This window comes from Thioclava sediminum (genome assembly GCF_002020355.1).
GTDB lineage: Bacteria > Pseudomonadota > Alphaproteobacteria > Rhodobacterales > Rhodobacteraceae > Thioclava > Thioclava sediminum.
The window spans coordinates 281592-393527 of record NZ_MPZV01000001.1 but is presented as its reverse complement, the minus strand read 5'-3'; the positions used below and the strand labels follow the sequence as shown (position 1 = coordinate 393527).

Genomic DNA, 111936 nt, shown 5'->3' with positions numbered 1-111936 from the left:
CGATTTCGTGGCAAATTTGGCGAGACTGGTTGCCAGATCGCCATAGCCGGTAAAACGCCGTTCATAGCGCAGGCCGAGCCGCTCCGCGGCCTCACGCGCCTTCGCGTCGAGCGCGGGATCGTCGGTCTGGGCCTGATAGATCAGCCGGTCGTAATTGCCGAACATCATCGGGATCAGTTCCGGGTGGCGGTCGAAGCCCATCGGCTTCCAGACGAAAGCGTCGAACTGCCGGGTGAGGAAATCGGTGAGGTAGAAGGCCGTGATTTCGTCTTCCGCCGTTTCGGCAAAGGCCGCGTTGCCTTCAAAAAACGAATAACAGTGGGGGCCTTCGACCATCTCGACCCCCAAAGACTTGCACTTTTCCAACAATTGCCCGCCCGTGCCGCAATCGGCATAGACCACGAAGATATCGTCATATTGGTCGCGATAGCGCAGCACCGCCTCTTCGACGGCGGCGGTGATCTTCTCGGGGTATAGGTGCAGATTTGCGGGCAGGCAGGTCAGATCGATGTGATCCCAGCCATTGATCCGTTTGAGCGCGAGAATTTCGCGCGCGAGCGCCCCGCAGGCGATCAGCAGAAGACGCCCCGAGCCCTCGGGAGCTAAGCCATTTTCGGATAAGGTCGTGTCGCCGGGAAGCGAGGCAGCTTTCTGGGCGGTCATTCCACCCGTGCCATCATCCGGGCAACGCCTGCTGCGACGAGAACCATCAGCCCGAGCATCGCCATCGGCACGCCCGATGCGGCAAAGGCCCAGATCGTCAAGCCCGCCAGAACGATCACAAACAGGATCAGCAGCAGAAAATGTGGCAGCGGCATTTCTCGTTTCCCCCTTCTCTTCAAGTATGGGGCGGGGAAGCGCACATGAAAAGGCCCCGATGAAAAAATCGGGGCCTTCTCCATGCATATCAGCCTAGATGCGCGCGCGATAGGCGATCAGGCGCTCATCTGGTTGTGCTTGCGGGCGATGAAATCCTTCGCCGTTTCCACCGCCACGGCGGCATCGCGGCAATAGGCATCGGCGCCGATCGCCTTGCCAAATTCCTCGTTCAAGGGCGCACCGCCCACCAGAACGATGTAGTCGTCGCGGATGCCCTGTTCCTTCATCGTGTCGATCACGACCTTCATATAGGGCATCGTGGTGGTCAGCAGCGCGGACATGCCGAGGATGTCGGCCTCTTCGCGCGCGATCGCTTCGAGGTAGTTCTCGACCGGGTTGTTGATCCCCAGATCGACGATCTCGAAGCCCGCGCCTTCCATCATCATCGCGACGAGGTTCTTGCCGATATCGTGGATATCGCCCTTCACCGTGCCGATGACCATCTTGCCCATGCGCGGCGCGCCGGTCTCGACCAGCAGCGGCTTGAGGATGGCCATGCCGCCCTTCATCGCATTCGCCGCCAGCAGCACTTCCGGCACGAACAGGATACCGTCGCGGAAGTCGTTGCCCACGATGGTCATGCCCGCGACGAGGGCCTTGGTCAGAATGTCATACGGCGTCCAGCCGCGATCGAGCAGGATGTGGGTGGCCTCTTCGATCTCTTCCTTGAGACCGTCATAGAGGTCATCCATCATCTGCGCGGTGAGCTCGTCGTCGTCGAGTTCCGAGAGGATGATATCGTCGTCGTCTTCGGCCATGTCCAATAGTCTCCTGCTAGCCGGTGTTACCCTGTGGTGAGGCCGTGGCCCCGTCAAGTCTTGGCGATTTGCGACATGCGCGGTGTTTTGTCCGACCTCGCATGGTGTTGGTGGGTCCGCATCCGGACTCTACTTGGCAAATGTTCTCATTTCGTTCTAAATTCCGGGCATGAGTCTGCCATTCGATCTTCCCCCCGCGACCCCGTCCGAGCGTCTGCGCGCGCGCGGTGCCGCGGCGCGCCCCGTGGGCCGGTTCGAGCCCTTCGCCCGCGCGCCCGAGCATGACGGCTGGGACATTCCCGAAGAAGAGCGCCTGACCCGCACCGAGGTCTCGGTGGAGCGTCCCCGCTCCGTCATCACCCGCAACCAGTCGCCCGATGTGCCCTTCGAGCGCTCGCTCAACCCCTATCGCGGCTGCGAGCATGGCTGCATCTACTGCTTCGCGCGCCCCAGCCATGGCTATCTCGGCCTCTCGGCGGGCTTGGATTTCGAGACCCGGCTGATCGCACGGCCGGAGGCGCCGCAAGTACTCGAAGACGAGCTGCGCAAGAAAAGCTACCGTCCGAACGTGCTCGCCATCGGCACGAATACCGATCCCTACCAGCCGCTCGAGCGCAAGATGGAGATCATGCGCGCCGTGCTGGAAGTGCTGCGGGCCTATCGCCACCCGGTCTCCATCGTCACCCGCGGCTCGACCATTCTGCGCGATCTCGACATCCTCGCGCCGATGGCGGAGGCGGGATTGGCGCAGGTCGGCGTGTCGGTCACGACGCTCGACGCCAAACTCGCCCGCGATCTGGAGCCGCGCGCGCCCAGCCCGCCGACCCGTATCCGCATGATCCGCGAATTGTCGCGTGCCGGTATCCCGGTGCGCGTCATGGCCGCGCCGATGATCCCGGGGCTCACCGATCACGAGCTGGAGGCGATCCTGACCGAGGCGCGCAGGGCAGGGGCCAAGGCCGCATCGATGATGCCGGTGCGGCTGCCGCATGAGGTGGCGCCGCTTTTCGCCGACTGGATGGAGCGGCATCACCCCGGCAAGGTCGAGAAGGTGCTGGGCCGGATCCGCGACATGCGCGGCGGCAAGCTCAACGATCCGCGCTTCGGCGAGCGGATGAAGGGCGAGGGCGAGATGGCGGAACTGTTGCAGCAGCGGTTCAAGCTGAGCTGCAAGCGGCTGGGCTTCTCGCGTCATCTGCCTGATCTCGACGTGACGCAGTTCCGCGTCCCGCCCCGGCCGGGCGATCAGCTCGAACTGTTCTGATCTCATCTGAGACGCGTGCATGCTCCATCCGCCGGGAAACCCCGGCCCTTCCTTCGTTTTGGTTCAAATATCCCGGGGTGAGGCCGCAAGGCCGAGGGGCAGAGCCCCTTACACCGCGCTTAGCTGCGGCGACGGCCCCGTCGTTCGCGCTTGGGCGCATCGCCGCTCAGCCCGTCATCCTCCGACGAGAACCCGCCGAGAACCGAGGAAATCTGATCGAGCGTCGGGCGCTCGCCGCGCGGACGCGTCTCCAGCGCCTCGCGCATCGCCACCAGATGCTCGGCCATCGTGCCGCAGCAGCCGCCGATGATCGTCGCGCCGCAATCGCGCGCCATCACCGCATATTCCGCCATCAGCTCGGGCGTGCCGTCGTAATGGATGTGACCGTCGACATATTTCGGGATGCCCGCATTGCCCTTGGCGATGATCGGGCGCTCGGTCCCGGTGGCGGCAAAGCCCAGAACGGTGCGCAGCAGGTCGGCCGCGCCGACGCCGCAATTTGCGCCGAAGGCCAGCGGCGGGTGAGCCAGCTTTTCGACCATCGAGACCATCGCCTGCGAGGTCAGCCCCATCATCGTGCGGCCCGCCGTGTCGAAGCTCATCGTGCCGCACCAGGGCATCCCCGCCAGATGGCAGGCCTCGGCGGCGGCCTTGTATTCTTCCTGCGCCGAGATCGTCTCGACCCAGAGGATATCCGCGCCGCCTTCTTTCAAGCCCTCGGCCTGTTCGTGGAACATCTCGACCGCCAGCTCATGCGTCAGCGTGCCCATCGGCGCGAAAATCTCGCCGGTCGGGCCCATCGAGCCCGCAACGATCACCGGGCGCGACTGCTTGTCGGCCACGTCACGGCCGATCTCGGCGGCGAGGCGGTTCAGCTCGCGCACGCGGTTCTGCGCATTGTGCAGTTTCAGCCGCGAGGCATTGCCGCCGAAGCTGTTGGTGAGAAACAGGTCCGAGCCCGCTTCGACGGCCAGCGAATAAAGCTTCGCGATCTTCGCGGGCTCGTCGGCATTCCACAGTTCCGGCGCATCGCCCGAGGCCAGCCCCATGTTGAACAGGTTGGTGCCGGTCGCGCCATCGGCCATCAGCCAATCGCGGGTTTCCAGAAGGCGGCTCAGCGCGTCGGTTTTCGGGGCGGTCATAAGGGCCTCGTCAAATGCAAAGGGCCGCGTCGGGCGCGGCGGTTGGGTTTGTCCTGCCATGACAGGCGGGAATTGGCAAATTCGTTTCCTTCATGTTCTTGATGAAGGCGCTGCAATCTCGGACTGAAATGCAAAAGGCCGGACGCGCTCGGCATCCGGCCTTCCAATCTGCGTCATCGGCGAGGGCTCACTCGGCCTCGTCGACCACCTGACGGCGCGCCTCGGCCATGCATTCGGCCATCTTCGCGCGGATCGTCTGTTCATCGGCCTTGTCGCCGAGATCGCCCGAGAGCTTGCGGTACACGTCTTCGTGGCCCGCTTCCTCGAAATCGGAGGTCACGACCTCGCGGACATAGGCATCGGCCTCGGGGCCGGTTTTGCCCAGAAGCTCTGCGGCCCATTGGCCCAGCATCTTGTTGCAGCGGGCATCGGCCTTGAACTGCAGCTCGGCATCATGCGCGAACTTGTTCTCATAGGCGTTTTCGCGATCGTCGAAGGTGGTCATGGCCCACGTCCCTCCCGGTAAAGTCTCCGTTACCTCCGATATGCACATGCACGGCGTGCGCCGCAAGAGGAAAGGGCCGCGTTTTGGACGGTTTGACGGGGCTGTGCATCTGCGTGAAGTGGCGTGCGCTTTACCTTGCGAGACTCGCGGGCTTGTCCTATAGGGCGGGCAACACCCTTTCGCGGACGGCGCGCAGGGGCGGGCGCGGCATTCCCGACGGTATGCGGCGCAGGCCCTGGCACCGCCGCGCCAAGTGAGAACGGAGACGCGATGGCACCCCGGCGCAAGAAGATCTACGAAGGCAAGGCGAAGGTTCTGTATGAAGGCCCCGAGCCCGGAACGCTGGTCCAGTATTTCAAGGACGACGCGACCGCCTTCAACGCGCAGAAGAAGGACGTGATCGAGGGCAAGGGCGTGCTCAACAACCGCCTGTCCGAGTATTTCATGACCGGCCTGACCAATATCGGCGTGCCGAACCACTTCATCAAACGGCTCAACATGCGCGAGCAGCTGATCCGTCAGGTGGAGATCGTGCCGCTCGAGGTGATCGTGCGCAACTTCGCCGCCGGTTCGATCGCGAAGCGTCTGGGCATGGAAGAGGGCACGCCGCTGCCGCGTCCGATCGTCGAATACAGCTACAAGAACGACGAGCTGGGCGATCCGCTCGTGCCCGAGGAATATATCATCGCCTTCGGCTGGGCGAGCCAGCAGGACCTCGATGACATCGTGGCGCTGGCGCTGCGCGTGAACGACTTCCTGACCGGCGTGTTCTACGGCGTCGGCATCAAGCTGGTCGATTTCAAGATCGAGATCGGCCGTGTCTGGGATGGCGATTTCATGCGCCTGATCGTGGCCGACGAGATCAGCCCCGACAGCTGCCGGCTGTGGGACGTCAAGACGGGCCAGAAGCTCGACAAGGACGTGTTCCGCCGCGATCTGGGCAGCCTGACCGATGCCTATACCGAAGTCGCCAAGCGCCTTGGCGTGCTGCCGACCAATACCCAGCCGATCAAACCGACGCTGATCAACTGAAAGGACCGCTCGTGATGAAAGCCCGCGTTCATGTCATGCTGAAGGATGGGGTGCTCGACCCGCAGGGCGAGGCTGTCCGTCACGCATTGGGCCATATGGGGTTCGGCGGCGTCGAAGGCGTGCGTCAGGGGAAGGTGATCGAACTGGACCTGAGCGCTACCGATGCAGCCTCTGCCGAGGCCGAGGTGAAGGAAATGTGCGAGAAGCTCCTCGCCAATACCGTGATCGAGAAATACACCATCGAGATCGCCTGATCCGGGCAGGGCAGGGGGCGCTGCCCCCCTTGGCCTGCCGGCCAATTCCCCCCGGGATATTTGTACCAAGCCGAAGGCCGCACAGGCCTTACCCGACAGGTTCGACCCTCAAGGCCAGGAGTTTGCACCCATGAAAGCCGCCGTCATCACCTTCCCCGGATCGAATTGCGACCGCGACCTGAGCATGGCCTTCGCCGCAGCCGGGGCGGATGTCGTCAAGGTCTGGCACAAGGAAACCGCATTGCCCGAAGGCATCGATATCATCGGTGTGCCGGGCGGGTTCTCCTATGGCGATTATCTGCGCTGCGGCGCGATCGCCTCGCGCTCGCCCATCGGGCAGGCGGTGGCCGATTTCGCAGGCAAGGGCGGCTATGTCATCGGCATCTGCAACGGTTTTCAGGTGCTGACCGAGATGCGGCTGCTGCCGGGCGCCTTGATGCGCAATGCGGGGCTGAAATTCGTCTCGAAACCGCTGGCGCTGCGCGTCGCCACGACCGACAGCGCCTATACCTCGGGCTATGAGGCGGGGCAGGAGATCGTGATCCCGGTCGCCCACCATGACGGCAATTACCAGATCGACCCTGAAGGCCTTGCGCGCATCGAGGGCGAGGACCGCGTGGCGTTCCGCTATGTCGAGAACCCCAACGGGTCCGTCGACGATATCGCGGGCGTGCTGAGCGAGAACCGCCGGGTGCTGGGCATGATGCCTCACCCTGAGCGCGCGATCGAGGCTGCGCAGGGTGGCGCCGATGGGGCGGCGCTTTTCCGCGCGTTGAGCGGGATGCTGGCAACCGCCTGATCTCGCGCGCTTGTTGCGCTCTGGGCCTTGGCTTAGACTTCGCGCATGACGCACGTGCAGACACGTTCGACGATTTTACCTGAAGAGCCGCCCGAGAGTGAGGGCGGGCTCGGCGTGATGGCGCGCTCGCCACGCGCCCGTTGGCTGCTGCGTGTCGCCGTGGTGCTGATCCTCGCGCTGGCGGGGGCGGTGATGTGGATCACCAACCAGTGGCTGACTCAGCGTTTCACCGAGACGACGCGCGTGCGCACCGAGCTGCGGCTTGCGCTTTACACCGGCAACATCATGTCCGAGCTGCAGCGGACATCCGTGGTGCCGCTGTTGCTCGCGCGCGATCCGGAGCTGACGCAAGCCCTTGATACCACGGATTATTCCACCGCCTCGGCGCAGCTGATCACGGCCAAGAAAGAGGTCGCCGTGGCCTCGATCCGGCTGTTGGACATGCAGGGCCGGGTGGTGGCGTCGACCAATCGCACGCAGATCGGCACGCCCTTCCCGAATGCGCCCTTCTTCGTCGATGCGACCCGCTCGCGCGGGACGATCTTCTCGCTCAACGAGCCCGAGGCGGGCGGCACCGAATTCGATTATTCGCGGGCCGTCATCCAGAACAACAAGCCCGTCGGCGTGATCGTGGTCGAGGCGGATCTGTCGAAATTCGAACGCGCCTGGGCCGGGATTTCCGATGCGCTGGCCGTGGTCGACAGCGAGGGCAAAATCATCCTGACGACCGAGCCGCGCTGGCGCGGGGTGACGATGTCGGAGGCGCTGGCCGCGCGCTCGGCCCCTTCCGCGATCGAGCGCGCGCTGCAGGCGACCGCGGACTGGGCCAATGACGCGCCCGACGCTTATCTCAAGGGCCGCGCGGTGATGCGCACCGAGGCGCGGATTCCCTTCCGCGGCTGGAAGATGATCGCCTTTACCAGCTACGATTCCGTGCGCGAGCGGGTGAATGCGGTGCTCGCGCTCGAGATCATGGGTTTCGCGATCCTGCTGGCGCTGGTCTTCTACGCGCTCTCGCGGCGCGCACGGCGGCAAAGTCAGGAATTGCGCGCGGAATCGGCGGAGCTGCGCCAGCTCAACACCCGGCTGAGCCGCGAGATCGCCGAGCGCGAGAAGGCGCAGCAGGATCTGGCCGTGGCCGAACAGACGATCGCGCAAAGCTCGAAACTTGCGGCTCTGGGTGAGATGTCCGCGGCGGTGAGCCACGAACTGAACCAGCCCTTGGCCGCGATGAAGACCTATCTGGCAGGCGCGAAACTGCTGCTGCAGCGCGCCCGGGTCGAGGAGGCGCTGTCGTCGTTCCAGCGCATCGACGACCTGATTGGACGGATGGGCGCGATCACACGGCAGCTGAAATCCTATGCCCGCAAGGGGGGCGAGGCCTTCGAGCCTGTGGACCTGCGGGTGGCTCTGTCGGAGGCGCTCTCGATGATGGAGCCGCAGCTGAAAATTCGCAAATTGCACATTTCGCGCACCATGCCGCGCAGTCCTGTTATGGTCATGGCGGACCGCATCCGGCTGGAGCAGGTGATCATTAACCTGTTGCGAAATGCACTCGACGCCACCAAGTCGGTTGAGGAACCGCAAGTGGAGTTGTTGCTTACCTCGGGTGAGACGGCCGTGCTGAGCGTGCGTGATAACGGTCCCGGAATTTCGGATCTCGACAAGCTGTTCGAGCCGTTCTGGACCACGAAGAAACCGGGGGAAGGGACGGGGCTGGGCCTCGCGATCTCGTCCTCCATCATCAGTGATTTCGGGGGTCGTCTGACCGCCCATAATTCCGAAAGCGGGGGTGCAGTGTTCGAAGTTCAGCTGCCTCTCCTGGCGGACAAGAACAGGGCCATAAAGGCCGCGGAGTAAGACATGGCAAGACTAATGAAGGTAGCGATCGTCGATGACGAGGAAGATATGCGGCAATCCGTCAGCCAGTGGCTGGCGCTGTCGGGCTTCGACGCCGAGACCTATGCCAGCGCCGAAGACGCGCTGAAAGTGATCGGCCCCGATTGGCCGGGCGTGGTGATCACCGACATCCGGATGCCCGGCATGGACGGGATGGCCTTTCTCAAGCGGCTGATGGGGATCGATAGCGGTCTGCCGGTCATCATGATCACTGGCCACGGCGATGTGCCGATGGCGGTCGAGGCGATGCGTCTCGGCGCGATGGACTTCATGGAAAAGCCGTTCTCGCCGGACCGGATGACCGAGCTGGCCAAGCGCGCGACGCAGGCGCGCCGCACGACGCTCGACAACCGCGCGCTGCGCCGCGATCTGGCTGAGGGCGAGAAGGTGATGGGCAAGCTGATCGGCACTTCCGAGCCGATGGAGCGTCTGCGCGAAGATATTCTCGATCTGTCCCAGGCGGATGGCCACGTTCTGATCGATGGCGAGACCGGCACCGGCAAGACGCTGGTGGCCCATGCGCTGCACGCGACGGGCCCGCGTGCCGGCAAGAAATTCGTCGTGGTCAGCTGTGCCGCGCTGACCGAGGAAGCGCTCTCGGCCAAGCTGTTCGGCCCGGTCGAAGAGGGCGGCCTGCCGCTGATGGAAGAGGCGCGCGGCGGCACGCTCTGCCTCGAGGATGTCGAGGCGCTGAGCCAGTCGCTGCAGGCGCGGCTTTTGCAATTCATCAACGATCAGGGCGCACCTGCGGAAACGCGGATCGTCGCGATCTGCAACACCCATGGCGAAGGCAAGACGGTCGAGGACGCGCTGCGCCCCGATCTTTATTACCGCCTCGCCGCGCTGAAGATCACCCTGCCTCCGCTGCGGGCGCGCGGCGAAGATATCCTGACGCTGTTCAACCGCATGTCCGAGCAATTCGCCGATGAGTATGGCTGCGATGTGCCGGAAGTCACCGCGCAGGAAGCAGCCCAACTGCTGCAGGCGCCGTGGCCGGGCAATGTGCGCCAGCTGATCAACGTGGCCGAACGCGCGGTGCTTCAATCGCGCCGGGGGTCCGGCTCGATCGCGTCGCTGCTGATGACTGACGACGAAGAGGCGGGCCCGGCTGCGATCACGACCGAGGGCAAGCCGCTCAAGGAATATGTCGAGAGCTTCGAGAAGATGCTGATCGACAATACGATGCGGCGCCACAAGGGCTCGATCTCGGCGGTGATGGAGGAGCTGTGCCTGCCGCGCCGGACCCTGAATGAGAAGATGGCCAAATACGGCCTCGCCCGCGCGGATTACCTGTAAGGTCCGCGCGCCCGCATCTTCGCCTCTAGGTGCGAAGTGTGCGGGCGGCATTCGAACAAGACGACGTGAGCGGCGCGGGCCTGAATGGCACCGCGCCGCGGCATTTTCCGGCCTGCGGCGGCAAAACCCCGGAACGGGCCTGCCCAATCGCTGAACATCGCGAGAATCCGGGGTGCGATTAACCCTTCCCTTACGAAAATTCGATTGTGTTCCCGTAGGCTGTGCCGCTATGGTCGGAACCAGTCGGTTTCACGCCATAAGTGTGGACCCACCGAAATTCGCTGATGCCTTGGCCGATCCGGCGCAGATGATGCGCAAGGGGCCCCGGCTCAACCGATTGGCCGAAAGGCCGCAAGTTTGTCTCCCTCTTCCGCATTTGCCGGGACGGAGGCCGTTAATTGGGCGCCAAGCGGCTAAGCCGACCGCGCCTTGGAAAGAACCGCGATGATGCGTGACGGGATATCGCAGATGAGGACGGGCAGGCTCGACGCCACCGCCGTCTGCACGCATGTCCGCAACCTCGCCTCAAGGACAGTTTCAGCCCAAGACAGCGCCGCGCCCCCGGGCAGGTCGCAAAGGGCTGACCTATTGGATTTACATGGCAAAGAAGATGCTTATCGATGCCACCCACGCGGAAGAGACCCGCGTCGTGGTGGTGGACGGCAACAAGGTTGAAGAATTCGACTTTGAGACCATCAACAAACGGCAGCTCGCCGGAAATATCTATCTCGCGAAAGTAACGCGCGTCGAACCGTCGCTGCAGGCGGCCTTCGTCGACTACGGCGGAAACCGGCACGGCTTCCTCGCCTTCGCGGAAATCCACCCCGATTACTACCAGATCCCGGTCGCCGACCGCGAAGCGCTGCTGGAAGAAGAACGCCAGCTCGCCGAAGCCGCGGCTGCGGAAGAGGAAAAGCCGAAATCCTCGCGCCGCCGCCGCTCGCGCCGGTCGTCGAACAAGGCGGAGAAGGCCAAGCAGGACGAAGCGGTGATCAGCTCGGACGAGATCCCGGGCATGGGCGTCGTCGATCCCGAGGCGGAAGGCGAGAGCGCCGACGAGGCTGCCGACGCGTCGAGCGACGAGACCAAAGCTGAAGCGCAGACGGAAACCTCCGAGGCCCCCGCCGAAGACACTTCCGCGCCGGAAGCCGCCCCGATGCCCGCCGCTGCGGCTGAGACCGCGTCCGACGAGGATGACAGCGACGACTCCGACGACGATGACGACGACGCGGGCGATGACGCTGCCGAGGCCGATAGCGGCATTGAATCCGTCGCCGACGAGGATGTCGAAGAAGAAATCCGTCCGGCTCGCAAGCCGCGTCCGCGCCGCTATAAAATCCAGGAAGTGATCAAGGTGCGCCAGATCATGCTGGTGCAGGTCGTCAAGGAAGAGCGCGGCAACAAAGGCGCTGCGCTGACCACCTATCTCTCGCTGGCAGGCCGCTACTGCGTGCTCATGCCCAACACTGCGCGCGGTGGTGGCATCAGCCGCAAGATCACCAACGCCGCCGACCGCAAGAAGCTCAAGGAAATCGCGGGCGAGCTGGACGTGCCGAAAGGTGCGGGCCTGATCGTGCGCACGGCGGGTGCGCAGCGCACCAAGACCGAGATCAAGCGCGACTACGAATACCTGATGCGCCTGTGGGAGCAGATCCGCGACCTGACGATGAAATCCGTCGCGCCGGCGCCGATCTACGAGGAAGGCGATCTGATCAAGCGGTCGATCCGCGACCTCTACAACAAGGATATCGACGAGGTTCTCGTCGAGGGCGAGCGCGGCTACCGCGCGGCGAAGGCGTTCATGAAGATGATCATGCCGAGCCACGCCAAGAACGTGAAGCACTACGCCGAGTCGCTGCCGCTCTTTGCGCGTCATCAGGTGGAGAGCTACCTCGCCTCGATGTTCAACCCGACCGTGCAGCTCAAGTCCGGCGGTTACATCGTGATCGGCGTCACTGAAGCGCTCGTCGCTATCGACGTGAACTCGGGCCGGGCGACCAAGGAAGGCTCGATCGAGGAAACCGCGCTCAAGACCAACCTGGAGGCCGCCGACGAAGTGGCCCGCCAGCTGCGCCTGCGCGACCTCGCCGGTCTGATCGTGATCGACTTCATCGACATGGACGAGCGTAAGAACAACAACGCCGTCGAGAAGCGCATGAAGGAGCGTCTCAAGACCGACCGCGCCCGCATTCAGGTCGGCCGCATCTCCGGCTTCGGCCTTCTCGAGATGAGCCGCCAGCGCCTGCGTCCGGGCATGATCGAATCCACGACGCAGCCCTGCACCCATTGCCACGGCACCGGCCTGATCCGCTCCGATGACAGCCTCGCGCTGAGCGTCCTGCGCGCGATCGAGGAAGAGGGCACCCGCAAGCGGACCCGCGAGGTTCTGGTGCGTGCGCCCGTCGCGGTTGCCAACTACCTGATGAACGCCAAGCGCGAGCATGTGGCGGTGATCGAGGCGCGTTACGGCATGTCCGTGCGCATCGAAGCCGCGCCGGAACTCGTCTCGCCCGATTTCACCATCGAGAAGTTCAAGACTGCGACGCGCAATGTCGCGGAAGTGGACAGCCCCGTGGTGTCTGCTTCGGCCAGCCTGATGGCCGAGATCGACGACGCCGAGGACGAGGCGGAGATCGAAGTTGAAGCCGAGGCCGAGGCCGAGGAGCAGACCCAGAAGGTCGAGACCGACGCCGAGGAACAGCCGAAGAAGAAACGTCGTCGTCGTCGTCGTCGCCGGAAGTCGAATGGCGAGAACGGGGAGAATAGCGACTCCTCGGAGAACGGCGATCAGTCGTCGGATGACCAGCACGCCAAGGACCAGTCCACGGGCGATCAGTCCTCGGACGTGACCGAAGGGCAGGAAGCGCCCGCCAAGGCCGAACCCGCGCAGGCGGCAGAAGCTCCGGCGGACGAGGCCAAGACCGAGGCGCAAACCGACGCGAAGACCGAGGCTGAGCCCGCGGAAGAAGCGCCGAAGCCCAAGCGCCGCTCGCGCGCCCGCAAGAAGGTGGAAGAGCCGAAAGCCGAAGCCGAGACCGCGGAGGCCCCCGTTGAGGGCACCGAAGCCAAGGCCGAGGAAGAAGCGCCCAAGCCGAAGCGTCGCACGCGGTCGCGCAAGAAGGTTGATCCCGAGGCGGATGCGCAAGCCGCCGTCGAAGGCAGCGCCGCAGAGGTCAAGGCCGACGCCGCAGAGGCCGAAGCAAGCGAGGAGGCGCCCAAGCCGAAGCGTCGCTCCCGCGCGCGCAAGAAGGTCGAGGAACCCGTCGCAGAGACGCCGGACACGCCCGAGCCGCCGGAAACCCCGCAGCCTGACGCGCCGACCGAGCCGCAGGAGACGCCGCAGCCCGACGCACCGGTCGAGACGCCCGAGCCCACGCCGCAGGAAACCCCTGTCGACGTGCCGCCGGAAGCGCCGCCCGCGCCCGAACCGGAAACTCCGTTCGAGCAGCCGCCGGAAGCGCCGCAGCCTGATGCGCCGGTCGAACTGCCCGGTGGTCCGGCCTTCGCCGAGACCGAGACGGAGGGCGAGACCCTGACCGAGGAGGCGCCCAAGCCCAAGAAACGGGGCTGGTGGAGCCGCTGAGGCACCTTCAGATTTGAGAAAGGCCGGGCAGAGCGCCCGGCCTTTTTCGTTTTCCCCTTTGGTTTTCCGCGCTCAGGCGGCCAGGTCCTGTGCCTGTCGGGTCAGTTGCAGCGCCGCCCGCGCCGCCTCGCGGCCCTTCTCGACGAAATGGCTGCCAAAGATCGCCCGGTGGTGATCGGTCTCCTGGAACTGATGCGGGGTCAGCGAGACCGACAGCACGGGCACGCCCGTCTCCAGCCCCACCTGCATCAGGCCATTCACCACGGCCTGCGCCACGAAATCATGGCGATAGATCCCGCCATCGACGACCAGCGCCGCCGCTGCGATGGCGCCGTAGCGGCCCGTGCGGGCCAGTTGCTGCGCCTTCATCGGCAGCTCGAACGCGCCGGGCACGTCGAAGACATCGACCTGCGCCTCCGGGATCTCTTCGAGAAACCCCTCGAGCGCACGGTCGACGATATCGGCGTGCCAATTGGCTTTAATGAAGGCGTAACGGGTGTGTGTCATCGTAATCTCCTTGCATAGCGACACGTCACCCAAGGCGATCACATGCAATCCGCGCCCACGCGCTAAGGCACGGGGTCGGCTGCATATTCTCTTCCATCCGGACTGTAACCGTCGGCTCAGGCCTCGCACCTGATCTGCTGACCCTCGCACGATGGCGAGGCGCTCGCGGGCTCGCGGATTTCGCCGCATACCGCCGGTGGGGAATTTCGCCCCGCCCTGAGAATGGCCGGAGATTGGCACGCGCTTTTGCGCTCGGCAAGGGGCTTAGTTGCTCGGTCTGGATGCGAGGGTCATCAGCCCTTGCGCACCAGATAGACTTTCACGCCTTCCCAATCCTCTGCCTCGACCAGCTCATGCCCGGTCTGAGCGCAGAAATGCGGCACGTCGATCCAGCTCGCCCCATCGGTCGCGACCAGCTGGACCAGCGCGCCGGGCGCGGCCGACTCGAGCGCTTTGCGCAGGCGCAGAACGGGCAGGGGGCAGAGCAGCCCCTTCGCATCGATTTCGATATCGGGCGTCATGGCGGAGGTTCTCGCGCGCCCGCGCTGATTTGTCCACGCTGTTGTTATCTCACGACCCGGTGACCGCGCGCGAGGAATGGGGTAGAGGAGGAACATGTTTGGAATCGATCTCGTCTCCGCTGCGTTCCTGCCCGCCGCCTTCGTGGCGCTCTTTGCGGGTCTGTTGTCGTTTCTCAGCCCCTGCGTGCTGCCGATCGTGCCGCCCTATCTCGCCTATATGGGCGGGGTGAGCATGGGCGATCTGCGCGAGGGCAAGCGCTCGGCGGTGGTCCCGGCGCTGTTTTTCGTGCTGGGCCTGTCGACGGTGTTCCTGTTCATGGGGTTCGCCGCCTCGACCTTCGGGCGGTTCTTCCTGACCAATCAGGTGCTGTTCGGACGGATCGCGGGCGGGGTGATCGTGATCCTCGGCCTGCATTTCCTCGGGGTTTTCCGCATCCCGATTCTCGACCGCGAGGCGCGGCTGGATGCGGGCGACCGGGGCGGCTCGTCGCTTGGCGCCTATGTTCTGGGCCTCGCTTTCGCCTTCGGCTGGACGCCCTGCATCGGCCCGCAACTGGGCGCGATCCTGTCGCTCGCGGCACAGGGCGGCGATCAGGCGCGCGGGACGGCCCTGCTGGCGGTCTATGCGCTGGGTCTGGGCATCCCGTTCCTGCTGGCCGCGCTGTTCATCCAGCGCGCGATCGGCGTGATGAACCGGCTCAAGGCCTATATGGGGATCATCGAGAAGACGATGGGCGCGCTTCTGGTCATCGTCGGGATATTGCTGCTGACCAACGCGTTTTCGGCGATCAGCTTCTGGCTGCTGGAGACCTTCCCGAGCCTTGCCGTGCTGGGCTGAGGCCTAGCTCACCATCTGCGCCGCGCGGGCCAGATCCGCCTCGAAAGCCCGCATCATCGCGGGCTTTTCCATGTCGGGCAGGCGCAGCAGATAGGATGGATGGACGGTGATCAGCATCGGCGTGCCGTCCTCGAGCACCTCCACCGTGCCGCGCCGTTTGAGAAGGCCACGCCGATCCCCGGTGAGGCTCTCCAGCGCGGTCGCTCCCATCGCGAGGATTGCCTTCGGCTTCACCAAGCTGCGTTCTTGGTCGAGCCACCAGCGACAGTGATGGATTTCCTGCCGGTCGGGCGACTGGTGGATGCGCCGCTTGCCGCGCGGAGTGAATTTGAAATGCTTCACCGCGTTGGTGAGGAAGGCGCGCTCGCGGGACAGGCCTGCACGTGCTGCCACCTCGTCGAAGAGCTGCCCGGCGGGGCCGACGAAGGGGCGTCCCTCAAGATCCTCGAAATCTCCCGGCTGCTCGCCCACGATCATCAGTGGCGCATCGAGCGGCCCTTCGCCCGGCACCGCCTGCGTCGCGTTCTCCCAGAGCGGACAGCGGCGGCAGCTGTTCAGCCCGGCCAGCAATTCCGCGCGGTTGCCCGCGGGCGGCGGGGTGGCGCGGTCGCGCGCCAGTCGCTCGGTGATCTTGCCCGCACGGGCCGGGGCGAGCGTGGGGGCACTCAAAGCCATCTCCTCGGCGCGGGCCTGCGCGGTCGCGATCATCTCGGGGATCAGCCCGGCCTCGGGGAGATTGTGCCAGTATTTGCGCGGCATCTCGGATTGCATCGCCCCGACTTTTAGCCGCGCCGGGTTGAAGATGTTGCGGAAATAGGTGCGCCAGAGGTCTTCCGCGCCATCCTCGGGCAAGTCAGGGCGCGGCTGGCCCTCGGAGAAGCGCAACTTGCCCGCTTCGAAATGTGCGGTCAGGTCGGGCGTGAAGATCGACCAGTCCATATCGCCGAAGCGTTTGACGAAGAACGGCGCGGTCAGCTCGCAGATGTAATGCGAGGGCTCGAACCACGCGGCGAAGCGGCGGCGGGGCGCGCCTGGATCACCGATCTCGCGGAAGCGCACGAAGGCGGTCATCTTGTGGCGGTCGCGCGAGACCTCCTTGGCCATGCGGTTGAGCCGGTCGATGTGCGGATTGGCACGGTCTTCCAGCAGGCGCTTGTCGCGGCGCAGCGCCCAGAGCACCGCGTAAGCCCGTGCGAAACGTTCCGGGTCGCGATGGCAGATCACGAGCCGGGCAAGATCGACGAAGCCCTTCGGCACGCTCACAGCGCCGCCTGCGGGGGCAGGGGCCTCTTGTGCGAAGAGATCGGCCTCCGCCGCCCCGCGATGCCAAAGCAGCTCTTCGGGCGGGATGCCTGCGCCCAAGGCCGCGCGGGCCTCATCTCGCCACGCCTCGAACGTGCCGATCTCGGGCAGGGTGATCGTGCGCATCAGAACAGCTGCAATTGCTGCGGAGGTGGGGCGAAACGGGCGCGCAGGTCTGCCGCATCGGTCAGCGCGCGCGGATGCCAGTCCAAGAGCGTGATGAAAGGCTTCGCCTGCTTCAGGTTCGCCCCCATCCGCCGCAGATCCTCGTAGCGCAGGGTCCGGTGGCGGCGCGTCGCCAGCACCCGACCCACCGTCTTCACCCCCAGCCCCGGCACGCGCAGCAGCATCTCGCGCTCGGCCCGGTTCACGTCGAGCGGAAAGAGATGCCGGTTCACCAGCGCCCATGCGAGCTTGGGATCGACCGTCAGATCGAGATTGCCGTCGGTCGCGCCTTGCGAAATCTCGTCCACGTCGAAGCCGTAGAAGCGCAGCAGCCAATCCGCCTGATAGAGCCGATGCTCGCGCATCAGTGGCGGTTTGATCAGGGGCAGGGCGGCGGAACTGTCGGGGATCGGCGAGAAGGCGGAGTAATAGACGCGCTTGAGCGCATAGCTTGAATAGAGCCGCGTCGAGGTCTTCAGAATCGTGGTGTCATTCGCCCCGTCCGCGCCGACGATCATCTGCGTCGACTGCCCGGCAGGCGCGAATTTCGGGGGGCGCTTGCCGGTGAAGCTGCGCTCCTTGCGGGCGTCGCGCAGCACCCGGACATCGCCCATCGCGCGGCGGATCTGGGCGGGGTCCTTCTCGGGCGCATAATCCTGCACCGCGCGGTCGGTCGGCAGCTCGACATTGATCGAGAGGCGGTCGGCGTAAAGCCCGGCTTCTTCGATCAGTTCGGGCGCGGCATCGGGGATGGTTTTCAGATGGATATAGCCGCGGAAATTATGCTCCACCCGCAGGAGCTTCGCGATCCGCACCATGTCGGTCATCGTGTCGTCGGGCGAGCGGATGATGCCGGAGGAGAGGAACAGCCCCTCGATATAGTTGCGGCGGTAGAATTCCAGTGTAAGGGTCACGACCTCCTCGGGCGAGAACCGCGCGCGGGTGACGTTCGAACTGACCCGGTTCACGCAGTAGGCACAGTCATAGATGCAGAAATTCGTCATCAGGATCTTCAGCAGGCTGATGCAGCGCCCGTCCGGCGTATAGGCGTGGCAGATGCCGGAGCCCGTGACCGAGCCGATCCCCTTGCCATCCTTGGAGTCGCGTCGCTGCCCCCCGCTCGACGCGCAGGAGGCATCGTATTTCGCCGCATCCGAGAGGATCGCCAGTTTCTGATCGAGGGTCATTCTTGTCATGCGTTCACTATATGTTCACATTTTTCGCCTTTCAATAAATCCATGACAAAGGGGCGCGAAAATCGCGCCCCTTCAGAAAACGTCGCTTCGGTTTCAGGCCGTCAGGCGGCGATACATGTGCCAGCTGGCATGGCCCAGAACCGGCAACACGATGAACAGGCCAAGGAAGACCGGCAGCATCCCTATGAACAGGCTCGCCGCGATCACCATGCCCCAGATCGCCATCGAGACCGGGTTGGCAGCCACCGCCCGCATCGAAGTGAGGATGGCGGTGATGATGTCGATCTCGCGATCCATGATCAGCGGCAGGCCGACCACGGTGAAGGAAAACAGGATCGCCGCGAAGGCCGCCCCGATCGCGGAGCCGATCGCCAGCATCATCAGCCCGTTTCCGGTCAACAGGATCTCGGGCGAGCTGGAGACATTGGTGAAGGCCGACAGCCCCATGAACAGCGCGAAGGTCGTGTGGGCGACGAAGACCCAGAACATGAACATCATCAGGATCAGCATCGCCATCGAGGGCGTCTGGCGGTCCTTCTCGGAGACGCAGCAGGCGATCACCTCACGCCATTCCAGCGGCTCCTGCGCCTCCAGCTTGCGCGAGACGGTATAAAGCCCCATCGCCGCGAAGGGCGCGAGCAGCGGAAAGCCGAGCGCGAAGGGGATCAGCCACCATTCCTCGCCCTGGGCTGCGAACACGGTCCAGAGCACGATGCCGCCGAGCACGTAGAAGCCCGAAAACATCAGCCCAAAGGCCGGGGCGCGTTTGAAATCGTTCCATCCTGCTTTCAGGATATCTGGTATTTCCGAGACCTGAAGGTCGCGGATATGCGGCACCTCGGAAGGCGGCGACGCGACAGTTTGCATGTTTCTTCTCCCTGACTGAGGGCCCTCTCCCCAAGGCCCGCAACTTCACGTTGCGTCACGCAGGCGTGATCTGTCCAGAGAATTGCTTGCTGCGTCGCCGCGAGGCTCAGCCGCCCATCCGTTTCGTCAGCCGCAGCGACAGCGCATAAGGCAGTCGTTTCAATAGCTTGAGCTGCCATGTGAGGCGGCGGGGGAAGTGGGTCTCGAAGCGGTCCTTGGCCAGCCCGTCGGCAATGCGGCGGGCGGCCTCGTCAGCCTCGATCACGAAGGGCATGGCGAAATCGTTCTTCTCGGTCAGGCGAGTCTTCACGAAACCTGGAGAGATCAGCCGCACGTCGATCTGGGGGGCATATTCCACGCGCAGGCTCTCGACGAGGTTGATGACGGCGGCTTTCGAGGCGGAATAGAGCTGCCCCTTCGGCAGCCCGAAGATGCCCGCGACCGAGCCGAAGATCACCAGTTGCCCGCCCTCGCGCAGCAGTCCCGGCGCGGCCTGCGCGAACCACAGCGTGCCGAGCAGGTTAACCTCCAACAGCTTGCGTGCCGCATCGCGCTCGATTTCATCAACGCGGCCGGGGTCGTAGAGCGCCGCGGTGATGATCATTGCGTCCAGCGGCCCGTGGGTGAGGATCTCGCCGCGCGCATCGTCGAGGCTTTCGGGGTCGGACACGTCGCAGGGCACGACCTCGCCCTGACCCAGCTCCGCCTTCAACGCGTCCAGCGGCTCGACCGAGCGGGCCGACAGCACCAGCCGCGCCCCGCGCGCGGCCAGTTCGCGCGCCAGCGCCTGCCCGATGCCCGAGCTCGCGCCCATGATCCAGATGCGTTTGTCCTTGAAGTCCACGATGCTCATCCTCTCGCTACTGGAGAGGATACGCGCCAAAACCGTTCAGGGTTTCATTCCGAGCGCGGAAACGCACTCGGCCAGCAGCTCGTCGAGCGGTCGTGTGCCCGACAGTTCCAGCACCGGCTCGGACCGGCCCGCCAGCCATTCGTGATGGCGGCTGAGCGAGCGCCCCGAGAAATAAGGATCGTCATAGCCCGCAGCCCAGGTCAGGAAGGAGCCGTGATTGGCCTCCATGTCGCCGCCCTTGCGGATGCGCGTGCCGAAGCGCGCCGCCTCGCGCTTGCGCAGGCGCGCAAGGCGGATCGGTGTGGGGGCTGTGAGAAAGACGATCAGGTCGGCGCCTGCGATTGCGGGCTCCCCCCAGCCGTCGAGCGAGCCGGAGATCACCCAGCCTTCGGGCTCCTTCGCCGCCTCCATCAGCGCCAGTCGTTCAGCGGGGCGGCGCTTGACGGTGTAGGGCGGGTCGCTCTCGGCCCAGTAGAACTGATCTGTGTCGAGATGGGTGACGCCCAGCCGCGCTGCCAGACGTTCCCCCAGCGAAGATGTGCCCGAACCCGCGGCGCCGGTAATATAAACCCGCGCCGCCATTCGCGATCAGCTCTCCGCCTGCGCGTCGGCGCGGGATTTGCCTTCGAGCCCGAGCGCCAGCGTCGCCGCCATGAACCCGTCGAGATCGCCGTCGAGCACGCCCTGCGTATCCGAGGTCTCGTGTTGCGTGCGCAGGTCCTTCACCATCTGGTAGGGCTGCAGAACGTAAGACCGGATCTGGTTGCCCCAGCCGGCCGAGCCCTTGTTCTCGTGGGCCTCGTTGATCGCCGCGGTGCGCTTTTCCAGCTCCATCTGATAGAGGCGCGATTTCAGCGCCTTCATCGCGATATCGCGGTTCTGGTGCTGCGACTTCTCCGACGAGGTGACCACGATCCCGGTCGGATGGTGAGTGATCCGCACCGCCGAGTCGGTCGTGTTGACGTGCTGACCGCCCGCGCCCGAGGAGCGGAACGTGTCGATGCGGATATCGGCGGGGTTCACCTCGATCTCGATATTGTCGTCGACCACCGGATAGACCCAGACCGACGCAAACGAGGTTTCGCGCGTGCCCTTGCCGAAGGGCGAGATCCGCACGAGGCGATGCACGCCCGATTCCGATTTCAGCCAGCCATAGGCGTTGGGCCCGGAAATCTTGTAGGCGCAGGATTTGATCCCGGCCTCGGCGCCCGGTTCTTCCGATTGCAGCTCGACCTCGTAGCCGCGTTTCTCGGCCCAGCGGACATACATCCGCTGCAGCATCGAGGCCCAGTCGCAGGCCTCCGTGCCACCCGCGCCCGCGTTGATTTCGAGGAAGGTGTCATTCGCATCCGCCTCACCGTCGAGCAGGGCTTCCAGCTCCTTCGACGCGGCGGTCTCTTTCAGCGCGGCCAGCGAGGCCTCGGCCTCGGAGACGACTTCCTCGTCGTCTTCCATCTCGCCCATCTCGATCAGTTCGACATTGTCCTCCAGATCCTGCTTGATCCGGTTATAGGTCTCGAACTTATCCATCAGTTGCTGCCGGTCGCGCATCAGTTTCTGCGCGCGCGCCTGATCGTCCCACAGGGTGGGGTCTTCGATCATCGCGTTGAATTCCTCGATCCGGTGCGGCGCGGTCTCGAGGTCCATCCGCTGGCCCAGCAAGGTCAGGGACTTGCGGATCTGTTCGACGGTGTTCTGCGTCTCGGCGCGCATCTGTCATCCTCTTGAAAGCTTGGCCCGCGTGATACGAGATCGGGGCGGCGCCCGCAAGGCGGCGCGGGGGAAATTGCGTGGGCCGCGCGGCGTTGAAAAGCGGCGCGGCCCTTGTGTCTGCGGCCTCCGTGGGCCGGAGCGGGACTTGGCTCAGCTTGCGTCCAGTGCCGCGATGATCGCGCCGAAATCGCTGGCCTTGAGCGAGGCCCCGCCCACCAGCGCGCCATCGACGTTGGAAGTCGCGAAAATCTCCTCGGCATTGGAGGGTTTGACCGACCCGCCATAGAGCAGACGCATCCCGTTGCCCTCGTCGGCGAAGCGCGCGACCAGCGTGTTGCGCATGAAGTCATGCACCTCGGCGATCTGCTCCAGCGTCGGCGTGCGGCCCGTGCCGATCGCCCAGACGGGTTCATAGGCGATCACGCAATTGGCAGCGGTCGCGCCATCGGGCACCGAGCCCGCAAGCTGTTCGCCGATCACGTCGAGCGTCTGCTCGCCGTCGCGCTGCGCCTCTGTCTCGCCCACGCAGATCACCGCGATCAGACCTGCGCCAATCGCCGCCTCGGCCTTGGCGCGCACGATCAGATCGCTTTCGTGGTGGTCCGCGCGACGCTCGGAATGGCCGACGATGACGTAAGAGCCGCCCGCATCTGCAATCATCTGCGCCGAGATGTCGCCCGTATGCGCGCCGCTCTCGTTCATGTGGCAATCCTGCCCGCCGACCGCGAGCTTGCCGCCTGCCGCCTCGGCCATCGCGCCGATCAGCGTCGCGGGCGGGCACAGGAGCACGTCACAGGCGGGCGACGGGTGCGCTTGGGTCAGCGCCGAGACCTCGCCCAGATTGCTCTTGAGCCCGTTCATCTTCCAATTGCCGGCGGCCAGTTTCTTGCGCATGTGCGATTATTCTCCCTGATGTCGTTGGGCCTGACATTAGGGCAGGGGGCGCAGGCTCGCAAAGGGCAAATTGGCGCGGGGAGGCGACTTAGCCGTTGCTTTGGGGGGCTTCCATATCGGCGAACTTGATCGACTCGCCGCAGCCGCATTCGTCGACCACGTTCGGATTGCGGAACTTGAAGCCCGATTCCAGAAGGCCGGTCTCGTAGTCGATCTCGGTGCCCAGCATGAACATCTGCGCCATCGGCGCGATCAGCACACGGGCGGGGCCCTTTTCCACGACGATATCCATCGGCCCGGCCTCGGCCGCGACCTCCATCGTGTATTCCATGCCCGCGCAGCCCCCTTTCTTCACGCCGATGCGGAAGCCAGCCGCATCCTCGCGCGACATCAGCTTGGCAATCTGCGCGACGGCGGCGTCGGTCAGGGTGACGGGATCTTGTCCGGGGACGTTGAACATGGGGGGCTCTCCTTCACCGAGTAATTTAGTCGGGGACGGGCAGGATTCCAAGGGGCGGAAGCTGTCCCAACAGCGCGAGCGTGGCGTAAGAGGCGGCGAGCGCCCAGCCGAAAGAGGCCAGCGTGCCGATGATCACATATTCGGATTTCGGATTCGCCCCGTCCTTGGAGACCGCTTCGAAGCGCAGGATCGATTTTGCCGCGATAAGGAAACCGATGCCGGAGGGCTGACCGGCGAGTACCAGCAGAAAGATCAGCCCACGTTCGAGAAGCCCGATCATCCGCCCGCCCTGCGGCAGGCCTTCGGGCGGGGCATCGTTTTCATATTGCGCCATCAGCATCCCCACCGCGAAACCGCCCGCGCGGGTGGTGATCAGGAGCCCCGTCGCGAGCGTCAGGGCGCCGGGGAGCCAAGAGAGGTTCGCCCAGAGCGAGTTGGCCCAGAACGTCGGGAAGAGGCTCGCGATGAGCGCGGTCGCAGCCAGATGTGCCGCTTGATCGCCGAGGAAGGCGGCGAGGGCCTGTTCGCGCGGCGCGAAGCTCTTGGCGATGTCGATCACCAGATGGCTGAGGGCGACGAGTGCCAGCACCCCGATCAGCGCCCAGCTCAGCTGCAGCCCTACCAGCAGCGTCAGTCCCGCAAGGATTGCGATATGGGCGGCCAGCGCAGCCCATTCTCGCCCGGCCTTCTTTGCCGCCATGTCGCTGCTTTGAAACGCGAAATCGGTGAAGGCATGGGCGAAGAGAAGCGCCGCGAAAGTCTCGATCATGGGGTCTCCTCGATCATCGCTAGAGCCTCCACGATGGCCGGGTAAGCCGCGCTTGCCAAGGCCTGTGCCAGCGATTGCCGTGTGATGCCTATCTCCGATGCGGCGGCGGTCTGGGTCGGAGGTTTGATGCGCAGCATCGGCGCAATCGCGCGCGCCTGCGCCGGCGTCCATTCCTCCGAGATGTGATCGAACAGCCGCAGTGCCGCGCCAAGCGCCCCCCCCGCCGCATGGGCGATGCGCGGCCCCTCCAAGCTATCGAGTAGTTGCCCCGAGGCAGTGAAGACCGGCCCCGATGCCCCGTTCAGGTCGCCATCGGGCGGCAGTGTGCCGTCGCCCTCGGCAATCGCGATCCGGGTCGCGAATGCCTCGCCCAAGGTGCGCAGCTCGGCCCGGATCAGCAGCGCGAGCCTAGCCTGAAGGCGGGGACTGGGTATCGCGAACTGCCACCCATCCCCGCGATTTCGGGCAAAGTGACTTTCCCGCAGAAGCGGAGACAACGCTTCCGCCGCCCCCTCAATCGCATCGAGCGCCGCGCTCAGCTCGGAGGCCGAGAGCCGGGTCGAGGCGACGATATCGCCGGTGAGGACACAAAAATAAGCCATGCGCAGGTTATAATGCCTGCGCATGGCTATATGCAAGTAAAAATGCCTGCAATCACTATTTAGCAGGCCAAATAGCCTGCGTCATTCATCGAGGAACGGATAATCCGTATAGCCCTCAGCGCCGCCGCCGTAGAACGTGTCCGGGTTCGGCTCGTTGAGCGGCGCGTCCTTCTCGAAGCGCGTCGGCAGGTCCGGGTTCGCGATGAACAGTTTGCCGAAGGCCACTGCCGCCGCGCCCTCTTTCAGCGCCGCTTCGGCCATCGCCTTGTCGTAGCCGTTATTCGCGATATAGGGCGCTTTCGACTTCGCGCGCAGCGTCTCGATCCCGTCCTCGGGCCATTCGCGCGGACCGCCGGTCTGGCCTTCCACGAAGTGGACATAGGCCATCGGCTTGGTGTTGAGGAACTCGACCGCCGCGCCGAACAACTCCGCCGTGTTGCTGTCGATGCCGACGTTATTCGCGTTCGACCACGGCGAGAGGCGGATGCCCACGCGCTCGGCGCCGAGGATTTCGGTCACCGCGTCCACGACTTCGCGCAGGAAGCGGGTGCGGTTCTCGATCGCGCCGCCATAGGCGTCCTCGCGCTTGTTCGAAGTGTCGCGCAGGAACTGGTCGATCAGGTAGCCATTCGCGGCATGGATCTCGACGCCATCGAAGCCCGCTGCTTTCGCGTTGCGCGCCGCGTTGCGGTAATCCTCGACCGTGGCGGCAATCTCTTCGACCGTCAGCGCATGGGGCGTGGTGGTCGCGACGAAACCTTCACCGTCGAAGGTTTTCGCCTCCGCCGAGATCGCCGAGGGACCAACCGGATCGCGCCCATCCAGAAGCTGCGGCACTGAGATCCGGCCGACATGCCAGATCTGCGCGACAATCTTGCCGCCCGCGCCATGCACGGCCTCGGTGACCTTCTTCCAGCCCGCGACCTGCGCGTCGTTATAGATGCCCGGCGTCCAGGCGTAGCCCTGACCCATCGGCGAGATCTGCGTGCCTTCGGTGATGATAAGCCCCGCGCCTGCGCGCTGGCGGTAATATTCCACCGTCATGTCGGTCGGATGCAGATCGGGCGCGCGGTTGCGGGTCAGCGGTGCCATCACGAAACGGTTGGCGATCTCGATCGCGCCGAGCTTCGTGGGGGAGAATAGCGTATCAGCCATGTCGGTCATCTAGTCGGGCCTCTCATCGGGTTTGACATTCGGCAGCATGAGATGGGTCTTGCAGCGCGATGGGCAAGGTGAGCTACGCGCAACGCCCCTGTGCGCAAATGCGAGGAAACAAAAAGGGAGCCGCGTGGCTCCCTTCCTCTTGGTCGAAATATCCCGGGGGGCACCCGCAGGGTGCGGGGGCAGAGCCCCCTCCGGACCTCACATGAAGCCCAGTTCCAGCCGTGCCTCGTCCGACATCATGTCCATGCCCCATTGCGGATCGAAGGTCATCTCGACATCGACATCGCGCAGTCCGCCGACGCAGGCCACGGCATCGTGAACCCAGCCCGGCATCTCGCCCGCGACGGGGCAGCCCGGCGCGGTGAGCGTCATGATCACCTTCGCGTCATTCTCGGGGCTGATCTCGATCGTGTAGACGAGGCCGAGATCGTAGATGTTCACCGGGATTTCCGGGTCATAGACGGTGCGGCACGCTTCCACGACACTTTCGTAGAGCGGGTGATCGGTCGTCGAGGGCTTGATCAGCGGGGTGCCTTCAAGCGGCTCTTCGGGCGTGGCGGTCATGGAAGCCTCTTTCATCGGCGGGGGGCGCGGGCGCCTATCGAATTACTCGACTGTTTATCTAGGTGATAGGACCCGAGCCGTAAAGGGAGGCGTGGTCTGTCTGCTGATATGTGATGACCTGGCGTCTATGACGACACGTTGGTTGAGAAGGGGCGCGCCCGAGCCTCGGGTGGGCGCGTGGCGTCGCCTGTGGCCGGGCGCTTTATCTTGCAAGCTCGGCGGACGCTTGAGCCTGCGACGACATCGCCAATGCGCCCTCCCGGGGGGAGGGTCGGGCGCGGCCCGGGGCTGGTCGCCCCGGACCGAAGGGAGGAAGCGGCGCGCACCTCCCAACGCTCCTGCCTTGACGCCCCGCACGCTTCGCGCCAAACCGATCCCATGTTGCCCGAAGAGAAACTCGACCAGATCCTCGCGCGCTTCGAGTACCTCGAGGCGCTGCTCAACGCTGGTGCGGAGCCCGCCAAGATCGCCGAAATCAGCCGCGAATATTCCGAATTGAAGCCGGTCGTGACCCAGATCGAGGCCTGGCGTCAGGCCCGTGCCGATCTGGACGAGGCGGAAGGCTGGCTGAGCGATCCGGAAATGCGCGATCTGGCCGAAGAGGAATTGCCGCGCCTCAAATCCCGCATACCCGAGATGGAGCAGGCTTTGCGCGTGGCGCTTCTGCCCAAGGACGCCGCCGACGCGCGGCCTGCCATTCTGGAAATCCGTCCCGGCACGGGCGGCGAGGAAGCGGCGCTTTTCGCGGGCAACCTGCTGCGGATGTATCAGAAATACGCCGAGAAACACGGCTGGCGGTTCGAGATGATGGAGCTGACCGAGACCGAGCTGGGCGGCGTCAAGGAAGCCGTGGCCCGGATCGAGGGCGAAGGTGTCTTTGCGCGGCTGAAATACGAGTCCGGCGTCCACCGCGTGCAGCGCGTGCCGGAAACCGAGGCAGGCGGGCGCATCCACACCTCGGCCGCGACCGTGGCCGTTCTGCCCGAGGTCGAGGCGGTCGATATCGACATTCCCGCCAATGACATCCGGATCGACACGATGCGGGCCTCCGGCGCGGGCGGCCAGCACGTCAACACCACGGACTCGGCGGTGCGCATCACCCATATCCCGACCGGGATCGTCGTGACCTCGTCGGAGAAATCCCAGCACCAGAACCGCGCCAATGCGATGGCGGTGCTGCGCGCGCGGCTGTTCGAGGCCGAACGCGACCGCGCGGCCTCGGAACGAGCCGAGACGCGCAAGTCGCAGGTGGGCTCCGGCGACCGCTCGGAGCGCATCCGAACCTATAATTTCCCGCAAGGGCGGCTGACCGATCATCGGATCAATCTTACGCTCTATTCCCTTGATAAGGTTATGGAAGGCGAGATCGACGAGGTGGTCGACGCGCTGATCGCCGACGATCAGGCGGCCAAGCTCGCGGAGATGGAGGCGTGAGGGCGCAGGACGCGCTGGTCGCCGCCACCCGTCGTCTGCGCGAGGCCGGGATCGAGGGCGCGCAGACCGATGCGCGCAGACTCTTGGCCCATGCGCTGCAGATCGCGCCCGATCGGCTGACGCTCGCGCTGCAAGACCCGCTGCCAGAGGACGCAGCCGCCCGGTTCGAGGTGGCGCTGACTGCTCGCGAAGCGCGTCAGCCCGTCGCCCAGATCACCGGCAAGCGCCTCTTCTGGGGGCACGAATTCCGCGTCACCCGCGACACGCTCGACCCGCGCCCGGAGACGGAATTGCTGGTCGAGGTGGCGCTGGAGCGGCCCTTCGTCCACGCGCTGGACCTTGGCACGGGCACCGGCTGCATCCTGATTTCCCTGCTGAAATCCATGCCCTTCGCGGCGGGCACGGGGACCGATCTGTCGGACGCCGCGCTGGAGGTCGCGAAAAGCAACGCCGAGGCGCTCGGTGTGGCCAAACGCGCCAAGTTCCTGATTTCAGACTGGTTTGCCAATGTGCCGGGGCGCTACGATCTGATCGTTTCGAACCCGCCCTATATCGCCCAAGACGAGATGGCGGGGCTCTCGCAGGATGTGCGCGACTGGGAGCCGCTCTCGGCGCTGACCCCCGGCGGCGATGGGCTCGACGCCTATCGTGCGATTGCACGCGGGGCAGGGGCGCGGTTGCTCGCAGGCGGGCGTCTCGCGGTGGAGATCGGCCCGACACAGGCGCAGGCGGTCAGTGACCTCTTCGCGGCCCAAGGTTTCGAGCGGATCGAGACGCGCCAGGATCTCGATGGGCGCGACCGCGTCGTTTTGGCGCATAAATCCGGGGATACGGCGGATTGCGGCGCTTCCTGAGCGCGAAATCGCGCAAAAACTTGGGGAAAACCCCGCGAATCGGCGGAAATCGCGGATTTGACCGATTTTCTGACTTGAAAGGTGGCCCCCCGCATGTTTAGTCAAGCCTGTGCAGGGCGGATATTGATCCACCGCACGGCTCAGCTTCACAGCGCGGGTGTTAGGAACGAAACCGGGCAAGTATGCCCAGCGTGACAGTTCAGCCCGCAGGCCACGCATTAGCGGCCATTTCCGAAAAGCCCGTGACAACGGGCCAAGAAAACGAAAGCCATGAGATCTTCGAAATCCCGTTCGCGCAATAAGTCGAACCGTCAACGGTCGATGGGCAATATCGTTAACCGCGTCTTCGACAGCTCCGGCCCCGAAGGCAAGGTGCGCGGTACGCCGCAGCAGATCATCGACAAATATCTTCAGCTTGCGCGCGATGCGCAGCTCGGCAACGATCGCGTGGCCGAACAAAACTTCCTGCAGCACGCAGAGCATTACACGCGAATGCTGGGCGAGGCGCAGAAAGAACAGGCTCGCGAGCAAGAGGCCCGCAACCAGCAGCGCCAGCAAAACAACCAGAACAATGGCAACCAGAACAATGGTGGCCAGAATAACGGTGGTCAGAACCAAGGCGGTAACGGTCAGCAGGGCGGCCAGAACAACGGCCAGAACCACGCTCAGCAGGACGACGGCCAGAACGAGGCCCAGTCGAAGGGTGAAGCTCAGGACAACAATACGTCCGAGCGTCGCGAAGAGCGCAGCGAGGCGAAATCCTCCGGTCGCAACAAGCGCGCCGAAAGCCCCGAGATGATGCCGCCGATGCCGCAGCTGGAGCTCGAAGAGGATTCCACCCTCGTCGAGACGCCGGAAAGCCGCAGCAGTGAAGAGGCGCCGAAAGCCGCGGAACAGCCTGAGAAGGCCGAGAAAGCGGAAAAGGCCGAAAAGCCCAAGCGTCCGCGCGCCCCGCGCAAGCCGCGTGCCCCGAAAGCCGACAAGGCTGAAAAGGCAGAGGCGAGCGCCGAGCTGCCCAAAGCGTCTGGCGAGTAAAGCCTCGGACAAGAGATAGCAAAAGGCCCGCCGGATCGGCGGGCCTTTTTGCATGATGGGGCAGGGGCGGCGCTCAGGCGGTCAGGTCTTTGTCCAGAAACACCCGGTCATAGCCGCCATCCATCCGGCGGTCGCGCTCGATAAAACCGAGCCGCGCATAGACCGCGCGGCTCTCCTCCATCGCGGCATTGGCGAAAAGCCACAGCTTTTCCGCGCCGATCTCGCGGGCGCGCGCCTCGGCGAACGCCATCAAATGCCGCCCGATCCCCTGGCCCTGCGCGGCCGGGTCGACGGCGACGGGCTCGATCTGCAACCGGGGCGGCGCGCCGTCATCCGCAAAGAGCCCGATATAGCCCGCGACCCCGCTCGTTCCCTCGCAGACCCAGAGATGCGGCAGCTCGGCGGCATGATCGGCCAGCATCGGCGCGGGCGGGCGTCCGATCCGGGGAATGTAGCGGGAGAAGGCCGCCTCGGCGATCTCGGCGATGCGCGGCAGGTCCTCCTCGCGCGCCGGGCGGATCATTCCTGACCCGCGACGATGCGTGCAAGCCGACAGAACTGCTCAAGCGTCACGCGTTCGGCGCGTTCGGTCGGCGCGATCCCGGCCTGCTCCAGCTTCGCCTCGATATCTGGGGCCACGCCCTTCAGCGAGGCGCGCAGCATCTTGCGGCGTTGGTTGAAACCCGCGGCCACGACGCGGCTGAGCGTCGCCGCATCGGCGGGATAGCGCGGCTCGGGCAGGGCGCGCAGATGCACCACCGCGGAATGCACCTTCGGCGCGGGCGTGAAGGCCTCGGGCGGCAGGCTCATCACGATCTTCGCCTCGGCACGCCATTGTGCGAGGATCGCGAGCCGCCCGTAATGTTTGCTGCCCGGTTTGGCCACGATCCGCTCGGCCACCTCGCGCTGGAACATCAGCGTCAGGCTTTCCCAGAAGGGCGGCCAGTCTTTCGGCGTCAGCCAGCGCACCAGCAATTCGGTGCCCACGTTGTAAGGCAGGTTCGCGGCGATCTTGATCGGCGGCGTCAGATGCGCGAGCGGGTCGATCTGCAGCGCATCGCCATTGATCACTTCGAGCCGCCCCGGATAGGCCTCGGCGATCTCGGCCAGAGCGGGCAGGCAGCGCGTGTCCTTCTCGATCGCGAGCACCTTGCGCGCCCCTTCGGCCAGAAGCCCGCGGGTCAGACCGCCGGGGCCGGGGCCGACCTCCAACACGTCCGAGCCCGTCAGATCGCCCGCAGAGCGCGCGATCTTCGCTGTCAGGTTCAGGTCCAGCAGGAAGTTCTGCCCGAGGCTCTTCTTTGCGACGAGGTCATGCGTCTGCAGAACCTCGCGCAGCGGCGGCAGCCCGTCGATCGTCGCCATCACGCAGCCTCAGTCATGACGCGCGGCTCCCATCCGGGCCGCCATCTCCAGCGCCGCGATCAGCGAGGCGGGGTTGGCGCGGCCTTGGCCCGCGATGTCATAGGCGGTGCCGTGATCCGGCGAGGTCCGCACGAAGGGCAGGCCGAGCGTGATATTCACCCCGCCGTCGAAATCGAGCGTCTTTATCGGGATCAGCGCCTGATCGTGATAGGCGCAGATCGCCGCGTCGTAGGTCTGACGGGCGCGGGCGTGAAACATCGTATCGGCTGGCATCGGGCCCGCTACCGCGTAGCCCTCTTCGCGCAGACCGTCGAGCGTGTCGGCGATCCAGTCGCCTTCCTCGGAGCCCATCGCGCCGCCTTCGCCCGCATGCGGGTTCAGCCCCGCCACGGCGATCCGCGGGGCAGAGAAGCCGAAATCGCGCCGCAGCCCTTCATAGGTGATCCGCACCGTCTCGCGCAGAAGCTGCGGGGTCAGGAGTTTCGGTACTTCGGAGAGCGCGACATGGATCGTGGCGGGCACCACGCGCAGCGGCGGGTCGACCCGCGACGAGGCGAGCATCATCACCACCCGCTCGACCCCCGCCAGATGGGCCAGATATTCGGTGTGGCCGGGAAAGGTGAACTTTGCCCCGTCCTTCAGCGCTTTCTTGTTGATCGGGGCGGTGGTCAGCCCGGTGCCTTCGCCGCGCATCACCAGATCGACGCCGCGCGCGATCACGTCGATGACGGCTTTCGCATTGGCCGGGTCCGGCTCGCCCGGCAGGGCGGCGGCGGGGAATTGATGGGGCAGCACCGGCAGCCCGGCGCTGGCATGGCGCAGCGCATCGGCGGGCCGGTCGATCTCGCGGATCTTGGTGCCGCGCGGCAGATGCGCAGGATCGCCGATCCAGACGAAGGGCAGCTTCGCGCCGCAATGCTCCCAGGCGCGGGCGGCGATCTCGGGGCCCACCCCCGAGGGATCGCCGCAGCTGAGGATCACGGGGCGGTCGGGCGCACGGGCCGCGGTGCGATCGGTCGGCTGGGCGCTCATTTGCGCACGATCACCGCGTCGGCTTCCAGATCGGCCATGTAGCCGTTGGCATAGGCTTCGAGCGCCTTGCTCTCCAGCGCCGCGCGGACCTGATCGCGGTCGGGGGCCGACTGGTCGCCCTCGGGGGCCACTTTGCGATCGCAGAGCATCACCAGAAGATCGTTTGCGCCCTGCGGGATCACTTCGCTTTCGCCCACGTCGAGATGCGACAGCGCGAGCCCGACATTGGTCGGCACCTGCGCCTGCGCCACGTCCTCATGCATGGTGAGCGCGCTTGCCGGGAAGCCCTTGCCGATCGTGTAGAGCTGGTTGCATTGGCGCGCCGCGGCCACTTGGCTCTGGATCTTGGCCGATTGCTGCGAGCCGGTCTGGCCGATCGCGAAGGTCATGTAGCTCAGCGTCTGCGGGCCCGACGGCGCGTCGCCGTCACCGATCGCGCGCAGCATGAAGACCGCGACCGCGCCCTTGAGTTCGATCGGCTGGGTCGCCGTGCCGGGTTTGAGCTTGAGCACCACGCCGCGCAGTTGCGGCGGCAGCTTGTCGATCGGCATCCAGTCCAGACGCCCGCCGCGATCCCGCGAGGGAGCGGCCGAATATTGACGGGCGAGTGCTGCGAAGGCGCCTTCGCCCTGCGCGGCCGACAGTTGGCGCGCCTGACCCATTGCCGCGCGCTCGCGGCCCGGCGGGGCGGGCACGATCGCCTCGGAGATCAGCACTTTCACGCCCTTGCCGGTCTGGCTTTCGGGCTTCATCGCGCGGTCGATGTCCGCTTTCGTGATGTTCACCTGCGGCCCGAACCGCGCCCGGACCACCTGACGCCAGACGAGACCGGCCTCGGTGAAGTTGCGGAAGGTGTTCGGATCGACGCCTTCTTTCTGCAGCGCCTGCACGAATTGCTCGCCAGTCATGTTCGCGCGGCCCGCGAATTCGTCCATGCCCTGCTGGATCGCGGCTTCGTCGAGCTTGATGCCGATGCGATTGCCGGCCCAGACGCGCAGGCGATCTTCGATCAGCGCCTTCTCGGCATCCTCACGGGAGTTCGAGCCGGCATTGAGCAGCTGCATGAAGCGCTGGCGCTGGCTGATCTCGTATTCGGTCACGCCCATCCCGTTGACGGTAACGACGGGCGCGAAGCTGCCGCCCGATTGCGCCTGCGCCGTCCCTGCGGCGAAAGGCAGGGCGAGCATCAGCGCCAGAAGGGTGAGCAGTCGGGTCATCATCGTCATGAGCGTGCCTGTCCGTTTCGTCTCGTTCAGTCTTGGCCCTTTGGGCCTCGTTGATCCTCTGGGCCCGCTGGGCCGCTTTGCGATCCTCAGCCTCACCCTCCGCAGGTTCGCCGCGCGGGCGCACCGCCACTCGCGCCGAAGCCGACGAGTTGGACGGAAAGGCCGAAATCGGTCTCCGGGGCTACACTAGTGGATGACGTGAAGCGGCGCGAGAGGGAAAGATCAACCGCGATGCATTCGGTCTGGTAGCGCAGGCCGAGCTTGGCGCGCGCGGCGCGCTCGGCGGTGAAATCGTAACGTGTGCTGAGCGTGCCCGACCAGCCGTTGCCCCAACGCCATCCCGTGTCGAGCATCAGTTCCGACATGTTGTCGTCGCGCCCTTCGGCGGGGTTTTTCTCGAGCCAGAGATATCCTGCCGAGACGTTGAAGTCGTCGCCGGCCCGCGACAGCCGCAACTCGTCGCGCGACACGGAGAAGTTATCGTCGAACAGCGCGCGGTTCGACAGCGTCAGCCCGTTCGCGGTGGCCAGATGGGTTGCGAGGAGCCAGTCGGATTTCGTCCCCGACAGCCCCGTGCCCTGCGAGAACTGGCTCAGATCGCGCTGGCGGAAGACGCGGCCCGCCGCGACGCCCAGCGACCAGCCGGAGCTGTCATAGCGCGTCCAGCCGAGCCCGACATTGGCGCGCAGGCCGGTCTCGCGCGCATCCTCGCCCGGATAGCGGGTCAGCGAGAACAGGTTGCCGCCGTCGAATTCGGGCAGCTGGCTGTCCTCGTTCGGGGCGTCGGCCAGATGATCGGGCGCCCAGACGATCTGCGCCACCGGCTCGATCACATAGGCGGCGCGCCCGCTCGTCTTCACCCAGGGCCAGCGGATTTCCGCGGCGACGGTGGGTTGGCCGCGCAGGATCGTGTCGCTGAAGGCGGGATCCTGGTTGGTCTCGATGATGTCGCCCGCGAATTGCGCCTCGAGCGAGCCCAGCATACCCGGCCCGAACAGCCAGTTGCGCCGCCAATCGGCGGTGAGCGAGCCACGCACCATGTCGCGCCCGTCGGGGCGTCCGTCGCCGTTGAGATCGAGCGTCGAACTCGAAGCGCGCCGCGTCGCCAAGGTGGAAAACCGCAGGCTGCCCTGTCCGCCGATCCCAGCGGGGCGGAAGGTGCGGATCCACTCGCCGGTGCCACTCAGCATCGGTTCGGTGGAGTTGTTCTCATCCGCGCGCAGCGAGTGAATATTGCCGACGCGGGTCCAGATCATCTCGTCGCGACGTACCCGTTCGAGCTCGACACCCGACCACAGCCGATCGTCGTCGCCGAGCCCGTAATTGAGCAGGTAGCTGTCGTCGCTGACCAGCCGAAGCTGCGCGGTCAGGCGGAATTCGCGGGGCAGCTGCGCCTCGAGGTCGCCGAAGAGATAGCCGCGCGTGCCGCTGCGAATGTCGTCATTGCTGAGCGCGCCCGACCATTCCATCTTGCCCCAGTTGAAGGCCTGCCGGTAACGCAGGTTCAGCGTCTCGGTGCGCGAGGTCGCGACATAGGGCGTCACCGTCAGGTCGCGGCTGGGCCCGAGCGCGATGAAATAGGGCACCAGAAGCCCCGGTCCGAGGCCGCTCGTGGTGCGGAATTGCGGGGCGAGGAAGCCCGTCATCCGCCGCACACCCGGCGCGGGTAACCGCAGCCGCGGCAGATAGGCGATCGGCACGCCCGCCGCGCGGAACTGGGCATCCTCGAAGACGATCTGCCGCGTGGTCGCGTTATGCACGACGCGGCTCGCGCGGATTTCCCAAAGCGGCGTCGGATTGGTCCGGCAGACCTCGCAGGACGAGGCTACGACCTTGTTCATGATCGTGATCGCGCCGTCGCGCCGCTCGATCCGGGCGGCGGCGAGCTGCAATTCGCGCGCCATGACCATGCGGGCGCTGAGCAGGATGCCGTTCTGCAAATCAGAGGACAGCTCCGCCTGCGAGGCGAGGATCACCGCCTGCGACTGGCCGGGCTGCACCAGCCGGATCGGACCTTCGAGGTAGAGCTTGTCCGCCTTCTGGTCATAGACCACGCGCTTGGCCGAAAGCCGGTTCGACTTGTAGAAGACCTCGACATTGCCCTCTGCGACCAGCTCGTTCTGATTGCGGATCGAGACCCGGTCGGCCAGCAGCGTCGCCAGTTCGTCCGAAGAGGGGATCGCCGCGTCCTGTGTCGTGGTGGAGGCTGTCGCGGTGGCGTCTTGTGCGCGCACCGTCTGCGGTCCCGCCACGCCAAGCGCGACGATCAGCGCCAAGGCGCTCGCCCGTCCTGCCAAAGCGCCGAATTGCCGCCGCATCACCCATCCTCCCGGTGCAGTAGCCGCGCCAGCGGCAGCATCAACCCGATCACCGGCGGCGCCCAGGCCGCGAGCAGAACGGGAATCTGTCCGTTATCGCCCAGAACTTGCGCGATATTGCGCAGGAAGAACAAGCCCAGACCGGCGGCCAGCGCCAAAAGAACCTTCGCGCCGATGCCCCCAAAGCGCACATGATCCATCGTGAAGCTGGCAGCGATCAGCACCATCGCGGCCAGCAGCACCGGCAGCGCCAGCTCCATCTGGAACCACACGATATGGCGCCGCGCCGAGAAGCCCGCATCCTCGAGCGAGGCGATGAAGCTCGGCAATTGCCAGATCGGCACCGCAGAGGGCTTGCCGAAGCTGTCGCGGATGCTGGCGACCGTCAGGTCCGAGGGCAGCGAGAGGCTGTCTTGGGTTGTGGCGTCGCGCTCTGGGTTGGTGGATTCGCCCAGCGGCCAGTCCTTCACGTCCTGCAACTGCCATGCGCCCGGCACCAGCGTCGCGGTCTTCGCGTCGATCCGGCGCACCGGGCCGCGATTAGGGTCGAAGATCAGGAAGGTCACGCCATGCAGAGTCGTGGCATCGCCATTGGCGCGCTCGGCATGGATCACCGCCTGCGCCAGCGACTTGCCGTCCGAGGCAAGGCCCGCGCTTTGCCGCATCCACACGCCTTCACGCCCGATCGAGACGGTCGAGCCGCCATCGGACGTGTAGTGATCGACGAGCGTCTCGTAGCGCTTCGAGGTGGCGGAGACGAGCGGGTTGCCGACCAGCAGCGCCAGTAGACCAATCACCAGCGCCGCCGCGATCGGGGCTGCCAGCATCCGCAGCGCGGACCGGCCCGCCGCCCGGATAACCACCAGTTCCGAACTGCGCGCCAGTGCGACGAACAGCGCCACCGCCGACAGCATCACAATCAGCGGCAGGATGGTGTAAATCGTCTCGGGGATGTTGAGCGCAGAGAGCACCGAGAGCTGCAGCAGGCTCAGCCCCTGATCGGAGAAGCGGCGGATTTCCTCGACCACGTCGATCAGGAACAGGATGCCCCAGAAGCTCGCCGCGACGATCAGAAAGCTGCGGAGGAACCGTTTCGCAAGATAGAGGGCAAGCGTCATGCGGCAGCCTCCCGCTTGGGCCGGATACGGCGCGGACGCCCCGACCACCACAGCATGAACAGCACCATCACGATCCCGCCCAGCGTCGGCGCAATCAGGCTCGGCCAGAGCGAGGGGTCGCGCCCGGAACTGGTCTCGGCGGCGTTTTGCAGCACCTGCACGACGATCAGCCCGCCAATGGCGAGCGACATCTGTCGCCACATGCCAAAGCGTGAAAACGTGCCCATCATCAGCGCCGAGAAGCCGATCAGCGCCGCGATCGGCGCCAGAAGGGGCTGCGTGATCCGCCGGGCAAGCTCCAGCCGCAGCGCGTCGCGGGCGGCCTTGGCGCTCTCCGCACCCGGTGTCGCATCCAGACCGGTCCCGGCCATCATCGCGGCGAGGCGCGGCGTCGTCATCTCGTCGATCTTCGGTGCCCGCGCTTTCCCGGCCTTCAGGAAAGAGCCGATATCATAGGTGAAATTGCTGAACCGCGTGACCGACAGGCGGTCCGAGGGTTTGCGCAGCGTCTGGGCCATGCCCGAGAACATGATCAGTTTCGGCCCCGTCTCGGTCTTCACGATCACGCCCTTGTCGGCGGTATAGACCGTGCTCGTCTGCGCCGAGCGGCTGTCGGAGACGAAGATATCCTGCAACTCCCCCAGATCGGAAATGCGCCGGATATAGATCGAGATGCCCGGCGCGGGATGCTGGAACGTGCCTTCGGTGAGGAATTTCGCGGTCAGGTTCTGCGCGACCTCCTGCTGGCGCTCGGCCAGCCGGGCCTTCGCGGCGGGGACGAGGAAATTCACCAGCAAAGCCATCATCACCGAGGCGATCAGCCCGAAGACCAGCACCGGACGCGCCAGCCGCCAGTTCGAGGTGCCGGTGGCGCGCATCACCACCAATTCGCTGTCCTGATCGAGCCGGTTGAACGCGTAGATCGTGGCGGCGAAGGCGGCGACCGGCAGGACGATGCGGATGACGTAAGGCAAGGTCAACGCGGTGAATTCCAGCACCACCGTTGCGGTCTGGCCGTCCGAAATCAGGCTGTCGAACATGATCACAGCCCGGTTGACCCAATAGACGGAGACCAGCACGAGCGCGAAAAACCCGAACAGCGCCATCAATTTGGACAAAACATATCTGTCCAGTTGCGTCACGACCCTCTCAATACCCCCGAATATTTCCCTTTCTCTAGCCTGTCGGGCGAAGTGAGGGAAGGGCACAGCGGGGGTGCTTTTCATTTTCCGGAGGCAGGGCTAGGCTCGCGCGCAATTTGATGCCAATCGCGACCGAGCGCCGCCGACGCGCGCGACGGTCCCATCTGCGGAGAGCCCCATATGACCCAACCTGTTGCTATCGCCTTCAAGGAAACCGATCCGGAGGTCTTCGCCACCCAAAGCGGGCGGATCGCGCTGGTCGTGGGCGGTGACGGCAAGCTGGGTCAGGCCGGGCGCAAGCTGGATCGGGCGATGAAGGGCGCGATCAAGCGCGCGGTGGACTCGGAAGCCTTCGCAGGCTTGGGCGCGGGCGAGGCGATGGAGCTGAGCTGGCCCGCCGCGATCGCCGCCGAAGCGGTGCAGCTGGTGCGGCTCGACCGCAAGGCCAGCGCCGACGAGGCCCGCAAGGCAGGGGCCGCGATCGGCGCGAAACTGGGCGAGGCGGGCGCGCTCGTGGTGGCGCAGAACCATCCGCGCGCCGCCGATCTGTCGCTGGGCCTCGCGCTGCGCGCCTATCGCTTCGACTATCACACCGGCGAGGACAAGAAGGCCTACGGGCCGGTGACGATCATGGTCGACAAGCCCGAAGAGGTCGCCGCCGCCGCGGCCCCGCATGCAGCACTGGCCGAGGGCGTGTTCTTCACCCGCGATCTGGTCAACGAGCCCGCCAACATCCTGACCACCGACGATTTCGCCGCCCGCCTCGCCGCGATGCAGGAGCTGGGCCTCGATGTCGAAATCCTCGAAGAAGCGGATATGAAGAAGCTCGGCATGGGCGCGCTTCTGGGCGTCGGCATGGGCTCTGAAATGCCCTCCAAGCTGGTCGTGATGCAGTGGAAGGGCGGCGAGGAGGGCGAGGCGCCCTTCGCGCTCGTCGGCAAGGGCGTCGTGTTCGACGCGGGCGGCATCTCGCTCAAGCCCGGCGCGGGCATGGAAGAGATGACGATGGATATGGGCGGCGCAGGCGTCGTCTCGGGCGTGATGCGGACGCTGGCGCTGCGCAAGGCCAAGGCGAATGTCGTGGGCCTCGTCGGTCTCGTCGAGAACATGCCCGACGGGCGCGCGCAACGCCCCGGCGATATCGTGACCTCGATGAAGGGTGACACGATCGAAGTGATCAATACCGATGCCGAAGGCCGCCTCGTTCTGGCGGATGTGCTCTGGTATGCGCAGGACCGGTTCCAGCCCAAGGCGATGGTCAACCTCGCCACGCTGACCGGCGCGGTGATCGTCGCCCTCGGCCACGAGAACGCGGGTCTTTTCGCCAATGATGACAAGTTCGTAGCCGACATTCTTAAAGCGGCGAAGACCGAGGGGGAGGGCGCGTGGCACATGCCGCTGCAGCCCGCCTATGACAAGGCGCTGAAATCTCGGCTGGCCGATATGCGCAATGTCGGCAACCGTTGGGGCGGCGCGATCACCGCGGCCGCTTTCCTGAAGCGCTTCGTAAAGGACGAGGTGCCGTGGTGCCATATCGACATCGCGGGCGTGGCGCTTCCGCCGGGTGAGACCACCCTGGCGCCGAAAGGGCCGACCGGCTGGGGCGTGCGCATGCTCGACCGTCTGATCCGCGACAAGTTCGAAGCCTGAGATGGGGCAGGTCAATTTCTACCATCTGACCCGCTCCAGCCTCGAGGAGGTGGTGCTGAACCTCGCCTCCCGGGCGGTGGAGCAGGGTTGGAAGGTGGAATTGCGCGGGACCGATTCCGCGCGGCTCGACTGGCTCGACCAGAGGCTCTGGCTGATGGGAAACGAGGCGAGCTTCCTGCCGCACGGGCTCGCAGGCGGGCCGCATGACGCGCTGCAGCCGATCCTGCTGGGCACCGCGCCCGCAGGCGACGGACGCGAGGCGATGATGGCCGTCGACGGCGCCGAGGTCGCGGCGGAGGAAACCGACGCCCATAAACGCGTCTGGATTCTGTTCGACGGAAACGACCCGCAGGCGGTGCAACATGCGCGCGGGCAGTGGAAGACCCTGACCGGCGCGGGCGCGAAAGCGATCTACTGGTCGGAAGAGGGCGGCCGCTGGGAGAAGAAGGCGGAGAGTTGAGAGGAGCTTATTGCAGTCGCTCCGGCTCCAGCACCATCACGGTCGGCTCGCGCGGCAGGGTCCTGAGCGAGACGATCACTTCGCTCACGCCGGGTCGCTCGACCGCGAAGACGCCTTCCATCCCGTCGAGAAAACTCTGCAGGGTCGGTTCTCCGAACCAATGGACCGGGATCACGATGCGCGAGCGCAGCCGGTTCAGGATGCGGATCATCGTCGGCTGATCGACCGTCATCGAGCCATCCACCGCCGCCATCACCACATCGAGCCGCCCCAGCGCCGCATATTGCGCGGGGTCGGGCTCGTGATGCAGATGGCCCAGATGGCCGATGCAGAGCCCCGCCACCTCGAAGACGAAGATCGAGTTGCCGTTCTCCTCGACCCCGCCGAAGCTGCGGATTGCGGTGGGCACATTGCGGATCAGCATCTCGCCGAGGTCCAGGTGGTGCTCGGCGGCGACGCCGAACTGATCCGACCAGCCTTTCAGGGCCACCGTGCCTTCGGGGATCATATCGGTCATGTGGCTAGAATGGGCGTGGTTCATCGTGACGTAATCAGGGGCAAAGCGCGCCCCGCCGGTCCAGCCGTTGAAATCGGTGACGACCGATAGCCCGCCCTCAGTCTGCAACAGAACCATCGAATGGTCGATGTAATGCAACCGCACCGATTGCTCCGGCACCGGGTCGGACCAGCTTGCCTTGTGCAGATACTCAATCCCCGGCGCGGCATCGGCAATCGCGATACAATGGCTGATGCGCTGGTTTTGCGCAGCCGCGGCGAACGGCGCGAGCGTGGCGCAGAGGGTTAGAAGGATGGAACGAAACATGGCGAGCCTCCTTTTGCCCTAGCGTAAGGCCAAAAAGCGATTCCGGTCCATGCCCTTGCGCCCCACGTGGCCTTCCCTTCGCGGCGCTTTGGGGCTATCAGCCGGGCCGAAGGAGAGCCCCCAGATGACCAAGTTCAGCTTCACCCTCAAGGCTACCGATGGTGCTGCGCGCACCGGGACGATCTCGACGCCCCGCGGCGAGATCCGCACGCCGGCCTTCATGCCCGTGGGCACCGCCGCGACCGTGAAGGCGATGATGCCGGAATCGGTAGCCGCGACCGGCGCGGATATTCTGCTGGGCAATACCTACCACCTGATGCTGCGCCCCGGGGCGGAGCGGGTGGCGCGTCTGGGCGGGCTCCACAAGTTCATGAACTGGGAGAAGCCGATCCTGACCGACTCGGGCGGGTTTCAGGTGATGAGCCTCGCGTCTCTGCGCAAGCTGACCGAGGACGGCGTGACCTTTGCCTCCCATGTCGACGGCTCGAAACATGTGCTTTCGCCCGAACGCTCGATGGAGATCCAGAAGCTTTTGGGTTCGGATATCGTGATGTGCTTCGACGAGTGCCCGGCGCTGCCCGCGACCGAGGAAGAAGTGGCCAAGTCCATGCGCCTCTCGATGCGGTGGGCGCAACGCTCGCGCGATGCCTTCGGCGACCGTCCGGGCCATGCGCTGTTTGGCATCCAGCAGGGCGGGGTGACACGTGAACTTCGCGAGGAAAGTGCCGAGAAACTCAAGGAAATCGGCTTCGAGGGCTTTGCGGTCGGCGGCCTCGCCGTGGGCGAGGGGCAAGAGGCGATGTTCGGCGTGCTCGACTATGCGCCGGGCATGCTGCCGCAGGACAAGCCGCGCTACCTGATGGGCGTCGGCAAGCCCGACGATATCGTCGGTGCAGTCGAGCGCGGCATCGACATGATGGATTGCGTGCTGCCATCGCGCTCGGGGCGCACGGGTCAGGCCTGGACCCGCCGCGGTCAGGTGAACATCAAGAACGCCCGCCACGCCGATGATCCGCGCCCGCTGGACGAGGCCTGCACGTGCCCGGCCTGCTCGAATTATTCGCGCGCCTATCTGCACCACGTCTTCCGCTCCGGCGAGATGATCTCGGGGATGCTGCTGACCTGGCACAACCTGCATTACTATCAGGAGCTGATGGCGGGCCTGCGCGCGGCGATCGACGAGGGGGCGCTGGCGCGCTTCGTCTCGGAATTCCACGAGACCCGCGCGATGGGCGATATCGAACCGCTCTGAACCCCGCTCAGTGCGAGATCACGATGACGGCCGCGTAATGCGTCGCGGCCGCGGCCAGCACATGGCCGTGCCAGATCGCGCGCGAAAAGGGGATGCGCTCGGTCTGGTAGAAGATCACGCCGACAGTATAGGTCAGTCCGCCCACGACCAGCAGGATCAGCGCGGGCAGGGGCAGGGCCACGATCAGCGGCCACATCGCGATCATCCCGAGCCAGCCCATCGCCAGATAGAGCCAGAACCCAGTGCGCTCCGAGCGGTGAAAGAAGCCGAGCTTCATTACGATGCCGAAGGTGGCAAGCGCCCAGACCGTCGCGGTCAGCGCCCAGCCTGCGACGCCGCCGAGGCCGATCAGCGCCATCGGCGTGTAAGTGCCGGCAATCAGAAGATAAATCGCGGCGTGGTCGAAGCGCCGGAGCACCGCGCGCGTCGGTGCATGCAGGGTGAGGTTATAGGCCGCCGAGAGCGAGAAAGAGGCGATCAGCCCCACGGAATAGACCGCGAGCGGCCAAACCCGCCCGGCCGGTGCCGCCAACGACGCCCAGACGATCAGCGCGCTGACGCCTGCCACGGCGAAAACGACGCCCAGCACATGGACGACGCCATCGGCGACATGTTCGCGAAAGCTATGGCTCAATTGGTGGCGCGTCATCGTGGTGATCCCCTCGGTCATGCCTTCAAGATAGCAACGATGAGGCGAACTCCCAAGTCGCGGCGGAAAAAACGCTGGGTCACAAGGGGGCTCTGCCCCCGCGCGCTGCCGCGCGCCCCCCGGGATATTTGAAAAGAGCGAAGACAGGACAGACGCCCATCTTCGCTCTTGAGAAATATCCCGGGGGTGAGGGCGAAGCCCGAGGGGGCAGCGCCCCCTGAGCCAGATCAGATGCCGTCGCCGACGAAGGCCTTCTCGACCACATATTCGCGCGGCTCGGAATTCGCGCCCTCGCGCAGCCCGAACCCTTCGAGCACCGCCATCACGTCCTTGTTGAAGGCGAGCGAGCCGCAGACCATCGCGCGGTCGGTCTCGGGGTTCATCGGCTCGAGGCCGAGATCCTTGAACACCTTGCCGTTCTCGAGATTGTCGGTGATCCGACCCATGTGATGGAATTCCTCGCGGGTCGTGGTCGGGTAGTATTTCAGCTTGCCGTCCACCATCTCGCCGATCAGCGGATCGTTGATCAGGTTCTCGACCAACTGGCGGCCATATTCTAGTTCCTCGACCGTCCGGCAGGTATGCATCATGATGACCTCGTCGAACTTGTCGTAGGTCTCGGGGTCGCGCATCAGCGAGGCGAACGGTGCGATGCCGGTGCCGGTGGCGAGGAACCACACCCGCTTACCCGGCAGCAGCGCGTCATGGACCAGCGTGCCCACGGGCTTGGGGCGCAGGATGATCTGGTCGCCCACATTGATATGCTGCAGCTTCGAGGTCAGCGGCCCGTCGGGCACTTTGATCGAGTAGAATTCCAGCTCCTCGTCCCAGTTGGGCGAGGCGATGGAATAAGCGCGCAGCAGCGGTTTGCCATTGTCGCCCATCAGCCCGATCATCACGAACTCGCCCGAGCGGAAACGCAGGGACTGCGGGCGGCTCACGCGGAAGGAAAACAGCCGGTCCGTCCAATGGGTCACTTCGGTCACGGTCTGCGCGTCGGGCAGGGTCTTCACCTTGGGGATGTCGGTCACGGCGCTCTCGTTCATTGTCACATCTCTCTCGGGCCGGGGCAGGCGCCTCGGTCTGGCAAATATACAGATCGGATACAGCTTGCGTGAGCGCTGGCCCTTGATCTGGCTCAATTGCCGGTTTCGTTATGGTCTATCGGATATCGCGGACGGGTGAAAGCCTCAGCCGGCGAGCCGCGCGCGGTAGTCATGCGCGGCCCAGTCGGCGCGGAAGAGCCATTGCGCTTGCGGCTGGCGCTCGGCCAGTTCCGGCGGAATCTCGACCTCGTCGAAGCCCACGCGCCGCGCCATCGCATATTGATCCGCGATCAGCGGGCCCGCCGCGCGCAGACGCCCGGTATAGCCGAGCGCGCGGATGCGGCGCGCCAGCGAGAAGCCGCGCCCGTCCGAGAAGGTCGGGAACAGGACGCGGATCATCTCGGCGCCTTCGATCAGCGCAGGCAGGTAGCCCGCATCGGTCTCCGGCGCGATGTCGAGGCTCGCCCCGGTGAAGTCGTCATTGTGGAAGCCGTCGTCGCGAACGATCACGCTCATGCCACATTCTCCTTGTTCTCAATCACTTGGCCTTCACTGTTCACACGGACGGCCTTGCCGCCGATGAAGTGGATGCCGCATTCGGTCTTGGCGGCGCCGCGCCAGCGGCCCGCGCGTTCATCTTCGCCCGGTTTGACCGGCGAGGTGCAGGGCGCACAGCCGATCGAGGGATAGCCCTGTGCCACGAGCGGATGGCGCGGCAGGCGGTTCTCGACCATGTAATCCTGCACGTCCTGCTTGTCCCAATGGGCGAGCGGGTTGATCTTCATCCGGCTGTCGGTCTCGATCTCGAAGAAATCGAGCGCAGCGCGCTGGCCGCCCTGAAAGCGTTTGCGCCCGGTGATCCACGCGTCATAGCCCGACAGCGCATTTTCCAGCGGCACCGTCTTGCGCAGGGTGCAGCAGGCGTCGGTGCTGTACTGGTGCAGCGTGCCGTCCGGGTCGTCGCGGGCGATCGCGGCCTCATCGGCCTGGATCACCTGCACATTGGTCAGGCCCAGCTTGTTTGCGACGTCGCGCTGATAGGCGAGCGTCTCGGGAAACAGCATCTGCGTGTCGATGAACAGCACCGGCGTGCCGGGCGCGATCACCGAGACCATATGCAGCAACACCACCGATTCCGCCCCGAAGGACGAAACCAGCGCGACATTGCCCACATCGGGGTCCCGCAACGCCCGCTCCATCACCGCGGTTGCGGCGTGGTGGCGGTAGCGTTCGTTCAGCCCGGCGACGCGGGGGGCGATATCCGTTCCATCACTGAGCGGCATGGCGTTGAGCCTCTGCATAGAGCGCTTCCTTGAACGGGTCCGGGCCAAGGCGGCGCAGCGCGTCGAGGAAGCTCTCGGTGGCGCTTTCACGCAGCTCGAGATAGGCGCGCAGGAGACGCTCCAGCGCAGGGATCACCTCCGTATAGGCGAAGCCGGGGCCGGCACGTTCGCCAAGCGCCATCGTCTCGGTCGCGTCGCCGCCAAGCGTGATCTGGTAGTTCTCCACGCCCGCACGGTCGAGACCGAGGATGCCGATATGGCCCAGATGGTGGTGGCCGCAGGCGTTGATGCAGCCCGAGATCTTGATCTTGAGCGCACCGATCTCCTGCTCCAGCCCGAGATCGCGGAAATGGGTCGCGATCTGTTGCGCCAGCGGGATCGAGCGGGCCGTGGCCAGCGCGCAGTAATCCATGCCGGGGCAGGCGATGATATCCGAGGTCAGCCCGATATTCGCCGTGGCGAGGCCGCCCTTGCGCAGAGCCTCGAACAGCGCGGGAAGATCGGCCTTCGCGATATGCGGCAGGATCACGTTCTGCTCGTGGCTGATGCGCAGCTCCGACTGGCCGTAGCGTTCGGCAAGCTCCGCCAGAAGGCGCATCTGGTCGGACGTGGCATCGCCCGGAGGCGCGCCGTGATCCTTCAGGCTGACCGTGACGACCCCGTAGTCGGGGTTGTGATGGGGCGAGACCGAGCGCGCGGCCCAGTCACGCAGAAGCGCATCGACACTGAGCGCGGTCTCGAAGCTCTCGCTCTCCCGCGCAGGCAGCGCGGGCGGGGCGAATTGCGCCTTGAGATCGGCGAGGATCGCTTGGTCCGCGCCTCTAAAGGCCGCGCGCCGGGCCAGGAACTCGGCTTCGACCATCTCGGAAAACGTATCGATTCCAAGCTCGTGCACGGTGATCTTGATGCGCGCCTTGTATTTGTTGTCGCGCCGTCCGGCGAGGTTCCACGCCGCCACGATCGATTCCAGATAGGGCAGCAGATCAGCCGCGGGCAGGAAGCTGCGGATTTCCTTGCCGATCATCGGGGTGCGGCCGAGACCGCCGCCCACGAAGACCTGGAAACCGATCTCTCCATCACGCTCGACCAGCTGCAGACCCACGTCATGGGCGCGGATCGCGGCGCGGTCGGCCTCGGCGCCGTTGATCGCGATCTTGAACTTGCGCGGCAGGAACTGGAATTCCGGATGGTCGGTGGACCATTGACGGATCAGTTCCGCGTAAGGGCGGGGATCGGCGATCTCGTCGGCGGCGGCACCCGCGAAGGCATCCGTCGTCGTGTTGCGGATCGCGTTGCCCGAGGTCTGGATCGCGTGCATGCCCACATCGGCGAGCGCGTCGATCATATCCGGCACATCGATAAGTTTCGGCCAGTTGAACTGGATGTTCTGGCGCGTGGTGAAGTGCCCGTATCCGCGATCCCAGGCATCGGCGATCTTGGCGAGCTGGCGCATTTGCCGGGCCTCGATCGTGCCATAGGGGATCGCCACGCGCAGCATATACGCGTGCAGCTGCAGATAGAGGCCGTTCATCAGGCGCAGCGGCTTGAACTCGTCCTCGGTCAGGCTGCCGTCGAGGCGGCGCGCGACCTGATGGCGAAACTGCTCGGCGCGCGCGCGGACGGCGGCGCGGTCGAAATCGCTGGGTTGGAACATGGATCAGCTCCCGGGTAGCTCGATGGAAGGGCCGGAGGCGCGGAAGGCCTCGCGGAAATGCGCGGGCTCGGGGCCGTCAGGACCGAGCGTGGCAGGCGCGAGATAGGCGCCCACGACTTTCTCAGGCTGAGCATTGGCCAGATCGAGCCACATGTCCGCGATCACCGGATCGTCGAGGAAGGCAGCGTCTTTCAGGCGCAGCACCCATTGGCCCGCATCGTTCATGTAGACGACATGGCCTTCGCGCAGGTCATTGGCACTGATCACGCCGGGGTTGAATTTCTTGCTCATAGCACGGCCTCCTTGAGGGCGGTGCGGGCGTCGCGCGGAGCGAGCCCGAGAAGGATCACGGCGGGGCCTTTGGCCTCGGCGGTAACGGTGGGCAGGGTGGCGAGCGTCGCGGGGCGGATCACCTGATCGGCGCGCGAGGCGTTCTCGACCACACAGGCGGGGGTCGCGGGGGAGGCGCCGTGCATCATCAGGCGTCCTTGCACGTAGCGCGCAGCACGCTTGCCCATATAGATCGCAGCGACCGCGCCGGGACGGGCCAGCGCCGACCAATCCTGTTCGGCCAGCCCGTCTGCGTCATGCCCGGTGAGCAGGCGCAGCTCGCGATTGCGGCCGCGCTCGGTCAGGCTTTGGCCGAGCGATGCAGCGGCGGCAGAAGCTGCGGTGATGCCCGGCAGCACGCGATAGGCGATCCCGGCCGCGTCGAGCGCGTCCAGTTCCTCGCCCAGCCGACCGAACACGCCCGGATCGCCAGATTTCAGGCGCAGCACCCGCTGGCCTTCCTGCGCGAGGCGGACGATCAGGGACGAGATGTCGCCTTGCTTCATCGAGGGGCCGAAACCGGTCTTGCCGGTCTCGATCAGCTGTGCCTGCGGCCCCGCGAGCGCGAGCACCTCGGCGCTCACCAGCGTGTCGTGCAGGATCACGTCGGCGCACATCATCTCGCGCAGCACCGCCACGGTCAGCAGGTCCGGATCGCCCGGACCGGCGCCAGCAAGGGTCACCTGGGTCTGAGTTTCGAGAGTTTCCATGTCACGCTCCTCGTCTGCGTCTTGAGTGTGAATATAGGAAATTGTTCTGGTTTTTGGCTATATGCCCTTGCCAATAAGGACGTTCGTTCCTTATGGATTTGGAGGGAGTGACAATCTCCTAACAAGCGGAGGGAAATCGGAATGGCGGTGCAGATCGACGAGCTGGATCGGAAAATCCTTGCGGAGCTTCAGGACGATGCGAGCCAGTCGCTCGACGAAATCGCGCGGAAAACAGGGTCTTCCAAGACCCCGGTCTGGAACCGGATTCGTAAATTGCGCGCGGCGGGGGTGATCGGAAAGCAGACCGCGATCCTCGATCCCGAGGCGCTTGGCTTCGATGCCTGCTTCTTCGTGCTGATCCGCACCTCCGAGCATGAGGCCGAGTGGCAGGACAAGTTCCTCGCCACCCTGCGCGCGCGCCCCGAGGTGATGGAGGCGCACCGTCTCGCGGGTGATATCGATTACATCCTGAAAGTGCGGGTCGAGAATGCGCGTGCCTATGACCGCTTCTATCAGGCGCTGATCTCGGAAGTGAAAATCCACAACGTGACCGCGCTTCTGTCGATGGAGGAGCTGAAATCCACCACCGCGCTGCCGCTTTGAAGGCTCAGCGCTTGGTATAGGTGACCTGCAGCTTCTCCAGCCCGTGGAAGTGATAGAGATCCGCGTAATAGGGGCGGCGCGGCAGATCGAGCCCCTGTAGCCGCTCCATCAGCATCGGCAGGGCGAGTTTCAGTTCCAGCCGCGCCAGCGGCGCACCGATGCAGAAGTGCGCCCCCGCGCCGAAGCCGAAATTGGTGCGCACGGGGCGCGACGGGTCGAAGACGCTCGCATCGTCCCAAGCCGACGGATCGCGGTTCGCACCGGCGAGCAACAGCCCGATCCGCTCTCCCTTGCGCAGCACCTGTCCCTGAAACTCCATGTCCTCATAGAGCCAGCGCGTAAACAGATGCAGCGGCGGATCGAAGCGCAGTAGCTCCTCGATCGTGCCGTCGATCCGCGCGGGCTCCAGCCAATGCGGTGCGACGGTCTGCTCGATCAGGGTTTTCACGCTGTTGCCGATCTGGTGGACGGTCGCCTCATGGCCCGCGTTCAGGAGCAGGATCACGGTGGAGACCAGCTCGTCGCGGGTCAGATGGGTGCCTTCTTCCTCGACCGCGATCAGCTCCGAGATCAGATCTTCCCCGGGCGCTTTGCGGCGGGTCTCGATCAGATCGCCCAGATAGGCCGCGAAGTCCGCTGAAGCCTGTGCCGCGTCTTCCTCGAGGCTGATATCTCGGCGCGCCTGATACATCTGCACCATCGCGTTCGACCACGCCAAGAGCTTGTCCGCGTCGCTTTCGGGCACGCCCAGAAGCCGTGCGATCACGATCACCGGCAGGGGCTTGGCGAAATGCTCTAACAGGTCGCAGCCGTCCTCGGGCAGATCGTCGATCAGCCGGTGACAGAGCGCCGTGATCTCGTCTTGCATCCCTGCGATCCGGCGCGGGGTGAAGGCCTTCGTCACCAGCTTGCGCAGCCGGGTATGCGTCGGGGCTTCCAGTTCCAACATCGAATGGCGCTCGATGGCGTAGAAGGGTTCGAGGTGCTTGGGGATGTCCACCGCCTGCTCGGGCGGGGCCTCGCGCCCCAAGCGTCGGTCCCGCAGCGCCGCGCCGACGATTGCAGCGCGCGCGGTGACGCGAAACCCGTATTCGGGCCATTGCACGAAGGGGCCGCCCTGCCGCACCCGATCATAGAACGGGTAGGGGTTCTGGACGAAATCGGGATCGAGCGGGGATTGGGAAAGGGTCTGCATCGGCGCTCCGGTTACTCGGGGCCAGATTGGCCGCAACGCGCCCGGGGATGCAAGACCAAGCGAACGCTCCGCCTTGCATTGCCGCGCGGTAGGCCGCAAGGAAAGGGGCGGGAGAGTGCTGATGCTGGGCCGTGTCGCCATATTGCTGATCTGGATCGCGCTGACGCTCGCCGCCTCTATCGGGGTGTGGCGGGTCTCGGCACGCGAGGGTCTGGCGCGGATCGAAGCGCAGGGGCAATCCGACCTGCGGCTGGCCTCGGATCGTCTGGTGGCCGCGCTGTTGCAGTTTCGCGAGGTGGCGGTGCTGGCGGCCGATCATCCCGACGTCGTGGCGCTGGCGGCGCGGTTCGCCGAAGGGGGGAAGGAGGTCGGCACATGGCGCGATGCGGCGGTGAGCCTGACGCTGCAACGTCTGGCTGATCATGCGGGCGCGCGCGACATCTGGCTGATCGCGCCGGGCGGCACTGTGCTCGCAGGCCCGGCGGATAGCCCTGACCGGGTCACAATGAACCGGGCGCTTTCGCGGGCGGCGCAGGGTGCAACCGGCTCCGAGCATTTCGTGGATCCCGATACCGGCGATCGGCTGTTCGTCTTCGCAGCCCCGGTCTTTGCCTCCGGCGGCAATGTTGCGGGGATCGTTCTGCTGCGGCTGAACGCCGAGGATGTCGAGGCCGAGGGGCGCGGCAACCCGGTGCCGGTCTGGTTCACCGATGATAGCGGCGTGAGTTTCCTGACCAACCGCACCGATCTGGTGCTGCTGTCCGAGCCCGGTGCAAAGCCCGATCCCGCGACCTATCCGGCGGGGTCGCTCGCCGGGGTGCTGCACCTGCGCGAACGCAACCTTGCGGGTCATCGTCTGGTGTCGGGAGATGGCTCGCTTTCCGGTCCCGCACTGGACGTCTCGCGCGCCTTGCCGGTGATCGAGATGGAGGGCCATGCGCTCGCTGCCGCCGACCCGGTGTTGCGCGCGGCGCGGCTTGCGGCGCTTTCGACCGCGGCCGGGTTCCTCGCCGTAGGGGCGGTGATGTTCGCCCTGTGGGAGCGCAGGCAGGCGCTCTCCGAGGCCAATGCCGCGCTCGAGGCTCGCGTGGCGGAGCGCACGGCGGAGCTGTCGACCGCGAACGAGGAATTGCGCCGCACGCAGGCCGAGCTGGTGCAGGCGGGCAAGCTGTCGGCGCTGGGGCAGATGTCGGCGGGGATCAGTCACGAGTTGAACCAGCCGCTGATGGCGATCTCGTCTTATGCCGAGAATGCCGAACTGCTGCTCGATCGCGGTCGGACCGAAGAAGCGGGTGAGACGCTGGGCAAGATCGGGGCGATGGCGCATCGCATGGCGCGCATCATCCGCAACCTGCGCGCATTCGCGCGGCAGGAAAGCGAACCCGCGACCCGCGTCGGGCTGGCGGCGGTGGTGGAAAGCGCGCTGGAGATGCTCGACGAACGACTGCGGCGCGCGGGCGTCACCGTGGACTGGCAGCGCCCCGACTTCCCCGCCATCGTGATGGGTGGCGAGGTGCGGCTGAGTCAGGTCGTCATCAACCTGATCTCGAACGCGATCGAGGCGATGGAAGGCCAGCCCGAGCGCCGCCTGACGATCCGCATGGCGCGCGCGGATGGCATGATCCGCCTGAGCCTGCGCGACACCGGGCCGGGCATTGCCGATCCGGACCGCATCTTCGATCCGTTCTACTCGACCAAGGAGGCGGGATCGGCGGAGGGGCTTGGCCTCGGCCTCTCGATCTCTTACGGGCTGGTGCAAGGGTTCGGCGGCACCCTGCGGGGCGAGAACGTGCCCGGCGGCGGCGCGCGTTTCACCATCGAGTTGCGCGAAGCCACGGCCCAACCCAAACCGATCGAGGTGGAGACATGATGCGCCGGGTTCTCTTTGTCGATGACGACCGCGCGGTGCGCGAGGCGCTGGGCCAGACGCTGGAACTGGCGGGGCTGAAGCCGACGCTCGCGGGCAGCTATATCGAGGCGAAGGACCATATCTCGACCGAGTTCGAAGGGATCGTGGTCACCGATATCCGCATGCCGGGCAAGGACGGGTTCGCGCTGCTGGACCTCGTGCAGAAGGCCGATGCGGAACTGCCCGTGGTCCTGCTGACCGGTGAGGCCGATGTGCCCATGGCGGTGCGTGCGATGGCGGCGGGCGCTTTCGATTTTCTGGAAAAACCCTGCACAGGGAAAGACTTGCTGGCCGTTGTTGAGAAGGCGCTGGAGACCCGCGCGCGGGTGATGGAGGCGCGGTTCTCGCGGGCTGCGGGCAAGCGCGGCGATGCGGCGGCGCGGATTTTGGTCGGTAGCTCTCCGGTGGCCGAGGGCTTGCGCGAAGCCGCCCGTCGCGCCGCGCGCTCGGGCGCCGAGGTGCTGATCACCGGCGCGCCGGGTGCGGGAAATTCTAAGCTCGCCGAGGTGATCCATCTGCTGTCCACCAATGCACGGCGTCCCTTCGTGAAGCTCGCGGCGGCGGGCCTCGACGTCGCGGCGCTGGAGGCAGGCTTCGCGCAGGCCGAGGGCGGCACGCTGTATCTCGACGAGGTGGCCGATCTGCCGCGCCCCGCACAGTTCGCGCTGATCGAATTGCTGGAGACGCGGCCCGCTACGCGCCTCATCGCGGGCACCTATCGCGACCTGCCGGGCGAGGCGCGGGCCGGGCGCTTCCACCCCGATCTCTACTGGCGGCTCGAGGCGTTGAAGGTGCGCATTCCCTCGCTGTCGGAGCGCCCCGAGGATATTCCCGCGCTCTTTCGCCATTACGTCGCTACTGCCTGCGAACAGGCCAATCTGCGCGCCCCCGAAATCCCGCCCGAGATGACCGCGCAGCTGATGGCGCGTGACTGGCCCGGCAACGCCCGCGCGCTGATGTCCGAGGCGATGCGCTTCGCGATGGGCCTTGAGGCGGGGGAGCCGCCCGAGGAGCTGGGCCTGTCCGAGCGTATGGCCGCCGTCGAGAAGTCGCTGCTGGCCGAGGCGCTGACCCGCGCGGGCGGCAATGCGACCGAAGCGGCATCCGCGCTGAAACTGCCGCGCAAAACCTTCTACGACAAGCTCGCGCGCCACGGGCTGCGCCCCGAGGAGTATCGCGACTAGCGGCGGGCGAGGATTCGCACGACGCCGCATCTATCTGTGCGGGATTTCGCACACACCTCCGCGCGTCCTAATGAAGCGTTCCTCCTAAGATCCTGATTTCGAACAGATAATGACTTTTTCACAAGAGTTTCACGAAACAGTTGATCGGATCTCTCGGCGGCTTTCTGCTGACCCCAATGCCGGGGAGGACCGGCGTGACATGAATTCCGGGAGGACATTATGAAGAAATTTACCGCCGCCGTTTCGGCGCTCGCCCTCATGGCTTCGGCTTCGGTCGCAATGGCCGATCCGACGGGCTGCGACGAAGGCGAGATGGTCATCAAGTTCAGCCACGTCACCAATACCGACAAGCACCCGAAAGGGATCGCGGCTGCGCTGTTCGCCAAGCGCGTGAACGAAGAGATGGACGGCAAGGCCTGCGTCGAGGTCTACCCGAACTCGACCCTCTACAACGATGACCAGGTGCTCGAGGCGATGCTGCAGGGCGACGTGCAGATGGCCGCGCCGAGCCTCTCGAAATTCGAGACCTTCACCAAAAAATACCGCATCTTCGATCTGCCCTTCATGTTCAAGAACATGGACGCCGTAGACGAATTCCAGAATTCCGACATCGGTCAGAATATGAAAGAGGCGATGGTGCGTCGTGGTCTGCTGGGCCTCGACTTCTGGCATAACGGCCTCAAGCAGTTTTCGGCCAACAAGCCGCTGCTCGTGCCGGGCGACGCCAAGGGTCTGAAGTTCCGCGTGCAGCCCTCCGACGTGCTGATCGCGCAGATGGAAGCGCTCGACGCGTCGCCGCAGCCGATGGCCTTCTCGGAAGTCTATGGCGCGCTGCAGACCGGCGTTGTCGACGGGCAGGAAAACACCTGGTCGAACATCTACGGTCAGAAGTTCTACGAAGTTCAGGACGGTATCACCGAGACCAACCACGGCCTGCTCGACTACATGGTCGTGACCTCGGTCGACTGGTGGGACAGCCTCGACCCGGCAATGCGCGACCAGATCAAGTCGATCCTCGACGGGGTCACCAAAGAGCGTAACGCCGCGATCAATCAGGTGAACGAAGAGAACCGTCAGGCGATCCTCGATGCCGGTGCGACCATCCGCGAACTGACGCCCGAGCAGCGCCAGCAATGGGTCGATGCGATGAAGCCGGTCTGGGACCAGTTCAAGGATGACGTCGGTCAGGAAAACATCGACGCAGCGCAGGCGATCAACGCCAAGCACTGATCCGAACGGACGGGCGACGACCCCCACTCGTTGCCCGATCTCACGGCGCGCGCGGCCCCCCACATATCCGCGCGCGCCACTTTCAACTCTCGACCTCAGACCGGAGTGAGCCATGAGCCAGCGCTATGAGCCGCGCAACGGGTTTTCGCGGGCGATCCATCATCTGGAGGAGACGCTGATTGCGTTGATCCTCGGCACGATGACCGTGATCACCTTCGTCAATGTCGTGCTGCGCTACGTCTTCAACTCCTCGCTGATCTGGGGGCTGGAGACGACGTTGATCCTCTTCGCCTGGCTGGTTCTGCTGGGCATGAGCTACGCGGTGAAAGTGACCGCGCATCTCGGCGTCGACGCGATCATCAACATGCTGCGCCCAGGGCCGCGTAAGGCCATGAGCCTCGTCGCGGCGGGCCTGTGCATTCTCTACGCGGTGCTGCTGCTGAAAGGCGCATGGGATTACTGGGCCCCCTTCGCGGGCTTCGATCAGACCTCGGGCCGCTGGTTCCCGACGGGCTTTCAGGACACCCGCGATCGCGCCTTCTACGAGACCGATCAGGTGCCGATCGCGCATTGGCTCGCCGTCTGGCTGGGGGATCGGTTCAACATGGGCGAGGCCTATGACAAACTGCCGCGCTTCATCCCTTACCTGATCCTGCCGATCGGCGTGACGCTTCTGCTGATCCGCTTCGTGCAGGCGGCAATCGGGGTCGCCGTGGGCAGCCGCGCGGCGCTGATCGTGAGCCACGAAGCCGAAGACCAAGTGGCCGACGTGGCCCATATCAACAAGGGTGACTGAGGCATGGATATCCTGTTCCTTTTCGTGATGGTGATCGGCTTCATGCTGATCGGCGTGCCGATCGCGGTCTCTCTGGGTCTCGCGTCGACGCTGTTCCTGCTGATCTTCTCGGACGCCTCGCTCGCCTCCATCGCCCAGTCGCTCTACGACGCGATGGACAACCACGCGACGCTGCTGGCGATCCCGTTCTTCATCCTCGCCTCGAGCTTCATGTCGACGGGCGGGGTGGCGCAGCGCATCATCCGCTTCGCCATCGCCGTGGTGGGCCACCTGCCGGGCGGTCTGGCCATCGCGGGCGTCTTCGCCTGTATGCTGTTCGCCGCGCTTTCGGGCTCGTCGCCCGCGACCGTGGTCGCCATCGGCTCCATCGTCATCGCGGCGATGCGGCAGGTGGGCTACTCGAAGGATTTCGCCGCTGGCGTGATCTGTAACGCGGGCACGCTCGGCATCCTGATCCCGCCGTCGATCGTGATGGTGGTCTATGCTTCGGCGACCGACGTATCGGTGGGCCGGATGTTCCTCGCGGGCGTCATTCCGGGCCTTCTGGCGGGCGTGATGCTGATGGCCACGATCCTGTTCTTCGCGATCAAGCGCAACCTGCCGAAAGGCGAGTGGCAAGGCTGGGGCGAAGTCGCCGCAAGCTTCGTCGACGCGTTCTGGGGCCTGATGCTGATCGCGATCATCATGGTCGGCCTCTACGGCATTCCCGGCATCACCGGCGGCATCTTCACCCCCACCGAGGCCGCTGCCGTCGCCGCCGTCTATGCGTGGTTCGTCGCGAACTTCATCTATCGCGACATGGGCCCGCTCGACGAGGGCGAGCAGAAAACCTCGCTTCTGAAGAAGCCGCAGGCGATCTTCACCGCGATCTGGCACAGGGGCACGCGCGATACGCTGTTCGAGGCGGGCAAGCTGACCATCACGCTGATGTTCATCATCGCCAATGCGCTGATCCTGAAGCACGTCCTGACCGACGAGCAGATCCCGCAGAAGATCACCGAGGCCTTGCTTGGTGCGGGTCTGGGCAAGATCATGTTCCTCGTGATCGTCAACATCATCCTGCTGATCGGCGGCCAGTTCATGGAACCCTCGGGCCTGATCCTGATCGTCGCGCCGCTGGTCTTCCCGATCGCGATCGAGCTGGGCGTCGATCCGATCCATCTCGGCATCATTATGGTGGTGAACATGGAGATCGGGATGATCACGCCACCGGTGGGGCTAAACCTGTTCGTGACTTCCGGGGTGGCGGGGATGCCGATCATGCGGGTCGTGAAAGCGGCCGCGCCCTTCCTCGCCGTGCTCTTCGTCTTCCTGATCCTGGTCACCTATGTGCCATTCCTGTCGACTTGGCTGCCGACGATGGCGATGGGGCCGGAGACGGTCGTGAAATAAACCGCGCGGGGCAGGGGCCGACCCGGCCCGATTGCCCCGCCATTCTGACCTGGCGCGCCCGTGGCACTCCCACGCGGCGCGCTTTTCTATGAGGGTAGGTCTAGGGGGGCTCTGCCCCCCGCGCTGCGCGCGCCCCCCGGGATATTTCCGCCAAGCCGAAAGAATATCCCGTGTTTTCGGCTTGGTCGAAATATCCCGGGGTGAATTCGCGGATGCGAAGAGGGGCAGCGCCCCTGTTGCCCGCCTCGCCGCATGTACCGGCGCAAAATAAAAGGGCGACCCGATCGGCCGCCCCTCCTGCTCTGGCTATCGCCTGATTTTATTTCTGTTCCGACCCCGTCGGCGCCGGCGCTGCGGCGGCGGTCTCGGAGGCCGGGGGCGCGAGTTTCCGCGTGCCCTGACCAGTTTGCAGCGGGTCGTCCTGACGCTGCACCGAACCTTCGAAATGCGCACCGCTTTCGATGGCGATGGTCTTGTGGATGATGTCGCCTTCGACGCGCGCGGTCGAGGTCAGGCGCACCTTCAGGCCGCGCACACGGCCCACGACGCGGCCGTTGACCACGACGTCGTCCGCCATGATCTCACCCTTGATCGTGGCGCTTTCGCCGACGGTCAGCAGATGGGCGCGGATGTCGCCTTCGACGGTGCCTTCGATCTGGATGTCGCCGGTCGTCTTGACGTTGCCGGTGATGGTCAGATCCGAGGAGAGAACCGAGGGTGCGGGCTTCGAGCGCGGCGCGGCGCTCGGCGTGTAGTCGCTCGAGCTGGACGTCGGGCGGCTCGGAGTGGTCGAGCTCTCACCGGTTTTGGGCTTGTCGCCGTCGGCCTTGGGGCCCGGTTCATGGATTTTCGATTTAGAAAACATTCTTACCAGCCTTGATGAAGGTCATCGGGTTAATTGGCTTGCCTCCGAGCCGGATCTCGTAGTGCAGATGCGGTCCCGTGGAGTGTCCGGTATTGCCCATATCAGCAATCCACTCGCCTTGCGACACTTTTTGCCCGACTTTCACGTGGAATTTGTTGAGGTGGCCGTAGCGGGTGGTGATGCCGAACTCGTGGCGGATCTTGACGATATTGCCGTAGCCACGCTCGTGCTCGGCGGCGATCACGACGCCATCGGCAGGAGCATAGACCTTGGTGCCGATCGGGGCGGCCATATCGACGCCCTCATGCATCCGGCCCCAGCGCCAGCCGAAGGGCGACGAGAAGCGGAAATGCGCCTTCACGGGCATCGAGAAGGGCAGCTTGTCGACGGCGATGCGATACATGTTCATCTCGTCGAGCTTGCGCAGGATGTTCTCGGCGCGCGCGGTGTCGCCATCGAGATCGGCCGTGCCCTTGGTCGAGAGCGAGATCGGCGAGAGCGGCCCGCCGGTGCCCGAATAGCCCCGTTTGATTTCCTTGAGGACGTGATCGGGGTCCATGCCGGCCTGTTTGAAGACCTTGTCGAGCGGCTCCATCGAGATTTTCACCGCCCCTTCGAGCGTGGTGAAGATTTCGTCGTTGCGCTGTTCGAGGAGACGCTTCTGCAGGGCGATCTTGTCCATCTGCAGCTGCGCGGTCTTGGCATCGGCATTCGCCGTGTCGCGTTCCTTCGCGGTCTCGCCGAGCGCGGTGGACAGCATATCGACCGTCTTTTCCATGTCCTCGGCGCGGGCGATCGGCGTCGGACCCGCGTCTGGGCCTTTGCCCTCGGCCTTGGCCAACGCGAGCCGGGCGGTGTCGCGCTCGTCCATGGTGCGGCGCAGGGTGGCCTGGATCACGCCGATCCCGGTTTCCAGCTCGCGCTTGCGCTCTTCCGAGGCGAGCAGCGTGGATTGCATCTTCGAGACCTGCTCGAGGGCGGTCTGGAAACGGTCCTGTGCGGCAAGGGCTTCGGCGGCGCGGGCGTCGCGCTCTTGCGAGAGCGCGTCGAGGCGACGCTCGAAGGCGAGTTTCGCAACCTTGTCGTTCTGCTCGGCCCCGCCGGAGGAAATCCCGTCGATGAAGAGCATCGAGGTTGCGGCCATCGACCACACGAACACGCCTGCGCCGATCGCCAGTACACTCGCTTGGGTGAGGGGGCGCAGTCGGACGAACCGCGTGGCGCTGTCTGATTTCAGAAACAGCCGCTGTTCGGGCAGGATGCGCTCGAGACGGGTGTTCAGGCGGTCGAGAATGCGTCTAGGCAAGCCGGTCGGTCCTGTGTTTGTTGCGGATCAAGCGCGGCCACGGGGCCGCACGTCACTTGCGGCGGCGCACCCGTCCTGCTTGTGGATAAGTCCTCCGCCCTTGAGCAATGGGATTACCAAGGGGGGCAGGTCCGGGCAACCTCTTTCCCCCTCGCATTTGGTCACGGTTCCCTCGCGCGCGCGGTATGAGCGGTTTTCTGCCCAAAAGGGAGGGTGGCCCGGCGGTTTCGTCCCAGCTGGTCATCTGGGCGTCACGTTGGTGTGATCCGCACTTGCCGATGGGCGCGCGCCGCACGACGCCCCCGCGGCGCGAAATCTGTCGCCCGCCGGGGTGCCATGCGGGGCGCTGCGCCCGAGGGGCGGCTCAGCCCAGGTCGCGGGCGGCTTCGAGCACCTCTTCGGCGTGGCCTTTGACTTTCACTTTCGGCCAAACCCGCGCGACGTTGCCGTCCGCGCCGATCAGGAAAGTCGCGCGAACAATGCCCCAGAAGGTTTTGCCATACATCGATTTTTCGGCCCAGACGCCATAGCTTTCGCAGGTCTCGCCACCATCATCCGAGGCGAGATAGATGCCCAGATCATGCTTGGCGCAGAAATTCTCGTGCTTCTTCAGGCTGTCTTTCGAAATGCCGATGACGACGACGCCGGCCTCGGCGAAATCCGGGGCGAGCCGGGTGAAATCGAGCGCCTCGGTGGTGCAGCCGGGCGTGTTGTCCTTGGGGTAGAAATACAGCACGACCCGACGGCCGGCAAAGGCCGACAGTGTCAGATTGCCGTCTTCCGTGATCGGATTTCCGAGCGTTTCGAAGCTCTTGCCGCCCGTAGCGGGAAGGGTGAACTCCGGCGCTTTTTCGCCTGTCTCGATCATTGGGGAACCTCCTTGCAGTTTCGGGGCTTACTTTCCACGCCCGGTTGCGCGAGACTTAACCACGAGGCAGGAGACCCGGGCAAGACCGCGCGCGGTGGGCCCGGCATAAGAGACGGGGTCGGCACGCGCCGCCGCCGAGGGAGAAAAAGCCCCGATCCAAAGGGCGCAAGACGAACGGTATGGAGAGACAGCGTCCCGATAGTCGCGAAACGTCCGGCACGCCCGAGAGGGCGAGCGATGCGTCGTTGAGCGATGCCGAGACGCCCAAATCCGAAGCCGAGACCCAGCCCGGGACAGAGACGCCGGTGAGCCGTGGCCGCCGTGCCCGCACCGGTCTGCTTCTTGTTCTCAGCTTCCTGTTTCTTGGGGGCGTGGCTGCCGGCGCCTTTCTTGTCATCACGCATCGCGCGGTCGCCGTGCCGCAATGGATCGTCGCGCGCATCGAGACCCGCGCAAATGACGCCTTGCAAGGCCAGATGCGGGTCCGGCTGTCCGGCGGGATCGATCTTTACATCGACGACGGCATCCGCCCCCGGATCCGACTGAACACGGTGCGGCTGGAGCGGCCCTCGGGTCTGCCGATCGCGGTCCTGCCGGAATTGCGCATGACGCTCTGGGCGGAGCCTTTGCTGCGCGGGCGGATAGAGCCGCGCTCGTTTCGGCTGCGCGGGGCGAGCCTGTCGCTGCATCGTCTGCCCGACGGCAATCTGGATCTCGATTTCGGTGGCGGCAATCGCTTCGCCAATATCGACTTGAACAACGCTTCCGATCTCATTGAGACCTTTGAAAAAACTCTTGAGGTTCCGGCGCTGTCCCGGCTGCAGCAGATCAGCGCGGAAGACCTGCAAATCCGGCTGATGGACGAGCGGCTCGACCGGCTCTGGAAGGTCACCGATGGCCGCTTCAAGCTGACTCAAAGCGACAGTGAAATCTCGGTCGCGCTGGGGTTCGATCTGGGCAGCGGGCAGACGAAACCGGCGCAGGTCGCGCTGTCGATGACCACGCAGAAAGCCAGCCGTGAAGCCAGTTTCGGGGCCGCGGTGACTGCGCTTCCGGCGCGCGATCTGGCGGTTCAGGCCCCGGCGCTCGCGGCGCTCGGCGTGCTCGATGCGCCGATCTCAGGGGCACTGCGTTCGGGGCTCAACGACAAGGGCGAGCTGACCGGGATGAACGCGATGCTCGAGATCGGGCGCGGCGCGATCCGGCCCAATGAGGGCGTGAACCCGATCCCGATCGAGAACGGCAAGCTTTATCTCAACTACGATCCGAAACGGCAGCGCGTCGAGGTCTCGACGCTTTCGCTCAACAGCCGGGCGCTGCGCCTGAAAGCGGCGGGCCACACCTATCTGCGCGATCTCGAAGGCGGGGTGCCGCAGAAGATCGTCGGCCAGATCGCGATTTCTGATCTGCAGCTCGATCCGGCGGGCCTGTTCGAGAGCCCGGTGCAATTCGCACAAGGCGCGGTCGATTTCCGGCTGAACCTCGATCCGTTCCGCATCGATATCGGCCAGCTGGAACTCAACGACCAGGGCGACACGACGATCTCGGCGAGCGGCAAGGTCAGCGCGGAAAAGGACGGCTGGAAAGTCGCGCTCGATGCCGGGATCGACCAGATCGACCAGACCAAGCTGCTCGCGCTCTGGCCGCCGGCGGTCGTGCCGAAGACCCGCGAATGGCTTGAGAAGAACGTGACCACGGGCCAGTTGCGCAATGCCCGCGTGGCGCTGCGGCTGGTGCCGGGCGCGCAGCCTAAACTGGCGCTCGGCTATGAGTTCCGAGGCGCGGATGTGCGGATCATCAAGACCCTGCCGCCCGTGCAGCAGGGCCGAGGTTTTGCCACGATCATCGACACGCGGCAGGCGCTCAAGGTCGAGGAGGGGCATGTGACCGCGCCGTCGGGCGGGCGCATCGAGGTGACGGGCTCGTCGCTCATCGTGCCCGATATCCGCATCAAGCCCGCTCCGGCGAAGGTCACGCTGATGACGCGCTCGCCGATCCCGGCGGCCCTGTCGCTGCTCGATCAGCCGCCATTCGAATTCCTCAGCAAGGCGGGCATGAGCACCGATGTGGCGCAGGGCTGGGCCGAGGCGCGCTCGGTGATCCGCTTGCCGCTGAAGCCCAATGTGCCGCAGGATGAGATCGATTTCGACGTGACCGCCCGGCTGACCGAGGTGAAAAGCGACACGCTGGTTCCCGACCGGTCGCTGCGGTCCGATTTGTTGACGCTGAAGGCCGATCCCCAAGGGATGACGATCTCGGGCAAGGGCACTCTGTCCGGTGTCGGGTTCGATGCCGCCTGGACGCAGAAATTCGGGCCCGAGAACAAGGGGCGTTCTGAGGTCGCGGGCACGGTCGATGTCAGCCCCGATGGGCTCGAACGGCTGGGGATCGCGCTGCCCAACGGCATGGTGCGCGGTTCGGGTAAGGGCCGTATCGCGCTTGATTTGCGCAAGGATCAACCGACGCGGTTCACCTTCGCGAGCGCGTTGCAGGGGATCCGCCTGTCGATCCCGGAAATCGGCTGGAGCAAAGCGCCGGGCAGTGCGGGCGATCTGAAAATGTCCGGCACGCTTGGCGCTCCGCCGCAGGTCGACAGCCTGTCGCTGAGTGCTGCGGGGCTGAAGACGCAGGGCGACATCACCTTGAACAAGGGCGGCGGGCTGAACCGGGCGCGGTTCTCGAGCCTGAGCGTCGGCAACTGGTTCTCCGGCAGCGTCGATCTGATCGGTCAGGGCAAGGCGCGCCCGCCGAAAGTGAATGTCACCTCGGGCAGGCTGGACCTCGCTAAGGCGGATTTGGGCGGTGGTGCGGGTGCTAGCGCGGGCGGTGCCGGCACGGCGATCAGCGCGTCGCTCGACCGGGTGCAGATCACGGATGGCATCGCGCTGACGGGCTTCCGGGGCGATTTCAACACGCGGGGCGGTCTCTCGGGCCGGTTCCAGGGGCAGTTGAACGGCAGCGCGCCGATCGACGGCACGGTGATCCCGGCGGCAGGCGGGCGCGTCTCGGTGCGCGCGCAAACCCGCGACGCAGGCCGCGCGCTGGCGGCGACCGGGATCTTCACCAAGGCCCGCGGCGGGCAGGGCGCGCTGGTGCTGACGCCACTGGGACAGAAAAGCTATGACGGCAAGCTCACGGTCGCAAACCTGCGGGTGAAGGACGCGCCGGTTCTGGCCTCGCTCCTGTCGGCGGCCTCGGGCGTCGGTCTGCTGGAGCAGCTCAGCGGCGATGCCATCCTGTTCAGCTCGGTCGATGGAGCCTTCCGCTTGACGCCCAACGGGGTGAGTGTCACACGGGGCGCCGCCGTGGGGGCCTCTATGGGGGTGACGATGACGGGCAACTATTACCCGCAATCGAAGACACTGAACATGAAGGGCGTGATCTCGCCTTTCTATCTCGTGAACGGGATCGGTCAGGTCATCTCCAAGCAAGGCGAGGGGCTTTTCGGGTTCAACTACTCGCTGCGCGGAAGCTCCGATGCGCCGAAGGTTTCGATCAACCCGCTCTCGGTGCTCGCGCCGGGCGGTCTGCGCGAGTTGTTCCGGGCGGGGCCGCCCAAGGTGCTGAGCGAATAAGGCTGACGATGAAGCTAGACGATTTCGATTTCGAGCTCCCCGAGGGGCTGATTGCGACGCGGCCTGCGCGCCCGCGCGATGCGGCGCGGCTGCTGCTGGCCGAGGGCGATGCGATCCACGACCGCCATGTGCGCGATCTGATCGACATCTTCCGCCCCGGCGACCGGCTGGTGCTCAACAACACCAAGGTGATCCCGGCGCGGCTGGCAGGCACCCGGACCCGGCAAAGCGCGCAGGGCGAGGTGGTCGCGAAGGTCGAGGTGACGCTTCTGGAACCCGCACCGGGCGGCGAATGGTCGGCGCTGGCCAAGCCTTTGCGCAAGGTGAAGGAGGGCGAGGAGATCGTCTTCTCCGACGCGCTCTCGGCCAGGGTCGAGGCTATCGAGAACGGCCAGCTGCGGCTCAGCTTCAATCTGTCGGGCGAGGATTTCGACGCGGCGCTGGCCGAGGCGGGCGCGATGCCGCTGCCGCCCTATATCGCGGCGCTGCGTGCCCCCGATGACGAGGACAAGCGCGATTACCAGACCGTCTTCGCGCGCCATTCCGGCGCGGTCGCGGCTCCGACCGCCAGCCTGCATTTCACCCGCGAGCTGCTGGAGGCGTTGGCCGCCAAGGGCGTGGAGTTCACCGAAGTCACGCTCCATGTCGGCGCGGGCACCTTCCTGCCGGTGAAGGTCGAGGACGTCACCACCCACAAGATGCATGCCGAATGGGGCGAGGTGAGCGAACAGGCGGCGGCCGAGATCAACGCGACCAAACAGGCGGGCGGCCGCGTCATTCCCGTGGGCACCACCGCGCTGCGCCTGATCGAGAGCGCCGCGCGCGCCGAGGGTGGCGCGAAAGGCCATATCGTGCCTTTCCGCGACGCCACCGACATCTTCATCTATCCCGGCTTCGAGTTTCGCATCACCGATGCGCTGATGACGAATTTCCACCTGCCGAAATCGACGCTGCTGATGCTGGTCTCGGCTTTGATGGGCCAGGACCGTATACGCGAAATTTACGATCATGCGGTTAAGACGGGCTATCGTTTCTTCTCTTACGGCGATGCGTCGCTTCTAATTCCGTAGAGTCGCTTTCAGGGCTTGGAAATGTCTCCGCTGCGGACTAGATGCCGCGACACGACGCAATCCAAATCAGTCCCCGGGAGTCCAAGACATGTTGTTAGTGCTGCGCCAGACATGGCCGCTATTGCTGGGCATCATGCTCTTGATGGTCGGCAACGGGATGCAGGGCACGCTGCTTGGTATCCGCGGCAAGATCGAGGGTATCGACACTTTCTACATGTCGCTCGTCATGTCGGCCTATTTCGCGGGCTTCCTGTTCGGGTCGCGCATGGTGCCGGAGATGATCGCGCGCGTCGGTCACGTGCGGGTCTTCGCGGCGCTCGGCTCACTGATCTCGGCGATCCTCGTCCTTTATGCCGCCTTCCCGAACTGGCCCTCCTGGGTGGCGTTGCGCGTGCTGATCGGCTTCTCCTTCTCGGGCGTGTATATCACGGCGGAAAGCTGGCTGAACGCGGGCTCGACCAACGAGACGCGCGGGCAGGCGCTGTCGCTCTACATGATCATGCAGATGTTCGGCATCGTGACGGCGCAGGCGCTGCTGAACGTGGGCGATCCGGCGGGCTATCTCCTCTTCGTGATCCCCTCGGTGCTGGTGTCGCTGTCCTTCACGCCGATCCTGCTCGCGGCCTCGCCCGCACCCAGCTTCGAGACGATCCAGCGCATGACCTTCAAGCGGCTCTGGGAAGCCTCGCCGCTGGGTATGGTGGGGATCTTCCTGCTGGGCGGCATCATCTCGGCGATGTTCGGCATGGCCTCGGTCTGGGGCACCGCTGAAGGGCTCAACGTGAAGCAGATTTCGGCCTTCGTGGCGGCGATCTATGTGGGCGGCCTCTTCCTGCAATATCCGATTGGCTGGGCTTCGGATCGGATGGACCGGCGCCGCGTGATCATGGGCGCGGCGCTTGTAGGTGCGGTAGTGACCTTCGCGATCTTCGCGACGAACCCGCCCTTCTGGGTGCTGCTGATCGGGGCTGCGCTGATCGGCGGTGTGGCCAACCCGCTCTATTCGCTGCTGATCGCCTATACGAATGACTATCTCGATTATTCCGATATGGCGTCCGCTTCGGCGGGGCTGATGTTCATCAACGGGCTTGGTGCGGTGGCGGGGCCGCTGGTGACCGGTTGGCTCATGAGCGTCATGGGACCGGGCGGGTTTTTCCTCTATATCGGGGTGCTCTGTGCCGGGATCGCGGGCTATGCCGCGTGGCGGATGACGCGCCGCGAAGCGCCTTCGGCGGACGAGACCGGCTCCTACACGCTGCTTTCGCCGACGGCGACGGCGGTCGCGGTCGAGGCCCGTCTCGAAGTCGCTCAGGAGGAAGCGGAGGCGGAAGCCGAAGCGGAAGCCGAGGCCGAGGCGGAAGAGCCGTCCGAGGCCGACAAGCGCACCGAGACCACCGGCTGACGCAAGCCCCCTTTGCCTGCCCCTGCGCTTGCCCTACCATGATCTGAAGATCAGGCGGGGCAGGCACGGCAGGGGAGGGCCGTTACCATGGATCGCATCAACGAGATTATACGCTTCTGGCGTATCGAGGTCGGCGAGAAATACTGGTATCAGTCGAGCGAGCAGATCGACGCCGCGATCCGGCGTCGCTATGCGCCGCTCTGGCAGGTGGGCGCGCAAGGCGCGCTGAGCGAATGGGAGCGTAACGCCGAGGGCGCGCTGGCGCTTTTGTTGCTGCTCGATCAGTTCCCGCGCAACATGTTTCGCGAAGACCCGCGCGCCTTTCAGACCGACCCAATGGCGCGCCGCCATGCCGATCGCGCGATTGCCGAAGGGTTCGACCTGCAGATCGGCCCGCCGCTGCAGCAATTCTTCTACCTGCCTTTCATGCATTCCGAGGAACTTGCGGATCAGGATCGTGCTGTGTCGCTGTTCGCCGAGCGATGGCGCTCGGAGGATAACCTGCGCCATGCGCGCGCACATCGTTCAGTGATCGAACGGTTCGGGCGCTTCCCTTGGCGCAATTCCGCGCTAGATCGCGAAACGACGCCCGAGGAACAGGCATTTATGGAACAGGGCGGCTACTGCAAAGCGCTTGCGGATGCGGATGAGTTGAAGCTGTCCGTAAAATAGTTTAATGCCAAACCAGTTTCTGACCGGAGGGAAGACATGGCATCGAAAAGCTACGACATGATTGTGATCGGGGCAGGGCCGGGGGGCTATGTCAGCGCCATCCGGGGCGCACAGCTGGGCCTCAAGGTCGCGATCGTAGAGCGCGAGCATCTGGGCGGCATCTGCCTCAACTGGGGCTGTATCCCCACGAAGGCGCTGCTGCGCTCCGCCGAGGTGTTCCACCTGATGGAGCGCGCGAAGGATTTCGGCCTCAGCGCCGAGAAGTTCGGCTATGACCTGGACGCGGTGGTGAAACGCTCGCGCGGGGTGGCCAAGCAGCTCGCCTCCGGCGTCGGCCACCTTCTCAAGAAGAACAAGGTCGATGTCGTGATGGGCACCGCGAAACTTGCCGGCAAGGGCAAGGTTTCGGTGAAAACCGACAAGGGCACCGAGGAACTCACCGCCAAGAACATCGTGCTGGCCACCGGCGCGCGGGCACGTAACCTGCCGGGGCTCGAGGCCGACGGCAAGCGCGTCTGGTCCTACAAGCACGCGCTCAACCCGCCGCACGAGCCGAAGAAGCTGCTGGTCATCGGCTCTGGCGCGATCGGCATCGAATTTGCCAGCTTCTTCAACACGCTGGGCGCCGAGACGACCGTCGTCGAGGTGATGGATCGCGTCCTGCCCGTCGAAGACGAGGAAATCTCGAAATTCGCCAAGAAGCAGTTCGAGAAGCAGGGCATGACGATCCGCGAGAAGACCACCGTGACCAAGCTCGACCGCAAGGCCGACAAGGTCATCGCGACGCTCGACAAGGGTGGCAAGACCGAGACGCTGGAGGTCGATACCGTGATCTCCGCCGTGGGCATCGTCGGCAATGTCGAGGATCTGGGCCTTGAAGAGGCGGGCGTGAAGGTCGACCGCACCCATGTCGTGACCGACGAATACTGCCGCACCGGCGTCGACGGGCTCTATGCTATCGGCGATATCGCGGGCGCACCGTGGCTCGCGCACAAGGCGAGCCATGAGGGCGTGATGGTGGCCGAGCTGATCGCGGGCAAGCACGCCCATCCGGTCAAGCCGGGCTCGATCGCGGGCTGCACCTATTGCCAGCCGCAGGTCGCCTCGGTCGGCATGACCGAAGCGAAGGCGAAAGAGGCGGGCTACGACATCAAGGTCGGCCGCTTTCCCTTCATCGGCAACGGCAAGGCGATTGCCTTGGGCGAGAGCGAAGGTCTGGTGAAGACCGTGTTCGACGCGAAGACCGGCGAATTGCTGGGCGCGCATATGGTCGGCGCGGAAGTGACCGAGCTGATCCAGGGCTATGTCGTGGGTCGTCAGCTCGAGACCACCGAGGAAGACCTGATGAACACCGTCTTCCCGCACCCGACCCTGTCGGAGATGATGCACGAGTCGGTGCTCGACGCTTACGGGCGCGCGATCCACTTCTGATCGGATGTGCCGAGAAATACGAAAGGCCGGGGGAGACCCCGGCCTTTTTGTTTTGGTGGTAAGGGACGCGCCCGAGCCTCGGGTGGGCGCTGCGCGTCGCCTGTGGTCGGGCGGTTTATCCCGCAAGCCCGCAAGTCGGATGTGCCCGCGCGGCATCGCCAATGCGCCCTCCCGGGGGGAGGTCGGGCGCGGCCCGGGGCTGGTCGCCCCGTGCCGGTTATGACCAAGGCCCGTTCTTGCCCTTCCGCCGCACCTTCGGCATCGAGCGCGCGCCGCTCCAATCGCCCGCCTCAGGCGCGGGAGCTGCGCGCTCACGACGCTCACCCGTACCGCCTACCATCTGGCGTAGGGCGGCCACGCGGTTCTCGGTCGAGGGGTGGGTGGCGAACAGGTTATCCGCGCCATGCCCGCTCAGCGGGTTGATGATGAACATATGCGCGGTCGCGGGATTGCGCTCGGCGGCGACATTCTCGACCCGGCGCGCGCCCGCCTCGATCCGCTGCAGCGCCGAGGCGAGCCAGAGCGGATTGCCACAGATCGCAGCGCCTTCCTTGTCGGCCGCATATTCGCGGGTGCGCGAGATCGCCATCTGCACCAGCGCCGCCGCCATCGGGGCGAGGAACATCATCGCCAGCGTCCCCATGATCCCCATCCGCTCGCGCGAGCCGCCGAAGAACAGGGCGAAATTCGCCAGCATCGAGATCGCACCGGCGAAGCTCGCTGTAACCGTCATGATCGCGGTGTCGCGGTGCTTGATATGGGCCAGCTCGTGGGCGATCACGCCCGACAGCTCCTCGCGCGACAGGCTCTGCATCAACCCGGCGGTCACCGCCACGGCGGCGTTCTCGGGGTTGCGGCCGGTGGCGAACGCGTTGGGCTGCGGCGTGTCGATCAGGTAGACGGCGGGCATCGGCAGATCGGCATTCTTCGCCAGTTGGCCCACCAGCGCATTCAGCCCCGCGCGGTCGCCCGGCGCCACCAGATGCGCGTTATGCATCCGCAGCACCATCTTGTCCGAATTCCACCACGAAAAGACATTCATCCCGGCGGCGAAGATCAGCGCGATCACCATGCCGGTCGCGCCCCCCATCAGGTAGCCCAACCCCATGAACAGCGCCGTCATCGCCGCCATCAGCATCGCAGTCTTGGCATATCCCATCGTGATCATCTCCACGCGAAAACAACTGGTCTCGATATAGGCACGCGCCGCGCCCGCGCAATTCCGCGGGGCGCGCAAAACAAAAGGGGCCCCGGCGGGACCCCTTCAAAATAATGCGATGCAGCGCGCGATCAGCGTTCGATCTCGCCACCACCAGCGTGCCAGTCATGCAGGCCGCCGATGTTGTAGACATGCTCGTAGCCCAGTTGGGCGAGCATCTGCGCCGCACCTGCCGAACGCGCGCCCGAGGCGCAATAGAGGGCGACCGGCTTCGCGGTGTCCAGCTCGGGATGCTTTTCGGGGCTCGAAGGATCGGCCTTCATGCGGATGGTCGCGAGCGGGATATGCAGCGCGCCCTTGGCCTTGCCCGAGCTTTTGACTTCCATGCCCTCGCGCACGTCGACGACGGTCAGCTCGCCGGCTTTCGCCTTGGCAACGGCGTCTTTTGCCGAGATTTTTTCCACGCGGCCACCGCCGGACGGACGAAGGAAGTTCAGCATCTCAATACCTCTTGCGTTCGCTGGACCCGAAAGATCCGTTTCCCGCCTCATGTGGCAAATGCCGGGAGGCTTTCAAGAGTATTAGCGCGGAACGGGGTGAAAATACATTCAAGAAATGGAATTTAAAGCCGATCTGCCACGATTTTGATCGTGCTGCGAGGCGGGCGGGCGGCGCGCGGATTGCGGCCCGCATGCGCGCAGTGCAGAAAGTTCACATTTCGTTCGCAGATTTGGATTGGAGACTCGCGCGGAAACACCTATCTAGGGCTGGTGATAAAGGGGGCGTGGATGGCTGAACTGAAGTTCATCGAAGTGCGCGGCGCGCGCGAGCACAATCTCAAGGGCGTGGATGTCGATATTCCGCGCGACCAGTTTGTGGTGATCACGGGGCTTTCGGGCTCCGGGAAATCCTCGCTGGCGTTCGATACGATCTATGCCGAAGGGCAGCGCCGCTATGTCGAAAGTCTGAGCGCCTATGCGCGCCAGTTCCTCGACATGATGGGCAAACCCGATGTCGATCACATCTCGGGCCTGTCGCCCGCGATCTCGATCGAGCAGAAGACCACGTCGAAGAACCCGCGCTCCACCGTCGGCACCGTGACCGAAATCTACGACTACCTGCGTCTGCTCTACGCCCGCGCGGGCACGCCCTATTCGCCTGCCACCGGCGAGCCGATCGAGGCGCAGCAGGTGCAGGACATGGTCGATATCGTGATGCAGATGGAGGAGGGCACGCGCGGCTATCTGCTCGCCCCGATCGTGCGCGACCGCAAAGGCGAATATCGCAAGGAATTCATCGAACTGCGCAAGCAGGGTTTCCAGCGCGTGAAGGTCAATGGCGAGTTCTATGAACTGGAAGAGCCGCCGACGCTCGACAAGAAATTCCGCCATAACATCGACGTGGTCGTGGACCGCGTCGTCGTGCGCGAGGGGATGGAGACGCGGCTGGCAGACAGCTTCCGCACCGCGCTCGACCTCGCCGACGGCATCGCGATCTTCGAGAGCGCGCCCCGCGAAGGCGAGGGCGATCCCGAACGCACGACGTTTTCGGAGAACTTCGCCTGTCCGGTCTCGGGTTTCACCATCCCCGAGATCGAGCCGCGCCTGTTCTCGTTCAACGCGCCGTTCGGGGCCTGTCCGGTCTGTGACGGCCTCGGCGTCGAGCTGTTCTTCGACGAGCGCCTGATGGTGCCCGATGTGACGCTCTCGGTGCAGGGCGGGGCGCTGGCGCCGTGGGCGCGGACCAAGTCTCCCTATTACACCCAGACGATCGAGGCGCTGTCGAAACATTACGGCTTCGATCCGAAGAAGCCGTGGAAGGACCTGCCGGAGAATGTGCAGGAGTTGTTCCTGCGCGGTTCGGGCGATCAGGAGATCAAGTTCCGCTTCGACGAGGGCGGCCGCGTCTACGAGGTCAGCCGCACCTTCGAGGGGATCATCCCCAATATGGAGCGCCGCTACCGCGAGACCGACTCCGCCTGGTCGCGCGAAGAGATGGAGCGCTATCAGAACAATCGCCCCTGTCACGCCTGTGGCGGCTATCGCCTGCGGCCCGAAGCGCTCGCCGTGAAGATCGGCGGCAAGCACGTGGGCCACATCGTCGAGATGTCGATCAAGGAGGCCCATGACTGGGTCGCCACCGTGCCGGGCAGCCTGTCGAACCAGAAGAACGAGATCGCGACGGCCATCCTCAAGGAAATCCGCGAGCGCCTCGGCTTCCTCGTGAATGTGGGCCTCGATTACCTGACGATGAGCCGCGCGGCGGGGACGCTGTCGGGCGGCGAGAGCCAGCGGATCCGACTGGCGTCGCAGATCGGCTCGGGGCTGACGGGCGTGCTCTATGTGCTCGACGAGCCCTCGATCGGCCTGCACCAACGCGACAATGACCGGCTGCTGCAAACGCTGAAAAACCTGCGCGATCAGGGCAATACCGTGATTGTGGTCGAGCATGACGAGGATGCGATCCGCCATGCCGATTACGTTTTCGATATCGGCCCCGGCGCGGGCGTCCATGGCGGTCAGGTCATCGCGCGCGGCACGCCCGACGAGATCGCCGCCGATGCGGCCTCGCTGACGGGGCAATATCTGTCCGGCAAGCGCGAGATCGCGGTGCCGACGGAGCGGCGCAAGGGCAACAAGAAGAAGCTCAAGGTGGTCGGCGCGACGGGGAATAACCTCAAGAACGTCACGGCCGAGTTCCCGCTGGGCAAGTTCGTCTGCGTCACTGGTGTGTCGGGCGGGGGCAAGTCCACGCTTACCATCGAGACGCTGTTCAAGACCGCCTCGATGCGGCTCAACGGCGCGCGTCAGACGCCCGCGCCCTGCGACACGATCAAGGGGCTGGAGCATCTCGACAAGGTCATCGACATCGACCAGCGCCCCATTGGACGCACGCCGCGCTCGAACCCGGCGACCTATACCGGGGCCTTCACCCCGATCCGCGACTGGTTCGCCGGTCTGCCCGAGGCGAAGGCGCGTGGCTACAAGCCGGGGCGCTTCTCGTTCAACGTGAAGGGCGGGCGCTGCGAGGCCTGTCAGGGCGATGGTGTCATCAAGATCGAGATGCACTTCCTGCCCGACGTCTATGTCGAATGTGAGACCTGCAAGGGCAAGCGCTACAACCGCGAGACGCTCGAGATCCAGTACAAGGGCAAGTCCATCGCGGATGTGCTCGACATGACGGTCGAGGACGCGCAGGAGTTCTTCAAGGCGGTGCCTTCGATCCGCGAGAAGATGGATGCGCTGATGGAGGTGGGCCTTGGCTATATCAAGGTCGGCCAGCAGGCCACGACCCTGTCGGGCGGCGAGGCGCAGCGGGTGAAGCTGTCCAAGGAACTGTCGAAACGCGCCACAGGTCGCACTTTGTACATTCTGGACGAGCCGACGACCGGTCTGCACTTCGAAGATGTTCGAAAACTGCTAGAGGTGCTGCACAGTCTCGTGGAGCAGGGCAACACGGTCGTGGTGATCGAGCACAATCTCGACGTCATCAAGACTGCCGATCATATCATCGATATCGGTCCCGAGGGCGGCGATGGCGGCGGTGAGATCGTGGCGGTCGGTACCCCCGAGCAGGTGGCCGAAAACCCGCGCAGCCATACCGGCCATTACCTCGCGCAGATGCTGGGAGTGAAGGTCGCGGCGGAGTGATCCGCCGCGCCGATGACTTTGACCGTAACCGCGGGCTCAGCGCTGCGCGGTGCGCCCGATGACTTCCATGACCTTGTGGTCTTCCGCACCCACTTTGTAGATCACGCCGCGTACTCTGTAGTAGCGCCAGGCGCCCGTCACGATCGGCAGGTCGTAGCGGCGCAGGTTCAGGATCATCGAGTGCTGATAGACCGGGAAGTCGTCGCCCACGCTGAAGTCGGGCTCCATCTGGCCTTGCAGCACCCAGCGCGCCGTTCCGTTGGTCGTGGCGACCTTGCAGAACGTGTCCCCCGTCGTGAGCGTCTTGCACTCCGGCGCGGCTTTTGCAGCGGTCTTGGTCTCGGCTGTGGCACTGCCCATGTCGATCTTGCCGCCGCGCATCACTTGGACCCCTTGCGCCGATCCTTCGGCGGAGGCGAGGGCGGGCAGGGCGCAGAACAGCGCGATCAGGGCGAGCGGGCGTGTCACGATCCTCATCACGAAAGCCTAGCCACGCAGATACCATCGGGCAATGAAATTGAGAATCGGCGCATGTTTCTGTCCTCCAAGCTTTTGAGGACAAGAAAAAACGGGCGGAGTGGTTCCGCCCGTTCGTAACTTTCCGTCTGGACTGTGGCTCAGAAGCCGACGACGTCCGAAGCTTTGCCGATCTGGGCGATCACTTCGCCGTTCTCGGGGCTGACTTCATAGATGTAGCCAAACGAGCGCCAGTAGGTCGCGTCAGCCTTCAGGCCGAATGCGTCGGGCTGACGGAGGCGAACGTGGCTCTCGGTGATTTGCTGGCCAACCTGCCACAGAAGGTCGTTACGAACCGAGGGCTTTTCAGCATTTGCCTGGTTTGCGACCGAGACGCTCGAAGCGAGTTTCGAACCTGCGGCGCTCATCGGACCATCTGCGAGAGCTGCCATCGGGGTAAGGGCTGCACCGATCACCGCGATCAGCGCGATACGGGGAAGATAAGTCATGCGCGTTTCCTTTCGTCTTGGTGGACCAAATGCCGCATTGCGGCGAAAAGGTCCATTGCAGATTCCGCATTACCGCTATGCACGCGTTTGTGTGCGATTGTGTGCCGGCGGTTTTGCTAGGGCGCTGAAAATGCTTAAATAAATTCTAATGGTGGTTTCAGAAAATATGAAAGACCCGCGCAAACACGCGCGGGTCTTCACTTTTCGTAACGTCATTTTGAACGTCGTTTCTGCGTTTGCGCGGTCAGTTCCCGAGGATCGAACGCGCGAGTCCGATCAATGCGAGCACCTCGCCGGTCTGACGGTCGACCTGATAGACGTATCCGTTCGAACGCCAGTAGGTCCGATTGTCGTTTAACCCGTAGCGATTCGGGTCGCGGATCAGGACGTAGTCACCAATGATCCGGTCGCCGCGACGCCAGCGGTGGTCGGCGTCCCGCCATGCGTCATCACGCTCGTCGTCATGGCGATAGCTCTTCTTGGCGAGGCCCGGCGGGCGGCAGCCATTGTTCTTCTTGGCCAGCCCCGGCGGGCAGCCCTTGTAATTGCGCTCCGCGTGGCCGCGGTCGTTTTTCCACTTGCCGTGGCCATGCCCGTCGGCAAGAGCCGCACCGGGCAGAAGGCTCGCCCCGAGGGCGGCGGCGAGGGTAAGCTGGGTCAGGCGTTTCATGTGACCTCTCCTTTCCATAAGCGCCTCAGGGCGCATCTCGGGACATAAATGACCATACCTGCCGAACCGTTCCATTGCGGAATCGTACCATACCTTCTCACAAGCAAGACCCCGCCGAAGACACACGGTCCTTCGGCGGGGTCCGGCTCGCCCGAGGGCGAACTTAGGTCGTAGGGGTTACTTCTTGCAGGTATTGACACCCAGCATCGAATAAAGCGGGCAGGTGCCCAGCAACCCGGTCGCAAGCGGGATCAACCCGATCCAGTACAGCCAGTGATAGGGGCTGGGTGGGGTGACGAAGAAGCCGATGATCAGGGCCAGCCCGATCACGATGCGCAGAGTGCGGTCGATGCCGCCGACATTGTTTTTGAACATGCAAAGCCCTTTCGGTGGCGCAGTTTCCTTTGATCTTGATACTGTTACGCAAGCTCAAGCGGCAAGGATTAACTGCGGGAGGCGCGGTGACGCGCCCCCGCTCAGCTGCGCGAGCGCTTTTCGAACCGCGGCAGCATGGCCGAGAAATCGCGCCCCTTGCCGCCTTCGGCCTCCACGAAAGCCGCGTAGAGCGCGGATGCGAGCTTGCCCATCGGCGTGTCGGCATCGGCGCTCTCGGCAGCCTGCTGGCTCAGCCGCAGGTCCTTGAGCATCAGCTCGGCCGCGAAGCCCGGCTTGTAGTCGTTGTCGGCAGGCGATTGCGGCCCGACGCCCGGCGCGGGGCAATAGGTGTTCATCGACCAGCTCTGACCCGAAGAGGTCGAGACCACATCGAACATCTTCTCGCGGTCGAGGCCCAGCTTGTCGGCGAGCGCGAAGGCTTCGCAGGTCGCGATCATCGTCACGCCAAGGATCATGTTGTTGCAGATCTTCGCCGCCTGACCGGCGCCCGCTTCACCGCAATGCACGGCTTTCTGGCCCATCACGTCGAAGAGGGGCTTCACGATCTCGAAGCTCTTGTCGTCGCCGCCCACCATGAAGGTCAGCGTGCCGTTGGTCGCGCCACCCACGCCACCGGAGACCGGCGCGTCGAGAGAGCCGAGGCCGCGATCCGCCGCCATCGCCGCGACCGCTTTCGCGCTATCCACGTCGACGGTCGAGCAATCGCACAGCACCGCATCTTCCTGCATCGCCGGGATCACTTCCTTGGCGACGTCGCGCAGGATCTGGCCATTGGGCAGCATGGTGATGACGACCTCGGCCTCCTGCGCCGCCGCGGCTGCGGTCGTCGCCTGACCCACGCCCTCGGGCGGCGGGGCGGTGAGGTCGAAGCCGATCACTTTGTGCCCCGCGGCGACCAGATTGGCCGCCATCGGCCCACCCATGTTTCCAAGCCCGATAAATGCGATTTTCATGGTGTCTCCTCCCAGATGGCCCATTCGGGGCCGAGCGGCTCCAGCATCTGCGCGACCGCCTCTTCCGGCAGCGCATCCAGAGCGTATTTCCATTGCGGATTGCGATCCTTGTCGATGATCTGCGCCCGCACGCCCTCGAGAAAATCACCTAGCTCCGCCGCACGCCAGGTAAAGCGGAACTCTTGGGTGAGGGCGGCGCGGATGGTGTTCTCGGCGCGGGTCATTCGGATCAGGCGCAGCGTCGCTTCCATCGAGAGCGCGGAGTTGCGCAGCACCGTCTTGTAGGTCTTCTCGGCGAACTCGCTGCCCGAGGTCTCGAGCTTGGCGACGATCGCGGCGAGGTTCTCGGCCCAGAAGATGCGGTCGATCTCGGGGCGCAGGCTCTCCAGCTTGCCGGGCTCGGGCGAGGTGCGCGGATGGGGCAGAATGTCGATATTGCCGGTCTCGATGAGTCGGGTTTTCAGATCGTCCCAATCGGCCTCGGGCACGAACATATCGGCGAACCCCGCATAGAGCGCGTCGGTGGCGTTCATCCGCGCCCCGGTCAGGCCGAGATATTCACCCACATGGCCCGGCGCGCGCGCCAGTAGCAGCGTGCCCCCCACGTCCGGGATCAGCCCGATCCCGCTTTCGGGCATCGCCACCTGCGTGCTCTCGCCCACGATCCGATGGCTCGCATGACCGCCGACGCCGACGCCGCCGCCCATGACGAAACCCTGCATGAAGGCGACGATGGGTTTGGGATACTCCGCGATCTTGGCGTTCATCCGGTATTCGTCGCGCCAGAAATCGCGCCCCGGCGCGTAATCGCCCGCGATCCCGGCCCGGTAGACGGCGGCAATGTCGCCGCCCGAGCAGAAGGCGCGATCGCCCACCGCGTCGATCACGACAAGATCGACCTCCGGGTCGTCGCGCCATCGATCAAGGGCCGCCTCGATCGCCATGGCCATGTCGTGATCGAGCGCGTTGAGCGCCTTGGGTCGATTGAAGGTCAGCCGTCCGGCGCGACCTTCTTTTCGTGCGATCATCGTTTCTTCGGTCATCCACGCTCCGCCAGCATCGCGCGGCTGACGATCAGCCGCATGATTTCATTCGTGCCTTCAAGGATCTGGTGCACGCGCAAATCGCGTACGAGCTTCTCGATCCCGTAATCGGCAAGATAGCCGTAACCACCATGCAATTGCAGGCATTGGTTTGCCACATCGAATGAGGCATCCGTCACATAGAGTTTAGCCATGGCGCAGAACTTCGTGGCATCATGGGTCTTGTTGTCGAGCTTCCATGCGGCCTGACGCAGGAAGGTGCGCGCGGATTCGAGTTTTACCTCCATCTCGGCGAGGCGGAATTGCAGCGCCTGAAACTGGTCGAGCGATTTGCCGAAGGCCTTGCGCTCGCCCATATAGGCCAGCGTCTTGGTCAGCGCCGCCTGCGCGCCGCCCAAGGCAGAGGCCGCGATGTTGAGACGCCCGCCATCGAGGCCTGCCATCGCATAACTGAAACCTTTGCCCTCTTCGCCCAGCAGATTCTCCGCCGGAATGTGGCAATCGTCGAATTGCACCTGCGCGGTCGGCTGGGCTTTCCAGCCCATTTTGCGCTCCAACCCGCCGAAGCTGAGACCCTTTGCGCCGTCCTCGACGACCACGGTGGAGATGCCCTTGGGCCCCGGATCGCCGGTGCGGACCATCGTCACGTAGACATCCGAATAGCCGCCGCCCGAGATGAACGCCTTGGTGCCGTTGAGCACCCAGCCCTCGTTCGAACGCTCGGCCTTGGTGCGCAATGCCGCCGCGTCGGAGCCCGAGCCCGGCTCGGTCAGGCAGTAGGAGAAGACTTTCTTCATGCTGACCAGATCGGGCAGCCAGCGCGCCTTGTCCTCGTCCGAGCCGAACTTGTCGATCATGCCGCCGCACATGTTGTGGATCGACAGGAACGATCCCACGGCGGGGCAGGACATCGCCAGGGCCTCGAAGACGAGTGTGGCATCGAGGCGCGACAGGCCCGATCCGCCATAGTCTTCGGAGACGTAAATGCCGCCCAGACCCAGCTCGGCCACTTTCGGCCAGAGCTCTTTCGGGATCGTGCCCGCCTCTTCCCACGCCTCGGCATGGGGGGCGATCTCGTCTTGCCCGAAGGCGTAAGCCATATCGAAAATGGCCTGCTGTTCCTCGCTGAGCGCGTAGTCCATGAAACTCCTCCCCGAGCTCACTTTCGGCAAAGGCTCGACCTCAACCGGATGAATTGAACACCCGTTTAATTTCGAATCCTTGCGAGAGTTTTGCAAGGGGGGAGCATGGAGGGAAGGGGGCGGGCCGTCAGCCCGCCAGATAATCCGCGATCACAGACTCCGAGCCGCGCGCCCAGACGTCGTTCAGAAGGGCGGTGAACTTCGCCACGACCTCGGCATTCTCGGCCAGATCGCCGTAGATTTCCGACATTTCCAGCCACGCGGCGGGACGTTCCTTCGCCAGCTTCGACTGCGCGACGAGGTGATCCCAGTTCGGATCGTTCGGCGCGATCTCCGCCCCGGTCTCGCTGGTGCCATAGCAATAGCGGCACCACAGCGCGCTCTCGAGGATCAGCCCGGTGCAATCGCGACCCTGCGCGACGCAGTCGTTGATCGAGGTGATGATGAACTTCGGCTGCCGGTTTGACCCATCGAGGCACAGGCGGCGGATCGTGTCGGCCACTTCCGGGTTCGAGAAGCGGTCGAGGATCAACTGCTTGTAATCGTTCAGATCTGTCTCCGGCACCGGCGGCACGATGGGCAGGATCTCGGTCGTCTCGATCTTGTCGAGATAGGCGCGGATCTGATCGTCGGCCATCGCCTCATGGGCGTATTCGATGTCGTGCAGCCCGGCAGCATAGGCGATGATCGCGTGCCCGCCGTTGAGGATCCGGATTTTCATCGTTTCGAACCGGTCGACCGCATCGGTGAAGGTCACGCCGACCTTCTCCAGCGCGGGGCGGCCTGCGGGGAAATTGTCTTCCATCACCCATTGGCGGAAAGGCTCGCAGGTGACGGGGGCGGCGTCTTCGATCCCGAAGCTTTGGGCCAATGCGCGCTCGCGCGGGCCGGTGGCCGGGGTGATCCGATCCACCATCGAGTTCGGGAAGGCGACATTGGCCTTGATCCACGCGCTCAATTCCGGATCGGAGAGTTCCGCCAGCCCGCACACCGCGTCGCGCGTGACATGACCGTTATGGGGGACGTTGTCGCAGCACATCACGGTGAAGGGCGGCACGCCCGAGGCACGGCGCGCCTTCAGCGCCGCAATGATCGCACCGAAGGCGGTCTCGGGGGCGTCGGGGTTGGCCGCATCGGCCTGAATGTCGGGATGGGTGGGGCTGAACGTCCCGGTCTTCGGGTCGATGTAATAGCCGCCCTCGGTCACGGTGAGCGAGACGATCCGGATCGTGGGTTGCGACATCGCGGCGATCAGCGGCGCATTGCCCGAGGCGACCTCGGCGAAACCAACCATCGAGCCGATCACGCGCGCCGATTTTGCCGCCGGGTCCAGCTCGATCACACTATACAGACCGTCCTGCGCCAGAACCGCCTCGCGCATCGTCGCATCGCCCGCGCGCACGCCCGCGCCCATCAGCGCCCAGTCATGGCCTTCGCCAAGCTCGAACAGATCGTCGAGATAGACTGCCTGATGCGCCCGGTGGAAATTGCCGCAGCCGATATGAACGATGCCGGGGGTGAGCGCGGCACGGTCGTAACCGGGGCGCGCAACGTCTGCGGGAAGCTCGGAGAGGGTGTCGTTGGAAAGTGTCATATCAGCTCATCCAGTTTCCGCCGTCGACATTGTAGGTCTGGGCGACGATGTATTCGGCCTCGTCCGAGGCGAGGAAAACGGCCATGCCGGTCAGGTCGGCAGCCGTGCCCATGCGACCAAAGGGGACGGCTTCGCCCACCTCTTTTTTCTTCTGGCCCAAGGGTTTGTTCTCGTATTTCGCGAAGAAAGCGTCGACGCCGTCCCAATGCTCTCCGTCGACCACGCCGGGCGCGATCGCGTTCACGTTGATGCCGTGTTCGATCAGGTTCAGACCCGCCGATTGGGTGAGGCTGATGACGGCGGCCTTGGAGGCGCAATAGACCGCCACAAGCGCCTCGCCGCGCCGTCCGGCCTGAGACGCCATGTTGATGATCTTGCCGCCACGGGCCTGCGCGATCATCTCTTTCGCCGCCGCCTGCATCATGAACAGCGTGCCTTCGACATTGATCTTGAAGACGCGGGCGTAGTCTTCGTGGGTGATTTCCACGAGCGGGGCGGCGGTGAAGATCGCTGCGTTGTTGATCAGGATGTCGATGCCGCCCGAGGCGCGCATCGCCTCCATCGCGGCGTCGATGCTGGCCGGGTCCGTCACGTCGAGTTTCAGCGCCACCGCGCCGATCTCGGCTGCGGTGTCTTCGGCCCGCGCGATGTCGATATCGCCGATCACGACCTCGGCCCCTTCCGCGATATATTTCTCCGCGAAGGCGCGGCCGATCCCGCGGGCAGCCCCGGTGATCAGGGCGCGTTTGCCACTCAGTCGCATCAGATTGCCTGCCCTTGCGCGTCGAATTTGTGAAGCTGGCTCAGATCGGGCGTCAGATAGACCGTGTCGCCCGAGTGCAGACCGATTTCGCCGCCGCCGCGCACGTTGATGAGGCCATACTCGGTGTCGACATGCAGGAAGGTGTCCGATCCCAGATGCTCGGAGACGCCGACGGTGCCTTTCCATGCGCCTTCCGTGGTGGAGACCTCGATATGTTCGGGGCGGATGCCGATGCTGTCGGCGCCATATTTCGCGGCTTCGTCGCCTTCGATGAAGTTCATCTTGGGCGAGCCGATGAAGCCCGCGACGAACTTGTTGCGCGGCGTGCGATAGAGTTCCAGCGGCGAGCCGACCTGTTCGATGCGGCCAGCCTGCAGCACGACGATCTTGTCGGCCATGGTCATTGCCTCGACCTGATCGTGCGTCACATAGACCATCGTGGTCTTGAGCTTCTGGTGCAGCTCGGAAATCTCAAGACGCATGTTCACGCGCAGCGCCGCATCGAGGTTCGACAGCGGTTCGTCGAACAGGAACGCCGCCGGTTCACGCACGATGGCGCGGCCGATCGCGACACGCTGACGCTGACCGCCCGAAAGCTGGCCGGGACGGCGGTCGAGATAATCGGTGAGGTTGAGAATGCGCGCGGCATTGTCGACCTTCTCCTTCGCCGCCGCCTGATCGAGCTTCGCCATCTTCAGCGGGAAGGCGATGTTCTTGCGCACCGACATATGCGGGTAGAGCGCGTAGCTTTGGAACACCATCGCCAGACCGCGCTTGGCGGGGGGAAGTTCGGCCGAAGGTTGACCGTTGATCTCGATCTCACCGCCGGAGACATCTTCTAGGCCCGCGATCAGGCGCAGAAGGGTGGATTTGCCGCAGCCCGAGGGGCCGACGAAGACGACGAACTCGCCATCGTTGATTTCCAGATCGAGCGGCGGGATGACCTCGACATCGCCGAAGGCCTTGCGGACGCCCTTGAGGGTTATCTGTCCCATGGGTTTAGCTCCTTATTTCACGGCGCCGAAGGTCAGGCCACGTACCAACTGTTTCTGGCTGAACCAGCCGAGGATCAGGATCGGTGCGATAGCCAGCGTCGAGGCGGCAGAGAGTTTCGCGTAGAACAGCCCTTCGGGGCTGGAATAGGCGGCAATGAAAGCGGTGAGGGGGGCGGCTTTCGCCGCCGTCAGGTTCAGGGTCCAGAACGCTTCGTTCCAGGCGAGGATCACGTTCAGCAGAAGCGTCGAGGCGATACCGGGCACAGCCATCGGGGTGAGCACGTAGAGGATTTCGCCCCCCAGCGTCGCCCCGTCCATGCGTGCGGCTTCGAGGATGTCCTTCGGGATTTCCTTGAAGTAGGTGAAGAGCATCCAGATCACGATCGGCAGGTTCATCAGGCACAGCACGATGACCAGACCTGTCCGCGTATCCAGAAGGCCCCAGTCGCGGAACATCAGGTAGATCGGGACGAGCACGCCCACCGCGGGCATCATCTTCGTGGACAGCATCCACATCAGCACGTCCTTGGTGCGCTTGCCCGGGACGAAGGCCATGGCCCAAGCCGAGGGGATCGCGATCACCAGCGCCAGCAGGGTGGAGCCGAACGAGATCACCACCGAGTTCATGAAGTGGCGGAAGTAGTTCGAGCGCTCCTGCACGACGTGGTAGCTATCAAAGGTCCAGGCCGAGGTCAGCACGTCCCACGGGGCCTTGATCGCGTTGCCCTCGGTCTTGAACGACAGGATGATCGTCCAGAGGATCGGGAAGAAGATCACGAAGGCCAGCGCCCATGCGATCACGGTCATGATCACGCGGCGGCGGTTGGAGATTTTGCGCGCCATTGGATTACGCCTCCAGGTTCTTGCCGATCATCCGCATCAGGAAGATCGCGACAATATTTGCGAGGATCACGGCGACCACACCGCCCGCAGCGCCTCCGCCCACGTCGAATTGCAGCAGCGACTGGACATAGACGAGGTAGGTGAGGGTGGTGGACGCGTTGCCCGGGCCGCCATTCGTGGTCACGAGGATTTCCGCGAAGGTGGACAGCAGGAAGATCGTTTGAATGAGGATCACGACGGTCGCGGCGCGCGCGAGGTGCGGCAGCATGATGTAGAAGAACCGCGACAGCGCACCGGCGCCGTCCATCTCGGCGGCCTCCAGCTGCTCGCTATCGAGCGATTGCAGCGCGGTCAGCAGGATCAGCGTCGCGAAGGGTAGCCACTGCCATGCCACGATAATGGTGATCGAGAGCATCGGCGCATGGGCGAGAAAGTCGTAAGGTTGCAGCCCTATCGCCTTGGCGAGATAGGCAAAAATGCCGTTCACCGGATTATAGAGCATGTTCTTCCAGACCAGCGCGGACACGGTCGGCATGACGAAGAAGGGCGCGATCACGAGGACTCGCACGATGCCTTGGCCGAAGATCGGCTGATCGAGCAGCAGCGCGAGCAGGATGCCACCGAAGACGGTGATCAGAAGCACGCCCCCCACCAGTACCAGCGTGTTGATCAACGCGGTGAAGAAGGCGGGATCGGTCAGAAAGTAATAGTAATTGTCCCAGCCAACGAAGCCGCCCTGACCGGGCATCAACAGGTTGTAGCGCTGGAACGAGAACCAGATCGTCATGCCCAATGGCACTGCCATCCAAAGAAACAGCAAGATGACGGATGGCGAAATCATAAGGCGCGCGGCAGAGCGCGAGGCTTGCGTGGACATCGGTCCGGCTCCGGTTATCGGGAGTTGCAAAAAGAGGCACGGGGCGGTCAGACCCAAAATGACCGCCCCGGCCAGGGAGGGGGCAGGTTACTTGATGTAACCGGCCTTCTTCATCTCACGCTCGGTCAGGCTTTGTGCGCTTTGCAGCGCCTGATCGGCCGAGACTTGCCCTGCGAGAGCCGCCGAGAACTGCTGGCCGACAGCGGTGCCGAGGGCCTGGAATTCGGGGATCGCGACGAACTGGACGCCGGTGTACGGCACGTCGTTCACCGAAGGATGCTGCGGGTCAGCCGCGTCGATCGACTTGATGGTCAGATCGGCGAAGGGGGCCGCTTCTTTATACTTCGGGTTGTCGTAGAGCGAGGTACGGGTGCCCGGGGGAACGTTCGCCCAGCCCTCTTTCTCCGCCACGAGCTCGGTGTAGTGCTTCGAGGTCGCCCATTCGATGAAGGTCTTGGCGGCGTCTTCCTTCTGGGTACCAGCCGGGATCGCCAGCGACCACGCCCAGAGCCAGTTCGCGTTCTTGTCGACGCCTTCCTTGTGCGGAGCCATCGCGAAGCCGACCTTGTCAGCCACGGTCGAGTCCTGCGGGTTGGTCACGAAGGAGGCTGCAACGGTCGCATCCATCCACATGCCGCACTTGCCCTGCTGGAACAGCGCCAGGTTCTCGTTGAAGCCGTTCGACGAGGCACCGGGCGGGCCGTAGTTGTTCATCAGGTCGAGATAGGTGGTCAGGGTCTCTTTCCACGCTTCGCCGTCGAATTGCGGTTTCCAGTCCATGTCGAACCACTGACCGCCCATCGAGTTGTTCATGGCGCTCAGGAAGGCCATGTTCTCGCCCCAGCCTGCCTTGCCGCGCAGACAGATGCCGTAGACTTCGTTGTCCTTGTCGGTCATCGCCTTGGCGGCTTTTTCGATGTCGGCCCAGGTCGGCTTCTCGGGCATTTCCATCCCGGCCTTTTCCATCAGGTCCTTGCGATACATCACGAAGGAGCTTTCGCCGTAGAAGGGCGCGGCATAGAGCTTGCCGTCGACCGTCAGGCCCGAGCGGATCGCGGGCAGCAGGTCGTTCACGTCATAGCTGTCGGGCATGCCGTCGAGCGGCACGAGCCAGCCCTGCTTGCCCCAGATCGGAACCTCGTAGGTGCCGATGGTGAGCACGTCGAACTGACCGCCCTTGGTAGCGATGTCGGTGGTGACCTTCTGGCGCAGGACGTTCTCTTCCAGCGTGACCCATTCGACTTTGATGTCGGGATGCTCGGCGTAGAAGTCGTCCATCAGGCCCTGCATGCGGACCATGTCGCCGTTGTTCACGGTTGCGACGGTGATGGTGGTCTCGGCAGCCGCGGCAGTCGCAAGCGCGCCAAGAGCACAGGCGCCCATGAGCGCCCGGATCGTGTAAGTCATAGATTTCCTCCCTTGAGTTTTGAGCATATGCCCAAACTGTGAGAAAATATTCACAAACGCGACCTAAACTGTCAATCCAGAATTACTGCGATGTCTTGATTAATTGTTAACGCTGACAGTAACGCCTTGTTTCGGCGTCAGTCTTCCAACAGGGCCTGGGCCGTCGGCTCATCGGTCACGAGCCCGTTGAGAAGCCCGCCTGCGAGGGCTGCACGAATCGCGACCAGTTTCGATGGGCCGGCTGCGATGCCGATCACCGGGGCCTCGCGCTTGGGCTCGATCCGGAACGAGCCGAAGCGCGCCGTGGTGGGGGTGGCGATGTAATTGCCCTGCGCATCGTAGAACGAGCCCACGAGTTCGCCTACGCCGCCCGCGGCACGCAGCTCTTCCAGCTCGGCAAGGGTGACGAAGCCGTCCTTGTAGACCGGCGCGTCCTCGCCCAACTGGCCGACACCGACGAAGGTCGCATCCGCCGCCGCCGCAAGCCGCTGCACCGCCTGTACCGGCTTGAGCTTGTCGAACATCGCGCGTTCTTCCACCGTCTCCGAGATCACCGGCACCAGCATCGGGTAATGCGGCAGGCGCAGCTTGTCGGCCATGCGCATGATGACGTCATAGAACGAGGCCGAGCCGTCGGGCGCGATGTTGCCGATCAGCGAGACGATTTTATGCGCGGTCGCGGGGCGCTGCATCACCTCGTTCACCATCGCCGAGAGCGAGCGCCCGGTGCCGAAGGCGATCACCTGCGGCTCGGAGCGGGCGAGGATACGTTCGAGAAGCGTGGCGGCGAAGGCCGCAGTGGCCGCAGAGGGATCGCCCCGTTCGCCCAGCGAGGGCGCGACACGCGCCGTCTGCAGCCCGAAGCGCCGGATCAGCGCCGCTTCAAGTTCCAGACAGGCCCCGATCTTGTGCTCGATGCGCACCCGCACCAGCCCTTCGGAGACCGCGCGGCTCACCAGCCGCTGCGCGCGCTGGCGCGAGACGCCGAGCTCGGCGGCGATCTGGTCCTGCGTCATTCCGCCGACATAATAGAGCCATCCGGCCCGTGCCGCCTCGTCATCGCGCGAGGTTTCGGCGTCGCTCATACGGTTCACGAATCTTTCTCCCTAGTCGGCTCATTCTGGAAGAACTCGGTGAAATGCGCAAATTCGCGATGCGGCTGCGCGTCCTCGGGCGGGGTCAGATCGCGCCCGGCAAGATGGCTGCCGCCGGTGAAGCGCCAGACTTCCATTCCCGCCGCGAGCCCGGCGCGGATGCCATTGAGACTGTCCTCGATCACCAGCGTGCGAGCCGGGGCCGCGCCCATCTTCGTTGCCGCATGGAGAAACAGATCGGGCGCGGGTTTGCCATGCGAGACCTCGCTTGCCGTGAACAGCCGATTGCCCACCCGTTCGCGCAGCCCTGCGATTTCCAGCGAGCGTTCCGCGCGCGGCTGGCTCGACGAGGTGGCCACGCACCACGGCACGTCCAGCCTCTCCATCACATCGGCCACGCCCGGCATCACCTGCAACTCGCGCTCGAACGCGTCCAGAAGCCGCGCGCGATACTGCGCCTCGAATTCCTCCGGCAGATCGAGCCCGAATTCGTAGCGGATCTGCTTCATCACGGTGGGGTAGGACCGTCCGAGGAAATGCCGCGCGACATAGTCGAGGTCGATCGTCACCCGCAGCTTGGCCAGCTCGTCGATCAGCATCTGCGCCGAGATGATCTCGGAATCGATCAGCACCCCGTCGCAGTCGAAAATCACAAGCTCGGTCATGGTTCCTCCCCCCGTCCTTCGCGCAGCGATAGCGCGCGAAAGCGTAGATGGCCAGAGGTGGGAAGGGGCTGTCAGGCTGTGGCGCCTTGCGCGCCGATCCCGGTCACGCGCAGCACGATCGCGCCCGCGCCGAACAGGAAGATCGCCATCATGCCGAGCCAACCGACCCAGGGGATGATGCAGATGAGCGCCCCAATCACCGCACCGCCGAAGGCCGCGAGCGCGCATTCTCCATTGGTGACGGGATGGCCGCGCCCGATCAGATCATGCGCCCAGGCGCCGATGACCCAGATGCCCACGATATAGCCGCCGAAGCCCAGCACCAGCACCCCGAGCAGCGAGAACGGAATAAGCACGATGCCGATCACCGTCATCGCGAGCAGCAGGATCGACCCAACCAGCGCCGAGAGCCCGATGAACCCCGCAAGCCCCGCGCGCAACGGATGGGCGAGGCTGCGTTGGCGCATCCGGTCCATGAAGCCCGGCGCGAAGACGGCAAGAAGCGTGGCCACGATCCCGACCACGAGCACGCCGCCCAGCCAGTCGCGGGTCTCGATGAGGTAATTGCGCTCCGGGGCTACGCGCGACTTCGCCTGCTCGAACTCCTTCGCCTCATGGACGCTGACCCGATCTGCCGGGGCGACGCTGGCAGGCACGCTCACCTCGCCGGGCGTGTCGGTGTAGACTTGGACCTTGCCTGTGACCGTCGCGCCATCGCCCCAGGTGACGGTCTTTGTCCCCAGCACCAGATCGCCCGAGATCTCGGTGTCGATCTGTGCGTCGTCGGCGCCGATGATCACGCTGCCCGCGACCGGCGCCTCTAGCCGGACCTGCTGGCCCATCGCGCGCAGGTTGCCCGAGATCGGGCCCTTGATGGTGAGCGCCTGACCCGCGAGCGTGGCCGCGCCCGCCACCGGGGCGTCGAGGTCGATATCCTGTCCCGCCGCGTAGAGATCACCGCCCACCCGCGCGCCGATCACGATGTTCTGGCCCGCGAGATGCGCCGCGCCGGTGATTGGGCTGCCCAAGGTTACGTGCTGACCGGCGGCGAAGAGGTCGTGAATGTTCTCGCCCGTGGCACTCACGGTGCGGCCCGCGAGATAGGCGTCTCCGCCGAAGCGCCAGTCTTGAGTTTCCTCAGCCGCCGCGACCGGGGCGGCCAGCGCGACAGCGAGGCAGGCGAGGGATTTGACGAGGAAATTGCGCGACATGACCGGGGCCCTCCAACGAAATTGACGTTGGGGGAAGTATAGCGCCATTCGTTCGCTGCCCCGTGACATAGCTCAATGCACGCATGAAAACCTGCGATTTACGCATGTGAAAAGGGGCGCCCCTTTCGGAGCGCCCCTTCCCATTAGATCCCTGAAGCGGGAACGGCTGATTACATCATGCCGCCCATGCCGCCCATGCCGCCCATGTCGGGGGCACCGCCAGCGCCTTTCGGCTCCGGCTTCTCGGCGATCATCGCTTCGGTGGTGATCAGCAGGCCAGCAACCGAAGCCGCGTCTTCGAGCGCGGTGCGGGTCACTTTCGCCGGGTCGATCACGCCGAACTCGAACATGTTGCCATATTCTTCGGTCTGCGCGTTGAAGCCGAAGTTCAGGTCGTCGCTCTCGCGGACCTTACCGGCCACGACAGCACCGTCCACACCGGCGTTCTCGGCGATCTGACGCAGCGGCGCTTCGAGAGCGCGCTTGACGATCGCGATGCCAGCTTCCTGGTCGGAGTTCGCACCGGTGAGACCGGCGAGCACTTTCGCGCCCTGCACGAGGCTGACGCCACCGCCGACGACGATGCCTTCCTGAACGGCCGCACGGGTCGCGTTCAGAGCGTCGTCCACACGGTCCTTGCGCTCTTTCACTTCGACTTCGGTCATGCCGCCGACGCGGATGACAGCAACGCCACCGGCCAGTTTCGCGACGCGCTCTTGCAGCTTCTCGCGGTCGTAGTCCGAGGTGGTTTCCTCGATCTGGGTGCGGATCTGGCTGACGCGCGCTTCGATCTCGGCCTTGTCACCAGCGCCTTCGACGATGGTGGTGTCGTCCTTGGTGATGGTCACCTTCTTGGCGGTGCCCAGCATGTCCATGCCGACGTTCTCGAGCTTCATGCCGAGGTCTTCCGAGATCACCTGGCCGCCGGTGAGGACAGCGATGTCCTGCAGCATGGCCTTGCGGCGGTCGCCGAAGCCCGGTGCTTTCACGGCTGCGATCTTCAGGCCGCCGCGCAGCTTGTTGACCACGAGGGTCGCGAGCGCTTCGCCTTCGACGTCTTCACCGATGATGAGGAGCGGCTTTTGCGACTGGATGACCTGCTCGAGGAGCGGGACCATCGGCTGCAGCGACGAGAGTTTCTTCTCGTGGAGCAGGATGTAGCAGTCTTCGAGTTCCGCGACCATCTTGTCGGGGTTGGTCACGAAGTAGGGCGACAGGTAGCCACGGTCGAACTGCATGCCTTCGACGACTTCGACTTCGGTCTCCATGCCGCGGGCTTCTTCCACGGTGATGACGCCGTCATTGCCGACTTTCTGCATTGCGTTGGCGATCATCTTGCCGATGGCTTCTTCGCCGTTCGCCGAGATGGTGCCGACCTGAGCGACTTCGTCCGAGTCCTTGACCGGGCGAGCAGCGCTCTTGATCGCATCGACGACTTTCGAGGTCGCGAGATCGATGCCGCGCTTGAGGTCCATCGGGTTCATGCCCGCGGCCACAGCTTTCAGGCCGTCCTTGACGATCGCCTGAGCGAGCACGGTGGCGGTGGTGGTGCCGTCGCCAGCCTCGTCATTGGTGCGCGAGGCGACTTCTTTCACCATTTGCGCGCCCATGTTCTCGAACTTGTCGGAAAGTTCGATCTCTTTGGCGACCGACACACCGTCCTTGGTGATGCGCGGCGAGCCGAACGACTTTTCGATCACGACGTTGCGGCCTTTCGGGCCCAGCGTGACCTTCACCGCGTCGGCGAGGATGTTGACGCCGTCGAGCATACGATCGCGGGCGTCGGTGGAGAATTTCACGTCCTTGGCTGCCATGTTTGTTGGCTCCTTGACTGAGTTGTTCTTGGGATATCAGGGGATCTCGGTAAGGGCAGGGCGCCTTACGAGATGATGCCCATGATGTCGCTTTCTTTCATGATGAGCAGCTCTTCGCCGTCGAGGGTCACTTCCGTGCCCGACCACTTGCCGAAGAGAACGCGGTCGCCAGCTTTGACGCCCGGTGCGATCAGCTCGCCCGATTCCTTGCGCGCGCCGTCACCCACTGCGACGACTTCACCCTCTGCGGGCTTTTCTTTCGCGCTGTCGGGGATGATCAGGCCACCCTTGGTTTTTTCTTCGCTCTCCACGCGCTTGACCAGCACACGGTCATGAAGCGGTTTGAATGCCATCTGGGTCACTCCCTAAAGGTTCCAGGTTCGAAAACTTTTAGCACTCGTTGCTGGTGAGTGCTAACGATGGCGGAGTTAGTCATTGGGGCGGGTGGGTGTCAATAACCGGAGGGCGAATTTTTTGCGTCAATTCGAGCGATCGGGGCGCGGCGATTTCGCCTCTATGCGGAATGCAGATCGCGTGGCACTCTCGCCGTCATGAAACTCGCCACGTTCCTTCGGCCGCTGCTGGCCCCCGCGCTCTCGCTCTGCCTTGCACTGCCCGCTTGGGCCGAGTGCCGCGGCAAGAATATTTTCGACGCGCTGCCCGCAGCCGAGCAGGAGGCGCTGACCGCCGAGGCCGATTCCGCGCCCTTCTCTCGCGGATTGCTGTTCTCTGCAACCAAAGGCGAGGAAAAGATCACGCTGGCTGGCACTTACCACCTTCCCGATCCGCGCCATGACAAGCTCGTCGGCACGCTCTCGAAGGCGCTCGACGATGCGTCGCAGCTTCTGGTGGAGGCAGGTCCGGACGAGCAGGGGAAGCTGGAACATGCGATCAAGACCGACCCGACCCTGATGTTCTCGACCGGCAAGACGCTGCCCCAGATGATGTCGGAGCAGGACTGGAACATGACCAAGGCGGCGCTGGCGGCCCACGGGATGCCCGCCTTCCTCGCGGCCAAGATGCGGCCTGCTTTCGTCGCGATGACGCTCTCGCTTCCGCCGTGTGCGACGGCCGAACTTGCGAAGGGGCAGGGAGGTCTGGATCTGCAGGTGATGACCGCGGCCGAGGCCGACGGCGTGCCGGTCGAGGCGCTCGAGCCGTGGGATACCGTCTTCAAGCTCTTCAACGGGATCACCGAGGCCGAAGCGCTGGAGATGCTGCGCGCGGCGGTGATCGGCGCGCCCCTGGCCGACGATATGGGCGTGACGATGGGCGATCTCTATTTCCGGGGCGAGCCGCGCCTGATCTGGGAACTAGCGCGCTATCAGGCGGTCGCGGCGGGCATGGATGCCGACGAGGTCGAACGCCAGATGAAGCTCTCCGAGGATCTTCTGATGGTGGCGCGCAACCAAAACTGGCTGCCCGAGATCGAGGCGGCGGCAGAGGATGGCCCCGTAGTCGTGGCGGTGGGCGCGCTCCACCTGTCCGGTGAAGAGGGGCTGTTGCGGCTGCTCGAAAAGGACGGCTGGACGATCAAGCGTCTGGATAGCTGATCAGTTGATGCAGAGCGTTTCCGGGGTGCCCGTCCAGGGTTCGGGCTCGCCCCTTTCGGCATCGCCAGACCCCTAGGTGACAAGCCCAGACACAGCGCCTATAACCTGCGCCGACAGATGATTATCCGAGAGGATCTCCCCATGACGATCAAGGTTTTTGGCCATAAGGCTCCCGACACCGACTCCACCGGCTCGCCCATCGCCTGGGCGTGGTATCTCAATGATGTCAAAGGCACTCCGGCCAAGCCCTGCCTGCTGGGTGAGCCCAACACCGAGGCTGCTTTCGTTATCGAGCATTGGGGTCTCGACAAGCCCGAAATCATCTCTGACGTGGAAGAAGGCGAGGACGTGGTCGTCGTCGATACCAACAACCCCGCCGAGCTGCCGAGCGGTATCAACGCGGCCAATGTCATCCAGATCATCGATCACCATAAGCTGACCGGCGGGATCGAGACCAAAGGCCCGATCGACATCACGATGCGCCCGCTCGCCTGCACCGCGACCATCCTCTACGATCTGATGGGCGACGATGTGGCGAAGGCACCGCGCGGCATCAAGGGTGCGATGCTCAGCTGCATCCTGTCTGACACGCTGGAATTCCGCTCGCCCACCACCACCGATCACGACCGGGCCGTCTGTGACGCGCTGGCATCGGATCTGGGCATCGACATGCACGAGCTCGCCGAGAAGATGTTCGAAGCGAAATCGGACGTCTCCGCCTTCACCGATGCGGAACTGCTGCGGATGGATTCCAAGGAATACCCGGTCGACGGCACGAGTTTCCGCGTCTCCGTGCTGGAGACCACCGCGCCGAAGATGGTGCTGGACCGGAAGGCCTCGTTGATGTCCTCGATGGAAGAGGTCGCGAAGGAAGACGGCGTCGATCAGGTGCTGCTGTTCGTGATCGACATCCTGAAGGAAGAGGCGACGCTGCTGGTGCCGAACGATCTGGTGAAGGGCGTGGCTGAGAAGAGCTTCGACACCACGGTCGAGGGCGACACGGTGGTGCTGCCGGGCGTGATGAGCCGGAAAAAGCAGATCATTCCGTCGCTCAAGGTCTGAGCCTTTCGGGATTGGAATTGGGTAAGGGGCGTCTGGTCGGACGCCCCTTTTTCGTTTGGTCGGGTAGAAGGGCGCTCGCCGGTCCGTGGGGTGGCGTGGCCTGAGTTTTGAACGAAGGCGCTTTATGCCTGCCAAGCCTCCCACAGTATGAACGATGTGTGCGGGTGGCAATGCGCCAGCCCGTCGGGACGGACCGGCGCGCGCCCTGCGCCTTCGGCGCGTTCCGCGCGCCATCGCAAAGCCCCCGAGGCTCGGGCGCTGCCCTCAGCCCCTCACGCCTCCATGGTCCCCGTTTCCACAAACCGCTGGTGCCAGCTCAGCGCCTCGCCCAGCAGGTTCGGGGCGTGATTAGCGAAGCTGCCTTTCTTCGCGCGCTCGAAATAGTCGCGCAGCATCGGGCGATAGGCGGGATGGGCGCAGGTCTCGATGATCGTCTCGGCGCGCTGCTTCGGAGACAGCCCCCGCAGATCCGCCAGACCCTGCTCGGTCACGATCACCTGCACATCCTGCGCGATGTGATCGACATGGGCGGCCATCGGCACGATCGCGGAAATCTTGCCGCCCTTCGCGACCGACGGCGTCATGAAAATCGACACATAGCCGTTGCGCGCGAAATCTCCTGAACCGCCGATGCCGTTCTGGATCTTCGAGCCCATCACGTGGGTCGAGTTCACGTTGCCGTAGATATCCGCCTCGATCAGCCCGTTCATCGCGATACAGCCCAGACGGCGCACAAGCTCGGGGTGGTTCGAGATCTCCTGCGGACGCAGGATCAGCTTGTCTCGGAAATAGGCGGCGTTGTCGTTGAAATACTGCGCCTTCTCGGGCGAGAGCGAAAACGCCGTGGCCGAGGCCATGCGCAGCTTGCCCGCCTCGATCATGTCGAGCATCCCGTCCTGAATGACCTCGGTGAAGGCGGTCATCTGGTCGAAGGGCGCCTCGATCAGCCCGGCCATCACGGCATTGGGCACATTGCCCACGCCCGATTGCAGCGGCAGAAGCCCGCGCGGCAGGCGGCCCTGTTTCACCTCGTTGCCGAGGAAATCGAGGATATGGCCCGCAATCGCCTCGGCCACCGCATCGGGCGGGCTGAAGGGTGCGTTGCGGTCGGGCGCGTCGGTCTCGACCACGGCCACGACTTTCTCGGGATCGACCTCGAAATAGGTCTGCCCGATCCGGTCGTCGGGTTTCACCAGCGGGATCGGCACGCGGTTCGGGGGCAGGGCGGTGCCGTAATAAATGTCATGCATCCCCTCCAGAAGCGGCGATTGCCAGCGGTTCACTTCGAGGATGATCTTGTCGGCACAATCGAGCCAGGTCTTGTTGTTGCCGACCGAGCTCGACGGGATCAGCTTGCCGTCCTCGGTGATGCCGGAGATCTCGATCACTGCCGTGTCGAGCTTGCCCATGAACCCCATCCACGCCATCGGCGCGACCTGGCTCAGGTGCATGTCGAAATATTTCATCTGACCCGCATTGATCCGCTCGCGCGCGATCGGGTCGGAATTGTAGGGCAGGCGGAATTCGATTCCGTCGGCCTTGGCCAAGGCGCCGTCCAGCTCGGGGCCCGTTGAGGCGCCCGACCAGATCTTGACCTTGAACGGGCGACCCGCCGCGTGCTCAGCCTCGATCCGCGCGGCCAGCGCCATCGGCACCGCCTTGGGATAGCCCGAGCCGGTGAACCCCGACATGCCGATGGTCGCGCCATTGTCGATCAGCTCTGCGGCCTCTTCGGCCGACATCACCTTGGCGGCGAGCCCGGCATGGGCTTTGCGGATCGTATGGTTCATGGACAAGCGCCTCCTTCGCGATGGTTCGGTCGCGATGGCGCGGAACGGGGCTCCTCTCTGCCCCGCATGGCCGCGCGACCTCGTGTTCCGCTGACGAGGAACGCGAGGATGCGCGGGATGTCCATGTTTGGCAGATATGCGCCGAGTGCATAACAACTGTCACCGGGCGCATGGCATATCGATCTCAGCGCCAGTGGCGCAGAAATCAGGCTTCGGCAAAACCCATCGAAATCAGGGCATTGGCGAAATCGTCATTGGTGAAGGGCTTTATCAGCATCTTGCCTTCGGGAAACCCGTCCATCATCACGGATTGTTCATCATATCCGGTCGAGTAGAGGATCGGCACCGCACGTTCGCGCAGCGCCTTGGCGGCTTCCAGCGAGGTTTCATCGCCAAGATTGATGTCGAGCAGCGCCATCGAGATGTCATTGCCGCCAGCAATATGGAGCAATGCTTCTTCGACAGTGCCGAAGATGACCACATCGCGCGCGCCGAATTCGCTCAGCATCGCGGCCGCATCATAGGCCACGATCATCGCGTCTTCGAGCACCAGCGCGGTGCCGTCGATCCGAGGGGGAGAACAAAGAGTCACGAGGACCGCCTAGCCGCGAGGCGGGCGCCGCTTGCGCGGATCTCGCTTCGTTCGTGTTGGAAAATCCGGGGCATCAGCTTCCTGTCCTTGCAGATTACTGCATTTGGAGGGGGATAGGATCGGGATCGATCCGACGTCAGTATAACGCTTTTAGGCTTCAGCCCGATTGTCGGTGCGCTGAGAGGCCTCTTGGCCCTTAGTGCACCTCGTAATCTCCGGGGTCATTTAACTATGACATACTGCTGCAAAGCGTCTAGCTGGCATGAATCCCACAGGGCTGCCTGTTACACAAGCGATCGTGAACATGCGGGGCGCAGATAGTGAGGGAAATAAGGGGAAATAGGGAATCCACCCACGAAATTTGAAAGGAACCTGCCACGGTCCTTCGCGTTGCCTTATGACGTAAAAGTGAGCCAAGGCATGACACGCAACTTTAGAAATTGTCCCTTCGTCGATAATCCCGCCTTCATGGCGCCCGATGCGCACGAGGAAGCAATCGCCGAAGCCGCCCGCGCGGGCGAGCTACGGATGCCCGCAGGGCAGACCGTCGTGATGGAAGGCAACGAGCCGCAACGCTTCTTCACGTTGATCGAAGGCCAGGCCATGCGTTACCGGATGCTGGAAGACGGTCGGCGCCAAGTGCTCAATTTCCTCTTTCCCGGCGATCTGATCGGCCTCGACGCGATCATGATGGGCATGGCCTCGCACACGACCGAGGCGCTGACCCCGGTAAAGCTCAGCGTTTTCGACCGTAAACAAGTGTGGGAGCTTTTCTCGAAGATGCCGCAGCGTGCGATGATGCTGACATGGCAGGTCGCGCGCGAGGAGCATTTCCTGAGCGAGGCGCTGGTGACGGTCGGGCAGCGCTCGGCGCGCGAGGCGCTCGCATGGGCCTTCGTCACTCTGTTCGAGCGCGGATCGCAGACCGGGCTGGTGCGCGACGGCAAGATGCCGTTCCCCGTCCGGCAGCAGGATCTCGCGGATGCGCTCGGGCTATCGCTCGTTCACACCAACAAGACACTTGCCCGTCTGAGGTCCGAGGGGCTGGTCAGATGGGCGCAGGGGATTCTCGAATTGCCCGATCTCGAACGGCTTGCCGATATAGGAGTCGTCGAGCTCGGGGCCGGGCCACCGCGCTACTATTTATAGTCGCGCAGGAGAGTGGCGGAATTCCTCAGTAACGCTGTCGTCTGACAGTGATTCCTAAAGCTTTTCACATAAGCGAAAAGCGTTTTTCCGCCGGGTGACGCCGAGGAATATCCAAAAAAACCTGCATCAATGTCCTATGACGTAGCGCGCTCAGCGCTTTCGCGGCAGATGCTGGTTTCTTCGCAGAAATTAACAAAACGGAACCGAGCAAGCTTGGAAAACCTGTCTCGAAAACCTGACCTCGCCTATCTGGCGGAGCTGTCCCAATCGCAACGCGCCATTCCCGCGGGAGCGGCGCTTTTGCCCGAGTCCACGCCATTGATCGTGCGGGTCGAGCGCGGGATCGCCATGCGCTATACGCTGCTCGAAGACGGGCGCAGGCAAGTCGAAGCGCTGGTCTATCCGGGCGATCTGTGCGGGCTGACGAGCGTACTCTACGGTCCGGGGGCGAGCTATTACGAGGCGCTCACGCCGATGATGCTGTCGAGCTTCGATCCGGCCGATCTGCATCAGCCTCTGCCAGATGGTCCCGACCGCACCACGACGCTCGTGTGGCTGATGACGCGTGAACTGACGCGGCTGTCGGGCTGGCTGGCCTCGGTCGGGCAGCGCAACGCCAATGAGGGGATCGCGTGGTTCGTGATGCACGCATGGGAGCGTGCCGAGGCGGTCGGGCTGATCGAGAAGGACAGCGCGCCGTTCCCCTTCGCCCAGCAGGTCGTGGCGGACTCGCTCGGGCTGTCGCTGGTGCATACGAACAAGACGATCCGCCGCCTGCGCGATCAGGGGCTGTTCCGGATTGCCGGCGGGCGTGTGCGGATCTCGTCGCTCCCGGCGCTGCGCCGGGCCGCGGCGCTCTGACCGCTCCTTTCCGCTAACCCTCTCTGACAGCGCGCCGCGGGTTTCCGCGGCGTTGGTTTGTCATGTGCCGGGGGAGGGCGCTCCGTTCCCGTCAACGCGGGGCGAGGCGGGAGCCTGAGCGGATAGCGCCCCTCACGCACCCCGTGACCTCAAGCGTCCGTGATCGGCTAAGTTGCTCATTTTGCTCACGGATCGCTCACCGCTCCATCACAAGCGCGAGAGAAGGGCCCGTTTACCCCTGTATTCGGGCGCGCCCGTTCAAGACCAACCCCCTTTATTTATTGGTTATTTTTTCGTGCGTCGCAGGTGTGTGATGACATTTGTGCATGATTTTCAGTCGGTTACGCTCGTTCCTGCGACAATTTGTCAACACCGATTGACCTCGCGGGCGCTGCCCTAGAGTGGGAGGCATCGCGCGGGACGGGAGCCCTCGCGGCCTCCCCCGAGAGACCCCTATGCCCCCGCGCCAAGAAGAGGGAATAGGAAAGGTATTTCCGTGTTGTTTGAAAAAATCTACAAGCGGCCCAGCCGCCTCGCTGCCCCGGTCCTGTTGACCGTTGCGGCTGCATGGCTGTCAGGTTGCGCGGAGAACGGGGTGATGACCCCGCTCGGCCCGGTGGCGGCCGGAGAACGCGCTCACCTGATCAGCTTCTTCCTTTGGATGCTGCCCATTTCCCTGCCGATCCTGATCGGCACGCCGTGGATCGCGATGCGCTATCGCCGTCAGGGTGGGAAAGGCAAATATGATCCGACCTGGTCGCACTCGGTTGCCGCCGAAGTCGTGATCTGGGGCGGTGCCACGCTCACCTTCCTTATCGTCGGCTGGCTCACCTGGGGCCACGTGATGGGCGAAGACCCCTACAAGGCAACGGGCAAAGAGCCGATGCATGTGAAGGTCATCGGGTCCGAATGGAAATGGATGTTCATCTATCCCGGCAAGGTCGCCGCCGTGAACCGGTTGGTCCTGCCCGAGAACACCCCCGTCGAGTTCGACATCACCGCCACCGGCGCGATGCAGAGCTTCTGGATCCCGCGCCTTGCCGGCCAGATCTACGCTATGCCCGGCATGGGCACGAAGATGAACCTGACCACCTCGGAAGATCCGTCGCAGACCTATGGCTTCAACAGCCAGTTCAACGGCGCGGCTTTCCCGCTCAACAAGTTTGAGGTCGACGTGGTGAGCCAGGAGCAGTTCGACGCGTTCCTGCAAGAGCCCAAGCACCCCTTCGCCCAGCTCGAAAAAGCGTTCAAGAAGACCGCGACCTGGTCGGGGCCTGAGCTCTTCGAGCCGCCGGAGAAAGGCTACTGGGGCAAAGTAATGATGAACCCTGACATGCTGTCCGATGGCGGCGCAGCGATCCTGCCCGACCACGCGCCCGAGCAGAAGAAGATCGACGACGCGATCCGCGAAGAACTGCATGTCTCGCAAAACCAACATCAAGGGGACGCTCAATGAGTATTCTTGGTAGTCTCGACTGGAACGATATCTTCATCGTTCCCTTCTTCACGGATCCGTCTCTGTCCACCGGGATCGCAGCAGGCGCGGGCGGCATCGTCGTCCTCGGCGCGCTCGCGGTCATGGTTCTGCTGACCGTCAAAGGTTGGTGGAAACCGCTCTGGTCGAACTGGATCACCACGCTCGATCACAAGAAGATCGGGGTCATCTATATCGTTCTGGCGCTGATCATGCTGATCCGCGGCGTCCTCGAGGCGGTCGTGATGCGCGCCCAGCAGGTCTCGCCCGCACCGGGCTTCCTGTCGGTCGAACACCACGCCGAGCTGTTCTCGACCCACGGCACGATCATGATCTTCTTCGTGGCGATGCCCTTCCTGACCGGCGTCATCAACGTCGTCATGCCGCTCCAGATCGGTGCGCGCGACATGGAGTTCCCCTTCATGAACGCGGTCTCGCTCTGGCTGTCGATCGGCGGCGCGGCGCTCGTGATGGCCTCGCTCGTCGTCGGTCACTTCGAGACCGGCGGTTGGACCGCTTACCCGCCTTATACGGGCATCAAGCTGTCGCCGAACGAGGGCGTGGATTACTGGATCTGGTCGCTGGGCCTGACTTCGGTGGGCTCGACGCTTTCGGGCATCAACTTCCTCGTGACGATCTACAAGCAGCGTGCCCCCGGCATGAAGCTGTTCGACATGTCGATCTTCGCCTGGGCGACGCTCTGCACGGCGATCCTGATGATCTTCGCGATGATGCCGCTGACCGTGGCCTCGCTGATGCTGGCGCTTGACCGTCAGGCGGGCTTCCACTTCTTCACCGCCACGCAAGGCGGGAACATGATGAACTTCGCCAACATGTTCTGGCTGTTCGGCCACCCGGAAGTCTACATCCTGATCCTGCCGGCCTTCGGCGTGTTCTCGGAAGTCATCCCGACCTTCTCGGGCAAGAAGATCTACGGCTACACCTCGCTCGTCTGGGCCACCATTGCCATCGCAGTGCTGTCCTTCACCGTCTGGGTGCACCACTTCTTCACCATGGGTCAGACCGCCCACCTCAACGCCATCTTCGGCATCGCGACGATGACGATCGGTGTGCCGACCGGTGTGAAGGTCTTCAACTGGATGCTGACCATGTGGCGCGGCAAGCTGCGGTTCTCCACCGCGATGCTGTTCTCCACCGGCTTCATCTTCACCTTCGTGATCGGCGGGATCACGGGCGTCATGCTCGCCAACCCGACGATCGACTTCGCGACCCACAACTCGCTGTTCCTGGTGGCGCACTTCCACAACATGCTCATCCCGGGCCTGCTGTTCGGTATGTTCGCGGCCGTGAACTACTGGTTCCCGCTCTGCTTCGGCTTCCGCCTGGACGAGAAATGGGGCCGTCGCAGCTTCTGGCTGTGGATGATCGGCTTCTACGGGGCCTTCATGCCGCTCTATGCGATCGGTCTGATGGGCGCACCGCGCCGCATGGCCTTCTTCACCGAGCCGGCCTACTTCCCGTGGCTGGTGATCGCGATGCTCGGCGCGCTGTGCGTGCTGGCGGGTCTGACCGCGCAGATCATTCAGGTCTGGGTCTCGGTCAAGAACCGTGAGAGCCTGATGGTGCCGGCGGGCGATCCCTGGGACGGTCGTGGTATCGAATGGTCGCTGGGCTGCCCGGTGCCGGAATACGACTTCTCCACCATCCCGGCGATGACCTCGCGCGAGCCGTGGGTCGATGCGAAGGAAGCGGGCAAGCGGGTCATGGATCCGACCGAGTTCGTTGACATCCACCTGCCGAAACCGACCGGTATGCCGTTCCTGGTGGGCCTCGTCGCGACCCTCTTCGCTTTCGCCATGATCTTCCAGATGTGGCTGATCGCTGCGGTGGGCTTCGTGGCCATGTGGGTGCTGGTGCTGATCCGCTCCTACGACACCGACTGGGAAGAAACCGTCACCGCGGAAGAACTGCGTGAGGGCTATGAAGCCCACAAGCGCCTCGTCGAAACCACGCCGCAAATCCGGCTCGACGATGAGTTCACCACCAAGAACCGCGGCCTGATCATGGAGACGCAGGTATGAGTGCAACTATGAGCAACACGGGGGCAGCGCACGCTGCCTCCCACGATCACGGCCATCACGACAAGACGGGCACGGTGATCTTCGGCTTCTGGATCTTCCTGATGTCGGACCTCATCGCCTTCTCGCTGATGATCGCCAACTACGCCGATGCCGAATGGCACGGCATCGCGAACGGGCCGAGCCCGCATGAGCTGTTCAGCCTCGGCCTGCCGACCATCGAGACGATGGCGCTGCTGATCTCCACCTTCACCTTCGGTATCTGCACGCTGGGGATGAAATACGGCGCGTCGATGAAGCGCACGGTGGGCTGGCTCGTCGTGACGCTGGCGCTTGGCGCGATCTTCCTCGGGATCGAACTCTACGAATTCCACGAGTTCTGGACCGAGGGCAACACGCCGCAAGTGTCGGGCTTCCTGACCGCCTATTACTCGCTGGTGGGTCTGCACGGTCTGCACGTCACCTCGGGTATCATCTGGGGCATCCTGCTGATGGTTCAGATGAAGACCTTCGGGATGAACGACCTGATCAAGTCGCGTCTCGTGCGTCTGGGCCTGTTCTGGCACATGCTGGACATCGTCTGGATCGCGCTCTTCACGAAAGTCTACCTGATGGGGGTGCTGTGATGGATTATATCAACTCCGACGTCGGCATGGACTCGGCTGAGTACAAGCACGACATGGCGCGCTATGTCTGGGGCTTCGCGCTCTCGGTGGTCTTGACGCTCGCAGGCGTCGTGATCGTCGCGGGTGGCGTGTTCTCGACGGGCCTCGCATGGTCCATCGTGGGCATCCTCGGCATCGCGCAGCTGGTGATCCAGTTCTGGGCCTTCATGCACCTCGACTTCTCGAAAGAGGCGCGTCCGGACCTGTATCTGGTGCTCTTCACCTTCCTGCTCATCATCCTGATGGCTGCGGGCACCGTCTGGGTGCTGGCCGATCTGGCAAGCCGGATGGGTATGGGCGCTGGCAGCATGTAAGCCGAGGGGCAGGGGCCTTAGGGCCTCGCTCCGCCAAGAAAAAGAACGCGGGCAGCGCAAACTGCCCGCGTTTTTTCATGTCCGCCTGACAGGGGCGATTACATCGGGAAGAGCTGATAGCCCTGGCTTTCCAGCACGGGCACGGCGGCCAGAGCCGAGAGCGCCACATCGACATTCGGCCCGACCTGATCCTCGGTGAAGCCGTGATCGGCCAGCGCCTGCCCGCAGACATAAAGCGTGACGCCGGCATCCGCGAGCTCCTGCTTCAGCTTGGTGTCGGGATCGTCCTTGCCGAATTTCTCCTTATACGCCTCGGGCGAGAGCGCGAGCGGGGTCGCCGCGCCATGCAGCACCACCGCGAATTTGCGATGCTCTTTGTCGACGCCCGCATTGCCGTAGATGTTCACCGCGCGCGCGACATGCCACAGCGCCGCGTTCACGCCGCCGTCCATCGTCTTGCCCATCCCGACATCGAAGACGATCTTCCAGTCCTTGTTCGGATCGGGGCTGAGCGCGCCATCGGGCACCGGGTGCATCTTGCCGTAGTCCTTCACGACCGGGTTGATCCATTCGGTTTTCGAGCCGTCGTTGCTCGAGGAGGCGGCGAAAGCCGCGCCCGAACCGAGGGCAAGGGCGAGGGCGGCGGGAAGAACGAAGCGGGTTGCGCGCTGCATGAAACTCTCCTGTGAAATCGATTTGAGGGCCGGGACAGGGGATGACCGCGCCCGGTGAGGCTCAGCGCGGGGCGGCAGCGCTTCGTTCCTCGCCGCACCGCTCACGGCAGATCAGGGCTGCGTGATGCGCGCCGCGCCTCCAACCGCCCCAATTCGATGCGACAGTAAGTCACGCAAAACTCACGAAATGTCGCATCCCCGTGATCGACGCGATCGCGCTAAGCAATGTGAGTAACCAGTAGTGAGCCAGTCGGAGCATCGATGACACAGAGTGCATTGCGGATCACGGCATTCGTCTCAGCCGTGATTTTGGGCCAGCTTCCCGCCTACGCGCAGGACGCGACCCCGGAGGAGACGCCCGCAATCGGCGCGCAATCGACACCCGTCGCACAAGGCGCTTCGAAGGCTGCCCATATGAGCGATCCGGTGAAAGAGCTCACTGCCGACCACTCGAAATTCGACCAGCTCAAGGGGCCGTTCGCGTCGGGCTCCGAGGTGACGGAAGCCTGCCTGTCCTGCCATACTGAGGCCTCCAATCAGGTGATGCATTCGGTTCACTGGACCTGGGAATACCAGAACGAGGCCACGGGCCAGACGCTCGGCAAAGCGCATGAGATGAATGCGTTTTGCGGCAATGTCGCCTCGAATGAGGTGCGCTGCACATCGTGCCACACGGGCTATGGCTGGACGGACGTGCGCGAGCCGATGCCCGACGATCCGACCAAGGTCGACTGCCTCGTCTGTCACGACAAATCCGGCCAATATACCAAACAGGATAACCTCGCGGGCGAGCCGCCGCTGGATCCGGTGGCCGCGGGCGCGAAGACCATCACCGGCGCGGCCGCCTGGCCCGTCGATCTGGCCGAGGCGGCGCAATCGGTGGGCGCACCGCCCGGACGCGACAATTGCGGCAACTGCCACTTCTATGGCGGTGGCGGCGATAACGTGAAGCATGGCGATCTCAGCTCGGCGCTGTTCAACCCGCCGCGCGACGTCGATGTCCATATGTCGCCCGACGGTCAGAACTTCACCTGCGAGACCTGCCACGTCTCGGACAAGCACGTCTTCGAGGGCTCGCGCTACGAGACCGACGTGATCGACCCGCATCCCGATCGCATGGCGGGCACCGCGCATGACGCGGCCGCCTGCCAGTCGTGCCACACCGACAGCCCGCATGAGGGGCCGAACCCGCTTATCGCGGCGAAGCTCAACGATCACACCGACACGGTGGCCTGCCAGACCTGCCACATCCCCAGCTTCGCGCGGGGCGGGGTGGCCACAAAGACCGTCTGGGACTGGTCCACGGCGGGCAAGCTCGACGAGAACGGCAAGCCGATCACCGAAGAGGGCTTCACCCAATCCGACGGCAAGCACCTGCACACTTACATGTCGAAGAAGGGTGATTTCGAATGGGGCGAGAACGTCACGCCCTATTACGCATGGTCCAACGGCGAGATGACCTTCACCCTGCCGGAGGAAGAGATCGACCCGACGCAGGTGGTCGAGATCAACAAGATCGGCGGCACTCCCGGTCAGCCCGACAGCCGCATTTTCCCCTTCAAGCGGATGGTCGGCACGCAGGCCTATGACGTACAGCGCAACGTGCTGGCCTATAACAACGTCTATGGCCCCGGCAACGGCACCGCGCTCTGGTCCTATTACGACTGGGAGAAATCGCTCAAGGCGGGCATGGATTATGCCGGTGTGGAGTATTCGGGCGAGTTCGATTTCGTCCATACCTACATGTACTGGCCGATCACCCACATGGTCGCGCCCGCTGACGATGCGCTGCAATGCGAAAGCTGCCACGCGCAGGGCGGTCGAATGGCCGATCTGGCAGGGATCTACGTTCCCGGCTCGGAAATCAATCTCGGCGGCAAGCTGGGGCTCGCGATGTTCCTGATGGCGCTCCTGGGGGCCTTGGGCCATGGCGCGCTGCGCCTGATCAACCGCTGCAAGAAGAATGGAGGCCACCATGGCTGAGCATTGCGTAAAGGTCTATTCGCGCTTCAACCGGCTCTGGCACTGGAGCCAGGTTGGCTCAATCATGTTGCTGTTCTTCACCGGCGCGCGGCTTCTGGGGCTGCATCCGATCCTGCCTTTCGGGGCGGCGGTGCTGATCCACACGGTCGTCGCGCTGGCGCTGCTCCTGCTCTGGGCCTTCGCGACCTTCTGGCTGTTCACCACGGGCGGCTACAAGCAGTTCATCCCGCGCATGCAGGGCATGTGGGAGGTCAGCCGCTTCTACGCCTACGGCGTCTTCAAGGGCGAGGAACATCCCTATGTGAAAAGCTACGAGCGGCGGCACAACCCGCTGCAGGCGGCCGCCTATTTCGCGCTCAAGATGATGCTCTTCCCGGCGATCTGGATCTCGGGACTGGCCTATCTCAGCTACGGCTTCTGGGATCACCTCGACGGCGGCTCGTTCTGGCTGGAGATCATCGCGAATTTCCATGTCCTCGCGGCCTTCGCCATTGCGAGCTTCGTGGTGGTCCATGTCTACCTGCTCACCATCGGTCACGGCTTCCGCCAGCATGTGCGGCCCATGGTCTCGGGCTACGAGAAGGTCGATCTGACGCCCGAGGCAGAGGCCTATTTCCGCCAGCAGGGCCGGGTGCTCGACTGAGCATCGCTACGCACGACTGATCGAGGCCCCCATGCGGGGCCTTTTTCTGTCTGCGGTTTGGGGCACCCCCCGGCAGGGCAGGCAAAGAAAAACGCCGCTCGGGAAAGCGGCGTTCGGGTCGGTCAGGCGAGGTGCGCGAGGCTCAGGAGCCCCAGTGCCGCACCGGGCCGCAATCCATGTGAACGAAGTTCGAGCGGGAGTATTTGCCAACGCCGCCAGCGTGGCAGGCGGCCGCCGCCTTGTACATCTGGCTGACCGAGCGCGACTTCAGCCGTAGGTCCATCGCCAGACCCTGCATGTGCAGCGAGTTCTTCGCGACGCCTTTCGAGCGGGAGCGCAGCATTGCATTGGTCTTGGGCGAGCGGTAGCCCGACAGCAGCATGTAGGGTTCGCGCGAGTCCATCAGGTTGTGCGCTGCCGCCGCGATGTCCACGGTGCGCGCGTCGATGTTTTTCAGCTGGTTGGTGCGCCAGTCGCGGGCGAAGTAGGTGATTTCCTTCAGCGCGTCGGGGATATACTCGCCTTCGATCCAGTAAACGGTGTCGAGCGTCTCGCCGGTACGACCGTTATACATCTTGATCCGTCGGATGTCCCCTGCGCCCTTGAGTAGACCGAAAGCGTTACTCATGGTGGGGGCTGCCGTCACCATGGTCGCAGCAAATGCGCCCAGAAGGCCGCGCCGGGAAATCGTCGTCATAGCAAGTTCCTGTGTTCGCCTGTCTCTCGATTTTCCCGCCCTGTTTCGGGCGGTTGAGGGATGGTAGACCCAAACTTCTTACTCCTTATGGCATAGACAGATTAATCGATAAAGAACGGAACTGATGCATCTTTGCCATGTTGGGGCATGTCGGCAAAATTTCGCCTGCCGGTAGTAAAAATGCGCTCACGTCCTTGTGGGAGCGGTGTGCGTGCGGGGTGAGAAGCGGCGGAAAGGTGCTGTTGCGCCCCTGCATCGTTCCGCGCGGGTCCGCGCAGTTCGTTGCGCGCAGGCAACGCTTCGCTGGACAGATGCAGGTAAGTTTGGAACATCTGGAACGATGGGTCCGGGCAGGGGTTTAGACGCTATGACGCGCAATTTCCGTAAGATAGGGCTGGCCTTCGCGCTAGCTACGCTCGCCGCCGGCGCTCAGGCGCAAGGCGCCGCCCAGATTGCTGCCCAAGGGGCCATGTCGCCGCTGGCTGGCGTCGAGCTTTCGGGCTTCACCCAGGCCGTGGCCGAGGCTGCCGCTGACAATCCCGCTCTGGCGGCCTTCTATGCCGCCCGCGATTACCGGCCGATCTGGACCGCCGCCGAGGATGCGGGCCGCCGCGCGGCTTTCATGCGCGCGCTCGATCTGTCGGCAATGCAGGGGCTGCCCACCGCGCATTACGACCCCGAGGGGCTGCGTGTCGCCTTCGCCGCCGTCCAGTCCGAGCGTCAGCGCGGGCTGCTCGAAGTGAAGATGAGCCAGATTTTCCTCGATTACGCCCATGACCTGTCGCACGGCGTGCTCGACCCGCATAGCGTCATCTCCGATATCAAGCGCGAACCCAAACGCGCCGATCCCGAAGCCCGGATGACGGCCTTCGCCGCCGCGACCAACCCGGCGCTGTTCCTGCGCGAGCTGGCGCCTCAGATGCCGCAATATGCGCAGCTGGTGAAGGCGCGCCTCGATCTGGAGCATCAGATCGAAGCGGGCGGCTGGGGGCCGACGGTGCCCGGCACCAAGCTCGAGCCCGGCGACAGCGGGCCGGACGTCGTGGCGCTGCGCGACCGGTTGCAGCGGATGGGCTATCTGGGCCGCTCTGCCAGCGCGACCTATGACGCCGAGATGCAGAAGGCCGTGCAGGCCTACCAGACCGATCAGGGGCTCGCGACCGATGGCGTCGCAGGGCCGAGCACGCTGGGCGAGATCAACAAGAGCCCCGAGGCGCGGATGAAAGCCATCCTCGTCGCGATGGAGCGTCTTCGCTGGATGAACGGCATCGATTTCTCGGGCCGCTACGTCTGGGTCAACATCACCGATTTCTCGGTGCGCGTGGTCGATCACGGCAAGACCACGTTCCGCTCGGTGACGGTGGTCGGGCAGAACAGCTCGGACCGCCGCACGCCGGAGTTTTCCGACGAGATGGAGCGGATGGTCATCAACCCGGCCTGGCATGTGCCGCGCTCGATCGTGACCAAGGAATACCTCCCGCAGATGAAGCGCAATCCGAATGCGGCGAGCCAGCTTCAGCTGATCGACAGCCGGGGCCGGGTGGTGCCGCGCTCTGCGGTGAATTTCGCCGCCTATAACGCGAGCAATTTCCCCTTCGCGATGAAGCAGCCGCCGTCGAACCGCAACGCGCTGGGGCTGGTGAAATTCCTGTTCCCGAACCGCTGGAACATCTACCTGCACGACACGCCCTCGAAATCGCTCTTCAAGAAAGAGACGCGGGCGTTCAGCCATGGCTGCGTGCGTGTCGGCGACCCCTTCGATCTGGCCTACACGCTTCTGGGCGCGCAAAGCTCCGATCCGGAAGTGGAGTTCAAGCGCATCCTCAATTCGGGGCGCGAGACCGTCGTGCCTCTGGAAAAGCACGTGCCTGTGCATCTGACCTATTTCACCGCCTGGCCGACCGCGTCGGGGCATGTCGAATATCGCCGCGACGTCTATGGGCGTGACGCGATCCTCTTCAACGCCTTGCAAAAGGCCGGGGTGGAATTGGGCACGCAGGACAGCTAAATCTCTGGCAACGGGGGCGGTAAGCGCGCCCCCAAACGACCATGAGAGGATCGGCCATGTCCCAGACAATCGAGCATATCGCGCAGGCGCTTAACGCCCGCGCCGAAGGCGACCTGTCGATCGAGGTGACCGGTGCGTCCGAGCCTGCGACGGCGGAACCCGACCAGATCGCCCTCGCGATGAGCGAGAAGTACGCCGAAGGGCTGCGCGAGGGTAAGGCCCGCGCGGCGCTTCTGTGGGAAGGCGCGGACTGGCGCGCGCTCGGGCTGGAGGCGGCGGTCTTCGTGACCCGCCCGCGTCTCGCCATGGCGGGGCTGTCGAAAGCCTTCGATCCCGGCCCCAATGTCGAGCCCGGCATCCACCCGACCTGCGTGATCGACCCGACCGCCATCATCGGCAAGGATGCCGCCATCGGCCCCTTCACCGTGATCGGCAAGGAGGTGAAGATCGGTCCGAATGCGCGGATCGTGGGGCAGGTGACCATCGCGGAAGGCGCGCAGATCGGCTCTGATGCGCTGATCTATCCCGGTGCGCGGATCGGCGCGCGGGTTCTGATCGGCGATCGTCTGGTCTGTCAGCCCGGCGCAGTGATCGGCTCGGACGGGTTCTCCTTCGTCACGCCTGATCCTTCGGGTGTCGAGGAAATCCGCCACACGCTGGAGCAGCGCGAGGAGATCACCGAGCAGAAATGGTCCCGCATCCATTCGCTCGGCACGGTCGAGATCGGAGACGATGTCGAGATCGGCGCCAATGCCTGTATCGATCGCGGCACGGTGCGCGCGACTGCGATCGGTTCGGGCAGCAAGCTCGATAACATGGTTCATATCGGCCATAACGTGCAGGTGGGCGAGGATTGCCTGCTTTGCGGTCAGGTCGGCATCGCGGGCTCCACCCGGATCGGGCACCGCGTGGTGCTGGCCGGCCAATGCGGCGTCTCGGACAATATCACCGTGGGCGACGACGTGATCGCGGCGGGCGGCACCAATATCTATACCAACGTTCCCAAAGGCCGTACCATCTGGGGGAGCCCGGCGGTGAAGATGGAAACGCAGCTCGAGATCAACAAATCTGTCCGCAGATTGCCGAGATTGTTTGCGCAAATCGCCGAGCTTCGAGAAACTGTTACGAAACTCACGCAAAAAGGCGGCACGGAGTAACCCCAGATATGAGGCCAGACGTGCAAGACCAGGTTTTCTCGATCATCGCCCGCGAAGCCCTTCGCGAGCCCTCCGAACTTTCGCCCGAGATGACGCTCGACGAGTTGGGGCTCGATAGCCTCGGCCTCGTCGAAGTGATCTTCGCCATCGAAGAGGCCTTCGACGTTTCGGTGCCCTTCAACGCCAACGAACCCGCCGCCTCGCAATTCGACATGTCTTCGGTCGGCGCGATCGTGGGCGCGGTGGAGCGTCTCGTCTCGGGCGGCAAGCCTTCGACCGCCGTCGCCTGATGCGGGGCGTCGTCATCACGGGCGCGGGCACGATCAACGCGCTCGGCGAGGGCGTTGCGGCAACCAAGGCGGCCATGGCAGAGGGGCGCAGCGGCATCGGCCCGCTCAGCTTCCAGGATGTAGAGCGGCTGAGCATACGCATCGGCGGTCAGATCCGCGGCTATGACGCGTCGGACCGCTTCACCTCGGCGCAGCTCGCGCAATACGATCCCTTCACCCAATACGCGCTGATCTCCGGCGCGGAGGCGATGGCGCAGGCGGGACTGGAAGCAGCGCCCGACCCGGCCCGCTGGGGCTGCGTCATCGGGTCCGCAGGCGGCGGGCATACGACCGCGAATAACGCCTATCGCGCTGTTTTTGCAGATCAAAAGAACCGCGTGCATCCGCTGACGGTGCCCAAGCTGATGGCCAATGCCGCGCCCTCGCATCTCTCGATCCGCTACGGGCTGCAGGGGCCGAGCTTTGCCGTCGCCACTGCCTGCGCCAGTTCCAACCACGCGATTGGCCTCGCGTTCCAGATGGTGCGTTCGGGCATGGCCGAGGGGATGCTCGCGGGCGGCTCTGAGGCGATGCTCAATTTCGGTGGGCTGAAAGCATGGGAGGGGCTACGGGTGATGTCGCCCGATGGCTGCCGCCCGTTCTCGGCAGATCGCAATGGCATGGTGCAGGGCGAGGGCGCGGGCGTCTTCGTGATCGAGACGCTGGAGAGCGCCGAGGCGCGCGGCGCGCAGCCCTTGGCCGAGATTGCGGGCTTCGCGATGAATTCCGATGCGAGCGATATCGTGATGCCCTCGCTCGACGGGGCCTCCGCAGCGATCATCGGCGCGCTGAGCGATGCCGGAATGGCGTCCGAAGAGGTCGGCTATATCAACGCCCACGGGACCGGGACAGCGGCCAATGACCGGATCGAAACGGCTGCGATCCGCGCGGCGTTGGGCAAGGCGGCCGATCAGGTCGCTGTGTCCTCGACGAAGGCGCTGCATGGGCATTGCATCGGCGGCACGGGCGCGGTGGAGCTGATCGCCTGTCTGATGGCGCTTGGCGACGGGGTCATCGCACCCACGGCGAATTACGCGACACCCGATCCCGACTGCGATCTGGACTATGTGCCCAATACCGCCCGCAAGGCACAGGTCGGCGCGGCACTCTCGAATGCCTTCGCCTTCGGCGGGCTCAACGCGGTGCTGGCCTTGCGCACGATATGAATACGCCGCGCCCGGTTAGGGCGCGGCGTATTTTATTTCAAACGGTTACGAGCCGAAGCTCATCCATCCAGCTTACTGCTGAACGCCGTTTTCCTTGTTGGTTTTCACGGTCTCGTCAAAGGCTTTGGTGAAGCCGCTGAGCGAGATATCCGCTTTGACCTTTTGCTGCGGGTTGGCCAGCGGCGTGATCGTGATCGTCGCCTTGCTGCCCTTCTTGAGCGACTCGAGTTCGGCCTTGCCGACGCCGAAGCGCGCGAAGCAGCCCATCATGCGCGGGTCGCAGAAGGAATAGGGGTAGACCATCGCCTTGCCGCCATCGACCTGCATCACGAGGTTCTGCGACAGCAGGGTCTGCATCGGCACCATGATGGTCAGACCGGCTGCGGCTTGGCTGCCATCGGGCAGGCCGATCACCGAGATGTCGGCCACGTTGCCGCCATTCTGGTCCTTGATCACCTGATACATCTGGCAGGGATCCTTGCCGTCGGGCGATTTGGCGCATTGCAGCTCCCAATCGCCATAGGTGGCCTTGGTGTAGGTCTGCGGCTCCTGCGGCTTTTGTGCCTGCTGATCGGCGCCGGGCATCGTCGGCGCGCCGTCAGCACCGTTCGCGGTGGCGTCGGGCGCCTGATCGGTGCTGGTCGCGTCTGCGCCCGCATCCGCCGCCGGGGTCGCCGCGCCATCGGTGGTCGCGCCCGCGGTCGCATCCGCCGAAGGGGTCGTGGTCGTGTCGCTCGAGGTGGTATCTTGCGCCCACGCCCCGCTTGCAAGGCCGAGGGCCAGAGCGAGTGCGAGCGGTTTCGTCAGTTGAGACATATTACTCTTCTCCTGAAACGTATTGGGCGAAGGCTTAACACGGGGCTGCGCCCCTGTCAGTGTCGAATTCCGCAGCGGCGCTCACGGATCGGCGGCAAACTGCCACAGTTTCGTGAGCGGTTCGACGGCCTGCATCGGCGCTGGGGCAGGCGAGAGATTTCGCGGAAAGAGCCGGGGCGATTCAGTCGCGTCTCGCGCGGGCCGGATCGGGTGTTCCGGGGGCGTGAAAGCTGGGCTTTCCAAGCGAAAGGGGCCCGTTCAGGACCCCTTCCTTTTCCCCCTGTCGGACTGGCCGACTTCGTCATTGCCGGTACGCTAGGCCGTAATTTTTCACAGGTCAACAGGCAAAGTTGAGGAAGTGTGACAGGCGGTGAGGCGATGAACTCCGGAACGCAATCCCTTGGCACAGAAGAAAAAGACCGCGCCAAGCGTGGCGCGGCCAGTTCAACAGGGAGGAAGTGCCCCCATACGCGCAAAAGCGCGCTCCGGGGGCAGGATCACACTGGCGCAAAAGGGTTAAGGTAGTATTGTCGGAGCCGAAATTTGTTTGGCGAGGGCAAGATGACCGGTGTTCTGACCGAAGAGGGTGTGTTCGTTGGGGGCGGTGGTGAAGGCTACGCAAGCCCGCAGGAATTGAAGCTCCAATACGGCAACCGTCACGGGCTGGTTGCGGGCGCGACCGGTACCGGCAAGACGGTGACGCTGCAGATCCTCGCGGAGGGCTTTTCGCAGGCGGGCGTGCCGGTCTTCATGGCCGATGTGAAGGGCGATCTGTCGGGCATCGCGGCGACTGGCTCGGCCGAGGCCAAGTTGCACAACGCCTTCATGGAACGCTCACAGACCATCGGGTTCGATCTGCAATACCGCGCCTATCCGACGGTCTTCTGGGACATGTTCGGCGAGAAGGGGCACCCGGTGCGCACGACCGTCTCCGAGATGGGGCCGCTGCTGCTGAGCCGCCTTTTGGGGCTGACAGAGGCACAGGAAGGCGCGCTCAATATCGCCTTCCACATCGCCGACAAGGAGGGGTTGGCGCTGCTCGACCTCGACGACCTGCGCGCCATGCTGCGCCATATCGGCGAGCGTGCGGACGAGATCGCGCTGGAATACGGCAATGTCGGCACCGCGACGATCGGCGCGATCCAGCGCGACTTGCTGGTGCTGGAAAATCAGGGCGGGGCGCAGTTCTTCGGCGAACCCGCGCTGGACCTCGCCGACCTGATCCAGATCGACGAAAACGGCATGGGCCAGATCAACATCCTCGCCGCCGGCAAGCTGATGGGCAGCCCGCAGCTTTACGCGACCTTCCTGCTGTGGCTGCTCTCGGAACTGTTCGAGGAGCTGCCCGAGGTCGGCAATCCCGACAAGCCGAAGCTGGTCTTCTTCTTCGACGAGGCGCATCTGCTGTTCGACGACGCGCCCAAGGCGCTGGTCGACAAGGTGGAGCAGGTGGCGCGGCTGATCCGCTCGAAAGGGGTGGGGGTGTTCTTCATCACGCAGAACCCCGGCGACGTGCCCGATGGCATTCTCAGCCAGCTTGGCAACCGCGTGCAGCACGCGTTGCGCGCCTTCACCGCGAAGGATCAGCGCGACCTGCACCGCGCCGCCGAGAACTACCGCGCCAATCCGAGCTTCGACACCGAGATCGCGATCAAGGAGGTCGGCACCGGCGAAGCGGTGACCTCCTTCCTCGAAAAGAAGGGCGTGCCGGGTATGGTCGAGCGCACGTTGATCCGCCCGCCGCAGTCGCGCCTCGGCCCGCTCAGCGATACCGAGCGCGCCGCGGTGATCGCTTCAAGCGGTCTGGGCGACAAATACGACACGCCCGTGGATCGCGAGTCGGCGCAGGAGATTCTCGCCAAGCGTGCCGAACTGGCCGCGCGCGAGGCCGCGGAGGCCGAGGCGCGCGAGAAAGCGGCCAAGACCGCTGCGGGCCGCTCCGAGCTCGATGAAGGCTTTGACAATTTCAACAATGCAAGGCGCTACGATCCGACGGCGAAGTCGAAACCAGCGCGCAAAACGTCCTCGCGCCGGTCCGATACGATCCTCGAGACCTTCGGCAAGAGCCTTGCGCGTCAGCTGGGCACGAAGACGGGCCAGACGATCGTGCGCGGGGTTCTCGGTTCGCTCTTCAAGTCGCGCTGAGCGACGGGGCGCTCGCGCACTCTTCTGACGGCTGCGGCGCAAGCCGCGCCTCCGCCAGAAGCGCGATCAGCAGCTCGATATGGCGGGCGACCGAATAGGTCGCCTCGCCCGCGCGCCGCGCCTGATCGAGCGCCGCTTCCTCGGCCATCAACGCGCGCAGGGCCGTTCCCGGACGCGGTAGCTCGCTCATCCGCATCACCCGTTTGAGGTCGCGCTTGCGGCTGTAATCGCTCAGCCCGTGCCGGGCCGCGCGGATCAACAGGCGCGGGCGGCGCATCTTCGCCACAGCAGTGGCCGGATCGGGATCGGGATCGACGCTGTCGGCTTCGGTCGGTTCGACGAGGCGCAAGGGCGACGGGGCGTGGAAGGCCGGCGTGGATTTCTGGCGAAATGCGAAGGTCATCGGAAACTCCCTTGAGGTGAGATCCCGAGCGTTACCAAGCCTCAGGCGGTGTTGCGCAATTTCGCCCTCAAGCGCGCGCCCCGCAAAGCTTTGTTTAGGAAGTTTAAGGAATTCTTGCTGGCGTCCCGTTTATTAACGAACGGGTAACCAAAGCAACTCACGGTTGTTACCGGACGGACTCGTCGCGCATTTCGCGGCGCAATCTGGGGGACAATATGACTTCGATCGCACCGGCCCCGGCGGAGCTTCCCGCCTGGCTGCCCGAACATGCCCGACTCTATCTGCGCCATGTCGAAGAAGGCGTTCCGATACGGGCCTTGGCGCGGGCGGAAGGGTGCGCGGCCTCGACCATCCTTCGCCGCGTGCGCCGGATCGAGGCGCGGCGGGACGATCCGCTGGTCGATGAGGCGCTCGAACGTCTCGGCCGCGCGGCCGGGCCGGGCGCCGCCAATTATCCCGAGGCTCCGATG

Annotated in this window: 106 protein-coding genes and 1 riboswitch (2 of these 107 running past the window's edge); of the genes, 42 read left to right on the top strand and 64 right to left on the bottom strand. The window is 64.5% G+C overall.

What is annotated here, in order from left to right; translation table 11 throughout:
• From BMI91_RS01675 to BMI91_RS01670, 3 genes are all read right to left on the bottom strand, one after another.
• Positions 1-663: the 5' portion of a DUF1638 domain-containing protein gene (locus BMI91_RS01675; RefSeq protein ID WP_078603766.1), read on the bottom strand. 15 nt of this gene lie to the left of the window's left edge; only the first 663 of its 678 coding nucleotides appear in the window; its start codon is at positions 661-663; its stop codon lies off the left edge, out of view.
• Positions 660-818 (bottom strand): hypothetical protein, encoded by a 159-nt coding sequence (locus BMI91_RS20115; protein WP_165756922.1) that lies wholly within the window; start codon positions 816-818, stop codon positions 660-662. The genes BMI91_RS01675 and BMI91_RS20115 overlap by 4 nt, the downstream gene beginning before the upstream one ends.
• Before the next feature lie 117 nt (positions 819-935).
• Complete coding sequence (locus BMI91_RS01670; protein ID WP_078599260.1) at positions 936-1637, bottom strand: corrinoid protein; 702 nt, start codon at positions 1635-1637, stop codon at positions 936-938.
• Positions 1638-1806: 169 nt separating this feature from the next.
• Here BMI91_RS01670 and BMI91_RS01665 point away from each other — a divergent pair, with 169 nt between their 5' ends.
• A complete protein-coding gene (locus tag BMI91_RS01665) occupies positions 1807-2901 on the top strand; it encodes a PA0069 family radical SAM protein (RefSeq protein WP_078603765.1) in 1095 nt (364 codons plus the stop codon).
• A gap of 119 nt (positions 2902-3020) precedes the next feature.
• Here the strand turns inward: BMI91_RS01665 and bmt are convergent, their stop codons facing one another.
• On the bottom strand, positions 3021-4043 hold the full coding sequence (bmt, locus tag BMI91_RS01660; RefSeq protein ID WP_078603764.1) for a betaine--homocysteine S-methyltransferase: 1023 nt from the start codon (positions 4041-4043) through the stop codon (positions 3021-3023).
• Between the two features lie 187 nt (positions 4044-4230).
• Positions 4231-4548: a DUF1476 domain-containing protein gene (locus tag BMI91_RS01655; protein ID WP_078519365.1), complete on the bottom strand. Its 318-nt coding sequence runs from the start codon at positions 4546-4548 to the stop codon at positions 4231-4233.
• Between the two features lie 270 nt (positions 4549-4818).
• Between BMI91_RS01655 and purC the strand changes: the two genes are divergently transcribed.
• The 6 genes from purC to BMI91_RS01625 all read left to right on the top strand — a co-directional run bounded on the left by purC (position 4819) and on the right by BMI91_RS01625 (position 13411).
• Positions 4819-5580, top strand: coding sequence for a phosphoribosylaminoimidazolesuccinocarboxamide synthase (gene purC, locus BMI91_RS01650; protein ID WP_078539474.1), 762 nt, complete (start codon positions 4819-4821; stop codon positions 5578-5580).
• A 14-nt stretch (positions 5581-5594) separates the two neighbouring features.
• On the top strand, positions 5595-5834 hold the full coding sequence (gene purS / locus BMI91_RS01645) for a phosphoribosylformylglycinamidine synthase subunit PurS (protein WP_078539473.1): 240 nt from the start codon (positions 5595-5597) through the stop codon (positions 5832-5834).
• Positions 5835-5964: 130 nt separating this feature from the next.
• Positions 5965-6633 carry a phosphoribosylformylglycinamidine synthase subunit PurQ gene (gene purQ, locus BMI91_RS01640; protein WP_078519362.1) on the top strand — a complete coding sequence of 223 codons (669 nt, stop codon included), beginning with the start codon at positions 5965-5967 and terminating at the stop codon, positions 6631-6633.
• A 117-nt stretch (positions 6634-6750) separates the two neighbouring features.
• Positions 6751-8493, top strand: a complete 1743-nt coding sequence (locus tag BMI91_RS01635; protein ID WP_078539471.1) for a sensor histidine kinase — start codon at positions 6751-6753, stop codon at positions 8491-8493.
• 3 nt (positions 8494-8496) lie between these two features.
• Positions 8497-9828 carry a sigma-54-dependent transcriptional regulator gene (locus BMI91_RS01630; RefSeq protein WP_078599258.1) on the top strand — a complete coding sequence of 444 codons (1332 nt, stop codon included), beginning with the start codon at positions 8497-8499 and terminating at the stop codon, positions 9826-9828.
• Positions 9829-10426: 598 nt separating this feature from the next.
• The gene (locus tag BMI91_RS01625) at positions 10427-13411 is read left to right on the top strand and encodes an Rne/Rng family ribonuclease (RefSeq protein ID WP_078604442.1); all 2985 of its coding nucleotides are present in this window, start codon (positions 10427-10429) and stop codon (positions 13409-13411) included.
• A gap of 72 nt (positions 13412-13483) precedes the next feature.
• Here BMI91_RS01625 and BMI91_RS01620 read toward each other — a convergent pair whose 3' ends face one another.
• Together BMI91_RS01620 and BMI91_RS01615 are read right to left on the bottom strand one after the other, a co-directional pair.
• Positions 13484-13918: a 6,7-dimethyl-8-ribityllumazine synthase gene (locus BMI91_RS01620; RefSeq protein WP_078599257.1), complete on the bottom strand. Its 435-nt coding sequence runs from the start codon at positions 13916-13918 to the stop codon at positions 13484-13486.
• An 81-nt stretch (positions 13919-13999) separates the two neighbouring features.
• Positions 14000-14146: riboswitch (FMN riboswitch) on the bottom strand.
• A gap of 65 nt (positions 14147-14211) precedes the next feature.
• Positions 14212-14439: a sulfurtransferase TusA family protein gene (locus BMI91_RS01615; RefSeq protein WP_078519357.1), complete on the bottom strand. Its 228-nt coding sequence runs from the start codon at positions 14437-14439 to the stop codon at positions 14212-14214.
• 94 nt (positions 14440-14533) lie between these two features.
• Here BMI91_RS01615 and BMI91_RS01610 point away from each other — a divergent pair, with 94 nt between their 5' ends.
• Complete coding sequence (locus BMI91_RS01610) at positions 14534-15277, top strand: cytochrome c biogenesis CcdA family protein (protein ID WP_078546719.1); 744 nt, start codon at positions 14534-14536, stop codon at positions 15275-15277.
• A 3-nt stretch (positions 15278-15280) separates the two neighbouring features.
• Here BMI91_RS01610 and BMI91_RS01605 read toward each other — a convergent pair whose 3' ends face one another.
• The 12 genes from BMI91_RS01605 to BMI91_RS01555 form a co-directional block, all read right to left on the bottom strand.
• A complete protein-coding gene (locus BMI91_RS01605; protein ID WP_078603763.1) occupies positions 15281-16705 on the bottom strand; it encodes a UdgX family uracil-DNA binding protein in 1425 nt (474 codons plus the stop codon).
• Entirely contained in the window at positions 16705-17940 is a 1236-nt protein-coding gene (locus BMI91_RS01600; RefSeq protein ID WP_078603762.1) for a putative DNA modification/repair radical SAM protein, read from the bottom strand. Before BMI91_RS01600 ends, BMI91_RS01605 begins: the two co-directional genes overlap by 1 nt.
• Positions 17941-18033: 93 nt before the next feature.
• On the bottom strand, positions 18034-18807 hold the full coding sequence (locus BMI91_RS01595; RefSeq protein WP_078603761.1) for a DUF2189 domain-containing protein: 774 nt from the start codon (positions 18805-18807) through the stop codon (positions 18034-18036).
• A gap of 106 nt (positions 18808-18913) precedes the next feature.
• On the bottom strand, positions 18914-19660 hold the full coding sequence (locus BMI91_RS01590) for an SDR family NAD(P)-dependent oxidoreductase (RefSeq protein WP_078603760.1): 747 nt from the start codon (positions 19658-19660) through the stop codon (positions 18914-18916).
• A 36-nt stretch (positions 19661-19696) separates the two neighbouring features.
• Entirely contained in the window at positions 19697-20242 is a 546-nt protein-coding gene (locus BMI91_RS01585) for an AAA family ATPase (RefSeq protein ID WP_078603759.1), read from the bottom strand.
• Between the two features lie 6 nt (positions 20243-20248).
• Complete coding sequence (gene prfB / locus BMI91_RS01580; RefSeq protein ID WP_078539462.1) at positions 20249-21373, bottom strand: peptide chain release factor 2; 1125 nt, start codon at positions 21371-21373, stop codon at positions 20249-20251.
• 150 nt (positions 21374-21523) lie between these two features.
• Positions 21524-22267, bottom strand: coding sequence for a triose-phosphate isomerase (tpiA, locus tag BMI91_RS01575; RefSeq protein WP_078603758.1), 744 nt, complete (start codon positions 22265-22267; stop codon positions 21524-21526).
• Between the two features lie 88 nt (positions 22268-22355).
• Positions 22356-22727 carry a HesB/IscA family protein gene (locus tag BMI91_RS01570; RefSeq protein ID WP_078519348.1) on the bottom strand — a complete coding sequence of 124 codons (372 nt, stop codon included), beginning with the start codon at positions 22725-22727 and terminating at the stop codon, positions 22356-22358.
• Between the two features lie 25 nt (positions 22728-22752).
• Positions 22753-23496 (bottom strand): DUF3307 domain-containing protein, encoded by a 744-nt coding sequence (locus BMI91_RS01565; RefSeq protein WP_093476849.1) that lies wholly within the window; start codon positions 23494-23496, stop codon positions 22753-22755.
• Positions 23493-24098, bottom strand: coding sequence for a hypothetical protein (locus BMI91_RS19655; RefSeq protein ID WP_093476847.1), 606 nt, complete (start codon positions 24096-24098; stop codon positions 23493-23495). The genes BMI91_RS01565 and BMI91_RS19655 overlap by 4 nt, the downstream gene beginning before the upstream one ends.
• Before the next feature lie 81 nt (positions 24099-24179).
• Positions 24180-25253: an alkene reductase gene (locus BMI91_RS01560; RefSeq protein ID WP_078604441.1), complete on the bottom strand. Its 1074-nt coding sequence runs from the start codon at positions 25251-25253 to the stop codon at positions 24180-24182.
• Positions 25254-25460: 207 nt separating this feature from the next.
• Positions 25461-25826, bottom strand: coding sequence for a DUF59 domain-containing protein (locus tag BMI91_RS01555; RefSeq protein WP_093476840.1), 366 nt, complete (start codon positions 25824-25826; stop codon positions 25461-25463).
• Positions 25827-26204: 378 nt separating this feature from the next.
• Here BMI91_RS01555 and prfA point away from each other — a divergent pair, with 378 nt between their 5' ends.
• The 3 genes from prfA to BMI91_RS01540 all read left to right on the top strand — a co-directional run bounded on the left by prfA (position 26205) and on the right by BMI91_RS01540 (position 29149).
• On the top strand, positions 26205-27260 hold the full coding sequence (prfA, locus tag BMI91_RS01550; RefSeq protein ID WP_078603756.1) for a peptide chain release factor 1: 1056 nt from the start codon (positions 26205-26207) through the stop codon (positions 27258-27260).
• The gene (prmC, locus tag BMI91_RS01545; RefSeq protein ID WP_078603755.1) at positions 27257-28114 is read left to right on the top strand and encodes a peptide chain release factor N(5)-glutamine methyltransferase; all 858 of its coding nucleotides are present in this window, start codon (positions 27257-27259) and stop codon (positions 28112-28114) included. The genes prfA and prmC overlap by 4 nt, the downstream gene beginning before the upstream one ends.
• 270 nt (positions 28115-28384) lie before the next feature.
• Positions 28385-29149 carry a DUF4167 domain-containing protein gene (locus BMI91_RS01540; protein ID WP_078603754.1) on the top strand — a complete coding sequence of 255 codons (765 nt, stop codon included), beginning with the start codon at positions 28385-28387 and terminating at the stop codon, positions 29147-29149.
• 73 nt (positions 29150-29222) lie between these two features.
• Here the strand turns inward: BMI91_RS01540 and BMI91_RS01535 are convergent, their stop codons facing one another.
• The 7 genes from BMI91_RS01535 to lptF form a co-directional block, all read right to left on the bottom strand.
• Complete coding sequence (locus tag BMI91_RS01535) at positions 29223-29672, bottom strand: GNAT family N-acetyltransferase (RefSeq protein ID WP_078603753.1); 450 nt, start codon at positions 29670-29672, stop codon at positions 29223-29225.
• Positions 29669-30514: a 16S rRNA (adenine(1518)-N(6)/adenine(1519)-N(6))-dimethyltransferase RsmA gene (rsmA, locus tag BMI91_RS01530; RefSeq protein ID WP_078603752.1), complete on the bottom strand. Its 846-nt coding sequence runs from the start codon at positions 30512-30514 to the stop codon at positions 29669-29671. Before rsmA ends, BMI91_RS01535 begins: the two co-directional genes overlap by 4 nt.
• Before the next feature lie 9 nt (positions 30515-30523).
• A complete protein-coding gene (gene pdxA / locus BMI91_RS01525; RefSeq protein ID WP_078599242.1) occupies positions 30524-31546 on the bottom strand; it encodes a 4-hydroxythreonine-4-phosphate dehydrogenase PdxA in 1023 nt (340 codons plus the stop codon).
• On the bottom strand, positions 31543-32772 hold the full coding sequence (locus BMI91_RS01520; protein WP_078603751.1) for a peptidylprolyl isomerase: 1230 nt from the start codon (positions 32770-32772) through the stop codon (positions 31543-31545). Before BMI91_RS01520 ends, pdxA begins: the two co-directional genes overlap by 4 nt.
• A gap of 92 nt (positions 32773-32864) precedes the next feature.
• Positions 32865-35090 (bottom strand): LPS-assembly protein LptD, encoded by a 2226-nt coding sequence (locus tag BMI91_RS01515; protein ID WP_078603750.1) that lies wholly within the window; start codon positions 35088-35090, stop codon positions 32865-32867.
• Positions 35090-36208 (bottom strand): LPS export ABC transporter permease LptG, encoded by a 1119-nt coding sequence (gene lptG / locus BMI91_RS01510; protein ID WP_078519336.1) that lies wholly within the window; start codon positions 36206-36208, stop codon positions 35090-35092. The genes BMI91_RS01515 and lptG overlap by 1 nt, the downstream gene beginning before the upstream one ends.
• Positions 36205-37350: an LPS export ABC transporter permease LptF gene (gene lptF, locus BMI91_RS01505; RefSeq protein ID WP_078599241.1), complete on the bottom strand. Its 1146-nt coding sequence runs from the start codon at positions 37348-37350 to the stop codon at positions 36205-36207. The genes lptG and lptF overlap by 4 nt, the downstream gene beginning before the upstream one ends.
• A 180-nt stretch (positions 37351-37530) precedes the next feature.
• On the opposite strand from lptF, the gene BMI91_RS01500 reads away from it, so the two are divergent.
• Both BMI91_RS01500 and BMI91_RS01495 read left to right on the top strand, forming a co-directional pair.
• Positions 37531-39000 carry a leucyl aminopeptidase gene (locus tag BMI91_RS01500; RefSeq protein WP_078603749.1) on the top strand — a complete coding sequence of 490 codons (1470 nt, stop codon included), beginning with the start codon at positions 37531-37533 and terminating at the stop codon, positions 38998-39000.
• Between the two features lies 1 nt (position 39001).
• Entirely contained in the window at positions 39002-39460 is a 459-nt protein-coding gene (locus BMI91_RS01495) for a DNA polymerase III subunit chi (protein WP_078519333.1), read from the top strand.
• Between the two features lie 7 nt (positions 39461-39467).
• Here BMI91_RS01495 and BMI91_RS01490 read toward each other — a convergent pair whose 3' ends face one another.
• Positions 39468-40283 carry an MBL fold metallo-hydrolase gene (locus BMI91_RS01490; RefSeq protein ID WP_078603748.1) on the bottom strand — a complete coding sequence of 272 codons (816 nt, stop codon included), beginning with the start codon at positions 40281-40283 and terminating at the stop codon, positions 39468-39470.
• A 124-nt stretch (positions 40284-40407) separates the two neighbouring features.
• Here BMI91_RS01490 and tgt point away from each other — a divergent pair, with 124 nt between their 5' ends.
• Positions 40408-41535, top strand: a complete 1128-nt coding sequence (tgt, locus tag BMI91_RS01485) for a tRNA guanosine(34) transglycosylase Tgt (protein ID WP_078603747.1) — start codon at positions 40408-40410, stop codon at positions 41533-41535.
• Positions 41536-41542: 7 nt separating this feature from the next.
• Here tgt and trhA read toward each other — a convergent pair whose 3' ends face one another.
• The 7 genes from trhA to cobA all read right to left on the bottom strand — a co-directional run bounded on the left by trhA (position 41543) and on the right by cobA (position 47207).
• Positions 41543-42205, bottom strand: coding sequence for a PAQR family membrane homeostasis protein TrhA (gene trhA, locus BMI91_RS01480; protein ID WP_341853187.1), 663 nt, complete (start codon positions 42203-42205; stop codon positions 41543-41545).
• A gap of 206 nt (positions 42206-42411) precedes the next feature.
• Positions 42412-43230 carry a ferredoxin--NADP reductase gene (locus tag BMI91_RS01475; RefSeq protein ID WP_078603746.1) on the bottom strand — a complete coding sequence of 273 codons (819 nt, stop codon included), beginning with the start codon at positions 43228-43230 and terminating at the stop codon, positions 42412-42414.
• A 144-nt stretch (positions 43231-43374) separates the two neighbouring features.
• Positions 43375-43746 (bottom strand): DUF934 domain-containing protein, encoded by a 372-nt coding sequence (locus tag BMI91_RS01470; RefSeq protein WP_078546761.1) that lies wholly within the window; start codon positions 43744-43746, stop codon positions 43375-43377.
• Positions 43743-44531 (bottom strand): phosphoadenylyl-sulfate reductase, encoded by a 789-nt coding sequence (locus BMI91_RS01465; protein ID WP_425274911.1) that lies wholly within the window; start codon positions 44529-44531, stop codon positions 43743-43745. The genes BMI91_RS01470 and BMI91_RS01465 overlap by 4 nt, the downstream gene beginning before the upstream one ends.
• Complete coding sequence (locus BMI91_RS01460) at positions 44500-46167, bottom strand: nitrite/sulfite reductase (protein WP_078603745.1); 1668 nt, start codon at positions 46165-46167, stop codon at positions 44500-44502. Before BMI91_RS01460 ends, BMI91_RS01465 begins: the two co-directional genes overlap by 32 nt.
• A gap of 3 nt (positions 46168-46170) precedes the next feature.
• The gene (locus BMI91_RS01455; RefSeq protein ID WP_078546765.1) at positions 46171-46458 is read right to left on the bottom strand and encodes a DUF2849 domain-containing protein; all 288 of its coding nucleotides are present in this window, start codon (positions 46456-46458) and stop codon (positions 46171-46173) included.
• Positions 46455-47207: a uroporphyrinogen-III C-methyltransferase gene (gene cobA, locus BMI91_RS01450; RefSeq protein WP_078570321.1), complete on the bottom strand. Its 753-nt coding sequence runs from the start codon at positions 47205-47207 to the stop codon at positions 46455-46457. Before cobA ends, BMI91_RS01455 begins: the two co-directional genes overlap by 4 nt.
• 141 nt (positions 47208-47348) lie before the next feature.
• Between cobA and BMI91_RS01445 the strand changes: the two genes are divergently transcribed.
• Positions 47349-47810 (top strand): Lrp/AsnC family transcriptional regulator, encoded by a 462-nt coding sequence (locus BMI91_RS01445; RefSeq protein WP_078519325.1) that lies wholly within the window; start codon positions 47349-47351, stop codon positions 47808-47810.
• Between the two features lie 4 nt (positions 47811-47814).
• On the opposite strand, the gene BMI91_RS01440 is transcribed toward BMI91_RS01445, so the two are convergent.
• Complete coding sequence (locus BMI91_RS01440; RefSeq protein WP_078603744.1) at positions 47815-49005, bottom strand: cytochrome P450; 1191 nt, start codon at positions 49003-49005, stop codon at positions 47815-47817.
• Between the two features lie 121 nt (positions 49006-49126).
• Between BMI91_RS01440 and BMI91_RS01435 the strand changes: the two genes are divergently transcribed.
• The 5 genes from BMI91_RS01435 to BMI91_RS01415 all read left to right on the top strand — a co-directional run bounded on the left by BMI91_RS01435 (position 49127) and on the right by BMI91_RS01415 (position 55516).
• Positions 49127-50875: an ATP-binding protein gene (locus tag BMI91_RS01435; protein WP_078603743.1), complete on the top strand. Its 1749-nt coding sequence runs from the start codon at positions 49127-49129 to the stop codon at positions 50873-50875.
• On the top strand, positions 50872-52098 hold the full coding sequence (locus tag BMI91_RS01430; protein ID WP_078546775.1) for a sigma-54-dependent transcriptional regulator: 1227 nt from the start codon (positions 50872-50874) through the stop codon (positions 52096-52098). Before BMI91_RS01435 ends, BMI91_RS01430 begins: the two co-directional genes overlap by 4 nt.
• A gap of 219 nt (positions 52099-52317) precedes the next feature.
• Positions 52318-53328 (top strand): TRAP transporter substrate-binding protein, encoded by a 1011-nt coding sequence (locus tag BMI91_RS01425; RefSeq protein ID WP_078603742.1) that lies wholly within the window; start codon positions 52318-52320, stop codon positions 53326-53328.
• A gap of 112 nt (positions 53329-53440) precedes the next feature.
• Positions 53441-54124: a TRAP transporter small permease gene (locus BMI91_RS01420; protein ID WP_078599231.1), complete on the top strand. Its 684-nt coding sequence runs from the start codon at positions 53441-53443 to the stop codon at positions 54122-54124.
• A gap of 3 nt (positions 54125-54127) precedes the next feature.
• Entirely contained in the window at positions 54128-55516 is a 1389-nt protein-coding gene (locus tag BMI91_RS01415) for a TRAP transporter large permease (protein WP_078603741.1), read from the top strand.
• Between the two features lie 319 nt (positions 55517-55835).
• On the opposite strand, the gene BMI91_RS01410 is transcribed toward BMI91_RS01415, so the two are convergent.
• The 3 genes from BMI91_RS01410 to BMI91_RS01400 all read right to left on the bottom strand — a co-directional run bounded on the left by BMI91_RS01410 (position 55836) and on the right by BMI91_RS01400 (position 58555).
• Positions 55836-56381 (bottom strand): bactofilin family protein, encoded by a 546-nt coding sequence (locus BMI91_RS01410; RefSeq protein WP_078570328.1) that lies wholly within the window; start codon positions 56379-56381, stop codon positions 55836-55838.
• Complete coding sequence (locus BMI91_RS01405) at positions 56371-57687, bottom strand: M23 family metallopeptidase (RefSeq protein WP_078570329.1); 1317 nt, start codon at positions 57685-57687, stop codon at positions 56371-56373. Before BMI91_RS01405 ends, BMI91_RS01410 begins: the two co-directional genes overlap by 11 nt.
• A 364-nt stretch (positions 57688-58051) precedes the next feature.
• A complete protein-coding gene (locus BMI91_RS01400) occupies positions 58052-58555 on the bottom strand; it encodes a peroxiredoxin (RefSeq protein ID WP_078603740.1) in 504 nt (167 codons plus the stop codon).
• A gap of 179 nt (positions 58556-58734) precedes the next feature.
• Here BMI91_RS01400 and BMI91_RS01395 point away from each other — a divergent pair, with 179 nt between their 5' ends.
• The 5 genes from BMI91_RS01395 to lpdA all read left to right on the top strand — a co-directional run bounded on the left by BMI91_RS01395 (position 58735) and on the right by lpdA (position 66705).
• Positions 58735-62130, top strand: coding sequence for a YhdP family protein (locus BMI91_RS01395; RefSeq protein WP_078603739.1), 3396 nt, complete (start codon positions 58735-58737; stop codon positions 62128-62130).
• 8 nt (positions 62131-62138) lie between these two features.
• A complete protein-coding gene (gene queA / locus BMI91_RS01390; protein ID WP_078603738.1) occupies positions 62139-63200 on the top strand; it encodes a tRNA preQ1(34) S-adenosylmethionine ribosyltransferase-isomerase QueA in 1062 nt (353 codons plus the stop codon).
• An 88-nt stretch (positions 63201-63288) separates the two neighbouring features.
• On the top strand, positions 63289-64602 hold the full coding sequence (locus BMI91_RS01385) for an MFS transporter (protein ID WP_078603737.1): 1314 nt from the start codon (positions 63289-63291) through the stop codon (positions 64600-64602).
• An 87-nt stretch (positions 64603-64689) separates the two neighbouring features.
• A complete protein-coding gene (locus BMI91_RS01380) occupies positions 64690-65274 on the top strand; it encodes a DUF924 family protein (RefSeq protein WP_078603736.1) in 585 nt (194 codons plus the stop codon).
• Between the two features lie 36 nt (positions 65275-65310).
• On the top strand, positions 65311-66705 hold the full coding sequence (gene lpdA, locus BMI91_RS01375) for a dihydrolipoyl dehydrogenase (protein ID WP_078603735.1): 1395 nt from the start codon (positions 65311-65313) through the stop codon (positions 66703-66705).
• 217 nt (positions 66706-66922) lie between these two features.
• Here the strand turns inward: lpdA and htpX are convergent, their stop codons facing one another.
• Together htpX and BMI91_RS01365 are read right to left on the bottom strand one after the other, a co-directional pair.
• Positions 66923-67864, bottom strand: coding sequence for a zinc metalloprotease HtpX (gene htpX, locus BMI91_RS01370; RefSeq protein ID WP_078604439.1), 942 nt, complete (start codon positions 67862-67864; stop codon positions 66923-66925).
• 131 nt (positions 67865-67995) lie between these two features.
• On the bottom strand, positions 67996-68364 hold the full coding sequence (locus BMI91_RS01365; protein WP_078603734.1) for a rhodanese-like domain-containing protein: 369 nt from the start codon (positions 68362-68364) through the stop codon (positions 67996-67998).
• A 288-nt stretch (positions 68365-68652) separates the two neighbouring features.
• Here BMI91_RS01365 and uvrA point away from each other — a divergent pair, with 288 nt between their 5' ends.
• On the top strand, positions 68653-71514 hold the full coding sequence (gene uvrA / locus BMI91_RS01360) for an excinuclease ABC subunit UvrA (RefSeq protein WP_078603733.1): 2862 nt from the start codon (positions 68653-68655) through the stop codon (positions 71512-71514).
• A gap of 36 nt (positions 71515-71550) precedes the next feature.
• Here uvrA and BMI91_RS01355 read toward each other — a convergent pair whose 3' ends face one another.
• The 18 genes from BMI91_RS01355 to groES form a co-directional block, all read right to left on the bottom strand.
• Complete coding sequence (locus BMI91_RS01355) at positions 71551-71991, bottom strand: hypothetical protein (protein WP_078603732.1); 441 nt, start codon at positions 71989-71991, stop codon at positions 71551-71553.
• Positions 71992-72131: 140 nt separating this feature from the next.
• Positions 72132-72479, bottom strand: coding sequence for a hypothetical protein (locus tag BMI91_RS01350; RefSeq protein WP_078519307.1), 348 nt, complete (start codon positions 72477-72479; stop codon positions 72132-72134).
• A gap of 244 nt (positions 72480-72723) precedes the next feature.
• Positions 72724-73149 (bottom strand): hypothetical protein, encoded by a 426-nt coding sequence (locus BMI91_RS01345; RefSeq protein ID WP_078519306.1) that lies wholly within the window; start codon positions 73147-73149, stop codon positions 72724-72726.
• Between the two features lie 177 nt (positions 73150-73326).
• Positions 73327-73524, bottom strand: coding sequence for a YgaP family membrane protein (locus tag BMI91_RS01340; protein ID WP_078539421.1), 198 nt, complete (start codon positions 73522-73524; stop codon positions 73327-73329).
• A gap of 101 nt (positions 73525-73625) precedes the next feature.
• Positions 73626-74498, bottom strand: coding sequence for a 3-hydroxyisobutyrate dehydrogenase (mmsB, locus tag BMI91_RS01335; protein ID WP_078603731.1), 873 nt, complete (start codon positions 74496-74498; stop codon positions 73626-73628).
• Positions 74495-75541, bottom strand: a complete 1047-nt coding sequence (locus BMI91_RS01330) for an enoyl-CoA hydratase/isomerase family protein (RefSeq protein ID WP_078603730.1) — start codon at positions 75539-75541, stop codon at positions 74495-74497. Before BMI91_RS01330 ends, mmsB begins: the two co-directional genes overlap by 4 nt.
• The gene (locus tag BMI91_RS01325) at positions 75538-76683 is read right to left on the bottom strand and encodes an acyl-CoA dehydrogenase family protein (RefSeq protein WP_078539418.1); all 1146 of its coding nucleotides are present in this window, start codon (positions 76681-76683) and stop codon (positions 75538-75540) included. Before BMI91_RS01325 ends, BMI91_RS01330 begins: the two co-directional genes overlap by 4 nt.
• 127 nt (positions 76684-76810) lie before the next feature.
• Positions 76811-78277, bottom strand: a complete 1467-nt coding sequence (locus BMI91_RS01320) for a mannitol dehydrogenase family protein (RefSeq protein WP_078603729.1) — start codon at positions 78275-78277, stop codon at positions 76811-76813.
• A 1-nt stretch (position 78278) separates the two neighbouring features.
• Positions 78279-79043: an L-iditol 2-dehydrogenase gene (locus BMI91_RS01315; RefSeq protein ID WP_078604438.1), complete on the bottom strand. Its 765-nt coding sequence runs from the start codon at positions 79041-79043 to the stop codon at positions 78279-78281.
• Entirely contained in the window at positions 79040-80035 is a 996-nt protein-coding gene (locus BMI91_RS01310) for an ABC transporter ATP-binding protein (RefSeq protein ID WP_078603728.1), read from the bottom strand. Before BMI91_RS01310 ends, BMI91_RS01315 begins: the two co-directional genes overlap by 4 nt.
• 12 nt (positions 80036-80047) lie before the next feature.
• The gene (locus BMI91_RS01305) at positions 80048-80878 is read right to left on the bottom strand and encodes a carbohydrate ABC transporter permease (protein WP_078603727.1); all 831 of its coding nucleotides are present in this window, start codon (positions 80876-80878) and stop codon (positions 80048-80050) included.
• A gap of 4 nt (positions 80879-80882) precedes the next feature.
• Positions 80883-81755, bottom strand: a complete 873-nt coding sequence (locus BMI91_RS01300) for a carbohydrate ABC transporter permease (protein WP_078546814.1) — start codon at positions 81753-81755, stop codon at positions 80883-80885.
• An 87-nt stretch (positions 81756-81842) separates the two neighbouring features.
• Complete coding sequence (locus BMI91_RS01295; RefSeq protein WP_078603726.1) at positions 81843-83162, bottom strand: ABC transporter substrate-binding protein; 1320 nt, start codon at positions 83160-83162, stop codon at positions 81843-81845.
• Between the two features lie 137 nt (positions 83163-83299).
• Positions 83300-84247, bottom strand: a complete 948-nt coding sequence (locus BMI91_RS01290; RefSeq protein ID WP_078570347.1) for a sugar-binding transcriptional regulator — start codon at positions 84245-84247, stop codon at positions 83300-83302.
• A gap of 5 nt (positions 84248-84252) precedes the next feature.
• Positions 84253-84921, bottom strand: a complete 669-nt coding sequence (locus BMI91_RS01285) for an HAD family hydrolase (protein WP_078603725.1) — start codon at positions 84919-84921, stop codon at positions 84253-84255.
• A 71-nt stretch (positions 84922-84992) separates the two neighbouring features.
• Entirely contained in the window at positions 84993-86132 is a 1140-nt protein-coding gene (locus BMI91_RS01280) for a DUF8173 domain-containing protein (RefSeq protein WP_078603724.1), read from the bottom strand.
• A 170-nt stretch (positions 86133-86302) separates the two neighbouring features.
• Positions 86303-87946 carry a chaperonin GroEL gene (groL, locus tag BMI91_RS01275; protein ID WP_078519292.1) on the bottom strand — a complete coding sequence of 548 codons (1644 nt, stop codon included), beginning with the start codon at positions 87944-87946 and terminating at the stop codon, positions 86303-86305.
• A 65-nt stretch (positions 87947-88011) separates the two neighbouring features.
• The gene (groES, locus tag BMI91_RS01270; RefSeq protein ID WP_075774612.1) at positions 88012-88299 is read right to left on the bottom strand and encodes a co-chaperone GroES; all 288 of its coding nucleotides are present in this window, start codon (positions 88297-88299) and stop codon (positions 88012-88014) included.
• 198 nt (positions 88300-88497) lie between these two features.
• Between groES and BMI91_RS01265 the strand changes: the two genes are divergently transcribed.
• Both BMI91_RS01265 and BMI91_RS01260 read left to right on the top strand, forming a co-directional pair.
• Positions 88498-89499 carry a TraB/GumN family protein gene (locus BMI91_RS01265; RefSeq protein ID WP_078603723.1) on the top strand — a complete coding sequence of 334 codons (1002 nt, stop codon included), beginning with the start codon at positions 88498-88500 and terminating at the stop codon, positions 89497-89499.
• Positions 89500-89640: 141 nt separating this feature from the next.
• The gene (locus BMI91_RS01260) at positions 89641-90561 is read left to right on the top strand and encodes a manganese-dependent inorganic pyrophosphatase (RefSeq protein WP_078603722.1); all 921 of its coding nucleotides are present in this window, start codon (positions 89641-89643) and stop codon (positions 90559-90561) included.
• Positions 90562-90833: 272 nt separating this feature from the next.
• On the opposite strand, the gene BMI91_RS01255 is transcribed toward BMI91_RS01260, so the two are convergent.
• Together BMI91_RS01255 and BMI91_RS01250 are read right to left on the bottom strand one after the other, a co-directional pair.
• Positions 90834-92351, bottom strand: a complete 1518-nt coding sequence (locus tag BMI91_RS01255; RefSeq protein ID WP_078519289.1) for an acetyl-CoA hydrolase/transferase family protein — start codon at positions 92349-92351, stop codon at positions 90834-90836.
• A 205-nt stretch (positions 92352-92556) separates the two neighbouring features.
• On the bottom strand, positions 92557-92943 hold the full coding sequence (locus BMI91_RS01250; protein ID WP_083075284.1) for a response regulator: 387 nt from the start codon (positions 92941-92943) through the stop codon (positions 92557-92559).
• Positions 92944-93411: 468 nt separating this feature from the next.
• Between BMI91_RS01250 and BMI91_RS01245 the strand changes: the two genes are divergently transcribed.
• The 6 genes from BMI91_RS01245 to BMI91_RS01220 all read left to right on the top strand — a co-directional run bounded on the left by BMI91_RS01245 (position 93412) and on the right by BMI91_RS01220 (position 99445).
• A complete protein-coding gene (locus BMI91_RS01245) occupies positions 93412-94092 on the top strand; it encodes a Crp/Fnr family transcriptional regulator (protein ID WP_158522063.1) in 681 nt (226 codons plus the stop codon).
• Between the two features lie 213 nt (positions 94093-94305).
• The gene (locus BMI91_RS01240) at positions 94306-94953 is read left to right on the top strand and encodes a Crp/Fnr family transcriptional regulator (protein WP_158522062.1); all 648 of its coding nucleotides are present in this window, start codon (positions 94306-94308) and stop codon (positions 94951-94953) included.
• A gap of 496 nt (positions 94954-95449) precedes the next feature.
• Positions 95450-96409, top strand: a complete 960-nt coding sequence (locus tag BMI91_RS01235) for a cytochrome ubiquinol oxidase subunit II family protein (protein ID WP_133051919.1) — start codon at positions 95450-95452, stop codon at positions 96407-96409.
• The gene (locus tag BMI91_RS01230; protein WP_078539403.1) at positions 96406-98469 is read left to right on the top strand and encodes a cbb3-type cytochrome c oxidase subunit I; all 2064 of its coding nucleotides are present in this window, start codon (positions 96406-96408) and stop codon (positions 98467-98469) included. Before BMI91_RS01235 ends, BMI91_RS01230 begins: the two co-directional genes overlap by 4 nt.
• Positions 98466-99092, top strand: a complete 627-nt coding sequence (locus BMI91_RS01225; RefSeq protein WP_078519283.1) for a cytochrome c oxidase subunit 3 — start codon at positions 98466-98468, stop codon at positions 99090-99092. The genes BMI91_RS01230 and BMI91_RS01225 overlap by 4 nt, the downstream gene beginning before the upstream one ends.
• Complete coding sequence (locus BMI91_RS01220; protein ID WP_078539402.1) at positions 99092-99445, top strand: cytochrome o ubiquinol oxidase subunit IV; 354 nt, start codon at positions 99092-99094, stop codon at positions 99443-99445. Before BMI91_RS01225 ends, BMI91_RS01220 begins: the two co-directional genes overlap by 1 nt.
• 98 nt (positions 99446-99543) lie before the next feature.
• On the opposite strand, the gene BMI91_RS01215 is transcribed toward BMI91_RS01220, so the two are convergent.
• Entirely contained in the window at positions 99544-100119 is a 576-nt protein-coding gene (locus BMI91_RS01215; protein ID WP_078603721.1) for a DsrE family protein, read from the bottom strand.
• Positions 100120-100380: 261 nt separating this feature from the next.
• Here BMI91_RS01215 and BMI91_RS01210 point away from each other — a divergent pair, with 261 nt between their 5' ends.
• Together BMI91_RS01210 and BMI91_RS01205 are read left to right on the top strand one after the other, a co-directional pair.
• Positions 100381-102102 carry a tetrathionate reductase family octaheme c-type cytochrome gene (locus BMI91_RS01210; RefSeq protein ID WP_208607938.1) on the top strand — a complete coding sequence of 574 codons (1722 nt, stop codon included), beginning with the start codon at positions 100381-100383 and terminating at the stop codon, positions 102100-102102.
• The gene (locus BMI91_RS01205) at positions 102095-102745 is read left to right on the top strand and encodes a cytochrome b/b6 domain-containing protein (RefSeq protein WP_078603720.1); all 651 of its coding nucleotides are present in this window, start codon (positions 102095-102097) and stop codon (positions 102743-102745) included. The genes BMI91_RS01210 and BMI91_RS01205 overlap by 8 nt, the downstream gene beginning before the upstream one ends.
• 142 nt (positions 102746-102887) lie before the next feature.
• Here BMI91_RS01205 and mepK read toward each other — a convergent pair whose 3' ends face one another.
• The gene (gene mepK / locus BMI91_RS01200; protein WP_078546845.1) at positions 102888-103442 is read right to left on the bottom strand and encodes a peptidoglycan L,D-endopeptidase MepK; all 555 of its coding nucleotides are present in this window, start codon (positions 103440-103442) and stop codon (positions 102888-102890) included.
• A gap of 367 nt (positions 103443-103809) precedes the next feature.
• On the opposite strand from mepK, the gene BMI91_RS01195 reads away from it, so the two are divergent.
• From BMI91_RS01195 to BMI91_RS01180, 4 genes are read left to right on the top strand one after another with little or no spacing between them, the layout of a single operon-like run.
• Positions 103810-105450, top strand: a complete 1641-nt coding sequence (locus tag BMI91_RS01195; protein WP_078603719.1) for a L,D-transpeptidase family protein — start codon at positions 103810-103812, stop codon at positions 105448-105450.
• Between the two features lie 56 nt (positions 105451-105506).
• Positions 105507-106607, top strand: a complete 1101-nt coding sequence (locus tag BMI91_RS01190) for a UDP-3-O-(3-hydroxymyristoyl)glucosamine N-acyltransferase (protein ID WP_078603718.1) — start codon at positions 105507-105509, stop codon at positions 106605-106607.
• 8 nt (positions 106608-106615) lie between these two features.
• On the top strand, positions 106616-106897 hold the full coding sequence (locus BMI91_RS01185) for an acyl carrier protein (protein WP_078546851.1): 282 nt from the start codon (positions 106616-106618) through the stop codon (positions 106895-106897).
• A complete protein-coding gene (locus BMI91_RS01180; protein ID WP_078603717.1) occupies positions 106897-108102 on the top strand; it encodes a beta-ketoacyl-[acyl-carrier-protein] synthase family protein in 1206 nt (401 codons plus the stop codon). Before BMI91_RS01185 ends, BMI91_RS01180 begins: the two co-directional genes overlap by 1 nt.
• A gap of 72 nt (positions 108103-108174) precedes the next feature.
• Here the strand turns inward: BMI91_RS01180 and BMI91_RS01175 are convergent, their stop codons facing one another.
• Complete coding sequence (locus tag BMI91_RS01175; RefSeq protein ID WP_078603716.1) at positions 108175-108918, bottom strand: invasion associated locus B family protein; 744 nt, start codon at positions 108916-108918, stop codon at positions 108175-108177.
• Positions 108919-109479: 561 nt separating this feature from the next.
• On the opposite strand from BMI91_RS01175, the gene BMI91_RS01170 reads away from it, so the two are divergent.
• Positions 109480-111063 carry a helicase HerA-like domain-containing protein gene (locus tag BMI91_RS01170; protein ID WP_078604436.1) on the top strand — a complete coding sequence of 528 codons (1584 nt, stop codon included), beginning with the start codon at positions 109480-109482 and terminating at the stop codon, positions 111061-111063.
• On the opposite strand, the gene BMI91_RS01165 is transcribed toward BMI91_RS01170, so the two are convergent.
• Positions 111050-111466: a DUF6477 family protein gene (locus BMI91_RS01165; protein ID WP_244176528.1), complete on the bottom strand. Its 417-nt coding sequence runs from the start codon at positions 111464-111466 to the stop codon at positions 111050-111052. The two genes, BMI91_RS01170 and BMI91_RS01165, sit on opposite strands and share 14 nt — an antisense overlap.
• 215 nt (positions 111467-111681) lie before the next feature.
• Between BMI91_RS01165 and BMI91_RS01160 the strand changes: the two genes are divergently transcribed.
• Positions 111682-111936 carry the beginning of a DUF6456 domain-containing protein gene (locus BMI91_RS01160; protein WP_078603715.1) on the top strand. The gene runs 870 nt beyond the window's last position, so only the first 255 of its 1125 coding nucleotides appear in the window; it begins with the start codon at positions 111682-111684; its stop codon lies beyond the right edge, outside the window.

What these genes read in the sequence shown, in the direction of transcription:
- BMI91_RS01185 (WP_078546851.1), top strand. Translation starts at nt 106,616, where the DNA reads ATGAGGCCAGACGTGCAAGACCAGGTTTTCTCGATCATCGCCCGCGAA.
- BMI91_RS01180 (WP_078603717.1), top strand. Translation starts at nt 106,897, where the DNA reads ATGCGGGGCGTCGTCATCACGGGCGCGGGCACGATCAACGCGCTCGGC.
- BMI91_RS01490 (WP_078603748.1), bottom strand. Translation starts at nt 40,283, where the DNA reads ATGTTTCGTTCCATCCTTCTAACCCTCTGCGCCACGCTCGCGCCGTTC.
- BMI91_RS01190 (WP_078603718.1), top strand. Translation starts at nt 105,507, where the DNA reads ATGTCCCAGACAATCGAGCATATCGCGCAGGCGCTTAACGCCCGCGCC.
- BMI91_RS01230 (WP_078539403.1), top strand. Translation starts at nt 96,406, where the DNA reads ATGAGTATTCTTGGTAGTCTCGACTGGAACGATATCTTCATCGTTCCC.
- BMI91_RS01500 (WP_078603749.1), top strand. Translation starts at nt 37,531, where the DNA reads ATGACCCAACCTGTTGCTATCGCCTTCAAGGAAACCGATCCGGAGGTC.
- BMI91_RS01355 (WP_078603732.1), bottom strand. Translation starts at nt 71,991, where the DNA reads ATGAGGATCGTGACACGCCCGCTCGCCCTGATCGCGCTGTTCTGCGCC.
- BMI91_RS01195 (WP_078603719.1), top strand. Translation starts at nt 103,810, where the DNA reads ATGACGCGCAATTTCCGTAAGATAGGGCTGGCCTTCGCGCTAGCTACG.
- BMI91_RS01425 (WP_078603742.1), top strand. Translation starts at nt 52,318, where the DNA reads ATGAAGAAATTTACCGCCGCCGTTTCGGCGCTCGCCCTCATGGCTTCG.
- BMI91_RS01280 (WP_078603724.1), bottom strand. Translation starts at nt 86,132, where the DNA reads ATGTCGCGCAATTTCCTCGTCAAATCCCTCGCCTGCCTCGCTGTCGCG.
- BMI91_RS01555 (WP_093476840.1), bottom strand. Translation starts at nt 25,826, where the DNA reads ATGACCGCCACGCCCGAAGAGCCGCTTGAAGGCACCCCGCTGATCAAG.
- trhA (WP_341853187.1), bottom strand. Translation starts at nt 42,205, where the DNA reads ATGACCGAGGGGATCACCACGATGACGCGCCACCAATTGAGCCATAGC.
- BMI91_RS01300 (WP_078546814.1), bottom strand. Translation starts at nt 81,755, where the DNA reads ATGTCCACGCAAGCCTCGCGCTCTGCCGCGCGCCTTATGATTTCGCCA.
- queA (WP_078603738.1), top strand. Translation starts at nt 62,139, where the DNA reads ATGAAGCTAGACGATTTCGATTTCGAGCTCCCCGAGGGGCTGATTGCG.
- purQ (WP_078519362.1), top strand. Translation starts at nt 5,965, where the DNA reads ATGAAAGCCGCCGTCATCACCTTCCCCGGATCGAATTGCGACCGCGAC.
- BMI91_RS01460 (WP_078603745.1), bottom strand. Translation starts at nt 46,167, where the DNA reads ATGTTCCAACCCAGCGATTTCGACCGCGCCGCCGTCCGCGCGCGCGCC.
- lptG (WP_078519336.1), bottom strand. Translation starts at nt 36,208, where the DNA reads ATGACGCTTGCCCTCTATCTTGCGAAACGGTTCCTCCGCAGCTTTCTG.
- BMI91_RS01630 (WP_078599258.1), top strand. Translation starts at nt 8,497, where the DNA reads ATGGCAAGACTAATGAAGGTAGCGATCGTCGATGACGAGGAAGATATG.
- purC (WP_078539474.1), top strand. Translation starts at nt 4,819, where the DNA reads ATGGCACCCCGGCGCAAGAAGATCTACGAAGGCAAGGCGAAGGTTCTG.
- BMI91_RS01310 (WP_078603728.1), bottom strand. Translation starts at nt 80,035, where the DNA reads ATGGGACAGATAACCCTCAAGGGCGTCCGCAAGGCCTTCGGCGATGTC.
- BMI91_RS01635 (WP_078539471.1), top strand. Translation starts at nt 6,751, where the DNA reads ATGGCGCGCTCGCCACGCGCCCGTTGGCTGCTGCGTGTCGCCGTGGTG.
- BMI91_RS01350 (WP_078519307.1), bottom strand. Translation starts at nt 72,479, where the DNA reads ATGACTTATCTTCCCCGTATCGCGCTGATCGCGGTGATCGGTGCAGCC.
- BMI91_RS01435 (WP_078603743.1), top strand. Translation starts at nt 49,127, where the DNA reads ATGCTGGGCCGTGTCGCCATATTGCTGATCTGGATCGCGCTGACGCTC.
- BMI91_RS01595 (WP_078603761.1), bottom strand. Translation starts at nt 18,807, where the DNA reads ATGCAAACTGTCGCGTCGCCGCCTTCCGAGGTGCCGCATATCCGCGAC.
- BMI91_RS01265 (WP_078603723.1), top strand. Translation starts at nt 88,498, where the DNA reads ATGAAACTCGCCACGTTCCTTCGGCCGCTGCTGGCCCCCGCGCTCTCG.
- BMI91_RS01330 (WP_078603730.1), bottom strand. Translation starts at nt 75,541, where the DNA reads ATGACCGAAGAAACGATGATCGCACGAAAAGAAGGTCGCGCCGGACGG.
- BMI91_RS01225 (WP_078519283.1), top strand. Translation starts at nt 98,466, where the DNA reads ATGAGTGCAACTATGAGCAACACGGGGGCAGCGCACGCTGCCTCCCAC.
- BMI91_RS01470 (WP_078546761.1), bottom strand. Translation starts at nt 43,746, where the DNA reads ATGAGCGTGATCGTTCGCGACGACGGCTTCCACAATGACGACTTCACC.
- BMI91_RS01410 (WP_078570328.1), bottom strand. Translation starts at nt 56,381, where the DNA reads ATGTTTTCTAAATCGAAAATCCATGAACCGGGCCCCAAGGCCGACGGC.
- BMI91_RS01400 (WP_078603740.1), bottom strand. Translation starts at nt 58,555, where the DNA reads ATGATCGAGACAGGCGAAAAAGCGCCGGAGTTCACCCTTCCCGCTACG.
- prfB (WP_078539462.1), bottom strand. Translation starts at nt 21,373, where the DNA reads ATGCGCGCCGAGACGCAGAACACCGTCGAACAGATCCGCAAGTCCCTG.
- BMI91_RS01175 (WP_078603716.1), bottom strand. Translation starts at nt 108,918, where the DNA reads ATGTCTCAACTGACGAAACCGCTCGCACTCGCTCTGGCCCTCGGCCTT.
- BMI91_RS01565 (WP_093476849.1), bottom strand. Translation starts at nt 23,496, where the DNA reads ATGATCGAGACTTTCGCGGCGCTTCTCTTCGCCCATGCCTTCACCGAT.
- prfA (WP_078603756.1), top strand. Translation starts at nt 26,205, where the DNA reads ATGTTGCCCGAAGAGAAACTCGACCAGATCCTCGCGCGCTTCGAGTAC.
- htpX (WP_078604439.1), bottom strand. Translation starts at nt 67,864, where the DNA reads ATGGGATATGCCAAGACTGCGATGCTGATGGCGGCGATGACGGCGCTG.
- BMI91_RS01385 (WP_078603737.1), top strand. Translation starts at nt 63,289, where the DNA reads ATGTTGTTAGTGCTGCGCCAGACATGGCCGCTATTGCTGGGCATCATG.
- BMI91_RS01415 (WP_078603741.1), top strand. Translation starts at nt 54,128, where the DNA reads ATGGATATCCTGTTCCTTTTCGTGATGGTGATCGGCTTCATGCTGATC.
- lpdA (WP_078603735.1), top strand. Translation starts at nt 65,311, where the DNA reads ATGGCATCGAAAAGCTACGACATGATTGTGATCGGGGCAGGGCCGGGG.
- BMI91_RS01445 (WP_078519325.1), top strand. Translation starts at nt 47,349, where the DNA reads ATGGCGGTGCAGATCGACGAGCTGGATCGGAAAATCCTTGCGGAGCTT.
- BMI91_RS01620 (WP_078599257.1), bottom strand. Translation starts at nt 13,918, where the DNA reads ATGACACACACCCGTTACGCCTTCATTAAAGCCAATTGGCACGCCGAT.
- BMI91_RS01585 (WP_078603759.1), bottom strand. Translation starts at nt 20,242, where the DNA reads ATGGCGGCGCGGGTTTATATTACCGGCGCCGCGGGTTCGGGCACATCT.
- BMI91_RS19655 (WP_093476847.1), bottom strand. Translation starts at nt 24,098, where the DNA reads ATGGCTTATTTTTGTGTCCTCACCGGCGATATCGTCGCCTCGACCCGG.
- tgt (WP_078603747.1), top strand. Translation starts at nt 40,408, where the DNA reads ATGACCAAGTTCAGCTTCACCCTCAAGGCTACCGATGGTGCTGCGCGC.
- BMI91_RS01610 (WP_078546719.1), top strand. Translation starts at nt 14,534, where the DNA reads ATGTTTGGAATCGATCTCGTCTCCGCTGCGTTCCTGCCCGCCGCCTTC.
- BMI91_RS01165 (WP_244176528.1), bottom strand. Translation starts at nt 111,466, where the DNA reads ATGACCTTCGCATTTCGCCAGAAATCCACGCCGGCCTTCCACGCCCCG.
- pdxA (WP_078599242.1), bottom strand. Translation starts at nt 31,546, where the DNA reads ATGAGCGCCCAGCCGACCGATCGCACCGCGGCCCGTGCGCCCGACCGC.
- BMI91_RS01365 (WP_078603734.1), bottom strand. Translation starts at nt 68,364, where the DNA reads ATGCTGAACTTCCTTCGTCCGTCCGGCGGTGGCCGCGTGGAAAAAATC.
- rsmA (WP_078603752.1), bottom strand. Translation starts at nt 30,514, where the DNA reads ATGGCGACGATCGACGGGCTGCCGCCGCTGCGCGAGGTTCTGCAGACG.
- uvrA (WP_078603733.1), top strand. Translation starts at nt 68,653, where the DNA reads ATGGCTGAACTGAAGTTCATCGAAGTGCGCGGCGCGCGCGAGCACAAT.
- BMI91_RS01540 (WP_078603754.1), top strand. Translation starts at nt 28,385, where the DNA reads ATGAGATCTTCGAAATCCCGTTCGCGCAATAAGTCGAACCGTCAACGG.
- BMI91_RS01295 (WP_078603726.1), bottom strand. Translation starts at nt 83,162, where the DNA reads ATGACTTACACGATCCGGGCGCTCATGGGCGCCTGTGCTCTTGGCGCG.
- BMI91_RS01430 (WP_078546775.1), top strand. Translation starts at nt 50,872, where the DNA reads ATGATGCGCCGGGTTCTCTTTGTCGATGACGACCGCGCGGTGCGCGAG.
- BMI91_RS01520 (WP_078603751.1), bottom strand. Translation starts at nt 32,772, where the DNA reads ATGACGATGATGACCCGACTGCTCACCCTTCTGGCGCTGATGCTCGCC.
- BMI91_RS01215 (WP_078603721.1), bottom strand. Translation starts at nt 100,119, where the DNA reads ATGCAGCGCGCAACCCGCTTCGTTCTTCCCGCCGCCCTCGCCCTTGCC.
- BMI91_RS01395 (WP_078603739.1), top strand. Translation starts at nt 58,735, where the DNA reads ATGGAGAGACAGCGTCCCGATAGTCGCGAAACGTCCGGCACGCCCGAG.
- BMI91_RS01535 (WP_078603753.1), bottom strand. Translation starts at nt 29,672, where the DNA reads ATGATCCGCCCGGCGCGCGAGGAGGACCTGCCGCGCATCGCCGAGATC.
- BMI91_RS01665 (WP_078603765.1), top strand. Translation starts at nt 1,807, where the DNA reads ATGAGTCTGCCATTCGATCTTCCCCCCGCGACCCCGTCCGAGCGTCTG.
- BMI91_RS01605 (WP_078603763.1), bottom strand. Translation starts at nt 16,705, where the DNA reads ATGCGCACGATCACCCTGCCCGAGATCGGCACGTTCGAGGCGTGGCGA.
- groES (WP_075774612.1), bottom strand. Translation starts at nt 88,299, where the DNA reads ATGGCATTCAAACCGCTTCATGACCGTGTGCTGGTCAAGCGCGTGGAG.
- BMI91_RS01290 (WP_078570347.1), bottom strand. Translation starts at nt 84,247, where the DNA reads ATGAGCGACGCCGAAACCTCGCGCGATGACGAGGCGGCACGGGCCGGA.
- cobA (WP_078570321.1), bottom strand. Translation starts at nt 47,207, where the DNA reads ATGGAAACTCTCGAAACTCAGACCCAGGTGACCCTTGCTGGCGCCGGT.
- BMI91_RS01345 (WP_078519306.1), bottom strand. Translation starts at nt 73,149, where the DNA reads ATGAAACGCCTGACCCAGCTTACCCTCGCCGCCGCCCTCGGGGCGAGC.
- purS (WP_078539473.1), top strand. Translation starts at nt 5,595, where the DNA reads ATGAAAGCCCGCGTTCATGTCATGCTGAAGGATGGGGTGCTCGACCCG.
- BMI91_RS01590 (WP_078603760.1), bottom strand. Translation starts at nt 19,660, where the DNA reads ATGAGCATCGTGGACTTCAAGGACAAACGCATCTGGATCATGGGCGCG.
- tpiA (WP_078603758.1), bottom strand. Translation starts at nt 22,267, where the DNA reads ATGCGCAAGAAACTGGCCGCCGGCAATTGGAAGATGAACGGGCTCAAG.
- BMI91_RS01255 (WP_078519289.1), bottom strand. Translation starts at nt 92,351, where the DNA reads ATGAACCATACGATCCGCAAAGCCCATGCCGGGCTCGCCGCCAAGGTG.
- BMI91_RS01320 (WP_078603729.1), bottom strand. Translation starts at nt 78,277, where the DNA reads ATGACACTTTCCAACGACACCCTCTCCGAGCTTCCCGCAGACGTTGCG.
- BMI91_RS01475 (WP_078603746.1), bottom strand. Translation starts at nt 43,230, where the DNA reads ATGAACGAGAGCGCCGTGACCGACATCCCCAAGGTGAAGACCCTGCCC.
- BMI91_RS01380 (WP_078603736.1), top strand. Translation starts at nt 64,690, where the DNA reads ATGGATCGCATCAACGAGATTATACGCTTCTGGCGTATCGAGGTCGGC.
- BMI91_RS01260 (WP_078603722.1), top strand. Translation starts at nt 89,641, where the DNA reads ATGACGATCAAGGTTTTTGGCCATAAGGCTCCCGACACCGACTCCACC.
- BMI91_RS01670 (WP_078599260.1), bottom strand. Translation starts at nt 1,637, where the DNA reads ATGGCCGAAGACGACGACGATATCATCCTCTCGGAACTCGACGACGAC.
- BMI91_RS01625 (WP_078604442.1), top strand. Translation starts at nt 10,427, where the DNA reads ATGGCAAAGAAGATGCTTATCGATGCCACCCACGCGGAAGAGACCCGC.
- BMI91_RS01325 (WP_078539418.1), bottom strand. Translation starts at nt 76,683, where the DNA reads ATGGACTACGCGCTCAGCGAGGAACAGCAGGCCATTTTCGATATGGCT.
- BMI91_RS20115 (WP_165756922.1), bottom strand. Translation starts at nt 818, where the DNA reads ATGCCGCTGCCACATTTTCTGCTGCTGATCCTGTTTGTGATCGTTCTG.
- BMI91_RS01495 (WP_078519333.1), top strand. Translation starts at nt 39,002, where the DNA reads ATGGGGCAGGTCAATTTCTACCATCTGACCCGCTCCAGCCTCGAGGAG.
- BMI91_RS01305 (WP_078603727.1), bottom strand. Translation starts at nt 80,878, where the DNA reads ATGGCGCGCAAAATCTCCAACCGCCGCCGCGTGATCATGACCGTGATC.
- BMI91_RS01420 (WP_078599231.1), top strand. Translation starts at nt 53,441, where the DNA reads ATGAGCCAGCGCTATGAGCCGCGCAACGGGTTTTCGCGGGCGATCCAT.
- BMI91_RS01285 (WP_078603725.1), bottom strand. Translation starts at nt 84,921, where the DNA reads ATGACCGAGCTTGTGATTTTCGACTGCGACGGGGTGCTGATCGATTCC.
- BMI91_RS01600 (WP_078603762.1), bottom strand. Translation starts at nt 17,940, where the DNA reads ATGACAAGAATGACCCTCGATCAGAAACTGGCGATCCTCTCGGATGCG.
- BMI91_RS01615 (WP_078519357.1), bottom strand. Translation starts at nt 14,439, where the DNA reads ATGACGCCCGATATCGAAATCGATGCGAAGGGGCTGCTCTGCCCCCTG.
- BMI91_RS01655 (WP_078519365.1), bottom strand. Translation starts at nt 4,548, where the DNA reads ATGACCACCTTCGACGATCGCGAAAACGCCTATGAGAACAAGTTCGCG.
- mepK (WP_078546845.1), bottom strand. Translation starts at nt 103,442, where the DNA reads ATGACGACGATTTCCCGGCGCGGCCTTCTGGGCGCATTTGCTGCGACC.
- BMI91_RS01245 (WP_158522063.1), top strand. Translation starts at nt 93,412, where the DNA reads ATGGCGCCCGATGCGCACGAGGAAGCAATCGCCGAAGCCGCCCGCGCG.
- mmsB (WP_078603731.1), bottom strand. Translation starts at nt 74,498, where the DNA reads ATGAAAATCGCATTTATCGGGCTTGGAAACATGGGTGGGCCGATGGCG.
- BMI91_RS01340 (WP_078539421.1), bottom strand. Translation starts at nt 73,524, where the DNA reads ATGTTCAAAAACAATGTCGGCGGCATCGACCGCACTCTGCGCATCGTG.
- BMI91_RS01220 (WP_078539402.1), top strand. Translation starts at nt 99,092, where the DNA reads ATGGATTATATCAACTCCGACGTCGGCATGGACTCGGCTGAGTACAAG.
- BMI91_RS01205 (WP_078603720.1), top strand. Translation starts at nt 102,095, where the DNA reads ATGGCTGAGCATTGCGTAAAGGTCTATTCGCGCTTCAACCGGCTCTGG.
- BMI91_RS01570 (WP_078519348.1), bottom strand. Translation starts at nt 22,727, where the DNA reads ATGTTCAACGTCCCCGGACAAGATCCCGTCACCCTGACCGACGCCGCC.
- BMI91_RS01515 (WP_078603750.1), bottom strand. Translation starts at nt 35,090, where the DNA reads ATGCGGCGGCAATTCGGCGCTTTGGCAGGACGGGCGAGCGCCTTGGCG.
- bmt (WP_078603764.1), bottom strand. Translation starts at nt 4,043, where the DNA reads ATGACCGCCCCGAAAACCGACGCGCTGAGCCGCCTTCTGGAAACCCGC.
- BMI91_RS01170 (WP_078604436.1), top strand. Translation starts at nt 109,480, where the DNA reads ATGACCGGTGTTCTGACCGAAGAGGGTGTGTTCGTTGGGGGCGGTGGT.
- BMI91_RS01465 (WP_425274911.1), bottom strand. Translation starts at nt 44,531, where the DNA reads ATGCAGAGGCTCAACGCCATGCCGCTCAGTGATGGAACGGATATCGCC.
- BMI91_RS01560 (WP_078604441.1), bottom strand. Translation starts at nt 25,253, where the DNA reads ATGGCTGATACGCTATTCTCCCCCACGAAGCTCGGCGCGATCGAGATC.
- BMI91_RS01440 (WP_078603744.1), bottom strand. Translation starts at nt 49,005, where the DNA reads ATGCAGACCCTTTCCCAATCCCCGCTCGATCCCGATTTCGTCCAGAAC.
- groL (WP_078519292.1), bottom strand. Translation starts at nt 87,946, where the DNA reads ATGGCAGCCAAGGACGTGAAATTCTCCACCGACGCCCGCGATCGTATG.
- BMI91_RS01455 (WP_078546765.1), bottom strand. Translation starts at nt 46,458, where the DNA reads ATGAGCAAGAAATTCAACCCCGGCGTGATCAGTGCCAATGACCTGCGC.
- BMI91_RS01210 (WP_208607938.1), top strand. Translation starts at nt 100,381, where the DNA reads ATGACACAGAGTGCATTGCGGATCACGGCATTCGTCTCAGCCGTGATT.